Genomic DNA, 113607 nt, shown 5'->3' on the forward strand with positions numbered 1-113607 from the left:
GAAGCGAGCCCTGAGATGAGTCATCCCTGACCCCTTGAGGGTCCTAAAGGGCCGTTGGAGACCACAACGTTGATAGGTGGGGTGTGTAAGCGCGGCGACGTGTTGAGCTAACCCATACTAATTACCCGTGAGGCTTAACCATACAACACCCAAGAAGTGTTCTAAGGCTTGTAACAGATACCAAGCGAACTACTCAAATTCAGTGATAGTGACAAGCCAAGCGCAACATCACTACTCACGTCAGCTTTCTAGATTAAGAATTTGCCTGGCGGCCATAGCGCCGTGGAACCACCTGATCCCATGCCGAACTCAGAAGTGAAACGCGGTAGCGCCGATGGTAGTGTGGCATTCGCCATGCGAGAGTAGGACACTGCCAGGCACCCAATACAAGAAACCCCGCTCATCGAGCGGGGTTTTTTATTGCCTGCAATTCAGCAAATAGCCTGATTGTTGACCTTCCCTATCTCCCTTCCTCTGTTTTTATCCTTACTCGCCGCTGCTTTCTGGTTCCACAAATAGCCTGATGTTCCGCTTGGTACTCTTTCTTCACTGAACCGCTGTAGCTCTGTATGGCGGCTCTGGCGTAGTCATGACCCACGAATCCTATGCTCGCCTGTACGCTAGGATCTCTTGCTTGCGATCTTTCCTGGGCATCTGCGTCCTGTGTTAGCTGAAGTCTTTCTTTTTGAGCCCTCTGCTTGTCCATGATTTTGTTAGTCGCCCACTGACGTTATGCCAGAGAGTGTGTTGGCTGTGCTAACACGCAGGCGCAGTGGTTGCTGCTTTGGGTCCTTGTTTGGGGCAATAAGGAAATGGGAAGGGATGCTCGCAGGAACGCAGAGGTTCGATGTTGATAGGTGATCTTGGGGCAGCTATTTAGCTCGCAGGTGAGAAGATCAAGAAAGGAGTTGAAGAAGACTAATGTGTTGAGATCTATGAGGAGTGGCAAATCGCAGGCAAATAAAAAGCCCACGCAACATGGTTGCATGGGCTCGGTATAAATGGCGGAGGAGGTGCCCGCCGCAATCAAGTCCAATCAACACCACACAAATCCAATACCCCATTTATTATCAGTAAGTTAGAGCCAAGTATTGTCCAATCCATCCCAATCACATATTACTGCTGCGCATGCTTGGTGGCATACTGCGTGGCATATTCAATTCTCAAGGAGGTTCCCTGATGGCAATCCTCACCGATACCAAAGCTCGTAACATCAAGCCTGAAGATAAACCCCTTGCTCACGGTGGCGTTACAGGCTTGACGCTACACCCTTCAACCGCCAAGGGCAGAGGCAAGTGGGTATTCCGCTATGTCAGCCCACTGACAAAGAAACGGCGAAATGCAGGCCTCGGGACTTACCCCGAGATATCCATCGCTGATGCAGCTCGAGACGCACAGGTAATGCGGGAACAGCTGGCGAATAATCTGGATCCGCTAGAGGTCCGACTGCAGGAGCAGAACAAGCCGAAGATCCCGACGTTGGAAGCATCTGCCAGATTGGTCTATGAAAGCTTGCTACCAGGTTGGAAGAACCCCAAACACGGTAAGCAATGGATCACCACATTGGAGCAATATGCCTTTCCTACCATTGGCTCTATCTCCATTGATGCGATAACCCCAGCTAATATCGCTTCAGTTCTGCAACCGATATGGCTGACGATCCCGGAAACAGCAAGCCGTGTTAAGCAGCGCCTACACGCAGTGATGGCTTGGGCATGGGCTCACGGCTATACCTCTGCAAACCCAGTAGATGTGGTGGGTCATTTACTACCGGCACAACCCAGCAAGTCTGTGCGGGTAGAACATCAACCTGCGATGCCTTGGCGTGATATCCCCGCCTTTGTGCAAAAGCACCTTAGAACAGCGCAACAGTACGATGTAACCCGCTCCATGCTGGAGTTCTTGATCCTGACGGCTTGCCGCTCAGGTGAAGTCAGAGCCATGAAGTGGTCAGAAGTAGACTTGGAAGCAAAGATCTGGACCCTACCAGCCGAGCGTATGAAAGCCAAGCAACAACATCGTGTTCCGTTATCTCTGCGTGCCGTCGAGATCCTGAAGGGGTTAAGGGGATTGCATGACGAATTGGTATTCCCTTCTCCCAGAGACCAAGTACCCCTCTCAGACACAGTGCTGACGATGTTTCTGAGAAGGGCCAAAGCGGAGAGCTGTACTCCTGGCCGAATGGCAACAGCACATGGCTTTCGCTCCAGCTTTCGGGACTGGTGCAGCGAGCTGGGCTATGCGCGGGATCTCGCTGAGCGAGCATTAGCCCATACGGTGCAAAACAAGGTAGAGGCTGCGTACCACCGCACAGACTTGCTGGATCAGCGACGCCCGATGATGGATGCTTGGGCTGAGTTTGTGGTTGGCAATTTACCAACTAATAGCCGCTAACAAAACTAAGTTGATTCGAACGATACCAGTCCCCACATAGCCGGCATGACACGAAAAATCATCAGTAACCAGCTATGGAAGTCCTTGCAGCCACTTCTGCCACCTCACCAGCCTTCGCCACGGGGTGGCCGTCCACGCCTCGATGACTATGCCGTTCTCAACGGTATTCTGTTTGTCCTTACTACCGGGATCCCGTGGGAGGATTTACCCCAGTCTTTGGGTTTTGGCAGCGGAATGACGTGCTGGCGTCGCCTACGTGATTGGCAAGCTCAAGGCATCTGGTAGCGACTTCACGTGGCGCTCCTGAGCCAGCTACATCAAGCTGGCCACATCGACTGGAGTAGAACAAGCCTCGATGGCGCGAGCGTAGCCAGCCCCCGGGGGGCCAGGAAACAGGACGTAACCCGACAGACAGAGGCAAGCTGGGCAGTAAACGACACATAGTGGTGGACCGTCAGGGCATACCGCTCGCAGTGCTGGTATCAGGCGCCAATCGCCATGACTCGATAATGTTTGAGCCCTTGTTGGATGCACTTCCGGCGTTAGCAGGTAAGAGAGGGCGACCACGATGTCGACCTGACAAGCTACACGCAGACAAAGGGTATGATTTTCGCCGTTGTCGAGATTATCTGAGGCGACGGGGTATCAAGGTTCGCATTGCCCGGCGAGGCATCGATAGCAATGAGCGATTGGGTTGTCATCGCTGGGTTGTAGAACGCACTCATGGTTGGCTAGCAGGCTTTGGGAAGCTACGAATACGTTTCGAGCGACGGTTGGATATCCATCTCGCCTTGTTGACGCTGGCTTGCGCCGTTATCTGCCTACGCTTTGTTGAACGGTTTTGTTAGCGGCTCTAACTTGCTTCCCTCCAGCCGCCCACTGACAGACTTCTAACTCCCGCAAGCTCAAAGGGACACGAAGTGGCATGGCTGACGCACACACCCGAACGACAGCTTCGAAGACGTGGCTTGATAGCCAACTCAGAAATGGGATCGCGCTGAGCCATTGATGCTCAGTCCGGGGTGTACGCGTGATGAGCGAGAGCAACCCGACATGGCCATTCGGCCCATGCCAAGGGATGGTGATGCCATCACGCAATCCAGCCTCTTGGGCCAGCATCATGACCTCCAATCCAGCAGCATCCTGTTTGTCGCAACACTCGGCAATGAGATTAGCCCACAATATCGGCATGCTCTGCGCCATCCCCTTGCGCACCACGGGGTCCACCGCAAACAACTCCTTCTCGTCATAGGTCTGCACCCACGGGCCAGGACAGCCATTGAAGATGCGCACGTCAGGACGCTGTATCGAGCTCGGTGAAATGAAACCCAATCGAAAATGGTCACACCCCATCTGCTGGCAGAGTGATCGGAGTAAGGTCACAATAGCTTGTTCGTCAGTGGCAGTACTGAACTGGGATATTAGTGTCAGCGCATCAGGGGTATTGGGAAGACATCGCGGGGTTGTGGTCAATAGAATGGCTTAACGACGAAGAAACCTACTTGATATTATTAATGCTTAATCAAGCAACAAGTATCCAATCATGAAATGATAACGCTCACACTGAATGGTTCGTCAAACCTACAAACCTCACCAAAGGTTTGGAACAGGTCGATACGAGTAGGATCAATCGTCGACACTGCTTTTATGTCGGGCGACTAATTGACACCAAGGACGGCAGAGTAGGTCTCGCCACGTGAGGGGGGCGTTGAGGTCCCAGGAACTGGCGAGTTGCTGATAGGGTTGCTGGTGTTCGTCAAGCCAGTAGGGGAAAATCTGCAGCACCCGCAGTAAATACTGCTGCCCACCTTTGCTGGGGACTCGTTGCTCATCGAGCACCACGATCCCGGATAATCCCCGAACCCTGGCAAAGTCTCGTTCTATGGACCAAGACGAAACACCAAATACGTCTGCTGCTTCACGGGCACTGATCGCTCGTTGTTGCTCATGTAGCCAGTGCGCTACTTGTAAGTAACGCGGTAAAGATGGCTTTGGGTTGATAGGCATGTCATTGCTCTGAGTTATGGAGGAGTTTAATTAGCTGCTAATAATGGTGGCCGCCGAATACATTCTAACTCTGGGGTTATTATCAGGATAACCTAAGATAGAGTCGTAATTGTTAGTGTTTTGCAACTGCGGGAAACTGCTAGGCATTACCATCTCAATACAACAGCTTAACGAATACAAACCACGTGACTGAAAACAGTTTTCGTAATGGTCGCGTCGGTATGGAAACCGGAGGGCTGTGATATCGAGACCTTTTTTGCGCGTTGCCGATTAGAGCTCAATCCCGTACTTGCTCTGTACGCGAATGTAGCTATCAAGTCTGGCTGCCTCCCTTAACCATGACCTTCCTTGTAAGTAATTGACGTAGAGAAAGAGGTAGCCACAGCCTCATCTCCCAATGTGAGTTGCAATAAGGCACGAGATCCCAGAGAGACTTTTTGTGAATACTTCAATTAACCTATACGTTCCGCGACCAGCTTGAATATCTTCGATGTTATCGATACAGCCAAGTAGGTTGGTGTCACTTAATGAAACTGAATGGAGGAGGGTTTTATACAACCTGCGTTGATAAAAATAAATAACCATTACTTGGATTTCTTACTCAACTTAGACTGCTCATGACACAAGAATTAGCGGGCACATCAGGGCAAGATGATGTAGGGGTAGACCACAACAATGCACTACAGTATTGTGTGTTATACTATAGTAAAAAAGACACCAGCTTGAAGCCGGTGTCATGAAATAACAAGAACTATACTATCAATACTAGAAATAGATACAAACCAAACAGATAAAAACGTCTATTGATAGGTAGGTATTATCTTAATATTTAAAGTGGTATTGCCCTAATACCCTCCAGTCCTTATTATCTGCTCCATCTGTTGGAAAGTATGCGTTTGGGTTTCCTCTATTTTTCAATTGCATGACATCTGAAGTCCTAGTATAAGTGTTTCTGTACTCATATAGATCGCCCTGATTCCCTGGCTCGCCCCACTTCTTGAGGCTTACATAGTCCCAGTCATTGTTGCTTCGACTGTCTATAGGGTAATAAGCTCCTGGATTGCCTTTCAATTTGAAAACCTCTACAATGTTCTTCCTGTAAGGGTTTTCATAAACATATAAATCTCCTGGTTTACCAGGCGAGCCCCACGATTTTAATTTATAATCATTTCGCTCGGTATGTTTGGGCTGAACTAAGGCATAATTGGAGTGGAATGTCGTCCCCCAGACGTCAAATTGTATTATGTTGACTTTTTTATTTTCCCGATCAAGCCCGCTCCAGACATTTTCGTTAGCAGTTAAATTTTTGATGAAAATATCACGAATGGGTTGCCAAGGCGCAAGTGTGTTAAGTTGAGCTTGAACGCGAACATTTTCTGCATCAGCAGGTAACTTCACCTGCGAGGTAAGGCCGAGAGTTGTTCCTCCCGTTTTTTCATAGTGATATGAAATAGTTCCGTCTGAATTTCTGATTTGATATTCAGCTTTCATCCAAGATGTATATCCACCTTTGTTATGTAACCGAATGTAGGTAGGCTGACTATTTGGGCTTAATCGATTGAATGAAGAGTTGCGTGATTTTTCTTCACTGTTAATATCCATAATGGTTGAGCATGATAGTGTGCTTTCACTGCTAAGTGCTGCCATATCTAGATTGGTGCACTCCATAATTTCAGAGGCAAATAGTGATGAAGGCAATGCGCACAAAAAAAAAGGCACGAATGCAGCTGCTTTGAAGTTGTTAGTCTTACGATTACTCATCTATCTCTCGCGAATTAGTTAACATACATTAGCACAAAAGGAAGCATCTAACGCGTATAAACAATATAGCTGAAGAGGTTAGCCATAAGTTTCATTTTATGAAAAGAGCAGCTTGCATGGGTTAAATGAATAGTTGACTCAGGGAAGGTGCGAACAAGTTCCTGATATGAGATCATGTTTGTCATCTGGAGCCATGGAATAGGGTTCATCATGAGTCATCAGCTCACCTTCGCCGACAGTGAATTCAGCAGTAAGCGCCGTTAGACCCGAAAAGAGATTTTCCTCTCCCTCATGGAGCAGATCCTGCCATGGCAGGATATGACCGCCGTCATCGAACCGTTTTATCACAACGCCGGTAATGGTCGTCGGCCCTATCCGCTGGAAACCATGCTGCGCATTCACTGTATGCAGCACTGGTACAACCTGAGCGATGGCGCGATGGAAGATGCTCTATACGAAATCGCCTCCATGCGTCTATTTGCCCGGTTATCCCTAGATAGCGCCTTGCCGGATCGCACCACCATCATGAATTTTCGCCACCTGCTGGTGCAGCATCAGCTGGCCCGCCAATTGTTCAAGACCATCAATCGCTGGCGGGCCGAAGCCGGCGTCATGATGACCCAAGGCACCTTGGTGGATGCCACCATCATTGAGGCTCCCAGCTCGACCAAGAACAAAGAGCTGCAACGCGATCCGGAGATGCATCAGACCAAGAAAGGCAATCAGTGGCACTTTGGCATGAAAGCCCACATTGGTGTTGATGCCAAGAGTGGGCTGACCCACAGCCTGGTCACCACGGCAGCCAACGAGCATGGCCTCAATCAGTTGGGTAACCTGCTGCACGGTGAGGAGCAATTTGTCTCCGCCGATGCTTGGCTACCAAGGAGCGCCGCTGCGTGAGGAGCTGGCCGAGGTGGATGTGGACTGGCTGATTGCCGAGCGCCCTGGCAAGGTAAAAACCTTGAAGCAGCATCCGCGCAAGAACAAAACGGCCATCAACATCGAATACATGAAAGCTAGCATCAGGGCCAAAGTGGAACATCCGTTTCGCATCATCAAGCGGCAGTTCGGCTACGTGAAAGCCAAATACAAGGGGCTGCTGAAAAACGATAACCAGCTGGCGATGTTATTCACTCTGGCCAACCTGTTTCGGGTGGACCAGATGATACGTCAGTGGGAGAGGTCTCACTAAAAACCGGGAATAACGTCTTAAATGGCGAAGAAATGGTCTAAATAGGCTGGTTCGGGTGTTTCCGGGAGAAAATACCGGTCCAAACACGTGAAAATTTAATCGGTGAGCCAACTTGGGAAGAAATGACCCGCTTGTTCGCACCTTCCTTAAATTTTTTAAAAAGGCCGCAGAATGTCAAGGAGACTGGGGAGTCGATATTATATAGACAGTTCTGCGGCAAAACATAGCTCATTTCATGAGCCTCACTTGTATTGAACCATGCAAAAAAGGGGCATTAAAACGTCACGACGTTCTCCACCACGCAGCCTATTTTTAACTTGGTTCTGCATAGTCCAATACCACTCATCATGAGCTTACGAAGACAGTTATATCCTGAAAGATTATTTGTTTCAATTGCCTCGCAGCAGTCTTTCAGAAAGTGATACGTGTGGTGTTTGTCTACTTTGCATTTTTAGCCGCGTCATCCTGCCGATGACGAGTATTCAAAAATATTATGGTTCACGAAATTACATACATGATAGACGGTATTCATTAAACTTATAAAATGATAAGTTAATAGATAGATATGCTCTCAATGTTTTCTTCAAAGAAAAAGGATATGGAGCAGGGCCTGATTCGGGTGCAGGCGTTATTGTGCAAAATGCGTAGACAGGGAGTGACTTTTTCAGTTCCTAGCGAGCTTTATTTTCACTCCTTTGAGTTGTTGGTTCAAGGAGGGGGATTCTTGTGTTGGAACTTAAACTGAAGGCGTGACTGATTTCGCTAATCGGTGGTGGCGCTCACAGATATGCTCATCCGGCTTTCATTTTCCACTGCAGATATTACTTTGTTTGCCCGACGCTCTTGCGAGCGTCGGGCATTGCAGTTTTCAGCTGTGCCGCTTGCGAATTTAATCCAAAGCACAGTTACGGAGGTCACGGACTTGCCTCTCCGCAGAGCCACTTCTGCAGCGATAGGTCTTTGCAGTCATCGCCCTCGCAGGGCGGCCAACGCAGCGATATAGTCCGGCTCATCAGCCACTTCTGCCACAAGCTCGCTGTACAGAACCTTATTGTCATCATCTAGCACCACGACTGCGCGCGCAGCCAACCCTACAAGAGGACCAGAAGAAATGGCTACGCCGTACTCCTCCATAAAAGCAGCCCCACGAAGAGTGGACAGTGTCACAACACGATCCAGACCTTCTGCGCCACAGAAGCGGGACTGGGCAAATGGCAAATCTGCAGAGATGCAGAGCACAGCAGTGCTCTCCAGGGTGCTGAGTATCTCATTGAACTTGCGGACTGAAGCAGCACAAGTTGGAGTGTCGATACTCGGGAATATGTTCAGAATTTTGCGTTGGCCCGAGAAATTCGCAAGCGTTACATCGGAAAGATCTTCACCCACGAGAGAGAAAGGTTTGGCTTGCTCTCCCGCAGTAGGAAAGCGGCCTGAAATGATAATAGGACAGCCTTGTAGAGTGACAGTGTTGGGCATATCTAGCCTCCTTTGTTAATGAACAATTAATAGTCTATGCATTTTCACCAACATAGAAGTGTCAAGTAGTGAAGCTGGTTGCTCATCTGTACGAGCCTTAGGTGGGTGCGAACAAGCTCCTCACGCGAGACGCTTGGCTTTGTTTGAAGCTCCGCGGGGCTCCGTATGAGTTGCTATATCTGCTTGCGCAATGGAATACTCAGTAAAACCCGCAAAGAGATATTCTTGCGTCCGAATGGACGTTGTGCTCCCATGCATCAAGGATGCAGACGGTCATAGCCCCGTCTATCCCAACTATCCCAAGACTGGAAAGGGTGTTGTTGCCAGGACTTGAACGCGCCCCTTTTCGCATTCGCTGCATGCAACAGCGGTGAAACCTCAGCGACGGCGCCATGGAAGACGCACTCTACAAGATTGTGGTGTGGCGATATCATCTACGCCTGGGCAGGTGGTCGTTGGCATTACCTGGCAGCGGTTCTTGACCTGCACACCCGGCGGGTCGTGGGCTGGGTGATGTCTGATAAGCCTGATGCAGAGATGGCCTATCAGCAGCGGGGTTGCCCATTCGGTGTGCTATTTCACTCTGACAGTAATAATGTCACTGTCAGTTTTCATCACCATGCTTGCTGTTTTGCCTGACTGGTAAGATCACTGATGCAGTGAAGACTCCCCGGTTTCCTGACTCTCACTCTGAACGACCAGAAATGTGTCTTTCCCTGGACCCGTCGGTTACCGGGAAGTATTTCATGCGAGGCATCTCCTCACCGATGCGCGTGACTCAAGAAGGGCCTGACGGCTTGTCTCTTTACTGTCCTGTCCGGGTTATCGTCAGGAGAAATGACGGATAGTTTCCGAAGCAGGAAATGACTTATGGCAAAGACAAAATCCGCTCAATCACCGTCCGTTGTTGGGGGCGTTGATACGCATAAAGATTTACATGTCACGGCTGTAGTTGATCAAAACAACCGCGTTTTGGGGAGTGAGTTCTTCGCGGCAACACGCCAAGGATACCGACAAATGCTGGCCTGGATGGCATCTTTTGGTACGATTGAGCGTATCGGCGTTGAATGTACTGGTTCCTATGGCGCAGGCTTGCTGCGTTACCTCCAGAGTTCAGAGATCGAGGTACTGGAGGTCACCGCACCAGATAAAATGGAACGTCGTAAACGTGGTAAAAGCGATACGATCGATGCCGAAAGTGCTGCCCACGCCGCTTTCTCCCGCATACGCACCGTCACGCCTAAAACACGTAGCGGAATGATTGAAGCGCTTTGCGTCCTGAAAGTCGGCCGTAAAACAGCTGTCGTTGCCCGACGCATTGCACTACAAATGATCCAGATGAATATCGTGTCAGCTCCTGATGAGTTACGTGACCAGATCCGTCACCTCACGAGGATGCATTTGATCCGCACACTGGCCTCGTGGCGACCCGATGTTACCGCCTACCGCAATGTTCAGGATGCCTATCGTATTGCACTGAAATCACTGGCTCGAAGATATCTGGAGTTACATGACGAAATAGCCGATCTGGACGTTATGATAACGTCGATTGTCGATGAGCTGGCGCCAGAGCTTATCAGGCGAAAAGCTGTAGGGTACGAATGTGCTTCTCAACTGCTGATCACTGCTGGTGATAATCCTCAGCGCCTGACCTCTGAGTCTGGCTTCGCGGCTTTATGTGGCGTCAGCCCAGTCCCCGTATCTTCCGGTAAAACAAACCGTCACAGACTGAATCGTGGTGGTGATCGTGCCGCCAATAGTGCTCTGCATATTATCGCTATAGGGCGATTGCGTACCGATACGAAAACACAAGAATATGTGGCCAAACGGGTAGCTGAGGGTCACTCAAAAATGGAAGCGCTACGTTGCTTAAAACGTTATATCTCGCGTGAGGTCTATACGCTCCTACGAAATCAAAACCGGCTGATCAACAGCACTCAAATAACGACTTGACTCTTAGAAGGGCGTCCAGGGCAGCCAATATGGCAGTAGGGTATTTCGGCAACGACTGTGGCGCTATCACATGACCCAGAGCATGAGTCGGCGTGGTAATTGTTGGGATACTCAGTTCATTATGCTCAAGAATGTCAGCCCAATCTGACCCGTGCTGGGATTGGCGAACATAATGCCTTTGCGTTGACCTGTCGATTGTGCGTATTCCTGCGAAGTTGAACAGCCATTCCGGCCAACGTGAACACCCTGATCCTTAACGCGCTCACGTCATCCCGTTTCTAACTCGACTGTTCAGATTGGGTCAACCCACTTCTCCTCTTTCTCATAGATTCTCCCTTCAATGACAGCCGGTGTGCGTTGTGCATCAGCCGGTCCAGGATCGCATCTGCCAGAGTGTTGTCCCCCAAGCTCGCGTACCACTCTTCCGTTGGCAGCTGACTGACCACGACCGTCGAGTATTTTCCATACCGATCATCCATGATTTCCAGTAGTGCGTTGTGCTGCTCGGCATTCACTGCTTCCAGTCCCCAGTCATCCAGGATCAGTAGCTCTATCCTTGCCAGTTGACCCAGCAGTCTGGCGTAACTGCCATCTACCTTGGCTTGGTTCAGTTCAAGCAGCAGACGTGACAGCCGGTAGTAACGAGTGCTATGTCCTTGCTGACAGGCTTGGTAGCCCAGCGCACAAGCCAGGTAGGTTTTTCCACAGCCACAGGGGCCGGTAATGAGCAGGTTCTGGCCCCGGCGCAGCCACTCTCCTTGGGCCAGATTTGCTACCTGTGACCGCTCCAGGTTACGTGCTGACTGGTAGTCCAGCTCCTGCACCGTGGCCTGGAGTTTGAGCCTTGCCTGCTTGACCAGCCGAGCTTGCTTACGCTGCTCCCGGCTCAGTTGTTCGTGTTCGACCAGCAGGCTTAACCGCCCGATGAAGGGCAGCCCTTCGTAAGTACTGGCCTATCCCAGTTGTTGTTGCACGGCATCCGCCATGCTGGTCAGTTTCAGGTTTCTCAGACGGGTCAGGGTTTGTTGGGTCATGGGGCGTATCCTCTTTAGTGAAAGCTCTGGGGGCCACGGATGTTCTCGTGCTCTTGCGGTAACTCTGGGTAGCTCAGCGGGCTTGCGGGCAGTTGGTCGCGGCCACTGGTCAGCACCGACTTGAGCTGCTTGAGTCGCACCAGACCTTCCCGGTTGGCCAACTGGCAGCAGGCCTCGACCCGTGATGGCGGGTACTCCCGGCTCAGACTCAGTAGCCCCAGGCAGAGTCGGTATGCCTGCTCGGCATGGGCTTTCTCTTCCAGCCGTTCGCTAACCCAGCACAAGGTGCCCGGTCCGATGTCAGCAGCCCACTGCTTGAGACGGCCTGGCGTCCAGTGTTGCTGCTTGCTGTGACGTTCCGGCATGTGTTCCGGGAGCGTGCTCATTCCCGGGATGGTTTTACGTGGATGGCTCGCGACCAGCTGTTGCTGGTGATAGACCTGAAGCAAAGTGTCGCCAGCATGGAGCTCCAGTTGCTGGCCCACATACTGATGTGGCACCGAATAGTGGGGCTGCTCATAGCTGACGTGATAGTCGATGTTGAGCTTGACCGTTTTGATGGCGACATAGCGATAGGGATGCACCGGCAGTGGTCCCAGTGCCGGGCGGTCCAACTGCTAAAACGCCTCGCGCCGGTTACCGGGCAGTTGCTTGAACGGGCGCTCGTTGAGTTCGTTCAGCAAGGCCCGGATGCACTGGTTGAGCTCGGCTAGCGAGAAAAAGGTCTGGTGGCGCAGGCGGGCCAGGATCCAACGCTCGACGATCTGCACACCCACTTCCGCCTTGGCTTTGTCCTTGGGCTTGTAGGGACGAGCTGGCATCACCGCCACCTGATAGTGCTCGGCCAACTACTGGTAGCTGGGGTTGAGCTCGGGATCGTATCGGCAAGCCTTGCTGACACCGCTCTTGAGGTTGTCGGGGAGCAGCAGTGCCGGGGTACCGCCGAAAACTCAAAGGCACGGACATGGCTTTGCAGCCAGTCCGGCAGTGACTGTGACCAGATGGCCTCGGCAAAGGTGTAGTTGGACGCACCGAGCACGGCGACAAAGATCTGGGCCAGACGGACCTCCCCCGTAGTCGGCGACACGATGGGCACCGTGGGCCCGCTGTAGTCGATAAAGAGTTTTTCCCCCGCCTTATGGAGCTGGCGCATGGAGCGCTTTTGCAACCGACACCAGGACTTGTAACGGTCGCAGAACTGGGAGTAGCTGTAACAGCTATTGGGATAGCGTTGGGTGTACTCCTCCCAGAGCAGCTGTTTGGAGACCCCCTTGCGCTTGAGCTCCTGATGGAGAGAGGGCCAATCCGGTACAATATGGCGGGCCGAGATGGTGGTATCGGCCTGCGGATAGAACAGGGCAGCCAGTCGGCCATCATCAAGTTCGGTAGGTAAGGGCCAGGTAAGGCCGAGCGCCTGGGCACTTTTGAGGAGTTTCTGGATGGAGCCGAACTTACCTTGGTACAGATACTGATCTGGCGAACAGAGAGGTCAGCTTCCAGCCGCAGCACTTCACGAATATTACGCATTGCAATCCTCTTGGCAGTCATAGGCTCTTCCCAGACAAAAGGGAGAGCGTATCAAAGGTTTTTAAATCAATGCGTTAAGGATGATTCTGGGATGTTGAACACTGTTTCCGGAAAGGAGGTGCAAAGTGTTCAGGTTGAGCCGGAATGAGCGTTCACCTTGAACCAGAATCGGTGTTCATGATCGGCCGGAATATGCAGCCCCCCCCTCATTAACTATTGCTTCAAAATTGATTGGCGATAGTTATTCACTTCGTTTAGGAAAATATGGCAGTGTAAAATACAACGCGATTGTTGGTGAGTTAATTTTCCACGAGGAAGATGAGAATAGAGCGGTGAAGCCAATTAGTGATGGAATCAAGCGACGAGCACATGATGCATGAAGAAAATGGAGTTGTTCAGGATCTCCGAGCCCTCAGTTAGATCCATTCAAGTTGAATCAATTTGGGCAACAACGCCACAACATTTCTCTTGTCATCGCCGATGCGAGATAGCCTCAGAATGGAATATTACGATGTTGTAACTATTCGAAAAGATAGCAAACGTTGTACTATCTGATATCTAAGGTTAGACAGTCTAACCTCCCTCAAAAAACAAAAAAACAAAAAAACAAAAAAACAAAAAAACAAAAAAACAAAAAAACAAAAAATGATATAAGAGTACATTTGGTTTTGGGTACACGAATGGATGTGCCGCCCCCTGTCGACATATAAAATAGAAAACTAATGAAGCTCGTTGCTGCAGGGCCTCCCACGGCATATATTTTCGCTTGGGTTGACATTGAATCAATAGTAGTAAAAAAAAAGAAAGCAGTGATTATCCAGTATCCTATATTAAGAAATAGAATGTTTAGATATGCTGAGTGCTGGTAGCTTTTCATTGATTTTTCATTGGTATTGCGTTACTGGTTTCTTTCAACAGGGATGTAGTGCTCACAAAATATCTGAGGAGATTCATCAAAAATATGAGGGGTGAAATGGAAAAATTCAATATCACGACCTTCTCTACGTTTAAGATTTAATCGTGGTAGTAGATGCATATAAATGTCTTTCGTATGTGCTGCGTAATCACTAAAAAAACCATAGAATGGACAGAGTAGATAATAGCCACCAAATGTGTAGAGGGTCGTATTTATTGGTGTATCAACAGATTGAACCGCGTTAACAGCCTGCCCCGCAATTGCTGATACGGATATCATCCCCGCTCGAGAGCGGGCCTGAAGCATATCATTTCGTTCAACTTCTGAGGCGATTGTTAACGTTGTTGTGTTATCTTGAAACCAAGCCTGTAACCGCCTAAGTTTAACTTGCCCCCTCATTGAATTAGGCCCAAGAAAATAATCTTCATATCGAAACTCAGCCCCAAGTAAAACCCTTTTCTCTAGGGTGATTAAGTCGTGTGCGATATTGCCATTGTAACTAACTTGTGGTAGCTGCAGACTCGGCAAGATATTGACCGGAAGCATTCGAAATGCTCGCGGTGAAAAATGAAGCTTCCTTTTAAAGGCTCGGCAAAAGTTCTGATGATTAGTGAAGTGAAGATAATATGCGATTTCACTGATGCTCAACTCTGTCATCCTTAGCAATACGCATGCTCGATAGAGCCTGCGATTATGGATGTAATCACCGATAGTCATACCATGGGTCTTTTTGAAGTGCAGCTGGATCATTCTTTTGCTATAGCCGAGCTTAAGCGCCAAATCATCGAGGCAAGGCAGCTCGTTAAAATTGGCATCAATCCATTCGAGGATATCTTGGGCATAATCATCAATGGTCAATATGGGAGCCTTTGCCATAACATCCTCGAATGATGTGGTACTTATTGTTGACATGATAGAAGCCTAGGCCAACCGGATAGAGATGGCGTTGCCACTTTTTTGCCATGATCTCGGCTTTGAGTCACTCTTCGGCGTATATCTTCTTGAGGCGGCAGCTTTTTCCTTCAAGCTCTTTTGAGTCGAGTCATGAGAGAGGCATCAATGCAACTAAACTTGGTGGCGCCTCTTGTTGAAGTGGCGCTCGATTTAACCCAATAGATCACGACACGCTTTTCAGCTTAGGGCAGTGATACCAGACTGCGCAGAAATGCCCGAGGTGAACGGTATGCCAAAGTGCTGTCTTGTTTTCAGGGGCCTTCCTTCTCAGAATTATATGTAACTGATAGTACAATATAGCACTTTAGTGCGGGTCACTCTTTATTCCGCTACGGTTAATAGGATTCCTATATACACTCCCCACAATGCCAGCTGATAGAAAAATGTAATAATAAAACAAGTCTATCTATGTAATGTAACATACTTATGGACTACCTACACTACCATTGTCGGGAGATAACGGTAAGGTTTGCTGTAGCCTTTCCCGGTTTGGTCGATGGAGGCACCGTTAGCTTGATGGTGTAGGGCGCCGATACAGAGCCGACAAATTTCTCACTTACGCCCGAGCTACCATCAAGCTTGGATGGGTGATAACCATCACGTATAATCTCATAATATGCTCCCCCATCCCCAAGTTTGCCTTTACGTTCGTCACCCGCTAGCCCATCGGCGAGTGTCAAAAGGCTGGTAATTACCATCCCTTTAGCGCCAATGTCAATATTGAACTTTTTTGTGATAGTTTGGGGTTGTTCTGTGACAACGACAGTGCCAAAGTCAATAAATTCCGGAAGCGATACCGATGTGACAGTCCCCTTTTTGAACAGCTCATAGTAGCCAACCCAGTTGTATGCATTTCCCCGCCCCCCTGGACTGCACCTGCCCCCCCCGCAATAATCGATTTCATCCCAGATAGATCGGGTTACTCTAAATCTGAGTGTTTTTTCGCTCCCCTCGAACTTGTTGATCTCTATCTGAACAGGCTTCACAGTCACAATCCGACCTAGAGCTTGCTTGGCAGGCAGAGTTCGGTTCAGAATCCGTGTGTTTGATGCCAAATCGAGCGAATTATCTATGGTTACCGTATTTAATGTGACACTTGGATAACTTCCTCCGTTTGCCCCATACGTTCCGCCCTCATAAACATGCGTAAATGAAAATTCGCTTTGGGCACCCGTCGTCACTGATATAGGATAAGCGTATTGTTCGTCCGTCACGCTACCGTTTGATTGGTTTAGTATACCTACCTCTTGAGTGAGGTGCTCGCTTCGAATATTAGCGCTAACTGAGGAGTCGAAAACATCCCTCCAGGAGCAACCATCGGGACCGGTAGGAATCCCAGAGCCATCACCAACCCCCCAGTCTGGAGAACCTTTATAGCAATACGCTTCCACCAATACAGGAACTACAGGAACGTCCATTTTAACCTCCACATTTTATAATGAATAAACATATCTAAATGAGATGTGACTTTTATGACCCGAGAACAAGAATAACCCATGGGTTAATGCTCTGAACATTTTTGGTTTGCTAAAGCAATCACTGCCAACCAGTTGCACAGTGACCTTTGGTGCCAGCTGTTCTAACTATTGACCTCGGCAGTTCAACTAACGTCAGGCCCCATAACGAATATTTAACCGGATAGTGGTTGATGTCTCTCCTCGTGCATTATCTGGCATCACCAGCGTGTTGGGGATAAGCGTGCAGGTTCGACTGCTTTCCCCTGCACAAAATGCCTCATTGCTATCGCCATTGAGCGCGATGTTTTTATTGCTTACCTCATCTCTGAGCCAGAACTTGGCCCCCGACCCCGCCATGAGCACGGTGTCCACAGAGCCCACATCCAGGGGCTCAATGGCTTGCGCATAGACAGCTGTATTAGCTGGCGTGGTGCAATTCACCTGAAAGCTAAACGGATTGTAAGCCTGTGCGCCGTTCTTTATCGACCCCAGATAGACCGTCGCCGGAACATCAAGCTCGCAGGATGGAGCTACAAACGTCGCCGTGATGGTTACCGTCGCTTCAGTTGCCGCCTGGGCCAGCGATGCATTGCCAATGAGCAGCATACCCAACCATAAGATAATGTGCTGGATGACTTGCTTAATTGATTTCATAGTTCTGAATGCCTCCCCAGTCGTTAATGGCATCAATGGACATGCCTTTGCTCAACGAGACCTGGCCCAGCGACGCCTCGGAGAAGGGGGCCAGCTGTGCCAATGCAGTCACTTGCTGCTGTGTCAGCTTCACCTCTTTCCCATTTTGCTTCAGCCCGACTACCGCAAAGTAATACGGGGTGGGGTTTTTCAGGACGGCATCGCCATTTTGACTGACAATCTGTACTTTTTTTTCCGCATCCTTGCGGCCATTTTTCAGTGCTTGCGGGCGGTAAATCAGTTTAACCTGAGTATTCATCGCTATTGCCAGCACACTCCCCTCAGCCTGAGTTGGTTTCGGGGGAACCTCTTGTACGTTCAGCCAAAACAGCGATTCCCGGTCTTTGGGAAGGGATTGGTTGACGTTCATCAGGCGAACAACTTGCTTTTGCTTCGGTTTCACCTTGAAAAAGGGCGGTGCCGGGACGATGAAGACCTCATCCTTGCTTTGGGTCGTGTTATCAATCCAGACCTGACCACCATAGGTTTGCTCGGCATTATTGGTCACTTCAAAGGAGAGGTTCTTCTTTCCCTCCTCAAAAATGAAGCGCGTGCCATTCAAAACAAATGCGGCCATGGCGTGATTGCTGATACTCATGACTAATGATGCGACGATTGCGTTCTTCACGATTTTATTCACAGCGAACCTCTTGAACTGAACTTGAATTGGGTTTGAGTGTGGCAGCATTGATACTACAACTTTGCCCATTACTTTGTGTGACGGTTACCTGTTTTGGCTCTGTCTGCAGGTTCATTAGCAACACACCGTTACTTGATATAAATCCAGCGCTCATTCCGGTGTCCGTCTCTGCGTTACCGCCGGTAATGATGTCACCCTTCGCATCACGTACTCGCAAGATGTAGCGCTGCACACTGGCGAAGTTAAACTCGCGATAAATGATGGCCTTCTCCGTCGGCACCACGTTAAACGAACTGTTGAGCAACTCGGCATCATCCGGCACGTTCTCGGTGTTGATATTGATGCTGGCTGGACGATAGCTCGACAGAAATACGGCCGTTTCGCCATCTTCATTCGTTGGCAAAGAGCCATTAAACGTCACGCCAGGCATGTCCTTGATTTTTACAATGGCAATCGTATCCGATGCCTGCTTGGTCAGCAGCAACCCAGTCTCGGCAGTGACAATCGCAGAACCCGACAGACTACCAGACAGCGTGGTTCGGTCCCGGTTTTGGGATACAGCTACGTTCGTTTGCACTGCATCAAACGCATAACTGGCGGATGCACTTGCGCCAGCTGCGCCCTGTGAGTTGGTGTTGGCATTGAGGCTATAGTTCAGACGGTCATTGACCGTTGCAGAAACGCCGCTGTTAAACGTGGTGCCACTGCCGCGGCTGTAACCGACACTGTTGCTGTTGTAATGCCTGAGCCCGCCAATATTGAACGGGATGCTCACCCCCACAGACGCTGAATAGTCATCACGACCGGAAAACGCACCACGCGAGTAGCTGCCGTTCACATAGAGCGAGATGTCATCAAACATCCTCGTACTGGCAGACACGTTTGCACCAATGGCATCCTGGTCCCGGTCCCAATAAGACTGCTGCCAAAAGGCTGAGCTCAGATACACATTGTTATTTAGACGATGAGACAGACGAGCCTCATAACGGTTTTTTTCTGAACCACTGTAATTGCGCTTGCTCGAGTCGAAAGAGGCAAACTCACGATATCCAGAGCTCTGATAGCGGTATGTCAGCAACTGCAGGTCTGTTCGGTTGGTGAAGTTCTTGGCATATTTAAATGCAAAGCTCGCCCCCTCTGCCGTCGTGTTGTCATCGTATTCTGATTTGGCCAGGTTAACGTTTGTTGAGAATGCTCCCCACTGACCAAGAGACTGCGTCACACCAACTCCGCCTGCCTGATATTTCTCGTGCAGAATAGTCGCCATGTTAAGCGTGGTAGTGGGCAGCCCATAGTCAAAACTCCCCAGCAAGAAAGCGCCTTGATTGGATGAGAAGGCATCCTTTAATGCATTGCTGGTACTCTTTTGGCCAATCGCTACGTTGTAGTTGTACTCCCCGGGACGCAGCAAGGAAGGCAAGGTCGCAACAGGATACACGGTGCTCGTTTTCGCCCCACTGTCATCCTCTACCGTCACCAACAGGTCACCGTTACTCACCGGAGAAATATCATTAAGCTGATACGGCCCAGCAGGAACAACCTTGGAATAGATGGTATACCCACCTTGGGAAATCGTGATACGGGATGTCGAGGTTGCAACACCGGTGATAAGGGGAGCATAACCGCTGGAGCTCCATGGCCGCATATTGCTGTTAGAACGCAGCGCAGCACCATAAAAACCGAAATCAGAAAACAATTCAGAACGAGTCTGTGAGCGACCAAGCAGAAGGTCACCGCGCACCTCGCTGATAGCTGTAGACAGCGTCAAATCATTAGTGGTGAAATCACTGCCATATGCGTTTTTAGTAGCATTCATGTTGCTAGACAGCACCCAGCGCCCCAAGTTTAGGCTAGTGCTAGCATTGCCAAAAGCATTGAGTGAATCATCACTGCTTTTGTCAAAGTTACCACTGTATGTCAGTCTGAAGCCATTAATGCCATAATCCCAAAGAGCCGCGTCTGATTTATCCAGCAAATAAGCCTGCGGAATAATAAAGTCCACAGTCTGAGCACCGTAATCAAAATCGATGCGCGTATGCTCATTCTTTTCCAACGAATAGCATTCACGCTCGGCGTTAAATGTATCCGCATAAATTTCCGGCTTGAAAAGAATTCCACCACTCTTTAACCACTCAGGTGACAAGCAGACACTGCCAGATTGCTCGTCTTCTTTACTTATCACCAAGGAGGCCCGAATGTTGGTTTGCCCATTCAGCTGCACATCAACGTAATACTGGCCAGATGGATATTTCACACCCGACTGTAAAATCGCAGGTGTACTGGTTACACCCTGCAGAAAGTCAGTATTTAACTCAGACTCTGCTGCATGCACTTTACTTGCAAAAAAAGGAATCGAAACGGCTAATGCTAATACACTAACAGGGCTTCTCGTGACAACACTCATCCCTCCCTCCAATATGTCTTATGTGGCGCAAGGGCGATAAAAAGTATAAAAATAGCCCGAGCTGGCGCCCGGGCTATTTCCTGCTAATCGCGATTACTTATAAGCAACAACGAATGCGGCAGCAGAAGCGAAGTCGCCCGGGACCTTGCCACCGTTCAGCTCGGCAGTGAACTCAGCACCATTAGCTTTCAGCTCCTCACCAGTCCAATCAGCAGCGTGACTGGTGCTGTTGATGTCAGCTTGGGTGCCAGTGGCGTTTACAGTCTTGATGTTGACCCACGCATCAGTCGCAAGACCAGACTGGTTGGTCAGACCCTGCTCATTGAACATGCCACCCCAGGCGATAGTCGCAACCTGGTCATCAGGCAGGGCTGCACAGTCAGGTTGAGCCGGGTTCAGAACCAGCTTGAAGGTCTTCTGGCCAGCTTTGCCGTCGATACCAGCAGTGCCCAGCTGAACCAGGTTGTTAACAGAACCATCAACTTCTGGCAGGAGATCACAGGTAGTGTCGGTAACCGCACCCAAAAAACGAACCTCACCAGAACCAGCGTGAGCGGTACCAGCCATGCAACCCAGTGCGATCAGAGAGCAAGCAAAAATCTTCTTCATGTTAACCTCATGATTATTTTTTAAAAAAAAGCGTCTTCCCGACGCAAGACACCAACACGGCGCCCTTAACGAGGTTGCTATTCTGCCCTCGGCGTACATGTTAAAAGTGTCACTTTGTGCACACGGGTGTTTGATTTTTACGCTGGGAAAGTTCGAAAATTCCGAAGTGTTTCAGGTGAGAAACATCGAAAGGCTGCTTGGATAGGAAAGGATTGGAAGATAATAATGCGTCAAGTTGGGGCAAGATATCCTTGCTATCATTTGTCAAAAATATCGATACCAGAGCGGGGCTTCGTCGGTGATGAGCAGACCAAGCCCCGCTCGTCACATCAATCGTATGTCACGCTAACCCTTGCAAGGCCAGGTTTGTTTCTAATAGGGGAAAGCGATATTGTTTTGTACTTGGAATGAAGGGAAAGCACCTTTGTCAGTGATGCAAGGCGATAACTTTCCATTTCAATGCCCGTGTATGCATTATTAAGACAGGAAAGAGTTAACGCTTGCGCTGTATTGCTTGTGGTACACATGGGACGAACAACCGAGCCAACAAACAGCAACTGGTTGGCTCCTGTGGTACGACCTTGAGCCTGAACCGCTACGCTGGCACCAGCAAATGATAGATACGCGATAAATGTAATAATGGAACGTCGCCTCATTGCACACCTCCTTGTGGAATGCATTTAGCTCAGTAATCGACCCCGAACGGAACGCCTCTGTGCGTTGCGCGGAGCATACATTGGCGCTTGTCACTGCTGGCGCCAATTACATCAAATGATACGCTGAGTCCCTTATCCTTTAAATACGTGTTTATCTGTTTTATATCTTTTATTTGTGTCCCCTAAATAATCCTTTCGACAGGGAGAACAATTGTCTGGGATGAAAGGGTAATCCCCCCGAAAAAACTGAGGTGCTCATAAGTAGAATGTTCCCGTACTGTGAATGCAGGAGGTTCTACATGAAAACATCACGTATTAGCGATGCACAGATCATCGCCATCCTCAAACAGGCTGAGTCTGGTTCACCCGTCCCTGAGCTCTGTCATGAACATGGCATCAGCTCCGCCACCTTCTACAAATGGCGCTCCAAATTCGGTGGCATGGATGCCTCCCTCATGGCGCGCCTCAAAGAGCTGGAAGAGGAAAATCGTCGCCTTAAGAAGATGTATGCCGAGGAGCGCCTCAAGGCAGAGATCATCTCCGAGGCAATGGCAAAAAAGTGGTAACGCCATCTGCCCGCAGGGCGATGGCGAGCAAGGCAGTGGCTCATTACGCCATTTCTATCCGCCTAGCTTGCCAGGTGTTCAAGGTGAGCGAGGGTTGCTATCGCTATCAGCCCGTGCTGGCCGATGAAAACCAGGAGATTGCCGACTGGCTGCTGCGCCTCACTGCCAACCAGCGCAACTGGGGTTTCGGACTGTGCTTTCTGTACCTGCGTAATGTCAAAGGCTTTGGCTGGAACCACAAGCGGGTCTACCGGATCTATCGGGCGCTAGAGCTCAATCTGCGGATAAAACCCAAGAAGCGGCTAGTGCGCGCTAAGCTGGAGCCGTTGGCTGTCCCTGACCAACCGAATCAATGTTGGTCGATGGACTTTATGCATGACCAGCTCAGCGATGGTCGCTCGGTGCGGTTGTTTAATGTGATCGATGACTTCAACCGTGAAGCACTGTGCATCGAGGTGGATTTTTCCTTGCCTGCCTCGCGAGTCAAACGGGCACTGGAGCAGGTAATCGAGTGACGGGGAAAACCGGCCGCTATCCGTTGTGACAATGGCCCGGAATATATCAGCGAAGCTCTCAAGTGCTGGGCGCAGCAGAAGTGGATTGCACTGAGGTATATCCAGCTAGGTAACCCACAGTAGAATGCCTACATTGAGCGATTTAACCGCACAGTTCGTTACGACTGGCTGGGCCATTACCTGTTTGAGTCACTGAATGAGTTACAGGAATTTGCCACGGACTGGCTGTGGGTTTATAACCATGAGCGGCCAAATATGGCACTGGGAGGCTACACGCCGAAACAGCGTCTGGCACAGGCCGCATGATCTCTACTTTTAAGTGCCCCTAAAAATGGGGGGATTACCAAAGGGGATTGTGTCATTTGTGCACTCTTGAGCAATCGTCAGGCCATACGACAAACGAGCTAAGCCCGAAGCTCACGACCGTGCAGAGCGAAGTCTAAGCATCAATTAGATGCATAAAGGACACAGAGCCATCGCCTCAGCGTCATCTTGTTACTAGTCTATGGGCTTGAGCTTGAGCTGTTTCCTAGACCATCGCCGTTGCTGGTTCGTCGTCCAATTACTGGGTTAGTGGGGTCAAATCCAATTTGTCTATATACCCACTCTCGCAGTTCATCGGATTTGGTTCAGTTATCTGCTCAGGTGCGAGGAGTATGTTCGAGTTGTAACCTTGCAACCAATGTCGAACACCTGGTGAATCGTTTAATCGAGAGTGCGCTCTCCAGGGCGATATCGCACAGTCCCAGACAACGAACATATGCTCATGCAACTGAAGCAGAATCTGCTCATTGACCAGACCTTTATTGCCTGGACTTAATCCATCAATGAAAAGGCGCGAGTTACGTGGCCATCAATGCTCGCGTAGTTAGCCAGCTTTACTATCACGAGTCTTCGAGCAATGCTTGACGTGAGGGCCACCAAAGAGCCTTGATGTCAAGCCACCTAATGTGATCTTGCGCAACTGCGCAAGACGGCCTGGCTTTCGAACGGGCGCTGTACCTCAATGCTGAACTCACACATGACATTGCCCACTTTGGGACCACACTCCATCGTCATCAGAACGAGGAACCGCCGACGCGAATGAAATATTTCATAGACGTATAAATGCTCATTGGAACTCGAAGGTGTGACATTATTTTCCGCTTAGGAAGAACCAAAAGGAGCACACCTTTATTATTACGATAAAAACTTGTTATGTGAGGCCATGGTTTCACTTTACGGTATCAAAGTATCGGCGTGCGAAGAGATCTTGTTTCTCGCGCGTTTTCAGCCACATTTAAAAAGCACATGCTGAAAGACGCCATTCTGGCTGAGCGCGGTAATATTACCGGCTGTACTTAGTTCATGACGACGAGAGCTGTCATTCATTGGATCACGGAGCGTTTAAACAGAAGGGCCATGCCGTGAGGACATGGCCTTGTTTATTTAGATGAGGAAGTCATCCAGCTGACGACCTTGCTCTAGTTGCTCAGCTAGGAACTTGGGTGTACGGCCCTGACCGGTCCAGGTTTTCTCTACGCCATTTTCAACGTAACGGTATTTCGGGGGACGAGGTGCTCGTTTAGCTTTAGCCGCAGTCGCTGCTGCTGGGGCACTGCCTACCAACTCAGTCGGGTCAATGCCAGCTTGAGCCAACATCGCTTGAAACTCGGCGAGCTTTTGCTGGTGCTCAGCTTGGGCTGCTTGTTCTTTCTCCACGACCTCCAAACGTTCCAGATAAATCAGCTCGATTTTCTCGTGGGCTTCTTTGAGCTGATCCAGAGACAACTCGCGCAGTGCTGCTCGCAGACTACGGATGTTCAACAGCACTTTCAGAAATTCACTCATAGATATCCTTTAATTAAATACGCAGGGATTGTTCTATAGCATACTAATGAGCACTGACGTGCTCAAGCGTCTTATCGTATTTGACTGCAACCGAAGTTGCGTTGCCCATCCATAACCTTCGTACTCTGTTTACTCAGGTAAGCCAGACGAAACAGAAAGTCGTGATAGATTTTATCTCGATTAATTGCCGCATTGCGAAATAGTCCATAAGTCCCTTTGGGAGGAAAATGAACCAAGTGAGCATGCTCTGGATACGGTAAGCTTAGTGCACTACACCACGCTTTCTGTATCCTCACCCCCATGTTATCACCATCACTTTCTAAATAGTTACCCAGATAGGCGTAATCGTCTCTGTGGAAGAATAGCATGACGTGGTAATGGTGGTGTGCTGATGAGTCCTTTTCCCTGCACCAGATGTAAGCAGGTAGACGCGGCTCCCCTCGTCGGTTGTTACGTTTATGGTTTGCTTTGATCTGGCTTTTAAGGGATTCCATGAAGCGTGTGATAACCGCTGGGTCAGTGCGCTGCATGAAGATAAGCTGATCCGGATCGTATTCAGTGGTATCCACTGCGAACCTTAAATCGCATCGAATAGCAAAGACTCGAGGAGTCTCTGCTAATAATTGAGCTGTAAACTCTACACTGCGCACCAAATAATCCAGGTTCATTGGCCCATATCCAGATGTGCATTCTTGCAACAGTGCTTCAAATTCCATATTGGTTAATAATATTCTGCCATACATAATGAACACTCCTAAATGCTAAGTGTTTGATAAAATGTTGTGCCTAACACAATAACGTGCATCAGTGTTTTAAATAAAATTCAATCCTCCCCTCTCAAAAGAGAGGGGATATCTAGGCGATGATATAGAACCTGTTATAGGCCGTATTACGAGTACTTCATAGTGGTTATATTAGGTATCTTTTGCATGCTATATTACATATACCGAATTGTTTTGTTGCACAACAAATACTCTAAGGCCTTACAGGCCACGGCATATATTAAAAAAAGGATTAAATTATCTTTAAAAATCACTCTTAAGTTATTAAAAATAAAAATCACCTCCTAATGTAGTGTTTGTCGGTGGAATTAATGACCCCATATGGTAATGCACCAGCGTTGTTCTATTTTGTTTATAAATGCTGACACATCCTCTCATGATTAAATCACTCAATGCAGCATCAAGAGCCTGCTTACTTCTTAATTTATTCGGACAAAACTTACGAATATCATTCTTTTTGAAAATGGCTCCTCCATTTGCCCCCACATTTCTAGCTAACCAAGAACGCAGAATATCTGCATTAGATGGTTCATCACTTTTATCGAGCTTCTTCATTTGTTGAATAAAATGCTCAAAAAACCAATGTGCAATAGTAATCGCAGCATACATTGTCTGATCTGAGATAAACTCGGCGTTAGGTGTGCAAAACCCCTCCAGAACCGCAGCAATCCTGGATACATGCTCCATAAATTTTGAAGCATAGTCGCGGTACTGATTCAATTTCCCTAAAGGACCAATACTGAGCTCAATAGCCACATATTGTTGATTCCACCTGCTAGCGGCTTCTGGCGTCAGCTTTAAGCATTTACGCTCGATCCCACGCTCCCTACGTCTAAATCCTCCCTTCAGAAGACCCTCAACACGTTGATGAAAATGATCTACTGCATCCGGGGCTCGAAACCGCAATTTGTCGAGGTGGAATCGTTGACCTTGAGTAGACTGAGGCTCACAGATCAAACACCGAGCCAAAAAACCGGAAGCACGAGCACGCTCCCCTTGGCGTTCCAGACTGCTGTTAAATAACCCAGGCTGAACCATAAGCATCAAACCCAAACGGTAATCAACTAATTTAGGTCTGGTACTGGCCACCCGTTCGATTGAGATAGAATGTCCACTCCACATTGAGTTAATAGCGGCGTCTCTAAACAGCTCCCCCGACAACAAGCTTCCCGCCTCATCGGAGGCTAGCATTAACGATGGGCTATCCTTGCCTAGAACTTGCTTGATGGCGGCACTGGTTACATCTGATAACACTAACCTCTTTTGAGTTGGGGCAATCGGTTTTTGTTCTTGGCATTGATACCATGCCTCCTCCAACTCTTTAGTTCCTAGCCCTTTCTCCGCGTCTTTAGAAATTGCCTTTCCTAACGCCTTCTCCTTGATCTGCCACAAAGCCAACTCCCTGAGATAGACCTCTTGTGACTTGATAAATTCCAGATCCAGTTCATTCTGAAGTTTATAGATAGCTTTCATTACCAATTGAACCACGGCTGACTTGCGCTCACCTGATTCAGCCAACACGATTAAATACAACGATGCAGCAAATCTCAGGTTTTCCTTGGGTTGCACATCAAATGAGTCTTGACATGCTAATGACATGACTGCTAGAACAGCTGAGACAATAACCCCAATAGGCGCCTGTGTATCGTCATAAATGTGCTGTATTAGCCTTCGCAATAGTTCAGGCAACACTTGTACTGGAAACTCACCCACTTGATTTTGATTGTTCATCATGACGGATCTCAGTTTAGTTTTTCAGGGACTGGATCCAGATATCTACCGATGACTCACGCCATCCAATCGCCGAAGTTCCCACCCTGACTGGCCTCGGGAAACCAGGGTCAAACCTAGGACTTTTTGGGTTTATGCGATCGTAGATCCAAGACCGACTCATCCCCACTCGCAGCTTCATTTCATGCATGCGCAGTATGCGGTCCGGTTTTATCACTGATGTAGTCATAAGCACTCCTCATCTATCGTGGTTACAAAATGTCTGAGCATGGATTGCACTAATCTAGGTGCCGTCGATGTTGCAAAATCGTGATGCATCTTCTGACTTCACTAGAGAGCGAGATTGAGATTACCCTAGTTTTTTGCCAATAATGGGTCACCTATGCCACCTCTTGAATGACCTGTTATTTTAGTTGAGCATGATATAAACTAAGCGATTTTTAATTTATAGGAGCTCGATGGTTTTATGTCCCTAATTAATAAATTACAACAAAATGAAATGAACGATATCGCAAGCTTTATTGCGCAAGAAGCCTATAGGCTAGCTGTTATAAAACAGTATCCCGAAGATGTTTCTCGCATTTATAATTTAAGTAAATCTGTCAGATATGAAATCCTAAAGCTATTTAAAAAGAACACGAACATAGACTATGCTATTGAGAGCATTATTTTATGTGTTGTATGTTACATTGTAACAAAACCACCCTTTGATGAGTTTAAAAATGAAATTAGATACCTCATTAATAGGTGGTGGGGGATTGAATCGGAGGACGACAATGATGACATCATAAATAACGACAAAAACGAGTTACTGGACAATTTAAAGAAAACTGTTATAGAGTTATGTAAGAGTAACCAAAATTTCAAATGCAATATTGCTCACAGATACTCAGTTGCAATGTTTGCAACTGAGTTTGATAGCACATACTTACTAAAATATTATCACGACACGTTGCAATATATTTATAAAAAAGAATACGCCCCCATTAGAAAAAATTGCATGACCACTCGGTTAGTTCGTCGTTATAGACTATTTAACCCCATTGAAGAGCGACCTTTGTACAGCATTGAATGTGCATATCAACAAGTGGAAGTACCAACAAGCGCACTATCAAGAATAGATGGAGATATAATAATTAATGATGACATAGAAAATTTATGTGACAGCTATATGATGCTGCATGAGTATCGCAACCAAGAATATGTTGATATAGCAACTAAACTGACTGTGCAGATTGATATCTCAAACATGCTATCAAATAATGAACTTGATAGAATCATGTCCTATTTACGTTCTGATATTAGCGTGATACAGACAAAGAATATAATTTCTCACATGTGTTTAGCTAAAACTGAAGATGAACTTGTTGAGAAATACAATATCCCAAGATTGCATACGGATGATTATCCAACCGTGAGTTATCTACACAGGGCAGATACACTAAAAAGTATAAATGAAAGTCATGCAAAGAACTATCTATGCGCCCTAATTTTAATAGCTGAGCACTTTGTAAAATATACAAACAAGAATGATAAAGTAAAAATACTTTGGAAGAAAGATGAAAAAAACTCCAATTTAAAAAACAGTATGGATTTATTGGCTGCTGCCTTACGAGATAAGTATGGAGATAAAACATTTAACAGCAACAAAACTGATAGCAATTATACATCTGATTTTGCAGGCTTCAGTGCAGGGATGATTGAAAGAGGTTATAAAGAACTGAATAAACTAATAAAAAAACATTTAGATTTTTTCCAACAAGGAAGAGTTCAATTTGGGAAAAAACTTAACAGCTCACAAAGAGATAAACTGCGTGCTGAGTTGGAAATTAGCTTGGATAAATTACACCCTGACGATAAGGTGAAAGCGAAGGATGAGCTTGAAACTCATTTAAAGAATGGTCGCCAGGCCTCTGTAAAACCCTTGAAGAATGGAAGTTATGTAATCACATGGTGATGCTTTTCCTGCTACTCTTGCTACTAATAGCAAGAGTAGCAGATTGTTTTTTTGTAAAAATCATAATTACCCATTGACAACAACATGCTTCTATTAAACTTGCAGTTATTTAACACCCCAAGTGGTTCTTTCTTGATCTAAGATCAGCACCAATTCTTATCAAACACATTGAAAAAAAATACTGGTATATATCATCTCCATGAACCTCCCAAAAAGATTTCATGGAGATATCATCATGTTAAATATAATGAGCAATACGATGTATATATTGCAAAGACCAGCTAGATATCTTATCGGAGCCAAACCTATAAAAAAATAAGGACCCTTCTGTTAAATAATACGAATCCATATAGCTTATCGTTCTCACTACATCAGGTGTTCATGATTGTCATAATCCATCGCTACCACTGACACAAGATGACACATTACGTCTTTAAACCACTGGTTTGATTCAATAGATCAAGCCCTAGTGACACTCACGAAATCGGCACTCATTTCATCTATTTTCCTCCATTTTCTGGTCATTAAGGTCTCTTCGAGACTTTTGACCATGGGGGTCAGTGTACCTTGCCCTATTGACCGGGAGGAGACCATGGCACTGGTAGGTTACGCACGTGTTAGTACGGGAGGTCAGAGCCTTGAAGTCCAGCTTCGAGCACTGGCTGAATGCAATAAAGTTTTCCAGGAGAAGGTTAGCGGTGCCAGTGATGATAGGCCACAGCTTACTCTCCTCTTGGATTATGTGAAGGAAGGAGACGTGGTGATGGTTACCAAGCTGGATCGTCTGGCTCGTAATACTCGTCACCTATTGGAGATATCAGAATTTCTACAACATAAGCAAGTTGCATTACGGATATTGAATCTGGGGATCGACACCTCAACGCCTACTGGCAAGTTAATGCTAACCATGATCGGTGCTATCGCAACATTCGAACGAGAGTTGATGTTAGAGCGGCAAGCTGAAGGTATTGAGTTAGCCAAGCGACGAGGTGTTTATAAAGGCCGAAAGCCTACCGCAATGGCAAAAGGCAATGAAGTTCTGGCACTGGTCGCCAAAGGATTACCCAGAGCTGAAATTGCCAAACGCACGGGGATCAGTATCTCCAGTGTGCAACGTATTCTCAGATCTCAGAGCAACTGAAAAATAGTGAGGTTTACCGTTTCTGACGATAGCCATACACATCTATTTGATCATAGTTATTCAGTGAGATAAAAAATGAAAAAGCTGACATTCTGCTTACTACTAACTCTTATGTCTGGAAGTCAATCAATACAGGCGGCGGAGCCATTCACAGGCTTTCTGCCTGCACTAGTGCAGGACAAAACAGGAAAGCCATTTTGGTGCAACGCACATTTAAATTTAAACAAAAAATGCATCGCAACTGAAATAAGTAATCTTTCTATGGTCATTGTGCGCAGTCAACCCTTCGGTGACTGTGAAGCTGGTATGTGGGGGTGGATCGCCACAGCAGGCTCCCCACAGAAAATTGCCATAGGCTACACAATTACACCCGATGAAAAATTCAATATTTCACTGAAAGATATGTGTCGACCAGGCACTGTTGTCAAATTTCAACCAAACAAGAAGTATAAAAATGAGGAAGACCTAGTTGGTTTTTACAATGGCAAAGAAATATTCAGATATCTGGGGCGTAAATAACCAGATGCTTTTAAGATATGAGTAAATGCTACGAGGATTTTTATGAAAGACATACATCGGTATTTATTGGCCTCGACTCTGATATTTTCGGCCCTAGCCTGCAATGCGCAAGAGCAACGCTACCTCGCTATCCAGCACACTGACACCGTTTACGCAAACCAAGGCGTCTGTGCATATCACTTCTCTTTAGATAGTGGCGGGGCAGACGAGTTTGGACATTTGTATATCACGCTGCAATTTAATGACAAGAAGGGCAAAGCACTGGCCGAATCAACACTGGAAGTTGAACCCTTCGGCGGGAGCTCCGCGACTCGTTATGGTGGCGGTTTCACGGAAGTTGATTGCGGACAGGTTGAACAAGCCAAGTCCATCGCCATTATTCAGGCGACCGAAGTCTTTGCACATAACCAAGTTACCCGGCTCCCCATCTCCACCTTCACCCCTGAGTTTCATCAACCACTGAAGATCACCGTAGGCGGCAGGTAGTACGCTCAGGAAAAATAAAGCCAAAGGGCGTCACCGTGATGGTGACGCCCTTTTTCATTTCCAACCCTTGATGAGGATCATCACCCCATGTCACGACACTTCATTATCGGCGATCACTTGGTTACACCTCAGCCTGAAGGCCACCATCACGGGATTTTCGTTGGCCATGACCAGGTCATTCACTGTCTACCAACTCCTGCCGGTGATCACTCAGGTCAATTGGTGCAGACCTCCTTGGCTGAATTCAGCCAGCACAACGCTATTGAGGTCAGGCCCCATGTCCAACGCCTGTTCTGTCGAGAGGAGAGCCTGATACGGGCCTACGCACGGCTAAGCGAAGGCGAACAAGGCCAGCCATTTGCCACGAGCGAGCAATTTGTTACCTGGTGCATTGAAGGGGTTCAGCATCCCCCGAAGCTGCTGCAGACCGCGGTAGCAACGGTAGTGGCAGCCGAAGTGGCCCGCCATACGCTGGGCAAGGCGGCCACCAGTGCAACCGCAGGGCTTGCTGCCAGTACTCTGGCCACGACTGCTGGCGGTAGTGGGGCCGCAGCGACGGTAGTGTCGATCACCGGCATTGCTTCAGCCCCGCTGCTAGCTCCTCTTGCAGTAGGCGCGGTTGCTGCCTATGGCGTCAGCAAACTCTGGGATTGGCTCAAAGACTGAATCTATACGAGGAGACATCATGACAATTCCTTTTCACCGGGAGGGCTTTGCCCTGCCCGTGGCCCAAGCGCTGCTCACGTTACTCAGTCAGGAGGTCGCCCATCTCGGCCTCAACCTCGAGCGCCTGACCCAGCTCACCTTCAACTTTCGCAGTCCCACCTATAGCCCCGAGCAAGGAGGGGCTCACCCCGTTGAGATACGCCTGATCCGTGGGCTCGATGGCTGGCTGTTCGATTACGTCACCGACTTCAGCTATCAAGGCGTGGGTCAGGATGCCGAGCTCTGCAAGGAGCTCGATTTCAACTTCCTGGATGACGAACACTATTTGCAAGGATGGGGGCCAATTCAGCGCTCAGAGGCCCATGAGTTATTCACCCTGTGGCAGGCCAACTTTGTTGTCTACTGCCGGATGGCGTACTTCACCGTTGAGGTCAGCGGGGATTGGGAGGTGTGTGATGACTGACAAACTGCTGCTCTCTCACTACTCACGCCAGTGGCTGGGACTGGTTACGGCCAAGGCTAAACTGCAGCCGACTCGCCAGGGTGAGCGCTGGTTGCTGCACCTGACTCCTGGTAGCCCAAACGCTCGCACTGTCACACTGCATCTGCGTTGGTCTGGCGTGCAGTGGCAACTGCTCTCCCTCAACAATGCCGAGGACTGGCGCACCATGAGCCAACCCGTGGATGAAATCTGCGTTGACCCCAAGCATCGGTGTTTCTGGCGCAGCCAAGCAGGACTGGTTTCTCTCAGTGAACAACCCCGTGTGTTGGCAAGTTTCCTGGCTGACCTGCTGCGTACCTTTACTAATCACAGTTATCGTGTGGAGAGTGACCCCTTACCCCTATAGGAGGCTCACGATGCCTAAACAACCGATAGCCGTTGAGCTGGAGGCCATCAATCGAGAGGGCGAGACGCAGGTGGTACGTGACAGTGGCCTGACCGTACAGGGCTATAGCGTTTATCTGCGGGCGGTAGAGGCCAGTGGCCTTGCCCTGGCCACTTGGGTCGCTGACTACGACACCATAGGACCGGCTTACCAACTGGCGGAACGGCTGAGTATTGCGCTAGCCATCCCGCTGAACGTGTAGGGAGCAAGGGTAAATGGCTACAAACCTAGCCGCAGTACTGGGGGTAGGGAAGTTGATAGCTCAATGCTACGCGCTCCATCCGGTCTAAAGGGTTGTTTTACGCCCTCCTGTTCAGAGAGAGCGATTACTCCTCATCGCTCTTGACCATTGACCTTGGCCTGATGACACCATAGGCTTGCGCGGCTCTGGTTCGCCGGGCGTGCCTCACTGTGCTCCCTTATAAGGAAACACCATGAAAAAAATCATCTTTCTCTTAGCCGCCATGTTAATGCTTCCCATGGCGTATGCAGCCCCCCAATTCAAGGAGGGCGTTAACTATGAGACGCTCTCCAAGACAGGTAGCGCTCAGCCGGAAGTGCTGGAGTTTTTCTCCTACTTCTGCCCAAGTTGCGCAAACTTTGAGCCTATCGTCGAAGATTTGAAGAGTTACCTGCCTGAAGGTGTGCCGCTAAAGAAAAACCATGTGGCATTTTTAGGCCGTGACATGGGTCCGCAGATGCAGCGGGCTTATGCGGTTGCAAATCTGCTGAATGTGGAAGACAAATTAACCGCGGCAATCTTTAAAAAGATACAGCAACGACAGTATCCGCAAAGTCGTGCTGACGTGAAGCAGATGTTCGTAGACAGTGGTGTTCCAGCGGACAAGTTTGATGGCGTTGTTGATAGCTTCGCTGCCACCAGTATGGTATCCCTGTTTGACCGCAACACCGAAAACTACAATATTCGTGGAGTTCCAGCCTTTTTGGTGAATGGCAAGTACATGATTAAGCTTGAGTCCATTCGCTCACAGGAGCAATTCAACCAGTTAGTTACATTCCTACTGGCCAAAAAAGACTAACCTTCCGGGGTTGATAAAAGCCCGCTGGCACGCCAACCAGCGGGCTTTTTTATTCACCCCTCAATTAGCCCGATATGTAATGGTCCCCGGCATGCATGAAGCATGTCGGGGTCTTTCTTTTTCAGGAGACCACTATGCGTTACCACAAACTCAAAGCCGGGGAATGCCCCGGCACTTATGTCGTCACTGAACCCGTGACCGAGCAAGACCTGCTGCGTATCGCCAATCAGATTGCCCGCAAGCGCCTGGCCAAAGGTGCCGCCATTACCAGCACCACCGAGGCCGCTGAGCGGCTGCAAACCCTGCTGCAGGACCGGGAACACGAAGTGTTTGGCGCACTGTTCCTTGACTCCCAGCATCGCGTGTTGGCTTTTGAGGAACTGTTTCGCGGCACCTTGGACTGCGCCAGCATCTACCCACGGGAAGTGGTCAAGCGGGCCTTGTTACTCAACTGCGGGGCCATCATCGCAGTGCACAATCACCCCAGCGGTGACCCTGAACCTAGCCAATCAGACCGGGTTTTTACCCAGGCCCTCAAAGAGGCCTTGGCACTGGTTGATATCCGGTTGCTCGACCATCTGGTGGTTGGTGCCGAGGGCATCGTCTCGCTGGCCGAAAGAGGTCTGCTATGACTCTCACACCTGGTAAGTCACACCTCACCGCCCTCGACATCCTCCTCGAGCTGCGCTGCTGGCTTGAAGATAACGTCGAGATGCAGGCCGAGCCCGCTATCGTGGCTCACCTCCCCAACGGTTATCTGCTCACCCAAGCCGACTGCATCGAGGCCATTGACACACTGCTCCACCAGCTACGCCATTAGTCACGCCAAGAAGGAACAAACGCCATGCGATTACCCAATCTTTATTCCCTTGAGGAAACCCTCGAGAAGCTGCGCCATCGTCTGGCTGCCGCCTACAACGAAGATGCGCTGACGTTGCTGGAGAAGGCCGTCACCAAGGCTCGTGATGACCGGAGTTATGCCAAGCAGTTTGAAGAGACCTTGCTGCGGGGCTCTACCGTCGAGATACGCGAATGCCTCAGCTGCTTTGGCGACTACTTCGAGCCCTCCCGCGACGCACCGCCCTATTACCCGCACCACGATGCCGTCAACAGCATTGATTGTGCGCTCTACGTCATCCTGTTCGATACAGCTCTCCCCAGCACACGCCAAGATCACCAATAACGAACCGTCGATCGCCCAATAACATGCATGCCGATCACGTTTCCACCCAATAACCCGGATCATCCGCCCCAACATCATGATCCGGATACTCCGATCCCCCCAACAAGGCCACCCCACTACAGGTGGCCTTTTGCATTTCAAGGAGCTACTCCCATGTCTGCCTTCATGATCGACCGCAAGGACTACCTTGCCTTTGCCGTACAGTTACACCGCTTTTGCAATGCCCCCATGCCACCGCACTACACCCTTGAGTTGCTGCGCTCCCTCTGGTGGAACTCACCAATGGATGTCACCAGTACCTGGACCTGGCGGGTAGACCGGCTGGTACGGTTGATGATGCTCGCCAACCGGCGGGCAGTCTGGCATCGCTATCAGCTGGGGCGTCAGCAAGAGCACAAGGAACCACACCAGCGTGGCTCGACCAAGCGGAGCCCGTTTAAACCTGCCCACCATTACCACCAGGCTCCACTCACCGATAGCGAGCTGGTTGCCCTCTACAAATTCACCTGCTGCGCCCTGTACCAATCGAGTGAATGGAGTGGGAGTCCTGAGCAGGTACCCCGGCTGGTGAAAGTGATACAGCAGTTGCAACAGGCGCTGGCGCAAGACGTGCTGACCCGGCTGTCACTGTGGGAGCAAGCCCCCTGGGGAGAGATGTAATGAACCTTTCCATCACCCTGACGGTGACAAACTCACCGCCGAGCTCAACGGCCCATCTAGCCCAACGTGTCGCCGATGACATGGCACACCTGCATCACCATCTAGGGGATGGGGTCAGCGATGAACTGGGCATCAGCATCAGTTACCTGGTCGAACAGTTTGCGCTGCTGGCAGCGGCTTACCGTTCACCTGCAGAAAGAGAGAAACACCCATGAGCGAATTCAACGATAGCTTCACTCAGGTCGCAGTCGCTCAGGCAATGAGCGCACATAGCGATTTGCATAGGCTCATTGCCTATCAGCTCACCTTCCCGAAGTGGGCACACGACTATGACGAGACCGGCAAGCGCACTGGCCCCGACAAGATCAAGCCCGTGCCAACGATGCACAAGACCTCGCTGTTCGTAAGTCCACTGGACATGGTGGACAACCTGCCCCGCGAGATTAACTTTGCGTGGTGGGAGCGTGAGTGCAACGACCTCGGCTATCCCGTTGGGGAGTGGCGACGCACCATTGTGGGTGCCTACTTCAACCACGGCACCAACGACAACCCAAACTGGAGCAGCCACACATGAGCATCTTCGAGCACATGACATGGGGACTGGGCACCCCGAACCTGCCCAAGCTGGGGGCTCGAGCCATTCTGCAACGTGGTTATGTTGATTTCCTGGGCGACCGTGCCGGTATGTACGGCGAGCCAGACGAGACGTGGAGGGCCGAGTGCGACACGGTACTGCCGCACTTTCTGCGTGAGTTAACCAAGATGGCCAAGGCATACCAGATATGCACCGACATGGACGAGGTGTTTCGCCTTGAACACAAGGGCTGGGTGTGTGAAGCCAGTCCAAGGCGCAGCTACGGCTACCTCTACTTCGACATCTACCACCCCGCTAACTAGCGGGGCGTTTGTTTCAAGGAGAAGTATCATGAACAAGTTCTATCACGTGGGCACACTGGCCCGCCGTGAAGTCACCGCCCTGCTGCACACGCTGACGCACAATGCAGCCGTCAATGCCGAGGGGATCCTCAACTACATGGGCAGCAAGCTGAACCCCTACGACCCGCGCAAAGAGAAGGCCAAGGCACGGCACACATTGCGTCGGGTCAAGAAGGCTCTGAAGGTAGGGCGTATCCCGCTTGAGCTCACCGTGACCGGTTGCCGCATCGACCGTGGCAGCCATCAGGCTGACCGTTACTACTACGACCGCACGCTACTGGCTCAAGGTTGGCAGCAATACGATACCGAGGAAGACGCCTGGTATTTCGGCATCTGGATTCACACAGAGAAGCTGGAGACCTTTACCTACGCCGAGGGGGATACCAGTCATGTGATTGCGCCAAACGTTGAGGCGTTTCGTGCCGAACTGGCGCGGCTTTACCAGTACCACCCGCAGGCCCCGGCGTTTATCAGCATCGACCCAGAGGTGGGCATTGTGACCCACCACTTTGAACGCAAGCCGGAGGTGTGAGATGGCAAAAAACATCACCATCAAGGTGCCCGGCAAACATCCGCAAACTGGCGAGCTCACCACCTTCGAGCTCAAGGGTCAGCGCATGGATATCGACATCGGTGGGCAAGCGGTGCCCTTTCTGATTCACAGGAGGGGCATCGGCACCTCGCTTACCCATATCCCGAGTTGCTACCGGATAGCACTGCTCGGCGGCTGGCTCACCGCTCGTTACGCAATCCCCGAGAATAAGCCCAGCAGAACGGCCTGCGCCCAGATGGCCATAGACCAACTGGTGGCTCAATACGGCTCGCTGCATCTACTGGACCGGCTCAATTGCAAACCGGTTATCAATGAAATGGCTGACTACGATCGTTAACGCCACTGCATCTCGCTCCACCACAGACAACATAAAGGGCCAGCCCTCTCAGGCTGGCCCTTGGCATCACTGGAGTCGCCAAGCATGACCCCTCTTATCACCGGGCTCGAGGTGCATCGCTATGCCCCCGAGCTCAACAAACTGCATCTGCGCAACCAGCAGACGTCACTCGCTCCCGGCATCACCACCATCAAAAATGGCCAAACCCTATCCCAATCGTTACCGTTAGTCACCCGGACTACATTAACCTGACAGGACTCCATTGAGCGTGCTTGGCAAGCTTGGCCGAATATCCGCAATGTCTGACCGATTACCTCCCCATCACAACACATCCGGATTTATCACCTAATGAAAAATATCACTGCGATATCAATTACCAAGAAGACATCGCAGCTCCAAATAGACCTCTAATTATAATCCATATACACACATTAAAATGCCACTGCAATTTTAGAAAAGATACAAACATATAGATGACACTATAACTATCAAGCAGCAAAACGCCACGCTTTAATATTTCCAGAATGCCAATCTTCACAAAATGACACATGTCGCAGCAGGTTCACTGTTATACACACTCAAGTGAAATGTATATAACAAAAGGTAGGTGACGGATGTCTCCATCATTACAAATTGGCGACTACATGGATGAAATTCATGGATGGATTGAAGATAACATAGACACGCAAGCCGGGCTAGACGCACTAAGCGAACGCTTAGGATATAGTAAGCGGTCGATTCAAGTTCAATTTAAAAAAGAATACCACACCACTATTGGGCGCTACATTCAGCTCCGCCGATTACATCGCGCAGCTATCATGTTACGCATGACAACGATGAGTATTATCGACATCTCCAGTGCGCTACATTACTCATCACATAATAATTTTTGCAGAGCATTCAGAAAATGCTTCAAAATAACGCCAACTCAATACAGGAACACACAACTTCATGAGCAACCTACGATTTCTTTTCCTTCGATATTAAATAAGGAAAATATTGAATTTGAAATAAAGAAAATCCCCAAATCCATTTTGTCTGGAGAAGGGCGTGTATATACGGATTGTATTTATAACACCGGTTTGGCAGATGAGAAGTTCCACTGGCTTCAACAATACTTCCGAAATAACACCAACCCCATGACAATTGCATCCAAAGTGATGCCAGATACATTTTCATTTCGCGCTGGGAGGAATGGCAGGGTACAGTATTCTGCCATTATTTATAGCCCCGCAACGACAAAAGTCCTTAACACTCATCACGCAATGGGGGGGCTATATCTTCATTGTTATTTTTATGGAAAACTTGATTCCTATGGGAAATACAATGCGGACATTTATAGAAATTTATTGCCAAGTATTGGCATGGCACAACGTTACTCTCGTAAAATTGAAGTATTTCACCACATAAAAGAAACCCCTCAGGGGCCCCTTATTCGTTGCGAACAATATATACCGATTGCTTAAGTATTTGAACGAGTGACTACAGTGGTCAACCACGTCTGGCTGATTTTCAGCTTCTGCTTGCGGCACACTATGGTTGTGTTGATGCAGCCAGTTGTAGTAATCCGTCCGTTAATAACAGATCCCACTAGAGGCACCTATCCCATGGCAGGAAACACATTGTCCTCAAGCTATCATAGCTTGGATTTTTTAAACTCCAGCATCTCCTTAAACAGACGATGGGCATCATCAGGGGGGATTTGCTCAATCAGTTGATCTGGTGGGCATCGCAGCAGAGGGCTTTTAAGGCGGTTGATGTCTTCATCAGCAAAGGCTGTGCGATTAGCCAGAAAAAGGGCATACATATTTTGGTACACAGTCGCTTTGTTTAGCTTACTTACCTCGGTCGCGGCTCGCCACAAGGTGTTATCGCCGATATCCAGCCAACATTCGCCTTGCTTGTCAAAGACCGTGACAGGGGGCTCTTCACGGGGAAGCTGACAGTGCTGGGGAGGAATAAGGGCATGTAACAACGAACGCCCGGTCGCCCAATAAAGCGTCGCGCCAGCAGCCAATTGCTCACAAGGAACCTGAACATTGAGCATGAATAGGCCTTCCAGCTTGGCGTTCTTGATGGGGATCATCTCTTCACCAACCTGCAACAAGACATCCCCCTGCGTGGTCGGGCTCACTAGGTGCATATACAGCTGGTTGCTTTTCACATCATACCGTTCAAAGCTGAACGTAGAGGTCGCAAAAGCGTGGTTGGCCATAAGGCTGAGGATCAATAGGGGGGCGGTCATTCGGTTCACAGTGTTGGTTGTTCTTTCTGGATGATGAGCCTATAAAGCAGCTATGTTACAGTTACCAGCTTACCCAAAGCTGAACACAACATGTCCAAAACAATACAATCAAGTAGAAGGACAGCCGACATCCAATGGCATACTGACTGGCACACCAAAAATAACAGAAATAAAAAAGCCCAACCGAATCAATCAGTTGGGCTATATAGATGGCGGAGGAGGTGGGATTTGAACCCACGGATGGTCGCCCATCGCCGGTTTTCAAGACCGGTGCATTCAGCCGCTCTGCCACCCCTCCGCAGCAGTGCGGCGAATATTACCATGCTGCTCTGGCTTGTAAATCCCCGTCCGGTTCGATTGCTGGTTAATTGCGCTAAATGACATGAAAAAGTGGCAATCAGAGCGTATCAAGCGCTTTTTTGGCCAGATAACTTGACTTGAAAACAGACTCAACCACTATAGTGGCCTCTATCATATCCTCTGCAAGATAACGTTATGACTATTAAAAATGCCCTGTTTTGCGCGCTGGCTGGCGTGACCCTGCTGGCGACGCCAGTACATGCAAGCGAGCTGACCAAAAGTGATGTCGAGCAAATCGTTCGCGACTATCTAGTCAAGAATCCCGAGATCCTGGTCGAGATGTCCAATGCTCTGCGTGCCAAGCAGGAGAGCCAGCAGGCCGAGAGTGACAAGGCGCTGATCAAGGCTCACTCCAAGCAGCTTTATGCCAATCAGGATCCCGAGATGGGGAATCCGAAGGCATCTCTGACCATTGTGGAGTTTTTCGATTACAACTGTGGTTACTGCAAACGGGCCCATCCGCTGGTCAAGCAGCTGATGTCGGAAGATAAAGACATCCGGTACATCTACAAGCAGTTCCCCATTCTGAGCGAGTCCTCCTACTTCGCAGCCCGTGCTGCGCTGGCGGTCCAGCTGGGTCAGCCTGACAAGTACCAGGCGTTCCACGAGAAGCTCTATACCCATCAGGGCCCGCTCGCTGATGAAGCACAGGTCAAGCAGTTGGCTGTGGCGGCCGGTGTGGACTGGAGCAAGGTGGAGGCCAAGATCAAGGATGGCAGCATTGACCAGAACCTAGGTACCAACCGTGCGCTGGCTGAAGCGCTCGGTATCTCCGGTACCCCGGCCTTCATCATCGGTGATCAGATCCTGCGCGGTGCCCCCCGTGATTTGGCCAGCCTGAAGGGGTTTATCAAGGACGTGCGCGCCGGTAAGAGCATTCAATAAGCGGTTGTCATGGTCGAGGGCCCAGCGCCTCGGTCAGAAATAGAAAGAGGGTCGGTATCACTACCGGCCCTCTTTTTTATTATGTCCTTTGGCACAAGTGGTCGTCGCGAAAGGACCATAACAACGTGCTCAGGACCCGGCCTGTTGGCCTCAGTAACAAGTATTAGCAGAGTCGTTCGGAGTCTATTGATAAATATTTCACCTTGCAGAGGCGTGTCGTGAGCATTGCTTAATTCCGGTCAAGATTTTTTCTGCTGCTTGCCTTAGAATCGCCGCCCGTTGCAGGAGAAACCCCTATGTTAGTTGATATTTTACGGCTGGTTTTTATAGCCGGAGGCCTCGTATTTGTCTTCATGCTGGTGCAAGCCTGCTGGCGGAAGAAGCAGAGTGGATCCTTTGAGGCGACCCCCTTCTGGCCGGTGGCGTTGATCGGTGGGGTTGCCAACTTCCTCGATACCCTGGGGGTGGGCAGCTTTGCGGTAAAGACCGCCTGCTACAAGCAGTTCAAGCTGATCGATGACCGGGTGCTGCCGGGTACCCTCAATGGGCAGTGCGTGCTGCCGACCGTGACTCAGTCGCTGATCTTCGTCGGCGCAGTCGCAGTGGAGCCGCTGACGCTGATCAGCATGATGATGGCCGCCGCAGCGGGCGCTGCCTGGGGCGCTCGTCATGTGGCCTCGTTTGATCGGCAGACCATCCGGCTGGTGATGGCTATCTCCTTACTGGTCGTTGCAGGGCTTATCTTTGCCGGTCTGCTGGGTCTTTTCCCTGTAGGCGGCGATGCGATGGGGCTCAGCGGCTACAAGCTGGCGATCGCCCTGCTTGGCAATTTCATCTTCGGGGTGTTGATGAATGTCGGTATCGGCCTGTTTGCTCCCTGCATGACGCTGGTTTATCTGCTGGGGATGAATCCGCTGGCGGCGTTTCCGATCATGATGGGCTCCACCGCCGTGCTTAGCGTTTTCTCCGCAGGCACCTTTATCCGTAAAGGGGCATTCGATGCCAAGGCGGTGCTGGCGGTAGCCATCTTTGGCCCCATCGGTGTGGTGCTGGCCGCCATGCTGGTCAAATCCATGGATATGGAGATGCTGAAGTGGTTGGTTGCCTTTATCGTCATCTATACCTCCTGGACCATGTACGCTTCCTGGCGGGCGGCGCGTCGCTCCCCTGTGCAACTGGCGGTGGAGAGCGCAGGCTAGCCTGTACCAGTGCCGCTTCGGCCTTGGCCCCCAGAAAAACATAGAGGCCAAGCGCCAGTAGCAAACCCACCGCACACCCCATCACTCCGACCGCTGGCCAGAGCAGCTCGCTCTGGCCGAGCGAGCCTTTGAACAGCAGCAACAGCCCCTCGATGGAGACCGCGATCAGAATGGCGGCGATAAAGCGGGTGATGGTGCGGCGAATGGCGCTGTGGCGGAAGATATCCTTATGCAGCAGTACCTCCTCTTCCAGAATGGTCTTGCCCAGATCGAACACCGCCAGTGCCAGCGTCAGGAAGATGATGGCGCTAAAGGCGCCGAGCTGGTTCTGCTGCTCGCCGCACAATAGCTGGTAAAGCTGCTCCAGCCCGTGCCAGATCAGGGTGGCGACGATCAAAAACAGCGCCATGCTGAGCACCACATAGACCGCCTTGAACCAGGGCATGGCGCGGCGGCGCTCCCTGTCCCCCATCAACCAGCCAATCAGCTGATTCAGACAGACGGTGATCTCCCGTCCTTGCCCCTGCACGATAAGGTGCAACCGGTTATGGGCGGCCGGTGCCGCAGGCTGGATGCACATCGGCCCCTGATAATGGTCAATGCTGACGACAAAGGGATACCCCTTGAGCGAGACAAGGGGGGCGCTGAGCAGCCCCTGCAGTAGCGGGGTCAACTCCTCCTGATACTCCTGATAACGCCGCAGCACATCGATGGGGCTCATCTCTGCCATATGGACCTCGGTGACGTGGGATCTTGTGGTGAATGTGCAAATAGTGGGCCTGCTTTATGACAGGGATGGCGGGGCAAGTTGCACCAGAGGATGACAAATTGGTGAGTGACGAAGAGGGGATGCACCAGAAATGGGCGTATCGAAGAGCTGTGTGGTGATGAAGGCACTGCAATAGAAAAGGGCCCGTGACGGGCCCTTCTGCGACAACCTGCGGCGATTTAGCCAGCCAGCTTGGCGAAGCTGCGCTCAGCGGCAGCCAGGGTATGTTCGATCTCCTTGTCGCCGTGAGCCAGCGACAGGAAGCCCGCCTCGTAGGCGCTCGGCGCCAGATAGACGCCCTCTTCCAGCATCAGATGGTAGAAGCGCTTGAAGCGTTCCATATCGCAGCGAGTGACCTGCTCGTAGCGGGTGATTTCGGGCTCGTCGGTGAAGAAGAAGCCGAACATGCCGCCCACATAGTTGATGGCGAGCGGGATACCGTGTTTGGAGGCGGCCGCTTTCAGCCCTTCTGCAACCCGCGCTGTCTTGGCGCTCAGCTGCTCATAGAGACCCGGCTCCAGCAGCAGATCCAGCATGGTGAGACCGGCCGCCATGGCCACCGGGTTGCCGGAGAGAGTACCCGCTTGATAGACAGGGCCGGTCGGGGCGATGTGCTGCATCACCTTCTTCTTGCCGCCGAAGGCGCCAACAGGCATGCCGGCACCGATGATCTTGCCAAGGGTGGTGAGATCCGGATCGATGTTGTAGTGACCCTGGGCACCACGCAAGGAGACGCGGAAGCCAGTCATCACTTCGTCCAGGATCAGCAGGGCACCGAACTCGTCACAGATGGCGCGCAGCCCTTCCAGGAAGCCGGGGACCGGCGGGATGCAGTTCATGTTGCCTGCGACCGGCTCGACGATGATACAGGCGATCTCGCTGCCGTACTGAGTGAAGGCTTCACGCACCGAATCCAGATCGTTGAAGACGCTGGTCAGGGTGTGCTTGGCGAAATCGGCCGGAACGCCCGGGCTGTTGGGTTGACCCAGGGTCAGGGCGCCGGAACCGGCCTTGACCAGCAGGGAGTCGGCGTGGCCGTGGTAGCAGCCCTCGAATTTGACGATCTTGTCGCGGCCGGTGTAGCCACGGGCCAGACGGATGGCACTCATGGTGGCTTCGGTGCCGGAGTTGACCATCCGCACCTGCTCCATGGAGGGGACAATCTGGCGGACTTTCTCGGCCATCAGCACTTCGATCTCGGTCGGCGCACCGTAGCTCAGCCCCTTCTCAACGGCCTTGATGACGGCGGTTTTGATGGCCGGGTGGTTGTGACCCAGCAGCATGGGGCCCCAGGAGCCGATGTAATCCACGTAGGCCTGACCATCCACATCATAGAGATAGGCGCCATCGGCGTGATCGATGAAGCGGGGCGTGCCGCCGACCCCATTGAAGGCGCGGACCGGTGAGTTGACGCCACCCGGAATGGTCTGGCGGGCCTGTTCAAACAGCTGATCTGATTTTGACATGGATCATCCTTAATGGGATTTTGGTCGTCACACAAGGGATTGCAGCCGATTGAGACTCGGCAGGCCGGAGCATCAGGAGTATGCTTTGCGCTCTCGCCACCCGGACTCTCGGTCTGTTCCCGTGACAAAAATTTAACGGGCCGACTATAGCAGAAAGCCCCAGCCCTGGGCAGCCGAGCAACGCGCCGGGTGATCCTGATCTCAGCTAGCTGACGATATGGTTTTTCCAAGTTGGTGTAACAAGATGGCGCAACAAGCTCTCTCCTCTGAAGCCGATACCTCTTCGCGGGGGCCGCTTTCCCGCATTATCCGGCAAGACAAGATGCCCTTGCTGGTGCTGCTGCTGGCGGCGCTGGTCGGCACCCTGGCCGGACTGGTGTGCGGCCTGTTCGAATCTGGTGTCCACTGGCTGGCAGAACAACGTATCGCCTTGCTGGCAGACCGTCCCTGGTGGCAGCTCGGTCTGCTTGGCTTTGGCTTCAGCGCCTTGCTGGGATTTGTCGGTTACTTCCTCACTCATACCTTTGCCCCGGAAGCGGGTGGTTCCGGCATTCCCGAGATCGAGGGGGCGATGGACGATCTGCGCCCGGTGCGGTGGTGGCGAGTGTTGCCGGTCAAGTTCTTCGGCGGCATCTGTACCCTGAGCTCCGGTATGGTGCTGGGGCGGGAGGGACCTTCGGTACAGATCGGCGGCAACCTCGGCAAGATGGTGGCGGATATCTTCCGACTGCCCAAGGAACATGGCCATGCCCTGTTGGCCGCCGGTGCGGCGGGCGGTCTGGCTGCTGCCTTCAATGCGCCGCTGGCGGGCATCCTGTTCGTGATGGAGGAGATGCGGCCGCAGTTTCGCTACTCCTTTCTGGCCATCAAGGCGGTGGGGATCTCCGCCATCATGGCGACCTTGATGTTGCAGAACATGAAAGGGCAGGGGGCGGTGATCACTCTACCCCACTACGATGCGCCAGCCCTCAAGGCGCTCTGGCTGTTCCTCTTTATGGGGGCCACCTTCGGGGTGCTCGGTTTTGTCTTCAACAAGCTGGTGCTGGCCTGTCAGGATGGCTATCTGGCGCTGCATCAGAACAAGCGCCACCGTTTCGTGGCCATCGGCATGCTGGTCGCCGGAACGTTTGGCGTGCTGTCGCTGTTTGCTCCTTCGGTGACGGGCGGCGGCACAGAGCTTATTCCTCATCTGATGGGGGATGAGTATGCGATGGCGACCCTGTTCCTCATCTTCTCGGTGCGGCTGGTCGCGACCCTCATCTGCTTCTGCTCCGGTGCCCCGGGCGGGGTGTTTGCGCCGACCCTGGCGTTGGGCACCTTGTTTGGCGTGGTGTTTGGCCATCTGTTTCATGCGGCGTTTCCGGAGCTTGGCATCGAGCCCGGCGCCTTTGCCATCGCCGGAATGGGGGCTCTCTTTGCTGCCACCGTGCGCGCCCCCATCACGGGTATCGTGCTGGTCACCGAGATGACCGACAACTATCAGCTGATCCTGCCGATGATGATTACCACAGTCGGGGCGACTCTGGTTGCCCAGTGGCTGGGTGGCCGGCCCATCTATTCCCAGATCCTGGAGCGAACTTTACGGCTCGCCGCGCGTCAAAAGCGGGGTGATGGCAGTGCCACGGCCAGTTAATTTTTCCCTTTATCGCCTTTGGCCCCGGTCAGGGCGGTATAGTGAAGGGAGAGGCGCTGCCGTAAATGGCGTGATAACGGGATGAGGGGCTATGTCCAATCTATTGAAGTTATTGGTCGTGTTAGCCGTTGGCGGGCTCATTGGTTACTTTGTCGGTAACCGTCAGGAGCTGGCCCAGAGCAGTCTGTTGGTGGTACAGCAGGAGACGCTGGATCGTCAGGGCAAGGCTATCGGCCAGCTCAAGACCGAATTGGGGGTGAAAGATACCCAGCTGGCGACCCAGAAAGCGGCCTTCGAGCAGTTGCAGACCACCCTGAAGAGTCAGGAGGCGCAGGTGCAGGAGCTCAAACGCCAGTTGGCCTTTTTCGAGCGGATCATGCGCCCCACCGGCGAACAGGTGGGGGTGGTGATCGACAACCTGACCCTGCAGGAGACCAGCATTCCCGGTCGTTACCACTACCGTCTCGCCCTGACCCAGCCCGCCAAAAAGCGGGAGCTGTTCCGTGGTCAGGTGCAGATCCGGGTCGAGGGGAGTCTGGCTGACAAGCCGAAGACGCTAACCGGCCGCGATCTCGGGATGAAGGTGAGCGAGTGGCGTTATGCCCTGCGTTATTTCCAGCTGCTGGAAGGGAATTGGCAGTTGCCGGAAGGCTTTGTGCCGGATCGGATCCGTGTCACCATCAACAAGGATGGCAGGCAACCGGCGCAAGAGCTGCTGGTTGAGTGGGGCGAGGTGATCAAGCCGCTGGTCGCCGCACCGCCTGCTCCGGTTCCCGCTGCCGGTTAAACGTGGTGAATACTTGAACTGAATGGTCGGGTATTGGATAATTTCGCGGTTTCCATGTTTGTGGATCTAATGGTTGTGAGGTCAGTAATGAGTGCAGTAGCAGAAGCCCCGCTGCCCATCCAGATGACGGATGCGGCGGCCAACAAGGTGAAGAACCTGATCACCGAGGAAGAGAATCCCGAGCTGAAGCTGCGGGTATACATCACGGGTGGGGGCTGCTCCGGTTTCCAGTATGGCTTTACCTTTGATGAGAAGATCAACGACGGAGACACCGTAGTCGAGAAGAATGGCGTCACCATGGTGATCGATCCCATGAGTCTGCAATATCTGGTAGGCGGCAGTGTGGATTACACCGAGGGTCTGGAAGGTTCGCGCTTCACCGTGACCAACCCCAATGCCACCACGACCTGTGGCTGTGGCTCCAGCTTCTCCATCTGATCGGCATTATCGGTCTGATGACACGGCTCTCGGCAACGAGGGCTGTTTTTGTTTGTGGGCTCTGGGATGACGGTAAAACAGCATCCCCCCTGAAACAACAAAGGCGCCTTGGTGGCGCCTTTGTTGTTTCAGGATGGCTTAGCGGGAGCTTGCCGCCGCGACCAGCGGGGTCCGGTTCACTGCCTTGCCCATGTAGGCGAGGGTGATGGTCACAATGATGCAGGTGAAGCTCAGCCACATGTAGGGCAGGTAGTCGAGGGTTGCGACTCCTAAAACCCCTGCCATGAAGATGCCGTTGTCGCTCCAGGGCACCATGCCGCAGGTGAGGGTGCCGCCAAACTCGGCGTTGCGAGAGAGGTTCTTGCGCGCCAGTCCCAGTCGGTCGTAGTTCTTGGCCATGATCTTGGGAGTCAGGATCAGCGACACATACATGGCTGAGCCGAACACGTTGGCCAGAAACGCGGTGCCGATGGTGTGGCTGGTCAGGCTGCCGACGCTATTGATGCGCTTCTCGAAGGCGCTGGCGATCACTTCCAGAATGCCGACCTTCTCCAGCAGGCCGCCAAACCCGAGACCGAAGATGATGACCGCGACCGAGCCCAGCATGGACTCCATGCCGCCGCGACCGAGAATGTTGTCGATAAAATCGATGCCGGAGGTGATGGCAAACGGACTATAAGCTGAGTGCATCGCTTTGACCGGATCCATGCCCTGGAAGGCGATGGCCCAGATCAGGCCCAGCAGGGCGCCGAAGCTGATCACCGGGAAGGCGGGCTTGCGGTTGGCCAGCAGACCCAGCACCAGCACCACGGGGACTATGGCCAGCGGGGTGATGTTGAACTGGTTGTCGAGAGCCTCCATCACCAGATTGACCTGCTCCAGGCTGACATTACCCGAATACTGCATGCCCACCACGGTGAACAGCACGGCGGTGATGACATAGGAGAGCAGGCTGATAGGCAGCATCCCCTTGATATGCTCCACCACGTCGACGTTGGACATGGTCGAAGCCAGCACTACTGAGTCGGAGAGCGGAGAGAGCTTGTCACCAAAATAGACGCCGGAGAGCACGGCACCGGCTACCAGCGGCGCAGGCACGCCGAGGCTGTGGCCGATCCCCATCATGGCGATACCGGCGGTGGCGGCAGAGCCCCAGGAGGTGCCGGTGGCCAGCGAGGTCAGGGAGCAGATGATCAGGGTCGCCAGCAGGAAGATGGACGGGTGAATCACCTTGAGGCCGAAGTAGATGATGCTGGGGACTATGCCACCGGCAATCCAGGTGCCGACCAGAGCACCGACGGAGACCAGGATCAGGATGGCCCCCATTCCCTTGGCAACGCCGTCAACGGCTGCCTGTTCCAGGGATTTGTAATCGTGGCCGAGTTTGATGCCAAGCCCCATGATGACGAACCAGGCGATGAACAACGCCAACTGGATCGGCAGATCGAGCACGCTGGTGAACGAGAATGCCAGGGCCAGGAAAATGGCCAGACAGGCAAACACCTGTGCCATGCCCGGTAGTCGGATGTGGTTTTGTTGGTTTTGCATAGATACTTCCTAAACTCTTGCTCGCCAAGGTCACTCCCTCTCGTCCTGTGGATACATCGATCCCGAGGAGGCAACCCAAAAAGAGGCCGCAATCTACCACAAACCCGGCGGGTTAAAGCCCCATCAAATTGGCAAAAATGCACATTTGATTGAAAAAATCACAAATTAGTTGATCTCATAACCCGTTTTTGAGCGGCCTGTTGACACAAGGGGTCACATACGAATCCCGCTTGTGACGCCACTTGCATCCCCAGCAGATGAAGATGATAATTATTATCAATTGTTGATTGGGGAGAAAACAATGCGCTGGATATTGCGGGGTATGATGTTGCTGGTGGCGGTGGCTGTACTCGCATGGGGTCAGGATAAAGAGTACGGCACCTGGAGTGCCGGTTTTCTGCTGGCTGCCTGGGTGATGCTGGAGCCCGGATTGCGCCCCGCCTTGATCTTGCTGCCAGTGGCCGGGTTGACCGGTATCGTCACCCTGCTCTGGCAGCAGCCCTGGTTATGAGCTTTTGACGGGAGCCTGCTTGATCTTCTGCTGTGCCACCTTGAGCGATTCGACCACCAGTTTCTCCATTTCGGTACGCTTGGCGTCGGTCAGGAAGTAGATCATGTCGACATTGTGGCGAATATAGTGGGCGGGGAGCTGGTTGAGGGTAAGGCAGCAGAGGTCGGCCATCTGATCGCTGTTGAGTTTCTGCTGCAGCCCCTGTTTCTCAATCTCCTTGAGCACCAGATGTTCGTAAAAGTTGTGAATGTCGGTATCCAGTATCATATGCGTTCCTTGGCATGACGATGAGCGGGGAGTCGTCAAAAGCATAGCCATAACAAGGAGTAAAAACAAAAGGCCCATCACTTTCGTGATGGGCCTTGTGCGTAATGAATGGTGCGAAGAGAGGGACTCGAACCCTCACATCCGTGGGACACTAACACCTGAAGCTAGCGCGTCTACCAATTCCGCCACCTTCGCACACTGATTTTCTCCAGCTGGTTTTTAAATGCGGTTGGAGCGCATTGCTCTGTGTTTACATGTCAGAATCATGGTGCGAAGAGAGGGACTCGAACCCTCACACCCGGGGGGCACTAACACCTGAAGCTAGCGCGTCTACCAATTCCGCCACCTTCGCACATTCGGGTTTCCAGTCTGGATTTACATGCTGTCTGGATAAAGCATGGTGCGAAGAGAGGGACTCGAACCCTCACATCCGTGGGACACTAACACCTGAAGCTAGCGCGTCTACCAATTCCGCCACCTTCGCACATTGTGTTACCAGTTTTGATTTACATGCTGTCTGGAGAAGCATGGTGCGAAGAGAGGGACTCGAACCCTCACACCCGGGGGGCACTAACACCTGAAGCTAGCGCGTCTACCAATTCCGCCACCTTCGCACATTCGGGTTTTCTAGTTGGATTTACATGCTGCTGAATCAGCATGGCAGTATTGGTGCGAAGAGAGGGACTCGAACCCTCACATCCGTGGGACACTAACACCTGAAGCTAGCGCGTCTACCAATTCCGCCACCTTCGCATCACTGCGGAGGGGGATTCTATAGAGTTTTGGGGGAGCGTCAACAGCCAAAGGGGACTTTTTTCGCTGTTGACGCTCAAAGTGAAGCCAAGGGTACAAAACTTCAGCAATTAGCTGACGTTTGGCATTCAGTAACGGCCCAATGCGCTCTGATACATCCGTTCATACTGGGTGACCGAGTCAGGCCAGTTGAAACGGGTGCTCATGGCATTGCGCTGCACCTTGGCAAAACGCTCCTTGTCCTGCAGGAAATAGAGCAGGCTGCGGCGCATGGTATCGAGCAGGATGGCGGCAGTCGGATCGTTAAAGCAGAAGCCGGTGGCATGCTCGGGATCGGCATCCCAATCCACCACGGTATCTTTCAGACCACCCACGGCGCGCACTAGTGGCAGGGTGCCATAGGCGAGACTGTACATCTGGTTGAGGCCGCAAGGCTCGAACAGAGAGGGCATCAGGAAGAAGTCGGCACCGGCTTCGACCAGATGAGCCAGCCGATCGTCATAGGTGTTGATGAAGGCGAGCTTGCCCGGATAATCCCGGGCCATGGTTTGCAGTTGCGTGGCGAGCGCAGGATCGCCAGAGCCGACGATCACCACTTGTACCTGATGGTGGAGGAATTTCTCCAGCGCAGGGAGCAGCAGGGGAACGCCCTTCTGCTCGGTCAGGCGGCAAACCATGCCGTAGATGGGCAAGTCCGCCACGGCCAGCCCCGCCTCCTGCTGCAGGCTCTCTTTGCAGATCTGTTTGCCAGCCATGTTGTCGATGCTGTAGGTCGCAGGCAGGAATTCGTCGAACTCAGGATCCCAGTCCTTGTAGTCGCAGCCGTTGAGGATGCCGCAGAGATCTGCCGCCCGCTGCTGGAAGATATGCGCCATGCCGTGGGCGCCGAGGTGAGTCAACAGCTCCTGGGCATAGTTGGGACTGACCGCATTGATCTTGTCGGCGTAGAGCACCCCGCATTTGAGCAGATTGACGTGGCCGTAGTCGTAGTTGATGCGGCGTTCGTAGTCGGCGATCTCGGGCATGGCCCAGAACTGCTCCCGCCCGAATACTCCCTGAAACGCCGCATTGTGAATGCTGATCACGCTGCGAGTCTGCTGGAAGAAGGGGTTGTGGGCGTGACGGGTTTTCAGCAGCAGTGGCAGCAGGCCGGTGTGCCAGTCATTGCAGTGGGCGATATCCGGGGCAAAGCCGAGCTGCTCGCAGGCATGGAGGGCCGCGGCAGAGAAGAAGGCAAAGCGCTCGCCATTATCCGGATAGGCCTGATTGTTCTCGGCGTAGAGCTGGGGACGATCGAAATATTGCGGGCAATCGAGCAGATAGACGCAGACGCCATCCAGCTCCATCTGGTAGATGCGATAACCGATATCCGGCAGCCCGGGGTGGGTTGGCAACCAGCGAGAAGCGACCAGTCTGGCCTCATCCCGTCGCTTTATCGTCTTGTAGAAGGGGAGCATGATCCTGACATCATGCCCCTTCTGGGCCAGGTACATCGGCAGGGCTCTGGCGACATCGGCCAGGCCCCCGGTCTTGACCAGCCCCTCAACCTCCGAGGCAACAAACAGGATTTTCAGTGGGTTAATAGCCAACTCTTGCTCCCTTAGGTACCACCACGATACCGCCTTCGGATACGGTAAATCGCTCTCTATCGTGGTCGAGATTTTCACCGATAACGGTGCCGGGCGCAATTTCAACGTTTTTATCTATGATCGCGCGCCGGATGGAGCACCCCTCACCAATCTTGATATCCCCCAGTAACACCGACTCACTGATGTGGCTGCAGGGGCCAATATTGCAGCGGAAACCGAGGATGGAGCGCTGGATCTGGCTGCCCTGAATGAAGCAACCGGCGGAGATCAGCGAGTTGGCGATCTTCACCTTGCACTCGTCGCTGTCGATGAAGGTGGCCGGTGGCAGCGCCGGATAGTGGGTGTGCAGGGGCCACTTGCGGTTATAGAGGGAGAAGGGGGGATTGTCGGCCACCAGGTCCATGTGCGCTTGCCAATAAGAGTCGAGGGTGCCCACATCCCGCCAGTAGACGTGCGGTTTCTCGCCGGGGATGACGTTGGTGCTGTAGTCGTAGACATAGACGGGGGCACGCGGGTAGAGGCTCGGGATCACATCCTTGCCAAAATCGTGGCTGGAGCTCTCCTCGGCGGCATCCCGCTTCAGTTCGCGGCAGAGAGCATCGGTCTCGAAGATGTAGTTGCCCATGGAGACCAGCGCCTGGGTCGGATCGCCGGGAATGTGCTTGGGCTGCTTCGGCTTTTCCTGAAAGCCGATCATCCGCCCTTCGGTATCCACCTCGATCACCCCGAAGGCACTCGCCTCTTCGATGGGCATGCGAAGTGCCGCGACCGTCATGGCGGCGTTCTTCTGCTTGTGGAAGGTGACCATCTGGCTCACATCCATCTTGTAGATGTGGTCGGAGCCGAAGATGCAGACGTGATCCGGTTCGGCTCGCTCGATAAAACCGAGGTTCTGGTAGATAGCATCGGCGGTGCCGTCATACCAGCGTTTGCCCATCCGCATCTGGGCCGGGATAGGGTCGATAAAGCGGTCGGTGATGCCGACGATATTCCACCCCTTCTTCATGTGCAGGTAGAGGGACTGAGATTTGAATTGGGTCAGTACATAGATGCGCAGAAAGTCGGCGTTGACGAAGTTGTTGAGGACAAAGTCGATCAGCCGGTAGCTGCCACCGAAGGGGACGGAAGGCTTGCTGCGGGTGGTGGTCAGAGGCTGCAGGCGAGTACCTTCGCCACCAGCCAGGATCATGGTCAAAATGCCTGCCATCGTATTTCTCTCCCTGAATTAACAACATGAAAAGGTTTTCAATGTTCGGTATAAAAACACCCCTAAAGGGGTGGTTTTTATCGTGTGCTTAATACCTTATCAGATGCCGGATGGCGCTCTCTAGCTGTTTTATTGTGCTGCTTACACTTATTTACATTTTGCTCAGATAGACCTTGAATTTGGCATCACTGCTGATCACTTCAGTCCGTTTGAAGTGTGTCTCCAGTATAGGCTGGTAGCGCAAGAAGGCGTTGGCAACAATGGTCAGCGAACCATTTGGCAGCAAAAATTCCGGCGCCTTGGCCAGGAACTGCTCGGTTGCCGCATAGAAGGTTTTGAGACCCGCATGGAATGGCGGGTTGGAGACGATGTGCTGGAAACGGGTGGAGAGATCCGAATAGACATCGGAAGCGGTGACTTTGCCCTTCAGACCGTTGATCGCCAGGGTGCGGCGGCTCGATTCGAGCGCCAGCGCGCTGATATCGACCATGTTGACCTGTAGATCCGGATTGCGCTTGGCCAGCACAGACCCAATCACTCCGGCGCCACAACCGAAATCGAGCAGCTCGCCCTTCATCGGAGGCACGGCGGCCAGCAGCATCTGGGTGCCGAGGTCCAGCTCGGCGGCGCTGAAGACGCCGGGCAGTGCAAGCACGGTCAGCTCGGTATCACCCGCCTTGCACTGGTAGCGGCCAAACCAGCTATCCAGATCGAACGGGGCGACCGGTTTGCTCAGCTCACCGTGATAGAGGGAGCAGCGGCGGGCGGAATCGCGCTTGATCGGCTTTTCACCATAGGGGGCCAGCAGCTTGTCGGCGCCATTGATGCCGCCGCGGTTTTCACCGGCGAGGAACAGGTCGGCACCCGCTTCCAGCAAGGGGGTCATCATGGCCAGCAGATATTGTGCCTCGGCCTTGGCCTTGGGCATCAGCAGCAACAGGGCATCGAAGCGGGGGGCGCCACCGAGCTGGTGGTCGAACAGGATAGCCTCGCCGAGGGCGGCCTGCTGGCTGCGGTAGTAGCAGTAATCGGTGGTAAAGACGGTCAGGGTCTGGGCCAGGCTCGCCAGCTGGCGGGGGTAGTCATCCTCCAGTGCGCCGCAGACAAGTAGCCGCTTGCCGACAAAGAGGGCTTGGTTTCGTTCCAGCATCTGGCTGACGGCACTGATTGGGCTGCTCATCGGGTCTCTCCACGCAATTTTGGGCGGCCATTATACATAGCCCCTTTCACCTTGACATTTATGCCGTGTTCCCGAAATATGCCCAGACACCATTTTTTGACCAGAGATGACGAAATGCGGTTCAACGGGTTGAAACGAAAGCACAAAAAAAGCCTGAAATTCGGGCCTGCCGACGTTCGCGCGTAACCTCTCATCCCTGAGAAGCTTCAAACCCCGGTTGCGCACATCGTACCGGGGTTTTTTATTGCCATATGCGCGTCATTTAGGAGAAGGAGATCCCATGTTTCAAGGTTCAATCGTTGCGTTGATCACCCCGTTTCGACAGGGAAAGCTAGATGAAGAGGCGCTGCTGCGTCTGGTGGAGTGGCATATCGAGCAGGGTACTCACGGCATTGTGCCGGTCGGTACCACGGGTGAGAGCCCGACCCTGACCCACGACGAGCACTGCCGGGTGGTGGAGCTGGTGGTCAAACAGGTCGCTGGCCGTATTCCGGTGATTGCCGGAGCGGGCTCCAACAATCCGGTCGAGGCGATCGAATATACCCAGTATGCCGAGCGGGTCGGTGCAGATGCCACCCTGCATGTGGCCGGTTACTACAACCGCCCCAATCAGGAGGGGCTCTACCACCACTTCAAGGCAGTGCACGACGCAACCAGCAAACCCATCATCGTCTACAACATTCCGCCGCGCGCCATCGTTGACGTGCAGCCCGCCACTCTGGCCCGTCTGGCCGAGCTGCCACGGATTGCCGGGGTGAAAGACGCGACTGGCGATCTGGCGCGCCCCTGGATCGAGCGTCAGCTGATCAAAAAGCCCTTTGCCTGGCTCTCCGGTGAGGATGCCACCGCTGTTGCCTACAACATCGGCGGTGGTCAGGGTTGTATCTCGGTGACCGCTAACGTGGCGCCCAAGCTGGTAGCCGAGGTGCAGAACCTCACGCTGGCGGGCAAGTGGCAAGAAGCGCGTAAGCTGCAAGACCGGCTGATTCCGCTCCATCAGGCGATGTTTGCCGAGCCGAGCCCGGCTGGTGCCAAATATGCCGCTTCTCTGCTCGGATTCTGCAGCGAGGAGTGCCGCCTGCCGGTGATGCCGCTGTCGGAAGCGACCCGCGAGCGCATTCGCAGCGCCATGCAGCAGCTCAACCTGCTGTAATGCAAAACGGGTGAGCCAAGGCTCACCCGTTTTGTTTTTGGCTTTTGTTTCTGGCCTTTATTTACGACATCGCCCCACTCAGGCTGCGTGATGCAGCCAGGCGGCGATGGCCAGCTGCAACTCGACATACGCCGGATAGAGGAAGAGATCGGCCAGTTCGGCAGGCCACTCGTTTTGCTCGTCCGATTGGGCTTGCAGATGGGCGTGCAGGCTGGTCAGAGCTGGCAGCCAAGGTGCGGGTTGTGGCAGCGCGGCCGCACTGCGGGCGACCAGATCGATCCCCTGGCACAGGGCTGCGAGTGCCTGCTGTTGAATGCCTTTATCCTGAGGATGCTCCAGCCTGAGCTGCTCGTGATGCTGCCAGTGGCGCAGCCCCTCGCTTACCCCCGTTATGCCATCCATACCTTCATGTTCGACCAGCGCCTGCAGGGCCAGCGGTTTGCCAAGACCAGCCAGTCGATAGCCGCGCTGGGCCTTGGATTGGGCGCCAAGGCGCAGCCCGCCGCTCCTGGCGAGGCGTTGGGCCAGTGCAAACAGCGCCACGGTGGCACCGGATTTGAGCTCCAGTTCCAGCTCGTTGATGGTGGTGCTGCCCTGACTGCCGACTATCTCTCCCTGATCCCAGGCCAGCTCAATCTCGGCCCCCTCGAAGGCGATCAGCCAGTGGCGGCGCAGGAAGTCGGTGCGAAACTGGGCGACCAGCTGCTGCTGAATGTGGTCGCGCTCGGTCAGGGTCGGCCAAATCTCATCGGGAAAGGCCGAGAGGGTCGGCAGATCGCCGCTCACGGGAGCGTTGTACTCGGGTCTGGCATGCAGGCCGCCCACCACCTGGCCACGGCATTTGATGGTCTGCTCGGCGAAGGCATCGCAGCGGCGAATGCGCAGCCCCATGTCCAGACGACGCAGGGCAAGGGTCGGCGTGTCGAAATAGACGTTGCCGAGCTGCTGTTGTGATGATTCTTTAATCTCAAGAGAATTCAGCAGGTTGGATAACTCGGCTTGAATGTCGCGGGCGACAAAAAACTTTATCTCGATCTCAGTTTGCATAGTCATTCCGGGCTGGCAGGCAACTTTGGGGGGCAGGATTCGGGTCGCGGGGATATAATGCCCGCGAGACGACTAGATTAATTCGCGGTTTAATTGAGGGCGCAGTTCGGTTACCATGCGCGCCTCATAAAATCGTATCGAGTGTTTTTTCACCGACACAGGTTTGGCCATGCCAGTAAATACTATTTTGGGGCTTTTTGCCAAGTCCCCCATCAAGCCGCTGCAGAAGCATATCGTCAAGGTTCACCAGTGCTCCCAGCAGTTGGTTCCCTTCTTTGACGCCGTTGCCGAAGACCGTTGGGAAGATGCCGAGAAGATCCGGCAGCAGATCGCCCAACTGGAAAAAGAGGCAGATACCCTCAAGCGTGAAATCCGTCTGAAACTGCCTCGCGGCCTGTTCCTGCCGGTTGCACGTACCGACCTGCTGGAGCTGTTGACCCAGCAAGACAAGATTGCCAACCGTGCCAAGGATATCTCCGGCCGCATGCTTGGCCGTCGCATGGAGTTCCCCGCCGAAATGCGGACGGATTTCATGGCTTACCTCAAACGTTGTATTGATGCGACCGCTCAGGCCGAGAAAGCGATCGGGGAGCTCGACGAGCTGCTCGAGACCGGCTTCAAAGGACGGGAAGTGGAAATGGTTGCCGAGATGATCCACCAGCTGGATCTGATCGAGGACGATACAGACACCATGCAGATCGGACTGCGCCAACAGCTGCAAGCGGTTGAGCACAATTACAATCCGATCGATGTGATGTTCCTTTACAAGATCCTCGAATGGGTAGGTGACCTGGCAGATCAGGCCGAGCGCGTAGGCGCCCGTCTGGAACTGATGCTGGCTCGTTCGTAATCGACTGACTGGGTAAACACTACTAATGGACATTATCGCGAATTACGGCACCACTCTGGTGCTCGTGGCGGCCTTGTTCGGCTTTTTGATGGCTTGGGGCATTGGCGCGAATGACGTAGCCAACGCCATGGGCACATCGGTCGGCACCAAATCCCTGACCATTCGTCAGGCGATCATCATTGCCATGATCTTCGAATTTGCCGGTGCCTATCTGGCCGGTGGCGAAGTGACGGCCACCATCCGTAACGGCATCATCGACAGCAATGCGTTTGTCGACAGCCCGGACCTGCTGGTACTCGGCATGATCGCCTCCCTGCTGGCGGCAGGCGCCTGGTTGATCCTCGCCTCCTACTTCGGCTGGCCCGTCTCCACCACTCACTCAATCATCGGCGCCATCGTCGGTTTCGCTGTGGTGAGCATTGGCCCGGAAGCGGTGCAGTGGAGCAAGTTTGGCGGCATCGTCGGCTCCTGGGTCATCACCCCGGCCATCTCAGGTGTCATCGCCTACTTCATGTTCATCAGCGTGCAGAAGCTTATCTTCAACACTGATGATCCCCTGAACAACGCCAAGCGCTATGTGCCGTTCTACATGTTCCTGACTGCGCTGGTTATCTGTCTGGTGACCATCAAGAAGGGGCTGACCCACGTCGGTCTGCACCTGAGCGATGGCGAGGGCATTCTGCTTTCCATCGCCATCTCCATCGCAGTGGCGTTTGCCGGCTGGATCTACATTCGCGGCCAGAAGTACAACCCGCAGGATGACAGCAAGATGCACTTCGCCAACGTGGAGAAGGTGTTCGGCATCCTGATGGTGATCACTGCCTGTGCCATGGCCTTTGCCCACGGTTCCAACGACGTGGCCAACGCCATTGGCCCGCTCTCTGCGGTGGCCTCTATCGTGGCTTCCGGTGGCGAGATTTCCAGTCAGGCAGCCATTGCCTGGTGGATCCTGCCGCTGGGCGGTATCGGTATCGTGATCGGTCTGGCGACCATGGGCGAGAAGGTGATGGCGACGGTCGGTACCGGCATCACTCACCTGACCCCGAGCCGTGGTTTTGCTGCCCAGCTGGCGACTGCCGCGACCGTAGTGATTGCCTCCGGTACCGGTCTGCCCATCTCCACCACCCAGACCTTGGTCGGTGCTGTGATGGGGGTTGGCCTGGCGCGCGGTATTGCGGCGTTGAATCTGGGTGTTCTGCGCAACATCGTGGTCTCCTGGATCATCACCCTGCCTGCTGGTGCCATTCTGGCTATCGCGATCTTCTACGTGCTGCAGGCCTGCTTCTCCTAATCGAAGCGACATTCAGCAAAAAGCCCGAGTCATCGACTCGGGCTTTTTTTATTGTGCGCGGGAGAGAGGTGCTGCTCCCTTTGCAATCTGCCTAGAGGCTGGCGCAGATCTGCCACAGATCGTACTGGATAGCGGCGGCGGTCACTTCCCGACCCGCCCCCGGCCCCTGGATCACCAGCGGGTTGGTGCGGTAGCTGTCGCTCTCGATGGCGAAGATGTTGTCGCACGGCAAGAGGTTCGCAAACGGGTGGTGGGGCTCCAGCGCCTCCAGTCCGACCCGCGCCTTGCCGTCATGCTCGAAGCGGGCCACGTAGCGCAGCACCTTGCCGAGGCGCTTGGCCCCTTCGAAGGCGGTCTGGATCGGGCCATCCAGCTCTTTCAGTCTGTCCATAAACTGATCGGTGGTCACCTTGCGCAGCGTAACGGGCACCAGATTCTCCAGCTCGATATCGGCGGAGTCGAGCTCGAAGCCCGCCTCCCGCGCCAGAATAAGCAGCTTGCGACGCACATCCTGACCGGAGAGATCTTCGCGGGGATCCGGTTCGGTCAGGCCGTGCTGCCACGCCTCGTCCACCAGCTCGGAGAAGGGGCGGGTGCCGTCATACTGCTGGAACAGCCAGGAGAGGGTGCCGGAGAAGATGCCGGAGACCCCTTGAATGCGGTCGCCGCTCTGGCGCAGCATCTGGATGCTGGACTGGATTGGCAGCCCGGCACCCACGGTGGCGTTGTAGCGCCACTGTACCTGATGGTCGCGGCAGGTCTGCTTGATGCGCTGGTAGAACTCGCTGTCGGCGGCACCGGCAAACTTGTTGGCGGCGATGATGTGAATGCCAAGCTGGGCGAAGTCGGGGTAGTAGCGGCTCACCGTTTCACTGGCAGTCATGTCCAGCGCAATCAGCGCATCGAAGCCGTGCTGCTCCAGCTGGGCCAGCAGTTCGGGCCAGATCAGTGCTTTGGGGGCGAAGTTGTCCTGTACCTTGAGGGGGTTGAGCCCCTCTTCATCGAGCAGGCCCCCTTCCGAGCTGAACACCCCGTAGAGGGTGAGCGCCAGATTGAGCTCATGTTCCAGTCGTGCCTTTTCACGGGCGTAGAGGCTGAGCCAGTGGCCGCCGATATTGCCCTTGCCGAACACCACCAGTCCGACCCGGGTCGGGCGGCTGAACAGGGCGCTGTGCAGGGCGATGAGCAGCGGCTCCAGCACTACCTGACGCAGCACGGCCACCAGACTCAGGCCATCTCGGGCCACCTGTACGAACTCCAGCGGTTGATCTGCCAGCAGCTGATAGAAGCGGTGACACTGCTCCGCGTTGTCTGTGACACCGGCACCGACCAGCGCCACCAGACTGTACCCCTCTTTCTGGATGAGGCCGGTGAAGCTCCCCTGAAGCTGGAAGTCGCGCAGCAGCTCGAAGGCGCCCTGTGCCACCTCGAGGGTGTAGGCGAGGCGCAGGATCCGGCGATCCGGCTGGCGCTGCAGGGTGAGCGGGTTGAGACGGTGACGAGCCAGATGGGCCTCGATGGTGGCCACCGTCTGCTCGTAGTTGGTTTGCGGCAGCACCTTCAGCTCGATGAGGGCGATCTGATCCACCGAGGAGACGATGCGGGCGCCACCGGAGCGGGGGGCGCGGCGCAGGATATGGGTGCAGCCCTCGTCCGGGTTGTAGCTGCAGCGCAAAGTGAGGCGCTGGCGGCTGTCGGCCACCGGTTGCAGGGTGCGCGAGTGCAGCACCGAGGAGCCAAGGCGGGCCAGCTCGTTGGCTTCGGCGAGGCTCAGGCGCTCCAGCAGACGCGCTTCTTTCACCCGGCGCGGGTCGGCGCTATAGACCCCGGCCACATCGCTCCAGATGGTGGTGGATTCGCCGTCCGCCAGCAGCGCCAACAGGCTGGCGCTGTAGTCGGATCCATTGCGACCGAGCAGCAGGGAGCGCCCCTCCATGTCGGCGGCGATAAAGCCGGTTACCACGATGCGACCGGCATGCTCCGCCAGTCGCGCCTTGAGCAGTTCGCTGGAGAGGGCGGTATCCACCTTGACCAGAGCGCCATCCTCGGCGCGCAGGAAGCTGCGGGCATCGAGCCAGATGGCCTTGTCGCCGCGGCTGGTGAGCAGGGCAGCCAGCAGGCGCGCCGACCACACCTCGCCAAAGGCGAGCAGGCCGTTGCGGGCGAAGCGGTCAAACTGCCCCTCAAGCGTCTTGGCGATGAGCTGCATGTCGTCGGCCAGCTGCTTGCTCAGGTCGAGCTGCAGCTCGCCTTCCAGCAGGCCGTCGATCAGCCCCTGTTGATAGGCGTGGAGGGCGGAGATGGCTTCACCAGCTGCTTCATCCCCCGCTTCGGCCAGCTCCACCAGCTGGATCAGCCGGTTGGTGGTCTTGCCGGCGGCAGAGACCACGATCAGTTCATCCCCACCCACCTGTTGTTCAACGATGCTGGCGACCCGGCGATAACAGACCGGATCCGCCAGACTGCTGCCACCGAATTTGTGGACGTGACGTCGCTTCAAGCCTGCTTCTGTTGCCACCGCGATCTCTCCTTGTTGCTGCTGTTCCATTACTTCGCTACCTGTTCTGCCTGCTGCGCCTGTGCAAAAGCCTGTGCCAGATCGGCCACCAGATCTTCACCGTGTTCAATACCGACCGACAGACGCAGCAGCTGGGCGCTTATGCCAGCTGCCTGCTGCGCCGCCGGGGTCATGGCCCTGTGGGTCATGCTGGCCGGATGGGCCACCAGACTCTCCACCCCGCCGAGGGACTCGGCTACCGAGAAGAGGGTGAGGGCCGCAAGGAAGGCGCGAATGCCCGCCTCGCTGCAATCGAGTTCAAAACTTAGCATGGCGCCGAAGCCGGACTGTTGACGGCGCGCAATATCGTGGCCCGGATGGCTCGGCAGGCTGGGGTGATAGATGCGTTTCACCAGCGGCTGCTGTTGCAGGAAGGCGAGGATGCGGTCGGTATTCTCCTGATGGGTGCGCAATCTGGGGGCCAGAGTGCGCAGACCGCGCAGGGTGAGGTAGGAGTCGAACGCCCCGGAGGTGAGCCCCAGACAGTTGGCCCACCACACCAGCGACTCGGCCAGTGCGGCCTCCTTGGCAATCGCCCCCCCCCCCACCACGTCTGAGTGACCGTTGATGTACTTGGTGGTGGAGTGCACCACCACATCGGCACCAAGTGCCAGCGGCTGTTGCAGCAGGGGGGAGAGGAAGGTGTTGTCCACCACTACCTGTGCACCCACCTCATGAGCTGCGCTGGCAATGGCGCTGATATCCACCACCCGCAGCAACGGGTTGGAAGGGGTCTCGACCCATACCAGCGCAGGCTTCTGGGCCAGAGCGGCGGCCAGTGCGGCCTCATCCCCCTGATCGACAAACTGCACCCGGTAGTGGCCCTTGGTCGCCAGATACTCGAACAGGCGCCAGGTACCGCCGTAGCAGTCGTGAGGGGCAATCAGCAGATCCCCAGCCTTGAGCAGGGCGGTGGTGACCAGATGGATAGCACCCATGCCGGTGCCGGTGACCACGGCGCCAGCGCCCCCTTCCAGTGCCGCCAGCGCGTCCGCCAGATTGGTGCGGGTCGGGTTGCCGGAACGGGCATAATCGTATTGACGGGGTTCGCCAAAGTCGGCAAAGGTGTAGTTGCTGGAGAGGTAGATAGGCGGCACCACTGCACCGTGTTGCTGGTCTGTCTCAATCCCGGTGCGAACCGCCAGGGTGGCCTTGTGGGTCATGTTTCTCTCCTTGATCTCTCTGGACGGTGGCCGCTCTTCCTGCCACGCTGCTTTTGCCACACGCAATCGTGCCAATGCTGGCATCATGATGAACCACACTACGCCAGCTTAAAAAAGCCGTCAACACTTCCAGACGTCTAAATGGCTTTGCTGTTGGATTGCCATTAATTTCCTTAAGGGTTAAAATCCGCGCTCACGGCTAAATGAGAACAGGTGAGTCATGGGAACAGAGTGGAACGGCGACTACGTCAGCCCCTACGCGGAACACGGTAAGAAGAGCGAACAGGTCAAGAAGATTACCGTCTCGATCCCGCTCAAGGTGTTGAAAGTGTTGACCGATGAGCGCACCCGCCGTCAGGTGAATAACCTGCGTCATGCGACCAACAGCGAGCTGCTCTGTGAAGCCTTCCTGCACGCTTTCACCGGCCAGCCGCTCCCTTGCGACGAAGATTTGCGCAAGGATCAACCAGACAGCGTCCCTGCCGAAGCGCGTGCCATCATGGAAGCGCTGGGCAAAGAGATCGAAGATTTCGACAAGGAATAACCCCCAATGACGCGGCCCTGGCCGCGTCATTGCTATCTGCCATGTCCCGCTTCAGCCTGCGCCACTATCACCACCACGTCTGCAGCCATAGCCACGACTTTGCCCAGCTGGTGATCCCCCTCGACGGCCCCCTCGAGATCGAGGTGCAGGGCCGGGGGCGCAGACTTGCCCCCGGTTCTGCCTGCATCATCGCTCCCGGCGAGCGGCACGACTACGCCGCCGATCCCGCGCTTTCGTTTCTGGTGCAGGAGAGCGACTGGCTACCCGGGGATCTGGCGGCCTGCCCCTTTATCGAGCTGGATGAGCCCCAGCGCCACTACCTCGCTTTTCTGCACCGCATGGTGGCCGAAGGGCGGCAGGTGGCGGGCATGGCGCAGGTGTGGCTCTCCCTGCTGGCGTAAGGGCAGGGGATGCAGAGAGCAGCCATTCCACGCCTTGCCGCTCGCATCCTCAAGGTGCAGCGCCATATCGATGCCAACCTCGCCGCCCCGCTGACCAATCAGCAACTCGCCACCATCGCCTGCCTTGGCCAGAGCCAGTTCAAGCTCGCCTTTCGCCAGCAGCTGGGGGTAAGCGTCTCCCACTACATTCGCAGTCGACGCATGGCGCTGGCGCGTACCCTGCTTGCCGGTACGCAACTGCCCGTTGGGGAGATTGCCAGCCGCTGCGGTTACCAGAATCAGGGGGCTTTCGGCGAGCGCTTCCTGAGTGAGACCGGGCTCACTCCGTCCCTCTGGCGCCAGCAAAACGGCCGCCTGCCGCAACGAAACGGCTGATCGCCGAAGACGAGATGCTCTCTTTGGGCCATGCTGCGGGTCATGCAAGGTGCACGATAAACAGGAGCAGAAATGGAGACGATTAGCTGGCAGGATTTCGAGGTGGTGGAGCTCCGGGTGGGCACCCTGGTGCGGGTCGAGCCGTTCCCCGAGGCGCGTAAACCGGCCTACAAGGTGTGGGCGGATTTTGGCCCTGAACTGGGGGTTCGCAAGAGCAGTGCCCAGATCACCGCCCTCTACCAGCCAGAGCAGCTGGTGGGCCGCCAGATCATCGCCGTAGTCAACTTCCCGACCAAACAGATTGGCCCGTTTCAGTCGGAGTTTCTGCTGACCGGTTTCTACCGGCCGGATGGCGCCGTGGTGATGGCCATTCCCGAGCGGGCGGTGGAGAACGGCGCCAAGCTGGGCTGAGTTCACGCCCGAACAGAGACAAGAGAGGCGACCCCGGGGTCGCCTCTCTTTTTTGTTTTCTGCTGCGAGTCGTTACTTCAACAGGCTGAAGATCAGCGCCGATACCGCCAGCGACCCGGTCAGCAGGATAAAGCAGTTGGTCCAGCCGTGACGGAAGCGGGCCAGCGCCTCCACCTTGTAGATGGCAATCACCGGCATGATGAACAGGATCATGGCGATAACCGGGCCGGAGAGGGTCTCCATCAGCCCCAGAATGCCCGGGTTGATGACTGCGGCACCCCAGATGGCGAAGAACATCAGGGCGATACCCAGTTTGTCTGCCTTGGCCAACGGCAGGCCGGTAGGCTTGGCGATCAGGCTTTTCAGGCTTTCACGGGCACCGAGGAAGTGGCCGAGGAAGGAGGAGCTGATGGCGATAAAGGCGATGAGCGGCCCCAGAGTCACAATTACCGGGTTGTCAGTGATGTTGGCGAGATAGGAGAGCACAGAGACGTTTTGGGCCTTGGCTTCAGCCAGCTGGGCTGGCGAGAGGCTCAGCACGCAGGAGAAGACGAAGAACAGCACGAAGCCCACCAGCATCACTGTGGTGTTGCGCAGGATCAGGCCGCTCTTGGCTTCCGCCTGCTCGCCATATTCACGGCGCTGCACGTTGGCAAAGCCGGAGATGGCGGCGGCGTGGCTGAAGGCGAACACGGTGACCGGCAGCGCCAGCCAGACGGTGTTGAGGAAGCTGACTCCTTCAAACGCGGTCACTTCCGGCCACTGCCACTGAGGGATCAGGTAGCAGGAGAGGGCCGCCAGAATGGCCGCCAGCGGATAGACCATAAAGGCGAAGGCGCGCAGCATCGCTTTCTCACCCGCCAGCATCACGGCGATCATGGCGAATACCAGCACGCCGGAGAGCATCACCCGATCCGGGGTCGCCATGCCGAGCTGGTTGACCATAAAGCTCTCCACCGTGTTGGTCAGTCCGACCCCGTAGATGAGCAGGATCGGGAAGATGGAGAGGAAGTAGAGCGCCGAGATGAGGCGACCGGCCATCTTGCCGAAGTGCTCCTCCGCCACTTCGGTGAAGTCGGCGTGGGGGCGTGACGAGGAGAGCACGAAGCGCGCCAGCCCGCGGTGGGCGAGGAAGGTCATGGGGCCTGCCAGTACCGCGACGATGACGAGAGGCCAGATGCCGCCCAGACCCAGATTGATGGGCAGGAACAGGATACCGGCGCCAACGGCGGTGCCAAACAGGCTGATAACCCAGTGGGTGTCGTGACGGCGCCAGCGGGTGATGCTGGCTGTGGTGGAGCAGGAACCGGATAGCTCCTTGGTAGCCTCTACAGATAAACTCATTACTAATTCACTTTTTGTCAGTGTTTTAATCTGAGTTAATTGTGGTTTATCGGGATTTAATTCTCAAAAAGCGGGGCTGAAACATATCACTGCCATTGCGGGGTTTAGCCAGCGAGATTGGGAATGGAATCTTGGTCACAGAATGCAACAAAACTGACAATGGTGATTTTTGTGAAATATAAAACCAAATTTTTATCTGCGATCATTTTTTTATTTTGGCTAATAAGGTGTTTTCAGAATTACGTGAAAAATCGCACCATTTCTCGCCGACCAATTGTGATGTTTCACTATCATTTCGCTTCTTTGCCAGCGTATCACGCTGTTCAAGAGCGCCTTGACCAGCGGATCACACCGGCCATCACCCGGGGCAACTTCCCTGAAAAAGCAGGCGGCCATCGGGCCGCCTGCTTGTCTGGTGTGATGACATCGCTATCCGCCTAGTGGGCCAGAATGTTGCCCCAGGCGAGATCCGGATCCCCCATCACGATAAAGTCAGGGTTCTCCAGCGACTCGGTTTCGTTGTAACTGAGTGGCTGCAACGCCAGGCTGAGGATACGGCCACCGGCTGCCTCGACGATGCACTGGGCGGCGGCGGTGTCCCACTCGCCGGTGGGGCCTAGTCGTACGTAGCAATCGGCAGCCCCTTCCGCCACCAGACAGGATTTGAGGGAGCTGGAGCCAAGCGGGATCAGCTCGTAGTTGATGGCCGGGTTGAGGCGGCGGGTGAGGTTCTCCAGCTTCTGGCGGCGGCTGATGGCTACTACCAGCGAGTCGGGCTGGTCATGCTCGTGATGCATAGCGCTGATGGGCAGTACCTCGCCATTCACCTCCTTGAAGGCGCCGTAGCCGCGCACCGCCCAGTAGAGCACGTTGGACTCGGGGGCGTAGATGACCCCGAGCACCGGCACATTGTCCCGCACCAGGGCGATCAGGGTGGCGAAGTCGCCGCTGCCCGCGATAAATTCGCCAGTGCCGTCGAGGGGATCCACCAGCCAGTATTGCCGCCAGTTGGATCGCTGGCTGAAGGGGATGTCGGCCGCCTCTTCGGTCAGCACGGGAACGTGGGGAGTGAGCGCCGAAAGCGCCTGTTTGAGGTAGGCATCGGCAGCAAGATCGGCACTGGTGACCGGAGTGGCATCCTCCTTCAGCTGACGCTCGAACTGACCGCCATGATAGATGTCGTGAAGGATCCTTCCGGCTTCGCGGGCAATCTCCTTGACCCCCGGCACCCAGGCCAACAACTCCTGCATCTCGTTATCCTCTGTCTGTTAACTGCCCGTCTGCGGGCTACTTTGCCTGCTCGGCCAGCCACTTCTGGGCCAAGAGCAGGGCACTGATGCTGCGCGACTCGGTGAAGTCGGGTCGCGCCAGCAATTCGTCGATCCGGTTGAGGGGCCAGGGGATCACCTCCAGCGGTTCGGGCTCGTCGCCGATCCGCTGCTCGGGGAAGAGATCCCGCGCCAGCAAAATATCCATCCGACTGGAGAAGTAACCGGGGGCCAGCGACACCTGTTTGAGCAGGGTCAGGCTGTTGGCGCCAAACCCCGCCTCCTCCATCAGCTCCCGGTTGCCCGCCTCGAAGGCATCTTCGCCCGGGTCGATCAGCCCCTTGGGAAAGCCCAGCTCGTAGGAGTGGGTGCCGGCGGCATATTCGCGCACCAGCAGCAGGGTGTGGGCATCGAACAGCGGCACCACCATGACGGCGCCCCGGTTGCCGCCGCGCATCCGCTCGTAGACCCGCTCTTCGCCATTGGAGAATTTGAGGTGTAGCGATTCCACCTTGAACAGTCGGCTCTCGGCCACGATATCGGCCTTGAGGATCTCCGGCTTGCTCTTGGGGTGATCCAGTTGGTCGGCTGAGATGTGCTCGGGTTTGCTCTTGTGAGGGTCGCTCATCGGACGCTGGCTGCTCGTTAAAAAATCGTGCTTCAAGAGTAAACGACTCTCACACCGAACACCACGGGCCAGGGATGGCAAAGGGGGAGGAAAAATCCGTTATACTGCCGCCCCGTTTTCCGAGATCAGCGATCAAGAGGCCCGATGCCACACTCCTGCTCCACCACCTTGCCCTGGCACCAGATAGATACCGTCTTGCTCGATATGGATGGCACCCTGATCGATCTGCATTTTGACAACCACCTCTGGCAGCAGCTGGTGCCGGAGCGTTACGCCGAGCGGCTCGGTCTGCCGCTGGATGAAGCCAAAGCGCAGATCGACGTCCACTATCACGCCGTCAACGGCACCCTCAACTGGTACTGCGTGGATTACTGGAGCGAGACCCTGGGGCTCGATATTCGTGCCCTCAAGCAGGAGCTGCTGGCGAAGATCCAGTGGCGTCCTCACGCCATCCCCTTTCTGGCCGAGCTGCGCGCCGCGGGCAAGCAGTTGGTGCTCTTTACCAATGCCCACCCTGCCAGCCTGTCGGTGAAGGATGCGCAGTTGGGACTAAGCGATCATCTGGATTTGATGGTGAGTACCCACGAGCTGGGCTGGTCGAAGGAGAGCCAGTACTGCTGGCAGGCGCTGGCACAGCGGCTGGCGTTCGATCCGGCCCGTACCCTGTTTGTGGATGATAGCGAGCGGATCCTGCGGGCTGCCGCCGACTACGGTATCGGCTATCAGCTGGCGATCCAGAATCCGGACAGCTGCAAGCCGGAGCAGAACATCACCGCTTTTCCGGCGATCCGCGATTATGCGGAGTTGCTGCCGCTGGCAATCTGAATTTGCTGAAACGAGAGAGGGCTGCATCATGCAGCCCTCTTTCTTTGATTTGAATTTTGGTTATCTGACGCCTGATGGCGAAAAATCACAGCTCCCGAAACGGGCGCCGTTTCTCTTCCTCGATGACGATCGCCTCCAGATTGGCGATCCGCTCCTGTAGCTCTCTTATGATCATATCCTGCTTGCCGAGGCGATCGGTGATGCGGGCATCCCCCATCTGGTAGCGAGCCCGTTTGCCGAGATATCCGAACAATATGCTGATAAATACGATCAGGACTATGCCTGTCCACATGGTCATGTCACGACTCCTTGTCGTCTATAAACGGCGAAAACGCTGATGGATCCGTTCTGTTTTCTCATAGCCGCCAATTGGCCGCAATGGGCCCCGTTTCGCCTTTGTGATGCAGTTGGCTATTGCTGCCAGAGAGGGCGGCCAAGCCACCACCTTGCTTACCCGGGTGGCTATTGCTGCCAGAGGGGGCGGCTAAGCCAGAGGGCCCACAGGGTGAGGTGCAGCAGCACGATAAACCAGAAGACCAGCCGGTAGCTGCGCTTCTGGGTCTTGTGACGCAACCACTGGCGGGCCACCAGTGCGCCCGGCCAGCCGCCGCACAGCTCCAGCAGATGGAGCCTCGATTCGGGAATGCGCCACTCGCCGCGCACTGCCTGCCGCTTGTCCCAGGCGTAGGCGGCCACCGTGAGCAGGCTCATGGTGAGCAACACGGCCAGCGGCCACCACTGCTGCTCGCCGAGGCCGAGCCAGAGGGCTGCGCCCAGTGGCAGCAGTGCCAGCGCCATCACTGGGCCAGCTCCCAGCAGCGCTCCTCGTCCTGCTTGAGGGTGCGGATCACCCTGGCCGGATTGCCCACCGCCACCGAGTCGGCCGGGATGTCGCGGGTGACCACGGCGCCGGCGCCAATGATGGAGCGCGGCCCTATGGTGACGCCGGGGCAGATGATGGCGCCGCCGCCAATCCAGCAGTCGTCACCGATCCGCACTGGCTTGTTGTAGGCAGTCCAGTTGCGTCGTTCCAGATAGTTCATGGTGTGGGTGGCGGTGTAGATCTGCACGTTGGGGGCCAGCAGCACATGGCTGCCGATGTGCACTTCGCCCACGTCGAGAATGGTGACGTTGAAGTTGAAGAAGGTCTTCTCGCCGATATGGATGTTGCGGCCAAACTCGCAGGTAAATGGCGTGCTGATCCAGCAGGAGTCGGGGCAGTGGCCGAACAGCTCGCGGCAGATCTGCTGGCGCAGAGGGGCATCGCCCGCCGATGAACTGTTGAGTTTGGCCAGCAGCGCCTGACCGCGGATCCGGTCGTTCGCTATCTCCTCGCTCTGGTCATCCAGCGCCCCGCCTGCCAGTACCTTGTCCCAGTCGCTCGCCATTGCTACCTCCTCATGCTGCAAGAGCAGGCAGTATACGTGACTGTCAGGGGCGCCGTCAGTCTGTCACTTGTTGCAGGTGATCCCCGTCAACCTGTGGGCCAGACGAGGGGCAGGATCAGCAGGGCCGAGACGAAGTAGGGGAGCAATACCCGCAGCCCGAGACTGCGCCCGCCGATGCCGAGGGCCAGCAGCCCCTTCACCAGCGAGTTGACCAGACCGGCCAGCAGGATGCCGCGGGCCGCCACCTCCAGCGCCAGCTCCTTGTGGGAAAGCTGGGAGAGCGACAGCGTGATGGCGTCCACATCGGTGATCCCCGACACCAGCGACAGCAGATAGACCCCGGAGTTGCCCACCTTGTCTTGCAGCAGCGTTGCCATAAAGCCGATCAGCGCCAGCAGCAGGCCGAACTTGATGGCGGTGGACAGATCGAGCGGGTTGCTGGTTTCCGGCTGTACCGGGCCGTCAGTTAGCTCCTCGCGCTGGCGCCAGAACCAGAAGGCAAAGCCGTAGACTGTGGTGGCCAGCAGCAACAGGGGGGCGATGAGGCGCATCGCCAGTTCGCTGTGAATCAGCAGTACCAGTACCAGCAGCCGCAGCCACATGGTGGCCCCTGCCAGCAGGATGCCGGTGGCCAGCAGTCGCTCCAGCCCGCCCTGCTCCTTGTTGAGACGGGCGAACTGCAGGGTAAGGGCGGTGGAGGAGGCCAATCCCGCCAGTATGCTGGTGAGCACCAGTCCGGCGCGGGTGCCGAGCAGGCGTACCGCGAAGTGGCCACAAAACGAGATGCCGGCGATCACCACCACCATCAGCCAGATCTTGAAGGGGTTGAAGGCGTCGAGGGGGCCCATCTCCTCGTTGGGCAGCACCGGCAGCAGCACCAGCGAGATAAGCAGAAAGCGCAGGGTAGCGTGGAATTCGGTCTCGCTGAGAAACAGCATCCCCTGCTGGATCTGTCCCTTCAAACCCATCAACAGGGCGGCCAGCACGGCGCAGGCCACCGCCTCGCTCGGGCTCAGCAGTACCGACATCAGCCCCAGCAAATAGGTGAGCAGCATGGCTACCGAGCTGGTGAGACCAAACTCCCCTTGCCAGCGCTGGGCCAGCCAGACCGAGAGGCCGCAACCGATCACCACCGCCAGCAGGCCGAGCAACGGTAGCCAGGGGCCCAGAGTCGGCAGCAGTAAACCGCACACCCCGCCAAGCAGGCCGATAAGGCCGTAGGTACGCATCCCGGCGATGCGCTGGTTATCCCCCAGCTGGCGCACCTGCCAGCCCCGCTCCAGCCCGATGATGAGGCCGATGGCCAGCGAGACCAGGGCACCGTTGACGGGTTCTGCATTGATCCACATAACGACTTCCTTTTCGTCATCTGCCTGCCTTGTTCCCATGATGGCACAGCGCTTGAGGTCACAGAGGGGCGTGGCTCACAGAGTCTGCGTCTGGCTCCTTGTGGCGTGTGGCTGCCTGATATGAGCAAAAGAGATAAGCAAAGAGTTATTTCTTTCTTCTGGGCATAACAACTCCACGGCATGCTGTTCTCAACCCAACAAGATATGGAGAATCACCATGAAACTGCGAATGACCGCCCTGACCCTGCTCTCTCTGCTGGCATTTGGTCAGGCCAATGCCGCCGAGATCCGCCTGCTCAACGTCTCTTACGATCCGACCCGCGAGCTGTTTCAGGAGTACAACGCCGCCTTTGCCAAGGAGTGGAAGGCCAAAACCGGCGACGACGTGGTGGTGAGCCAGTCTCACGGTGGCTCCGGCAAGCAGGCCCGCGCTGTGGTGGATGGACTGGAGGCCGACGTGGTCTCGCTGGCGCTGGCCTACGATGTCAACGCCATCGCCAAGGCGGGGCTGACCGCTGCCGACTGGCAGAGCCGACTCGGCAACAACGCCTCGCCCTATACCTCCACCATTGTCTTCCTGGTGCGCAAGGGCAATCCCAAGCAGATCAAGGATTGGGATGATCTGGTGCGCAAGGATGTCGCCATCGTGACTCCCAATCCCAAGACCTCCGGCGGGGCACGCTGGAACTATCTGGCCGCCTGGGGCTATGCCCTGAAGAAGAGCGGCAGTGAAGAGGGGGCCAAGCAGTTTGTCGGCGATCTCTTCAAGAACGTGAAGGTGCTGGACTCAGGCGCCCGCGGTGCCACCACCAGCTTTACCGAGCGCGGTCTCGGTGACGTGCTGCTGGCGTGGGAGAACGAAGCCCTGCTGGTGCTTGGTCAGGCGGGGGCCAGTGACAAGTTCGAGCTGGTGGTGCCTTCGGTCTCCATTCTGGCGGAGCCGCCGGTCGCGGTGGTGGACAAGGTGGCCAAGAAGCACGGTACCGAAGCGGTGGCCAAGGCCTATCTCGATTATCTCTACTCTGACGAGGGGCAGCATATCGTCGCCAAACATCACTATCGCCCCAGCAACCCGGCGATCCTGAAGGAGACGGCAACCCAGTTCCCGCAGCTTGCCTTCTTTACCGTCAAGGATCTGGAAGGGGATTGGGAGAAAGCCCAGAAGAAACACTTCGCCCAGGGCGGTCTGTTTGACCAGATCTATCAGCAGGGTCGTTGATAGCTTCGTTATCCATCACTGAACTGGCCCCTGTGCCAGCCGATAGGAGCACCAAGATGAACAAGATCCTCCTGGTTCCCGGTCTGCACAACAGTGGGCCGGATCACTGGCAGAGCCGCTGGCACGATCATTTTCCCCAATGGCAGCGGATGACCGGGCTGCCGTGGGACAAGCCGGACCTCAGGGTCTGGAGTGCCAAGCTGGCGAGCAAGTTGAAACGTCGCCGCAGCCGGGTCCATCTGGTGGCCCACTCTTTCGGCGCCCTGACCGCCATCGCGGCGGCCCGCTTGCAGCCGGAGAAGGTGGCCTCGATCTTTCTGGTGGCGCCCGCCGATCCCGCCCGTTTTGGCATTGCGGATGAGGCCTTGGCCGGGCCGCTGCAGGTGTCGGCCCAGCTGGTGGCCAGCCGCAATGATCCCTGGATGAGCTTTGAACGGGCCGAATACTGGAGCCGTCAGTGGCAGGTGCCGCTGTTCGATGCCGGTGAGGCGGGCCATATCAATGCCCAGTCCGGTCATGGGGATTGGCATCAGGGGCTGCATTTGCTGGGGGCACTCTACCGCCGTGGTGAGCTGGTAGTGGCACCGGTCAAGGCCGCATCGCCCCGGCCGGTCGTATTGGGCTTTCGCTAGGTATCTGTGAAGTGGTTGGAGGGTTGTCGGGCGCGCTGTTCGCTGGCTACTCCATGCCCCCGTTCTTTGAATGCTCCGCTCCGTATTGCTCCATTTCTTAGGTCTTTTATTTATATAAAAGACCTTTTTTTATTTGGAGTGCGCCAAGAGCCTTGTGACTCTGCGGTTAGACAAAAAAGTGATTAGCAAAGTCGCAATTGATGTTTGTTGCCGATGAGGGGAGTGCGCAGAATCACCATATCGAAAATTCTTCATAACAGATGGATGTGTTATGCGATTTGGTTCTTATTCTGTCCTGCCCGGTTTTGGTCCCACCTTGGGGTTCAGCCTGTTCTATCTGGGCCTGTTGGTGCTGTTGCCGCTCTCGGCGCTGGTGCTGTTTGCCGCGAACAACCTCACGGCAGCCGAGTTCTGGCAGGTGATAGGTTCACCCCGGGTGCTCGCCTCCTTTCGCCTGAGCTTCGGGGCGGCCTTTGTCGCGGCGCTGCTCAACAGCCTGTTTGGCCTGATCCTGGCCTGGATCCTGGTGCGCTACACCTTCCCCGGCCGTCGACTGGTGGATGCGTTGATCGACCTGCCATTTGCCATGCCGACCGCCGTTTCCGGCATCGCCCTGTGCGCCATTTTCGCCCCCAACGGCTGGATCGGCCAGCTTCTGGCGCCGCTCGGCATCCAGCTCGCCTACAACCCCATCGGCGTCGTTATCGCCCTCACCTTTATCGGGTTGCCTTTTGTGGTGCGCACCCTGCAGCCGGTGCTGCGAGAGGCTGAGAGCGAGCAGGAGGAGGCCGCCGCCAGCCTCGGCGCCGATCGCTGGCAGACCTTTATCCACGTGCTCTGGCCGACCCTGATCCCGGCCCTGCTCACCGGCTTTGCGTTGGCGTTTGCCCGTGCAGTGGGGGAGTACGGCTCCGTCATCTTCATCGCCGGCAACCTGCCGATGGTCTCTGAAATCGCACCGCTGATGATCATGAGCCATCTGGAGGAGTACGACTATGCCGGTGCCTCCGCCATCGCAGTGGTGATGCTGCTGATCTCATTCATTTTGTTACTGCTAATCAACAAGTTGCAGGCCTGGAGCTGGTCTCGCATCGGAGGGAGCCGGATATGAGTTCATCTGCTATCGCCATTGAGGCGGCCTCTGTAGAGGCGACCCCCGCTCGCAAGGCACCGGTCGTGATCCGTGAACCCCAGTGGGTCAAGTGGCTGCTCATCACGGTCGGTTTGGGCTGGTTTGCCGCCCTGCTGCTGCTGCCGTTGGCCACCGTCTTTATTCAGGCGCTGACGCCGGGGCTGGCTTTTTTCTGGCACGCCATCAGCGAGCCGGATGCTCTGAGTGCCCTCGGTCTGACCGCACTGGTGACCCTCTGTGCGGTTCCCCTCAATCTGCTGTTCGGGATCGCGGCGGCCTGGGCCATCGCCCGTTTCCGCTTCCCCGGTCGGCAGCTGCTCATCACCATCATCGATCTGCCCTTCTCGGTGTCGCCGGTGATCGCCGGTCTGATGCTGGTGTTGATGTTCGGCAGCCGCGGCTGGTTCGGTGACTGGCTGAGCGAACATGACATCAAGATCATCTTTGCCACCCCGGGGATCATCCTGGCCACCACCTTCATTACCGTGCCCTTCGTGGTGCGCGAGCTGCTGCCCCAGATGGAGGCGCGCGGCCCGGAAGAGGAAGAGGCGGCCATCATGCTGGGGGCGAGCGGTCTGCAGATGTTCTGGCGTGTCACCCTGCCCGGCATTCGCTGGAGCCTGATGTATGGCCTGCTGCTCTGTACCGCCCGTGCGGTCGGGGAGTTTGGCGCGGTGTCGGTGGTTTCCGGTCATATTCGCGGCCAGACCAATACCCTGCCGCTGCATATCGAGATCCTCTACAACGAGTACCAGACCGGCGCCGCCTTTGCAGTGGCAAGCCTCTTGGCTCTGTTCGGGATCTTCACCCTGCTGGGTGAAACCCTGTTGGCCCGGCTGCGTGCCCAGCCCACCAAATCTCACTGAATCACCGTTATAAAGAGGCAGCCATGAGCATTCAGGTTCAACAACTCAACAAGTATTTCAATCAGTACGCGGCGCTGGCAGACATCAACCTCGACTTTCACGACGGTGAGCTGGTGGCCCTGCTTGGCCCTTCCGGTTGTGGCAAGACCACCTTGCTGCGGATCATCGCCGGGCTGGAGCAGGCCGACAGTGGCAGCGTCATCATCCGTGGTGAGGACGCCTCGGATCTCCATGTGCGCGAGCGCAACGTCGGCTTCGTGTTCCAGCACTACGCCCTGTTTCGCCACATGACGGTGTTCGAAAACGTAGCGTTTGGCCTTAGGGTCAAACCGCGCAGCGAGCGCCCGGCCGAGGCGGCCATTCGCGCCCGGGTCAAGGAGCTGCTGGATCTGGTGCAGCTCAGCCACGTGGCCGAGCGCTATCCGACCCAGCTCTCCGGCGGCCAGCGTCAGCGGGTCGCGCTGGCCCGCGCGCTGGCGGTGCAGCCCAAGGTACTGCTCTTGGACGAGCCCTTCGGCGCCCTCGATGCGCAGGTGCGCAAGGAGCTGCGCCGCTGGTTGCGCGAGCTGCACGACGAGCTGCATGTCACCAGCCTGTTCGTCACCCACGATCAGGAGGAGGCGCTGGAGGTAGCGGATCGGGTGGTGCTGATGAATGCCGGACGGGTCGAGCAGATCGGCACCCCGGCCGAGGTCTACGACCAGCCCGCCAGCTCCTTCGTCCACAGCTTCCTCGGCAGTGTGAATCAGTTCCGCGGTCGGGTGGCGGAGCAGGGATTCGGTGTCGGCGAGCAGCTGCTCGGCGGGCCGTCGGCTTCTCATCTGGCTCACGGCAGTGCCGCCATCGCCTATGTCCGTCCCCATGAGCTGGAGATCTTGCCAGCCGATGCGCCGGGCGGGATCCGTGCCACCATCACCCGTCTGCTGCCCATGGGGCCACGCATTCGGGTGGAGCTGCGTGGCGATGGCGAAACCAAAGGGGCCCACTACGAGGCGGAGCTGAGCAAGGAGGCGGCCAAGCTGTTTGCCCCGGGTCAGGGGGTGAAGCTGGTGGCCAGACAGGCGCAGTTCTATCCCGACTATCAGATTTGATGCTGTGTTGCGGGCGGTGTGGCCGCCCGGTTCAGGCTGTCAGCCGGGCATGATCCGGCCAAATAACAAAAATGAGAGGGGCGAGCAGATTGTGTCGCCCACTCTTCGCAGGAGGCGACAAGGTGAATTTTCAGCAGTTACGCATTATCCGGGAGGCAGCGCGGCGGGATTACAACCTGACCGAGGTGGCCAACGCCCTTTTTACCTCGCAATCCGGGGTGAGTCGCCATATCCGCGAGCTGGAAGAGGAGCTGGGGATCGAGTTGTTCATCCGCTACGGCAAGCGGCTGCTCGGCATGACCGAGCCGGGCAAGGAGTTGCTGGTGATTGCCGAGCGGATTCTCAATGACGCCAACAACATCCGCAAACTGGCCAGCACCTTTGCCAACCGCGACTCGGGCCGCTTGCTGGTGGCGACCACCCATACCCAGGCGCGCTATGCCTTGCCGCGGGTGGTAAAGGCGTTTCGCGAGCAGTTCCCGCTGGTACAGCTGGAGCTGCGTCAGGGCAGCCCGGAGGAGATAGTGCGGCTGGTGCAGACCGGCGAGGTGGATATCGGCATCAGCAGCGAGCAGCTCGACAAGAGCGAAGGGGTGGTGGCATTCCCCTACTACCGCTGGCACCACAATATCGTGGTGCCCGAGCAACATCCGCTGGCAGGCGAGCGGGATCTGACGCTGGCGGCGCTGGCCAACTGGCCCATCGTCACCTATCAAGCCGGGTTGACCGGGCGGGTGCGGGTGGATGAAGCCTTTGCTGCGGCTGGCATTGAACCGCAGATCCTGCTGACGGCGCAGGACTCCGATGTCATCAAGACCTATGTCGAGCTGGAGATGGGGGTCGGCATACTGGCCGACATGGCGTTCGACGCGCAGCGCGATCAGGGGCTGATACAGCTCGACGGCAGCCATCTGTTTGCCCCCCACACCGCCTGGATTGGCCTCAAGCAGGGGCAGTTCCAGCACAACTTTGCCTGGCAGTTTATCCAGCTTTGCAACCCCGAGCTGGCGCTGGCGGATATTCAGGCCCGCGCCATGGGCAGCGAACCCGCCCTCGACTTCCAGATTTGAATCGGAAGAGATGACAGAAGGGGAGCCAATGGCTCCCCTTCCTTATTGCTGGCAGATGAGATTGCCAGCGAAAACAGACGGCTTCATATGAATTTTTTCACTTAGGTTTGCCAGTTAATTTTGTTTGTTATCCGGTACTTGGGTTGCAGGATGGAATAAGTGACTGACCAAAGTCGATCCATTCAGGATAAAGCATGCCGTATAGCTACCTATCACATCTGCGTTGCAGCAAGAGTGGCGAGATCCATGAGGCTGACCAGCCCTGGCAACTGAGCCGGGCAGGTGCGCCACTGCTGGCCAGCTACGATCTCGATGCGCTGAAGCGAGCATGGCACCCGGCGGCATTGCTGGGGCGCCCGGCCAGCCTGTGGCGTTATCACGAGTTGCTGCCGGTACGGGATCCCGCCCACGTTGTGACGCTGGGGGAGGGATTCACCCCACTGCTACGGCTGCCTACGCTGGGCAAGCAGATCGGTATTCCGGATCTCTGGATGAAGGATGAGAGCGTCATCCCCACCGGCTCCTTCAAGGCTCGTGGTGCAGCGGTGGGCATCTCCCGCGCGCGTGAACTCGGCGTCACTCACTTCGCCATGCCGACCAACGGCAACGCAGGCGCTGCATGGGCGCTCTACGGTGCCCGTGCCGGACTGCGCAGCACCATCGTTATGCCGCAGGCAGCCCCCGCCATCACTCGACTGGAGACCTCTCTCGCCGGTTCCCGCCTCTATCTGGTGGATGGCCTGATCAGCGATGCCGGTCGTCAGGTGGCGCAGGCGGTGGCGGAGCAATCCCTGTTTGACGCCTCAACCCTGAAGGAGCCCTACCGGATTGAGGGCAAGAAGACCATGGGGCTGGAGATTGCCGAACAGCTGGGCTGGACCCTGCCGGATGTGATCATCTATCCGACCGGTGGCGGGGTCGGCCTCATCGGTATCTACAAGGCGCTGCGCGAGCTGCAGGAGCTGGGCTGGGTCAAGGGCGCGTTGCCCAGACTGGTCGCGGTACAGGCGAGTGGCTGCGCGCCCATTGTGCAGGCGTGGCAACAGAGAGCCACCGAATCGAGCTTCTGGCCCGACTCCCAAACGCTGGCGTTCGGCATCAATGTACCCAAGGCGTTGGGGGATTTTCTGGTGCTGGACGCCCTCTATCGCACCGAGGGTTGCGCCATCGCGGTGGATGACAAGGCCATCCAGAGCGAGATCCGCCAGCTTGCCTCTCGCGAAGGCAGTTTTGTCTGCCCTGAGGGGGCCGCCGCGTTTGCTGCTGCTCGGCAACTGCGCGAGGCGGGCTGGATCCGTGGGGGAGAGCAGGTCGTGGTGCTCAATACCGGTGCCGGCATCAAGTACCCGGATGCGATCACTGTGCTGCCCCAGCGTCTGCAGCGTGACGGGAGGATCCCGGCATGAATCTGGATCTGCCCTTTATCGTCACAACGCTGCCCGCCTTCGGCAAAGCGGTCTGGGTCACCTTGCAGCTGGGAACCATAGTGATCCTCACTTCGCTGGCGGTCGCCCTGCTCAACGTCGCCCTGTTGAGCCTGCACAAGCGGCCGCTCAGCGCCCTGATCCGCGGATATGTCGAGCTGGCCCGCAACACGCCGCTGCTGATCCAGCTCTTCTTCCTCTATTTCGGGCTGCCGGCGCTCGGCTTGTCGCTCTCCGGGTTTACTACCGCGGTGATTGCCATGACCTTCCTCGGCGGTGGTTATCTGACCGAGGCGCTGCGGGCGGGCATTCAGGCGGTGCCCGCCAGTCAGCTGGAGGCTGGCAGGGCCATCGGGCTTTCTCGCTGGCAACTGCTGCGCCACGTGCAGTTGCCCCAGGCCTGGCTCGCCAGCCTGCCCGCGCTGTTTGCCAACTTCATCTTTCTGCTCAAAGAGACGACCGTGGCTTCGGCGGTGGCGGTGCCAGAGCTGCTCTACACCACCAAGAATTACATCGCCCTCTACTACAAGACCTACGAGATGCTGGCGGTACTGACCTTGATGTGCGTGCTGATCTTTCTGCCGCTCTCCCTCGCTCTGCGCGTCGTTGAAAGGAGGCTGCAACATGGTCAGTTCGGTCACTGAATCGCTAATGCAGGCGAGGCTCCCGATGTGGGCACTTATCTTCCAGCTGCCACCGTCTCTCGCCACCGGGGCGCAGGAAAGGAGGGCTCAATATGGCCAGTTCGATCTCTGAACAGCTGACGCAGGCGCTGCCACTGCTGGCGGTGGGCGCGGGTCAGACCCTCGCCATCTCGCTGCTGGCCATCCTGTTTGCCACCTTCGGCGGTATCGCTTACGGCGTGTTGGCACAACAGGGCGGCCGGTTGGTGCGGGGTCTGCTGCGGCTTTATCTCGAGCTGTTTCGGGTAGTGCCGGTGCTGGTGTGGCTCTATCTCTTTTTCTTCGGGTTGCCCATCTTTTTCGGCCTCGATATTCCGGCCTTCTGGTGCGCCGTGCTGGTACTCGCCCTCTGGGGCGCCAGCGAGGTGGGAGAGGTGGTGCGCGGTGGCCTCAACTCCCTCGCCCGTGGTCAGCAGGAGGCCGGGTTGGCGCTCGGGCTCTCGACCTGGCAGCTCTATCGCCACGTGTTGCTGCCGCAGGCGTTGCAGCGGCTGACGCCGCCGACCATCAACATCTACACCCGCATCATCAAGACCAGTTCGCTGGCGGTGCTGATCGGGGTGGTGGAGGTGATCAAGGTGGGCCAGCAGATCATCGAGCGCACCTATGGTTCCCTGCTTATTTACGGTCTGCTGTTTCTGTTCTTTTTTCTGGTCTGCTATCCGCTCTCGCTCGCCTCGCGCAGGCTGGAGCAACATTGGGGTAATGCGGTATGACACCTCTGCTTGAACTCGGTTCTGTCAGTAAACAGTTCGGCCCGAATCTGGTGCTGGATCGGATCAGCCTCAGCGTGCGCGCCGGGGAGGTGATCGTCATCCTGGGGCCAAGTGGTTGTGGCAAGAGCACCTTGCTGCGCACTCTCAACGGGCTCGAACCCATTCAGGGGGGCGAGATCCGCTTCGATGGTGTGCTGCTGGATGGTGCCACCGACTGGCAACGAGTGCGCCAGCGGATCGGCATGGTGTTCCAGAACTATCACCTCTTCCCCAACCTGACGGTGCTGGAAAACGTGCTGCTCGGCCCCCTGCAGGTGCAAAAGCGGGAGCGGGCAGAGGCGCTGCTGCAAGCCGAGCAGCTTCTGACCCGCATCGGCCTGTGGGAGCGGCGCCATGACTATCCGCGCCAGCTCTCCGGCGGCCAGCAGCAGCGCATCGCCATCGTGCGGGCGCTGTGCATGAACCCGCAGGTGATGCTGTTTGACGAGGTAACCGCCGCCCTCGACCCCGAGATGGTGCAGGAGGTGCTGGAGGTGATCCGCGATCTCGCCGGCAGCGGCATGACCCTGCTTATCGTCACCCACGAGCTGGCTTTCGCCCGGGCGGTGGCGGATCGCATCGTCTTCATGGATGGCGGCCACATTCTGGAGCAGGCCGCCCCCCACCAATTTTTCGACAATCCCAGGAGCCAGCGTGCGCGCCAGTTCCTCGCCAAGTTTTCTTATATAAATGTCATCAAACGAAAGGAGTCAGCATGAAAAAAATCACCTCGGTTCTGCTTAGTGCCTTATTGGGACTGGGTATCGCCAGCGGCGCTGCCCATGCGGCGGACGGTTCTCTCGACAAGATCAAGGCGCGGGACAAGCTCATCGTCGGCGTCTTCACCGACAAGCCGCCGTTTGGCTACGTGGACGAGAAGGGGAACTACGTCGGTTTTGACACCGATCTCGGCCGCCGCTTCGCCAAGGACCTGCTGGGGGACGAGAACAAGATCGAGTTCGTGGCGGTGGAGCCAGCCAGCCGCATCCCCTTCCTGCAGAGCGACAAGGTGGATCTGATCCTCGCCAATATGACGGTGACCCCGGAGCGGCGCGAGGTGGTGGATTTCACCAACCCGAACCTGCGAGTGGCGGTACAGGTGCTGGTGCCGGAAGGGAGCCCGGCCAAGAAACTGGATGATCTGGCCAGCAAGACCCTGATCGTGACCACCGGCACCACGGCCGACATCTGGCTGACCCGCAACCACCCAGAGTGGAAGGTACTCAAGTTCGAGAAGAACACCGAATCTTTGCAGGCGCTGGCGCAGGGCCGTGGTGACGCCTATGCCCAGGACAACCTGGTGCTGTTCAGCTGGGCCAAGGAGAACCCGGGCTATCGGGTACTGCCCGAGAAATTGGGCTCGGAAGATCCCATCGCCCCGGCGGTGAAGAAGGGCAATATCGAGCTGCGTGACTGGGTCAACGACCGTCTCGCCAAGCTGGGTGAGGAGAAGTACCTGCTGAAACTCTATGACCAGTATGTGCGTGACAAGCTGAGCCCTGATACCGATCCGAATGATGTGATCGTCGAAGGAGGAAAATGGCAGGGTTAATGGACAAACCCTGTTTTGAAGAGTGTGTTGAGTGTGTGAAGTAAGTGAAGAGTGAGGTCTTGGTTCCGTTGGTATGCAAACCGCAAGGTTTGATTTTTCCGGGCGTCCCCTGCTAGAGAGGACGCCCTTTTTTATGTGGCCAAGCGTGGGTTAGTGCACTTCATCCCAGGCCATCTGCCAGTGGGAGCCGATGCCCGGCTCGTACTGGGTGGCTGTGGTGGTCCACTGCTGGCAGTAGCCGCTGTAGGGGAAGGGCTTGCACTGATAGACCTTGCCATTTTTCGGCTGCTGCACCTTGGTGCCGGCGGCATAGGATTTGAGCGAGTTCGGGAAGACGAAGTCGTATTCGCCGCTGCTCTGCTCCTTGAACATCAGATCCATGGTCTGCTGGATGGTCTCGCCACCCGCTTTCGGAGTGGCCTTGATCACCAGCTGGTGGTGACCAGCCTTGAGACCTTCCAGCGCCATGGTGAAGGTGTGGCTGCTGTCCTTGATGTCAGCGCTGCTTTCACCCTTGGCAACGCCGCCGTGGTCATAGAGGGTGTAGGTGACGGCCAGATCGCCCTGTACGGTGACGGTGAAATCAAGGGTTGCCTTGCCGTTGTCCAGCACATAGTCGCTGGCCAGACCGCTGACGCTGATGCTGTCCACTACCGGCGGCTGCAGCTGTTGCAGATCAATCTCGACTCGCTCCAGTTTGCTGTTTCGCTTCAGATAGACGGGGTTCATGCCGTAGATCGGATTGAACTGGCCATCGGCTCCTTGCTGACCGGCGCGGATCTGGCTCTGTTCGGCGTTGATCTTGCTGGCGAGGGCATGGGCCCAGCTGTTCTTCTGGCCCTGCTCGGCGGTGGTGATGGTCAGCACGGTCTGCAGATCGGGGCGCTCGCCGTTGGCATCGAATACCCGGGTCATCGCCTTGTCACCCACAGCAAGGTCAATGGAGGGGTAGATGGTGCCTGCCTGGCTCCACTCCAGCGGCGGCTGGCTGCTATCTTTGAACTTGGCATCGATGATGTTGTAGAAACTGTTGCTGGTGTCGCCCACTTCCCACACGCCGAGGATCACCTGATAACCGGTGCGCTCCGGCAGGACACAGTTGTGGGTCACCTGCTTGGGCGGCTGCACCATGTTGCCGTCGATGACGCAGAAGGGGGTCAGGTCGAACGAGGCGCGGGTGAGCGGCTGGTTGGGGTTCCAGTCCTGCTTGGTGAGGTAGTAGCGCCAGTTGCGGGTGACGTGGTTGGCAGTGAAGGTCCAGCTGATGGCGAAGGGGCCAGGCTGTACTTCACGCTTGGTCCAGCGGTCGCTGGTCTGGATGTTCAGTTCGCTCCAGCGCGGGCTGCCCGCCGAGGCGATTTGGCCATCCTGCGGGCCGCTCTGCGGGAAGCCTGATGGGCCCTCCACACTCTGGGGTTCCCACTGCACGCCGCCACACTGGCTGTTGCCACCGGTTTTGCACAGGTAGTTGCGACTCTCTGGCTGGTTGATGTAGCCGTGGGCCAGAACGCTGCCGCTGGCCAGCAGAGCCAGCACCGTTGCGATGTGATTAAGTTGGATTTTTGCTGCCATACATTCCTCTGTTCGATAGATGTGGGCAGTCAAGTTGGCAGGGGATCTCCCCGATACACACGTGCGTGTGGCAACCCCGCTATCCTGGACAAAACGTCTGTAGACCGGAGGCTTTGCGTCCCGACCTTTCGGTCAGTTTGCCAAATGACTAGATGGTTAGTGATGGGCCAAATGTTCGGCCATCAGCATTGTGCACTGCATTGATTAATTATTTGAAGTTAAATGTTTAAATGCGCCATTCAATGGCGCGAAAAACATTCTAACTGGCTGTTTTTAAATTGTTATCTTGTCTGTGAATGGCGCCGAATGCCGTTGAATATGCCAATAAAATGCATGCTTACTGCGTGTTTTGCGGCGTAAAAAAACCTGCCAGCTGAGCTGGCAGGTCGGGTGACAAGGCGACAGGGATTGACGCCATCAATGACGGACGCGCTGCTCGCCTGACGGGGGAGACACGGGAGCCATCATTGGTGCCGCGGCGGACTCTTTGCCCAGTTTGAACACCGCAAGCCGCTCATCCAGGCTGCGGGAGAGACCGGCCAGCAGCTCGCTCTCCTGCGCCAGTTGCGAGGCGGACTGGGACATCTCCAGCGCCGAGTCATTGATGCCGCTGACATTGCGGTTCATATCCTCGGCCACCATGCTCTGCTGCTCGGCGGCGGTGGCGATCTGGGTGGCCATGTCGCTTACATGCTGGATGTGGTTGACGATCAGGGTGAGATCCTGCCCCGCCTGCTGGGACTGGTTGACGCTGCTCTCCGCCAGTTTGCGGCTGGTATCCATGGCGTTGGCGGCGGTGACGGCCCGTTGCTGCAGCTGGGCAATGGTACTCTGGATCTCTTCGGTGGATTGGCGAGTGCGGCTGGCCAGCTGGCGCACCTCGTCGGCTACCACGGCAAAGCCGCGGCCCTGCTCACCGGCACGGGCTGCCTCGATGGCGGCGTTGAGGGCCAGCAGGTTGGTCTGCTCCGAAATGGCGCTGATGACGGCGGTCACTTCGCTGATCTGCATCACCCCCTCCTTGAGCTGGTTGACCTGCTGGGTGGCTTGCTCCACCTCGGTGGCCAGCGCCTTGATACCGTGCACGCTGGCGTGAACGTCGCGGTTGCCGAGCCCGGCTTCTCCAGTCGCTTCCTGGGTATCCCGCGCGGTATTTTCGGCGTGTCCGGCCACATCGGAGATGGTGGCGCTCATCTCGTTCATGGCGGTAGCGAGCTGGGCCAGCTGATCCCGCTGGCTGGTCACCGCCTGATTGGTCTGCTCGGCAGAGGCGGCGATGCGCAGGGCGGCATCCGCCACGTTGCGAGCCCCTTGGCTGGCTTCCAGCAGGGCGTGACGGATGGCATCGAGACTCTGGTTGGTACAGTGGGCGACCACTCCCAGCTCATCCTTGCCCTGTACCGGGATGCTCACCACCAGATCCCCCTTGGCGACCCGTTGCATGGCGTTGTTGATCTGGCTGAGGGGGGAGACGATGGAGCGGGTGATGCGCCAGCCCAGCAGCCCCATCAGCAGGGTCACAATGGCGGTGGCGCTACCCATCTTCATGTACTGGGCCCAGATGGTCTGCTGGATATCCTGCAGCAGCATGCCGGAACCGAGGATCCAGCCCCAGGGCTGATAGCCGGAGACCATGGAGAGCTTGTCGGCGGTTTCGCCCGATGGGCCTGTCCAGACATATTGCAGGGTGCCCTGTTTGCCCCCTTTGGCGATATCCACCATCTGATACCAGAACTGACCAGCGGTGGCGGCCCCCCCTTCACCCATCTTCTGGCCGACCAGTTCGGGGCGAATGGGGTGAACCACCATGGTGCGGTTCTCGTCGATGACGAATAAATAGTTGTTGCCATCAAAGCGGGTGTTGGTCAGCAGTTTACGCGCCTCCTGCTGGGCCTGTTCCATGGGCAGGGTGCTGGCCAGAAACTGGATCTGGCTCATGGCCTGGTCCAGCACGGCATTGAGCCGTGCCTCTCGCTCGCTCATCAGATTTCGCTGGAGCGCATTGGCCGAGATGAGCAGCAGCGAGACAAAACCGACAAACGCCAACGTGAGCAGCAAGATCAATTTGCGGCTCACGGTGATATCACCGAGCTTGAACATGATTAAACCCTCGTTATCCCGTTTTATGGTGGCTCTGTACCGCTGCAGCCAGTTCGTCAAAGTTAACAACTCATTTACTTTCAGCCGTTTGCCGACCGTTTCTGATGAGCGCTTGAACAACAGTATAGCCAGCAGACAGCGCTCCCCATTTTTTGGTAGCGTGTTCATGCGCATCCCTGCGCAATTTTTGCCAAAGAGTGTGAATCATTTGGCATTTCACTAAAAAAAGGAGTGGGCCCCGCTGCGGGTGACCCCATCACAAGAGGGAATTTATGAGTTCCATTGCCAGGAATTACTTCAACCAACTCAACGCCGACTATCTGCAGGTACACAGGTGCAAAGAGGATCTTTTCTGGTCCACTTATATGGGCACCAGCGACGATCAGGCCGGTTTTACCGCGGCCGAGCAAGCCTACAAGGCTTTTTGTGCCAATCCTGCCCGCCTGCCCGCGTTGCGGGAGATGCTGGCGCAGGCCGAAGAGGATGATCTCAAACGCGGCCTGCGGGGCTGGCTCGCCTTCTTCGAGTGCAATGTGATTGAAGATCCCACCGCTGCCGCCCTGATGGATGAGCTGGTGGCCGCCGAAGCTGAGCTGTTTGCCCGCCGCCGCGAGCTGAAACTGACACTGCTGGATGAGCAGGGCCAACGGGTCGCGGGTAGCCTGCCCGCCGCCAGCACCTCCCTTGCAGCCAGCCCGAGCGAGGCTGTGCGCCAAAGCGCACTCGCCATGTTCTACACCCTGGAGCAGTGGGTGGTCAGCAACGGTTTTCTCGAGGTAGTGGCGATCCGTAACCGCTTTGCCCGCGCCATGGGCTATCGCAATTACTTCGACTACAAGGTGCGCAAGAACGAACAGATGAGCCCGGATCAGCTGTTCGTCATCCTCGATGACTTTATTGCTCGCACCGACGCCCGGCTGCAGAAAAGCCTTGCCGAGCTGAAAGCGGCCAAGGGGGAGGCGGCCCTGCTGCCCCATAACCTGCGCTACGCCATCAGTGGTGATGTAACCCGCCAGCTCGATCCTTATGTGCCCTTCTCGCGGGCGCTGAAGGATTGGGTCGAGAGCTTCCGTCGTCTCGGCATCCAGTATCGTGGGGCGACCCTGACGCTGGATTTGTTGACCCGGGAGGGGAAATACGAGAACGGCTTCTGCCACGGCCCGGTGCCGAGCTTCTTCCAGCAGGGGGAGTGGGTGCCGGCGGTGGTCAACTTCACCAGCCTGGCTGATCCGGCGCAGGTGGGCAGCGGCTGGAGCGGCCTCAACACCCTGTTCCACGAGGGGGGCCACGCCGCGCACTTTGCCAATGTCACCGGCAACGCGCCCTGCTTCTCACAGGAGTTTCCGCCCACTTCCATGGCCTATGCCGAGACCCAGTCGATGTTCTGCGACAGCCTGCTGGACGATGCCGACTGGCTCAAACGCTACGCCAGAAATGCGGCAGGAGAGGCGATCCCCGATGCGCTTATCAAGGAGATGATCGCCGCCCGTCAGCCGTTTCGCGCTTTTAACGAACGTCAGATCGCGCTGGTGGCCTACTTCGAGCGGGATCTCTACGCCATGGATGAGGCTGAACGTACTCCCGAGGCTGTGCTGGCGCTGGCCCGCAAGTGGGAGCGCAAGATCCTCGGTGTCGAGAGCCCGCGCCCGCTGCTGGCCATTCCGCACCTCCTTAATCAGGAGTCGGCCTGCGCCTATCACGGCTACCTGCTGGCGCTGATGGCGGTGGAGCAGACCCGCGCTTACTTCCTCAAGCGCGATGGCTACCTCACCGACAACCCGCGCATCGGGCCGGATCTGGCCGCCCACTACTGGGGGCCGGGCAACGGCATGACTCATGATGAGACCCTGCGCAGCCTGACTGGTGAAGGCTTCAGTGCCGTGCCTCTGGCCGAGGCGTGCAACCTGAGCGCCGCTGAGGCGTGGCAACAGGCGCAAGCCTGCATGGCCGCAGCCCAGCAGCGCCCCGCGGCTGGCGAGGGAAGCCCGCTCGATGCCCATATCCGGGTGGTCCACGGCGCCGAGCTTATCGCCGACAACAACGAGTCGGAAACCCGCATGCTGGCCGACTTCGAGGCGTGGATCGTCAACCATTACCAACCGGTTTCAGCCGAATAATCCGCACAGCTCCCGGTGATCAGGCCGGGAGCTGTGCTTTTCATGGTTATTCGTTGTCGTAACCGTGGCAGACGCTGCCATATTATTGGCAGGTGCGCGACATAGTTTGTCGCCTTGCCGATTGGGTCCGCATTTTGCCATCAGATATGTATTCATATGAACATGAATAGGAATTGCAGGCTGCAAGATAGTAGATTCACTGAGTTACGCTCTTTTGTCTTTTCTGTTAATAGTGCTTTTTGTAGTCATCTTTGTGCATAAAGATTGATCCATTCAACTATCTGCTAGTTATTCTCATCTTTCCGGGTTGACTAAATTGTCCACAACTGCAAAATCGCCCACCTTGCCACCCCCGATGTGAGTCGGGCTCGGAAAGCTTCAGATCTCTTCCCCCCGAGATGGCTGAGCCGCACATGAAAATGGCGTCAGCTCTCAACTCTTTCTGCGCGTTCGCCTGCTTCATGCTATCCGTCGATAACGTTGACACTGCTGTTGTGCTGTCCGTGCAGGGCAATGCGCATCTCGCGACATTGCCTGAGTCTGCCGATGCATGACAACAGGCGGGTCCGTTTTATTGGCTTGGTATCTATTTGTCAGTGAATGGAAAGAGGTTATTTCCCCATGATGAGCACGAGTGAACACCCCGGTCAGATTGCGCTGCTGGGAGGCTCGGTGGATCGTGTTGCCTTGCCACTTCTCGATCTGTCCTGCTGGGATCCATTGCAGCAGCCGGTATTACTGCTCAACCTGCCTGCAGATGAGCAGGACAGGGTATTGCAGGCTGTGCGGCGTGACCCGATACGCTATTTGCAGCCGGTATTTTGTGTTGTAAAGAGCCCGCTCTCTCCCATGTTGGCCGACGGTCTCCTGACACAGCTGGATGAACGGGCCTCTGACATGCTTGAACGGTTGGCGTTGTTGACCCCTCGAGAGCATCCGGATGACATGGAAAAGCTGGCTTGGTACAGCTGGCCTCGCTCCCATTTTCGCTTGTTGCCACGTTGGCAGGCTGGTTGCCGTCAGGGGTACAGCTATCCCCTGCTGGATTGCCTGCTGGGCAGCGAAGCAGGGGATGCCCTCCCGCAGCTGGTTGCAGAGCGTTTATTGCAGAGTGAGCAGCTGGTGGACCGGGTACGTCTTTGTCACAGTTGCAACTCGGCACATCTCAATTTTGTCGATGTGTGTCCCGAATGCGCTCATATCGCCATCCAGGCCAAGCCAGCTGTGCACTGCTTCACCTGCGGGCACGTGGATGATCAGGATGCATTCATGCGACAGGGTGTGCTGCGTTGTCCCAAGTGCGTCACGACTCTGCGTCACATCGGTGTTGACTATGACAGGCCCCTTGAGAAATTCCGTTGTTTGTCATGCCATGCCCGTTTTATGGAGGCTGCCGTCCAGGCGCGTTGCCATGAATGTGGCCAGGCGCACAAACCCGATGATCTGGTGGTTGCGCCCATCTATGAATATCGCATCGGCAAGCTGGCCCGCCACATCGCACGGGAAGGAACTCAACAACTGCATCTGCCGTTGACCTGGGGTACCCCTATGGCCATGGAGCACTTCCCCTGGTTGCTGCAATGGAACAACAGCTTGCTGCAACGCCATGGTGGCTGCCATACCTTGCTGGCTATTCGGGTTGAGCATCTGGCTGAGTTGCGGGCCGAGTTGGGCATGCTAAAGACTCAGCAGCGACTGGCCGCTCTGCTCAACCGTTTGCAAGCTCTATTCCGTGATACCGATGTCGTTTGCCAGTATGCCGATGACCGATTGTTATTGCTGTTGCCGCATACGGATGCCGACGACTGGCGCATTCTGCAGGAGCGCATTCAGGCATTGAATCTCATCGAGGGACTGGATGCTCTGACGCTGGCGGTGAAAGTACAACCTTTGCCCGCCCTGTTGGGCGACGATACAGCGGTATGGCTCGGCCAGTGGCTGGATGGAGATAGCCCGGATGCATGAGTGGATGAATACGGTGCACTACATCCTGATAGAGATACTGGGTAGCCTCCAGTTTTCTCCCCGGATGATTCTGTTGCTGTTGCCCATGTTGCTGTTGATGGAGGTGCCACTGATGGCGCTGACGTTGACCGGGATCCTGAAATGGTATGCGCGCCAGGTTCCCAGGGCATCTGAACTGCCGCGCGCTCGGCGCTGTCCCAAAGTGTCTTGCATCATCACCTGTTATGGGGAAGGTGAGGCGATCCGCTCCACCATATTGACGCTCAAGGAACAGCTTTATCGCGGTCAAATGGAAATCATTGCTGTGATTGATGGCGCCAAGGCCAACGCGCATACCTATCAGGCTGCGCTCAATTGTGTTCGTGAATTCGAGGGGTGCGAGAACAGAAGTTTGGTCCTGCTACCGAAATGGCAGAGGGGAGGCCGGGTCTCCACTCTCAATGCCGGTCTCTCCGCTGCGACTGGCGAGATAGTGATGAACGCGGACGGAGATACCTCCTTTGACAACAACATGATCGATGAGATCGTGGCTTGTTTCGATGATCCTGATGTGCCTGCTGTGGGAGGGGCATTAAGGGTGCGAAATCTGAACGATGGCGTACTGACCCGGATGCAGAGCATTGAGTACATGATCTCCATGCAGGGGGGCAAGACGGGACTGAGCGAGTGGAACCTCATCAACAATATCTCGGGAGCCTTCGGTGCGTTTCGTCGTGATTTTTTGCGCCAGATTGGTGGGTGGGATACCCATACCGCAGAAGATCTGGATCTGACAGTCCGTATTAAGCATTACCTCAAACGCCATCCGGCTTTAAAGATAGGGTTCGCCCCTCGTGCCATCGGTCACACCGATGCGCCCGCAGACGTGATCACGCTTGCCAAGCAGCGTTTACGCTGGGATGGAGATCTGCTGTTTCTCTATCTGCGCAAGCACAAGCTCTCCCTGACGCCGCGTATTCTGGGCTGGAAGACCTTTTTGTTTACCTTGATCTACGGGGTGGCGCAAAACGTGGTGCTGCCCCTGCTGGTCATGGGTTATAGCTGGTGGTTGGTGCTTAGCTATCCGGGGCAGTTTGTCGCTGCGTTGATGATCTGTCTCTATCTGGTTTACCTGTTTCTTACCCTGGTTAATTTCGCCGTGTTTTTGCTGGCTATATCTGAACGCCCGAAGGCAGATCTACGTCTGCTGCCATGGTTGTGTCTTTACCCGGTGTACACCTTGCTGATGCGCTTGTGGTGCGCCATCGCACTGTTGAATGAGATGTTCCGGCGCGGTCATGAAGAGAGCAGCATGGCCCCCTGGTGGGTATTAAAACGAGGAAATAAATTCTGATGAAAGTCACATTCAATCCCCCCAAGAAGCAGGATGCCACGTCGGATGAAGGGATCCGGGTATTGTATGCCCCCGCCAAGCGTGTCGCCTTCAAGGCTCGCTGGTATCTCATCCTGTTACTGGCATTCAGTCCCGTTATTATTCTGCTGTGGTATCTGGGGCGCGAGTGGTGGCTGACCCAGGCGCCAGCCATCATTACCACCGAGCCGCAACTGGTTGTTGCCAATGGGGATGGCTTTATTCGACACATCTACACGGCTCCCGGCCAGGGGGTGTCACAAGGCGATGCCCTGATGCAGTTCGAATCTCCAACCCTCAAGGCCAACATGGCGGAACGAAAAGCGCGCAGAGCGGCCATCGAATTGAGCAAGGCTGAGGCTGAACAGGCTATCTTGCGCAATCTGGACGAACAGATTGGTATTGCCGAACGGGGGAGCCGGGAGCAGGAGGTCATCTATCAGGAGTATGCCGGTTATAAAAAAGAGAAGCTGGTATCCAGTGCAGAGTACGCAACGGCCCTGCTGAATTGGACTCAGTCACGCATAGCTCTGCAGAAGGCAAGGGCAGAGAAGATAGCGCAGGAACTGCAAATCAGTGAGGACCAACTGACCGGACCGCTAGCCAGTGCTCGTCACTTGCTCGATCAGGAGCTGACCGAGATGGAAGCGATGGCGTACCATCAACAGCCAAGAGCTCCGGCGACTGGCAAGGTTTCAGATGTGCTGGTACAGGAGGGGGACTGGGTATTCTCGGGGGCTCCTCTGGCACTTATCTCGAAGCGAGAAGACCCGCTGGTGATAGCCTATGTGCAGCCCAAATATCTCTCTTCAATGGCTCCTGGACACAAGGCTGTCGTCAAGCTGCCCAGCGGGGAGCGTCTGGCTGCCAGGGTCGCCAGACAGGTCGAGCTGGCGGACAAGTTGCCGGCTCAGTTAGCCGCTCCGTTTGAAGGGGAGAAAGCAACCCTCAAGGTCGCACTCTCGCTGGATGAAAAATTACCCCCGAACCTGCAAGTGGAAGGGTTGCCGGTGACCGTGTTGTTTGATTGACGTCTATGGCGTTGTGATCCTGAATCGCAACGCCTTCTTTTGGGTTTCGGCCATAAAAGGTGGCTGGTGTATGGAAGCCCGCGATTGCCTCTCCCTTTTTCATTCATCAATGACTTTATTTCCGCAATGCTCGCAGATGGCATGTCGTTCAAAGCGATCCATGTTGGCCAGAAAGGGGCCGGCGGCCCAGCCGGTAATGAAGTCCTTGATAAAGGCTTTGCGCTTTTGCGCCGGTGTCAGCTGCTGGCCAAAGGATTTGTCGACCAGTACCACGACATGGTTGGTTTCGCGCTGACAACTCGGGCAGACGCGTTGTTCGGTGGATGAAAGCAAGGGGGACTCCTTGTCCGGAAGAGTGGGCAGCAGGTTTTCCGCCGCAGATATGTGTCGTCCCCATTTGATTCCTTTTGCAGGCGGGTCGTCAATCACGGCAGAGGTGGATTTTGCGCTATTCCCCATGAAGAGAGGGCCAGTCAGCAAGGGTGACCAGAGGGGCCAGCGGGCCCCTCTGCTGTTGCCGTTTGTCACACATTGCCACACAAGCTTCCCCCTCTGGCAAAGTCTTGTGACCGGACGGGTGTGTAATGGTGCCATCAGCAGGGAGATGAGGCCCTGCCGCGATGGAACCAGGGAGCATGTTATGACGAACAAATGGATGTGGTGGCTGTTGCCACTGCTGGCGGTCGGGGTCTGGTGGCTCGGTTATGCGGGGGATGCCAACGGGGTGTGGCCCTGGCGCCATGAGATGTTGCTGCTGACGGGTCTGCTGGGGATGACCTATATGGCCATTTCGCTGTTGCTGGCGTTGCGTCTGCCGCAGTTGGAAGTATGGTGTGGCGGTCTGGACCGGATGTTGCGATTGCACCGCCAGACGGCCATCGGCGGCGCATTGGCACTGACCGTTCACTGGCTGCTGGTGGAGGCGCCGAAGTGGGCGGTCTCGGCGGGTTGGCTGAGTCGTCCCGCGCGGCGTGGGGCCAGCGGTGCTGGGGCTGATGCAGGCAATGGCATCTCGCTCCATGCCCTTGGCAATAACTTGGGGGAGTGGAGTTTCTATCTGCTGATCGCGCTGGTGGTGGTGAGCTTGCTGGCGCTGGTGAGTTATGGCCGCTTTCGGCTGATCCACCGGCTGGCGCCGCTCATCTATCTGGCGGGTTGGGGGCACGGGCTCTGCCTGCTGCCTCAGGTGGGAGCCATGACGCCTGTTGGGGTATCGATCTGGTTGATCGGCGGGATCGGTGCTATCGGGGCCCTCTACTCCCTGTTGGGACAAGTGGGGGCGCGGGATCGCCATCCAGGCCGGGTCGTTGCGGTGCGCACGCTGGCGGATCACACCTGCGAGCTGACCATGCAGCTGGAGCGGCCGCTCGCCCATTACCGCCCGGGCCAGTTTGCCTTCTTCGAGTTTGACGCCAAGGAGGGGCCGCACCCCTTTACCCTGGTGCGGGTGTCAGCGGATCGGCGCCAGCTGGTGATCGCGGTGCGGGCGCTCGGGGATCATACCCGTCAGCTGGTGGCAGAGGCGCGCGCCGGGGATGGGGTGGTGGTGACCGGGCCCTATGGCGCCTTTGTCGCCCCGCAAGGGGGAGGTAGAGCCCTCTGGCTGGGGGCCGGGATCGGTATCACACCGTTCGTCGCCTGGCTGGAGGGGTTGGCTGCCCGTGGGGAGCGCAGCGAGGGGATCACCCTGATCCAGTGTGCGCCGGATCTGGCAGGCGCCGTCTACCACCGGCGGTTGGCCGAGCTCTGTCATCGCACCGGCGTGCGCTATCAGCTGCATCTGGACAAGGCGGCCGGGCGGCTGGATCTTACCCGCATCGCGCAGGATGCGCCCGAGCAGGTGTGGTTTTGCGGGCCGGAGGGGATGGCAGATGCCCTGACCCGGCTGTTGCCGGACGGGCATCTGCATCGCGAGCTGTTTCGCTTTCGTTGAGCTCGATGGGCGCCGTTATTTGGCGCTGGCTGGCAACTGCTTGAGGGCGGCTTGTACTGCCGCCTCCAGTTGCGGGTCGCGCCCGGCCACCATGTCGGCGGGAGTGAGGGGCACCTGCAGATCCGGGATCAGCTCCTGATTCTCGTAGAAGGAGCCGTCCGGTTTGCGCAGCCCCAGGGTCGGAATGCCGTAGGAGAGGCCCGGGATCAGCCGGGAGTCGTGACTGTAGACCATGGTGCCGGTGCCGGGCACCGGATCGCCGACGATGGGGCCGACCTTGAGGGTGCGGTAGTACTCGGGGAAGGCGGAGCCTTCCGAGTAGCTGCCAGCGTTCACCAGCACCACCGAAGGCTTGGTCCACTGGCGAGTGGCGGCGTCGGTTTCACCCTTGCCCTGACGGGGCCAACTGCTGGCCATCCCCTTGGCGCTGCCGCTGCCGGTCAGAAACTCCACCAGGGTATTGGCGAGATAGCCACCGCTGTTGAAGCGGACATCGACGATCAGCGCCTCGCGATTGCGCTGTCTGCCGAGGGCATCCGCCACCACTGCATCGTAGACCTCGCTATTCATTGCTGGCAGATAGACATAGCCGACCCGTCCTCCGCTCAGCCTGGCCACCAGCTCCCGCCGTTTATCAATCCAGCGATCCTGTTGCAGCTGGTACTCCTGCTGCTTGTCGATGGCGGTGAGCACCACCTCGTCAGTTTGCTTGTTGCCCTCCTGCTGGAAGGTGAGGGCAAGCCGGGCGCCAGCCTGATGGTTGAGGGCCCGATCCTGCTCGGCCAGATTGGCAATCGGGATGCCATTGATGGCGAGCAGGCGGGCGCCCGAGGAGATATCGCTCTCCTGATCCAGCGGGCCGCCAGAGAGCAGGGCGGTGAGCATCACCCCTTGCTCGCCATCCTGCCAGTAGGCGCCCAGGCTGGCGGTCTCGTCCGCCATGCGCGGGAAGGGGGCGGGGCCGCTGCCCCAGGTGTGGGAGACATTGAGCTCGCCAGCCAGCTCCGCCAGCAGGTTGCCAAAGTCCCGCGGGTTGCCGATGCCCGGCAGCAGGCGGCGGTAAGCGGCGACATAGCTCTCCCAATCTACCCCGTTCATATCGTCCAGATAGAACTCGTCCCGGGTGAGCCGGGCGATCTGATCGAAGGCGGCGGTCATGCGTTCCTGCCAGCGGCTGGTGGGCTGCAAGGCGAAGGGGGCGCTGTGGATCTCGCCTGAGTTGAGGTCGATGCGGGTGATCTCCCCCTCCCGAACCAGGGTGGCGAGGGTGGCTTGCCGGTTGAGGCTGGCCAGTACCGGGCCTGGCTGTTCGGCAAACAGCACCCGGGTATCACCTTTGCGCAGATCCCGGGCATAACCTTTGATCTCGCTCTGATCACCGTCGCCAGCCTCTTCGACCAGATAGATCAGCTGGTCGCCGATGATGCGGCTGGCGAGCAGGGTGCCGGTGGGTTGCAGCAGCAGTGCTTCGCGATGGTTGAGACGATCGCTCTCAAAGCCGTATCCCCCTTTCGGCGGCTCCAGTTCGGCAATGGCATCGGCTCTGGCGGCGCGGCTGCTGTAAATGCCGAGCAGGTTGGTGACGAGGGGTTCGCTATCGGGCCCCAGTGCGCCAAACCGGGTCGATTGCCAGTAGAGAATGGCGCCATCCTGACTCCAGCCCGGTTGTCCATCCTGATAGCCGTTGAGGCTGACATTGACCGGTTTGGCCTTGGGATTGGCCGTATCGATCACCGCGATCTCCTGCTCTGCCGCATCGGGGCGGAAAGTGAGCGCCAGATGGCGTGAGTCGGGGGCAAAGGCGAGATGTACCTCGTGGCGCGATGGGTTGAAGCTGGCAGGCACCAGCTCCCGCTGCTTGTTGTTCGCCAGATCGAGCTGGTGGATGGCCTGGCCATCCACCACGAAGGCGAGCTGCTTGCCGTCGGGGGAGAGCACCGGACGGCTGATCCCCTTGTCGGGAATGGCCAGCAGCAGACTCTCGGTCAGAGTGCCGGGATCGCTGAACAGCAGCTCCGGATCACCCTTGCGCAGGCGATAGAGGGCGGCGTGCCCCTGCTGCTCCGACAGATAGATGAGGGCGCGGCCCTGCTCGGCGAAGAGGGGGTTGGACTGCTCGCTCGGATCGCGGGTCAGCTGGCGCACCCGCTCCCGCTCGGGGTCGACGGCAAACAGGTTGCCCTCGCTCACCAGGATCAGCTCATCCGCCTCTTCGCTGACCAGCGCTTCGTCTGCCAGGGTCAGGGCCTCGCTCGCCTCATCCGGCGCGCTCGCCACTTGCGGGGTGAGGGTCAGCTTGCGTGGCTCGCTGCTACCGGCGTCGAGGCGATAGAGTTCACCCAGCCATGACCAGACCAGATCGCCATTGCGAGAGGCGCTGAGCCCCCGCACCGGATGGCCCTGATAGTGGGTCAGCTGTTGCTCCTTGCCGTTGGCGAGATCCCGGCGCCAGACGTTGAAATCGCCGCTGCGCTCGCTCAGGTAAAAGAGGGTATCTCCCTTGTCGCTCCAGACCGGATCGGTGGCCGCAATCCGATCTTCGGTCAGTTGCTTATGCTGCTTGCCATCAAACAGCCAGAGGCGGGAGACGGCAAATGAACGCTGGTGTTTGCGAAACGGTTGATCCATGGCTGGCATCTGATAGGCCAATCTGGCACCGTGCGGACGCGCCAGAGTGGCAGGTAGCGGCAAGTCCGCTTGCAGCATTCCGCCACTAACCGGCGTCCAGTAGAGCGCGCCCCACTGAACCCCTTCCGCGATGAAGTGATCGGCTGTAGCCGAGCCCGGGCGCTGGCTGCTCAGCAGCAGCCGTTTGCCATCGGCGCTGAAGGCTTGCGGCAGATCGGTGCGCGAATCGCGGGTGAGGCGCACCATCTCGCCGCCGTTGGCGGGTACCACGAACACATCTTCGTTGCCGTAGAGATTGGCGGCTAAGGCGAGCTGTTTGCCATCCGGTGACCAGATTGGCCGCTGGCTCAGGTAGTCGCTGCCGGTGAGCGCCGTGGCGGGGCCACCCTCGGCACTGGCGACAAAAATGCGCCCCTGCCAGGTGAAGGCAAGCTGCTTGCCATCGGGGGAGAGGGCGGGCTCGCGCAGCCAGAGCGCATCGGCGGCGACACTGGCGGGTAGCCAGAGCAGTGCGCTGACCAGCAGCAGGCGGGTCAGCGAAGAGTTCGGCAAGAAGTGCAGAGGCATGATGTCATCCTGAATCAGGTTCAATTGTTACATATTTACCGATCTGCGGCATCATGGCTAGCCAGAAAGTGTAAGCTATGTTTTTGTTTTTATTGTCAATTAGTCATGTTTGCGCAGGTCGTTCATGGACCATTCACCGTTCGCAGCCAAGATATGTTTTATTGGGTCTATTGAGTATTGATGGCGATCCAATATCATGGCGCTCGCTCGCCAACGGGCGAGCCTATTCAGATGATGTGACAACCATAAAAAGCCCTGCCAGAGGCTTGTCGAGGGATGGAATGAGAGCCGTATTGTTGTGTGTGCTGGGGCTGTGGCCCGCGCTGAGTTTTGCCTTTACCGAAAAAGCCGATTTGGTGGTGGTCAAGAAGTCTACCTACAGCCTCACCCTGATGAAGGATGGCAAGGAACTGAAGCGCTACTGGGTTGCACTGGGCCCGGCTCCCAAGGGGCACAAGCAGCGGGAAGGGGATCAACGTACCCCGGAGGGGCGCTACACCCTGGATTACAAGAAGAGCAACTCCGGCTTTTATAAAGCGATACATATCAACTACCCGAATCTGGACGATATCAAGCGCGCCAATGAGTTGGGGGTGAACCCGGGTGGCATGATCATGATCCATGGTCAGCTTAACCGGATGGGTAACCGTCGGGTACAGCCCTCCAACTGGACCAACGGTTGTATTGCGGTACTTAACCACGAGATGGATGAGCTCTGGAATGCCATTGACCCGGGTACGCCCATCATCATCGAGCCCTGATCCGCACAACGGGGGCCTTGTCGGCAGACAAGGCCCCCGTTCTGTTCTGGTTGTGATCCCCTTTAACGGATGTCTTTTTGAGACATTCGCATTGTTGTGAATGTCACTTCAAAAAAAGCCTGTAAATGGTAAGGATATGGGTTCTATCCGTGAAGGAGTGTCCCATGTCTTTGATCGAAACCTGTCAGCGCATCGTGCGCGATCCCCATCTCTCCGCTGCCCAGAAGAGCCACGCACTGGCGCTGGCCGCCGAGAATGCGTTGCCCTACCCCGACCTGCCTGCCGCAGTCGCCGAGGCGATGGAGCAGGGATTTATCTGCGACATGTTCGAAGGGCATGCCCCCTACAAGCCGCGTTATGTGCTGCCGGACTATGAAAAATTCCTGACTCAGGGCTCTGCCTGGCTGGAGCTGACGGCGCCGCAGGATTTCGACGAGGCGCTCAACGCCCTGCGCATCCTCTATCACCATGTCCCCTCCGTCACCGGCATGCCGGTCTGGCTGGGACGGCTCGACCATCTGCTGTTGCCGTTTGTCGGCGAACTGGATGACGAGAGCCTCTATCGCAAGCTGAAGGGGTTCTGGGTCTATCTGGATCGGGTGCTGCCGGACGCCTTCATGCACGTCAACATCGGGCCTGATGACAACCGCATCTGCCGCCTGATCCTGCGCATCGACAACGAGCTCAAGCAGGTGGCGCCGAACCTCACCTTCTTCCACGATCCGGAGCAGACCCCGGACAGCCTGCTGCTGCAGGCGGTGAAGAACATCGCCGAGTGCAGCAAGCCGCACATCGCCAACTACCCGATCCATCGCGATACCTTTGACCAGCGTGGTTTTGGCATCGTCAGCTGTTACAACGCCTTGCCGCAGGCCGGTGGCGCCAATACCCTGGTGCGCATCTCCCTCAAGCGGGTCGCCGAGCAGTGCCAGGGGATCGATGACTTCCTCGGCTGCCTGCTGCCCCACTACTGCCGTCTGGCCTCCCAGTTGATCGAAGCGCGGGCCGCTTTCTTGCATCAGGAGTCCGGCTTCTTCAACAGCTTCCTGGTGAAAGAGGGGCTGCTGGATGAGGATCGCTTCGTCCCCATGTTCGGCATCTACGGCATGGCGGAAGCGGTCAATATCCTGATGGATAAAGAGAATCTGCCGGATCGCTATGGTCACGGCGAGGAGGCGAACCAGCTTGGCTATCGCATCTCGGCCCAGCTCTCGGAATATGTCACTGCGACGCCGCAAACCCATGCCTGGGGTGGTCGCGCCCTGCTGCACTCGCAAGGTGGCCTCAGCATCGATGTGGCAGTCACCCCCGGGGTGCGCATCCCCTACGGGCAGGAGCCGGATCCGGCCAGCCATGTGCTGGCGCTGGCGCCGCACCACACTTATTACCATTCGGGGATCAGCGAGATCCTCACGCTGGATCCCACCATCCGCCAGAACCCGCAGGCACTGCTGCAGCTCTGCAAGGGAGCGCTTGCCATCGGCATGCGCGAGTTCACCGCCAACGTGGCCGACAGCGATCTGGTGCGGGTGACCGGCTACATGATCCGCAAGAGCGACGTGGCTCGCTTCGCAGAGGAGGGATCGCGCTTGCAGACCACCTGTCTCGGTGCCGAGGCGAGTGAAGTGACCGCCATTCGTCAGCGGGCTCCGCGGGTAGTCGCCCACGAATCGACCATCGGCGAGTATTGAGTTCGCACCGATGGCTGATGTCTTGCCAACACGCAGCGCTCTGGTGAGCAGGGTGCTGTCGTTCTCCTGTGTCGACGGGCCGGGCAACCGGCTGGTGTTGTTTCTGCAGGGGTGCAACTTTCGCTGCCCCGGCTGCCATAACCCGCACACCATAGGGCTGTGCGACGATTGCGGCGACTGCCTTGCGGTCTGCCCGAGCGGTGCCCTCTCTCTGGATGAGGGTCACTCTGGCGAGCACAGAGTGCGCTGGCAGGCGGCGCTCTGTACCGACTGCGACGCCTGTCTGGATGTCTGCCCGCGCAGTGCCAATCCCAAGACCGCCAGCATGACGGTGGCCGAGGTGCTGGCCCTGCTGCGCCGCTACGGCCCATTGCTGAGCGGGATTACCGTCTCAGGCGGTGAGGCGACTACTCAGCTCCCCTTCGTGGTTGCGCTCTTTACCGCCATCAAGGCCGCGCCGGATCTGGCCCATCTCACTTGCCTGCTAGACAGCAACGGCTCGCTGGCCGAGAGCGGTTGGCTGCGGCTATTGCCGGTGCTCGATGGTGCCATGCTCGATCTCAAGGGGTGGCGTGACTCGGTACACCTCTCGCTGACCGGTTACAGCCGCGAACGGGTGCTGGCATCGCTGCAACTGCTGGCAAGTCACAGCAAGCTGACCGAACTGCGGCTGCTCCACGTGCCGGGCAAGAGCGATTTTCTGGATGCGAATGGTGAGCTGGACGCGGATCTCGCCGCCTTCTTGCAGCAGCTGGGGCCTGTGCCCATTCGCCTCAATGGCTTTCGCCACCACGGGGTACGGGGGGAGGCGAGGTTTTGGCCAGAGGCGACCCGCAGCGAGCTGGAGTGGCTGGCGAGTCGGTTGCGTGCTGCGGGAGTGGGGGCGGTGACCTTGCCACCGCTGATCTAAAGAGGTCTGATCGATTCCCTTGCTGTGTAGTAAAAGCACACAACTGTGACTTCTGTCTATTGGAGGGGGCCTTGGGGCTCGTTATGATATTGCCCATCCGTCCCTCCTCCATCACAGATAAATCATGAGTGAAAGCAATGCGTTATATCGGGTTCAGTTTATTTGCCACAACGAGCGCTATGAGGTTTATGTGCGCGAGGTGAATCAGGGCCAACTGTTTGGATTTATCGAGATCGCCGATTTTGTCTGGGACAACCACACGGCGCTTATCGTCGATCCCAGCCATGAAAAGCTCAAGAGCGAATTTGCCGATGTGCGTCACACCCTTATCCCCATGCATCAGGTGTTGCGCATCGATCAGGTGAAAAAGCAGGGGGCTGCCCGCATCACGGATCTGGGTAGCAATGTCGCCTCTTTCCCCAGTCCCATTTATACCAAACGTCCCTGATCCCTCATTGCCATGGATGTTTCGCCGTGGCGAAACATCCATCTCTTCTCGCTGTCACCTGGCTCAGGGCTCGACCAGCTCGCGACCCAGTTGCAGGATCCGCTGGCGGAACCAGTGGCGGGCCGAGCCATCACCGGCCGGGCCATACCAGACCAGACTGTGACTCACTTTGCCGTAATCGAACGGTGCCGGACGTAGCTCCAGATCCGGCTGGCTGGCGATGCATGCCGCCCAGCCACCGATGGCGGTGAGGATCAGATCGGTCTGGGGCAGCAGGGCAGCTGCGCTGGCAAAATCGGGCAGGGTGGCGCCAATCTGGCGACGCACCTGTTGCTGGGCAAGGCTCTGCTCGAAGAAGGGGTTGGCCAGCTCCTGATCCCGGATGGCGATATGGCGCCAGCTCAGGTAGGCATCGAGATCCCAGGGCTTGGCCAGCGCCGGGTGGTCTTTGCGCAGCAGACAGACCAGTTTCTCTTCCCGCAGGGTCTCCCACACCAGCCCAGGCTGGCGCGGTAACGGCTGGCTCTGGTCATGGGGCAGGATCACGAAGTCGAGTTTGCCCGCTGCCAGCGCCTCCAGCCCCTGCTCATCCTTGTTCCAGATCTCCGGCACCATGCCCGGGACTTCTTTCATCAGCTGACCCAGAATGGGGCCCACCGGCCAGGTCATCACGCTCTCGCGCAATCCCAGCCGCAAGCAGCCCTGCCACTGCTGGGGGTTGAAGGCATTCTGGCGAGTGAGGCCGTTCAGCTCCCCCAACAACCGGTGCAGGGTGGGAGCCAGTCGCTCGGCCATGGGGGTGAGCAGCAGCTGGTTGCCCTGGCGGTAGAGCAGTTGATCCCCCAGCAGACCCCGCAGCTGGTTGAGGGTCTTGCTAACGGTGGAAGGCGTGGTGCATAGCCGCTCGGCGGTGCGGGTGACGCTCTGGTTGTCGAGCAGCAGATGCAGGGTGACCAGATGGCGACCTCCCAGCCGAGAGAGTGCGATCAGATCCATAAGTACTCCACAAGCGAAGGGAAGAGACAAGACAAAAAAGCCCCGCCAAAGCGGGGCTGGTGCGGATTAGCCCTTGAGCACCGCGGCCATGGCGTCGGCTACGTAGTCGACGTTGCGACTGTTGAGGCCCGCCACGCACATGCGACCGGATCGCACCAGATAGACGGCGAACTCCTCGCGCAGCCTGTCCACCTGCTCCGGGGTGAAGCCGGTGTAGCTGAACATGCCGCGCTGGTTGATGAAGTAGCTGAAGTCGCGGCCCGGCACCTTGGCGCTCAGCACCTCGAACAGCTTCTGGCGCATGGCCTTGATGCGGGTGCGCATCTCGGTCACTTCGTCGACCCACATGGCGTGCAGCTCGGGCTGGCTCATCACAGCCGCGGTGATCTGGCCACCGTGGGTGGGCGGGCTGGAGTAGTTGCGACGCACGGTGGCCTTCATCTGACCCAGTACGCGGCTGGCTTCTTCGGCATCCTTGCAGATGACCGACAGGCCGCCGCACCGCTCGCCGTAGAAGGAGAGGTTCTTGGAAAACGAGTTGCTGACGAAGAAGCTGACCCCTGCGGCCACCATGGCGCGAATGGCGTAGGCATCCTCTTCCAGTCCGTCACCGAAACCCTGATAGGCGATATCCATAAAGGGGATCAGGTTCTTCTCGACCACCAGCGCGATCACCCGATCCCACTGGGCGCGGGAGAGATCCACCCCGGTCGGGTTGTGGCAGCAGGGGTGCAGCAGCACGATGCTCTTGGCCGGCAGAGTGCTCAGGCAGTCGACCATCGCATCGAACTGCACGCCGCCGGTGGCCGCATCGTAGTAGGGGTAGTCGTGCACCTTGATGCCAGCTCCCTCGAACATCGCCTTGTGGTTGTCCCAAGTGGGATTGCTGACCCACACCTCGGAGGTCGGGAAGTAGCGCTTGAGCAGATCGGCGCCGATCTTCAGCGCGCCGGAGCCGCCGATGGTCTGGATGGTGGCGATACGTCCCGCCTTGACCGCTTCATGGTCGGCACCAAACAGCAGGTGTTGCACTGCGGTGCGGTAGTTGGCGGCGCCTTCCATCGGCTGGTAGGGGCGCGGGGCAGGGGCGGCGGCGCGCTGGGCTTCGGCCTGCTGTACCGAGGCCAGCAGCGGAATGCGGCCCTGCTCGTCGTAATAGAGGCCGATCCCCAGGTTCACCTTCTGCTCGCGGGTGTCTTTGTGGAAGGTCTCGACCAGGGTCAGGATAGGGTCGCCAGCATAGGCATCGACGTGTTCAAACATGGGGGATCCTTGAAATTGACTGTCCAGTAAAACCGGCGGTCAGCCGGGCTGGACATCATGGCGCAAAGCTGGCGGTGGCTCAAGCCCGAAAGGGACGGGGGCTGGCGGGCAGACGCCACACAGCCGTAAACGGAATGATGCGGGGTCGCCCGCAGCCTCATTCACCGGTCCTACTTCAGATAGGATCGCAATACCCGCACTACTTGATCCAGATCTTCCAGCCGCTCGGCCGGGGTCGCCTCTTCGGCACCCAGATGCTCACGCATGTGCCCTTCCAGCACCTCCAGCATCAGGCCGTTGACGGCACCGCGAATGGCCGCGATCTGCTGCAAAATGGCGGCGCAGTCGCTCTCCTGCTCCAGCGCGTGCTCCAGCGCACCGGCCTGTCCCTTGATGCGACGTACCCGTGCCAGCAGCTTCTTTTTACCGTGAATGGTGTGTGACATGCAGGATCCTCTCGATCAATAAAAATATACTGGGGTATAGTATATTGCATTGTCGTCCTCAGGAGAAATCCATGTCATCCCTTGCCTCATCCCACTGCCACCAACCCGTCGTCCACGAAGGGAATCCGCTGGCCGAACAGAAGACTCGCTGGGCCGTGCTGCTGACCGTCATCATGATGGTGGCGGAGATCGGCGGCGGCTGGTTCTACAACTCCATGGCGCTGCTGGCCGATGGCTGGCACATGAGTTCCCACGCGCTGGCGCTCGGCCTCTCGGTGCTGGCCTACCGCGCCGCCCGCCACTTTGCCCGCGACCACAGATTCAGCTTCGGCACCTGGAAGATCGAGGTGCTGGGTGGCTTCACCAGCGCTCTCCTGCTGGTGGGGGTGGCCGGGCTGATGCTGTTCGAGTCGGTGTTCAGGCTGCTCGATCCCAGCCCGATCCACTATCAACAGGCGATCGCCATCGCGCTGGTGGGGCTGCTGGTGAATCTGGCCTGTGCCTGGCTGCTCAAGGATGATCACGGCCATCATCACCACGGCCATGGGCATGACCACCATCATGGGCATGACCACCATCATGGGCATCACGACCACGATCATCATGACCATGACGATCACCACGGCCATCAGGATCTCAACCTGCGTGCCGCCTATATCCACGTGCTGGCGGATGCGGCCACTTCCGTGCTGGCGATCCTGGCACTGGTGGGGGGCATGCTGTGGGGGGCCGACTGGCTGGATCCCCTGATGGGCATAGTGGGGGCCGTACTGGTGGCGGTGTGGGCCTGGGGTCTGCTGCGCGACTCCGGTCGGGTGCTGCTGGATGCCGAGATGGATACCCCGTTGGTGGGTGAGATCCGTGAGGTGATTGCCGACCTGCCGGATGCCGAGATCCGCGATCTGCACGTCTGGCGGGTGGGCCAGCAGCAGTATGCCTGCGTGCTCTCCCTGCTGATGACTGCGCCTGTCTCCGCCAGCGAGATCCGCGCGCGGTTGGCGATACATGAAGAGCTGGTCCATGTGACCATAGAGATAGCCACTCCATAGCCAGATTTATGGCTGTCTATGCCAGATAGCGTGCAACTTGTACTCTGCAACACGAGTAAATCGAAGCAGTTTTTTCTGGGGAGGCCTGTGGCAGGCACGTGCTGACTATGTGCCTGGTACAAGCCTCACCGGGGCTAGGGGTGAGATGTGACGGTTTGAGTTAACGTTCGAAGAAGCGATAGAGGTGTTCTACCTGCATCGGGCAGTCAGCTACCAGATGCACATGATCGCGGGCCTGTTCGACCGTATCGAAACTGACCGGGCAGCCGAGGGTATCGGTCAGCTCGTAGAGAGCGCCATCATTGCCTCTGAATTCGATGATCCAGCCGGGGATGGCCACGTCGTGGAGTATTTCGGCCTCTTGCAGGATCTGTTGTTGATAGAGCTTGCGAAGTTCACTGACTGTCATGATGCTCTCCTGTGAAGGGGGATTCAGCTCCAGTCTATGCCTCTCTTTGTGCGGACGGCAACCGGATCATCCCCGCAGGACCTCCCAGGCCCAGCGGATGCGGATAAAGGTCTCGGCATTGCCACCCCGATCTGGATGGTGCTGCAATGCCAGCTCCCGCCAGCGGCGGCGGATCGCCTCCTGACTCGCCCCCTCATTCAACCCGAACAGGGCCAGCGCCTCGGCTTTGTGCCCCTCACCGTCATAAGCGCGCCAGAAGCGGTTGAGCAGGGCTTCAACTTCGGCACGGTCGGTCTGCCAGAACACCTGCCAGTCGAGATAGTAGCTACGCAGATTTTCGCCAAGGGCAAAGCCGTGGTTGGCCTCCTGATTCCCGGCCAGCGGTTCGAGCCGGATATCCAGGGTGCTGATTACCAGCCACCATCCCTCTTGCCAGAGCTCGGCCTGCAACTGGTAGAGGGCGTTCATGATCAGGAAGTTGACCCGAAACAGCTGTAGTTGCTCATCGTCAGCCAGTACCGGAATTGCCCCCTGCTGGCGCAGGGAGGCCATTAGCTCGTGCACCTTGTAGCTGCCCGCCGCCTGTTGCAATAGCACCAGCAGAGGGGCGATCAGCGGATTGTGGTTGGCTTCGCTCATGCGGCACCCTGCTCTCTGGGTGGCTGCAGGGCGATCAGCAGCTCACCCGCCTGCGGGGTGACAGGGCCGGTAACGATCTGGGGCTTGCCCTTGCCATCCATGATGAACAGCGGGATGGCGCCGGGATTGGCGGTCTGATACTGGGCCCAGTCGAACGTCTCGCTCAGGCGGGTCGCCTTGATCTGGCCGCCCCGGCTCAGCAGGCTGCTCAGCTTGGCATAGTTGATGTCGGGGCCGAACAGGTTCTGGCGAGCGCGAAAGGTGGCGCTCTCCCGGTTGGCCTTGCCGTGCTGCTCGCTGGATCGCAGGGAGTAGACCTGCTCCTCGCCGTAGAGGTGGGCAAAGTGCAGCACCCCGAGGGCGTTGTTGTGGCGGTTGGGGGAGAGTGCCAGCACGGTACTGATGCTGGTAAGCGGCAGGTGCAGCTCGGCATGTTCCGACTGGGGGTTGCCGAAGTAGCAGGGGAGGTTGCTCATCCGCGCCTGTTTGCAGAACTCCCAGGCGGGATCGCAGAGCTGTACCGGCACCCCCTGATCCGCCAGCGCCTTGCCAATGGCCCGCGCCACCGAGTTGGCCCCTATGATGAGCCAGGTGTTGGGGGCGCTCTGGCGCATCTTGAGCAGGCTGGCCAGCGGTGCCGAGGTGAGGCTCTGCAACACCACGGTGGAGATGATCACCGCAAATACCAGCGGTACCAGCTTGTCGGCATCGGGGATCTCGGCCTGATGCAGGCTGATGGCAAACGAGGCACTGACTGCCGCCGCGACTATGCCACGCGGGGCGATCCAGCTCAGCAGGGCGCGAGCTCGCCAGGAGAGATCCGAGCCCCAGGTCGAGACCAGAATACAGAGCGGACGCGCCACGAATTGCACCACGCAGAGCAGCGCCAGCACCATGGGGCCGAGTTGCCAGAGCTGGGCCAGATCGAGGCGCGCTGCCAGCAGGATAAACAGGCTGGAGATAAGGATGACCGCGAGATCCTCCTTGAACGCCAGCACCTCCTCCAGATCCAGCCCCTCCTGATTGGCGAGCCAGATGCCGAACACGGTCACCGCCAGCAGACCGGACTCGTGGCTCAGCCAGTTGGAGAGGCTGAAGGTGAGCAGCACCAGCGCCAGCACGCCGAACTTGTGCAGGCTGACCGGTAGCCAGTCCTTGCGAATGAGCAGGGTGGTGAGCCAGCCTGCTGCCACCCCGATCAGGGAACCGACCAGCACTGTCTTGCCCAGCGCCAGCAGGGTATGGCTGATGAGATCTCCCTGACTGCCGAGGCGGACCGCCTCGAACACCAGCACCGCAAACAGGGCGCCGATAGGGTCGATGACGATCCCCTCCCAGCGCAGGATGCGGTCCACCTCCCGGGTGGGGCGGATCACGTTGAGCATGGGGGCGATCACCGTCGGGCCCGTTACCACCAGTACCGCGCCGAGCATGGTGGCGACCCGCCAGTCCAGCCCCAGCAGGAAGTAACCGGCGCTGCCGATGACGGCGAAGCTGACCAGCATGCCGGTGGAGCAGAGATTGCGCACCACCTTGCCGATCCCCTTGAGCTCGGCCAGATGGAGGGTCAGCGCCCCCTCGAACAGGATGATGGCCACCGACAGGGAGACCAGCGGAAACAGCAGATCCCCGAGCAGGGCATCGGGGTCGAGCAGTCCGCTGACCGGGCCCAGAGTCAGGCCGGTGAGCAGCAGAAACAAGATGGCGGGCACCCGCAGCGACCAGGCGAGCCATTGGGCCAGTACGGAGACCAGGGCGATCCCGGCCAGAGAGAGGGCAATCATGCAGACCTCGATTCAGGCAGTGAGTATGGAGCTAGTGTAGTGGCTAAGTTGGTCAGATTGACACCCGAAGGAGCGAGCATCATGGCCGGGATGGGGAGATGTGCGACAGTCGGCGTCATGGTGGCTGGCGGTGGTGTGCAGGGCGCCAGCCAGACGCCAACCGTGGTGATGGGGTGGCCTTGGGGCCGGATTAGATGGGGCTCTCCTTGTGGAGCTCGCCGACACAATCGGCCAGCGCCAGTACCAGTGCGGAGCGCACCATCTGATCGAGCCGGTTGAGCTGCATCTGGTAGAAGGCCCAATCCTCTTCGCTGGCGGGGGGCTCCAGCTTCATCATGCCGCCCTGATTGACCCCGTGCAGGCGGTCGAGCAGATCGCGGATCGGCTTGTCGCTGAAGCGGTAATCCTTGGGGTCGCGCACCAGAAAGTCGCGGATCTTGATATAGGCTTCGATATCCTGATAGCGCTCAAGGGAGATGAGGCCGAGGGCGAAGATGAGCTTGAGGCGCACCTCCAGCTGGCCGAGGGGGCCGCTCTGGTTGAGCAGGGGTTCGATGGCGTATTTGACGGCATACTCCTCCTGACGGAACGCGCGTCGCATCAGGGAGTCGACCGCCTCTTCCAGGATGGTCACGGCTTCGAGAAAGAAGCCGCGGGGGCCATCCTGCTCGTTCAGTCGTTCCAGTACTTCATCTTCCTGGTGTGTGGTCATAGGTGCATTGGGTCCAGCTGACAGGGAGAGAGTCAGCCTCTCTCCCGGTTTTTATCATATGGGGCACATTCCCTTGCCATTCAAGCGCTTGGCGCGCTATCAGTGGTGGCTGAATGCGCCGCAAGCAGGGTCATTACAGGGTTTCGTAACGGGCGACGATGGCGCGAACCACCTCGCTCTCTTCATCCAGTCCGGTAACGCGGGCCAGCGCTTTGGCCGGGCCAAGCTCCGCCAGCAGGGCTTGCAACTCCACTGCCTGCGGGTCATCGGCATTGCGATAGTGGAGCGCCGCGGCGATCCCTTCCTGCAACTGATCGCTCGGCAGGCCGTACTCCAGGGTGCCCAGCAGCGGCTTCACCAGTCGATCCCCCGCCGCCAGCTTGCGCAGTGGCTGACGACCGACCCGGTCAATCTCGTCCACCAGATAGGGGTTGGCGAAGCGGGCCAGGATCTTCTCGATGTAGGCGGCGTGCAGACGCGGGTCGAAGCCGTAGCGTTTCACCAGCACGGCACCGCTCTCCTCCATGGCGCGGCGCACCTTGCTGCGGATCACCGGATCTTCGATCGCCTCGCGCACTGTGCGATAGCCCCGCAGCTTGCCGAGATAGGCGGTGACGATGTGGCCGGTGTTGAGGGTGAACAGCTTGCGCTCGACGAAGGCCATCAGGTTGTCGGTGGGCTCCATGCCCGCCACCTGTGGCAGTTCCCCCTTGAACTGGGTCTGGTCGACGATCCACTCGCTGAAGCTCTCTACCGTCACTTCCAGCGGGTCATCGTTGGCAGCCGCGGCGGGCGGCACGATGCGATCCACCGCCGAGTCGACGAAGCCGATGCAGGATTCGAGCGTGGCATGATACGCGACCGGCAGGTACTTGAGTACCTCCCGCTTGAGGTGGCTGGTGCCGCGCACCATGTTTTCGCAGGCGATGACGTTGAGTGGTGTCAGGTTGCCGGCATCGAAGCGAGCTTGCAGCCCCTTGGCCAGGGTGCTGGCAATCTTGTCCAGAATGTTGGGGCCTACTGCCGTGGTGACCAGATCGGCAGTGATGATACGGGCGATCACCTCGTGACCGGCGGAACTGACCGCCGCCACGTTGCGCACCACGTCCAGCTTCTGATCCGCCCCTACTACATGGACCTTGTACTCCTGACGGTGGTTGAGCTGGTCGATCAGGGTGTCGTTGACGTCGGCGAAGGTGACCTGATGGCTGGCATCCGCCAGCACTTTGCCGATAAAGCCGCGACCGATGTTACCAGCACCAAAATGCAATGTTTTCATGATATTAACCTCTTGAACCAAAGACGATGAAAGATGATTACGCAGCCTGTTCGGCACCCAGCAGATCCAGGAAGGCCTGGGGATCCGTGGTGCTGGCCAGCCGGTCGATGAGACCGGGTTCATCCAGTGCATTGGTCAGGCGGGTTATCACCTGCATGTGTTCGTCGTTGCGGGCGGCGATGCCGATCACCAGCCGTGCTACCTCATCGGCAGCCTCGCCAAAGGCGACCCCGGCCGGGTACTGGCAGATGACGATGCCGGTACGTTTCACAAACTCCTTGGCGGCGATGGTGCCATGGGGCACGGCGATGGACTCGCCGAGGTAGGTGGAGACCAGTTGTTCGCGCTCCAGCATGGCGTTGACGTAGTCGGGGGCCACGTAGCCGCGCTCGGCCAGCAGTCGGCCAGCGGTCAGGATGGCGGCCTCCTTGTTGTCCGCTTTCAGTCCCAGATGCACGTCATGACGGCTCAGGGTAAAGACTTCGGCTGCCTGCGGCTCGTAGCTGTCGTCGTTGGCGGCCACCAGCAGTTGCGGGTTGGCGACGTCATCGTTGGCGGCGCGGCTCAGGCTCTGTACCAGCTCCTGATAGAGGCCGTTGTCAAGGAAGTTGGTGAGCGAGATATGGTGAGCGTTCGGCGCATGGCGACGGGCCCGCTCGGTCAAATCCTTGTGGGTGATGACCCAGTCCACCTGATCGTCGAGCTGATCGATGGCGCGGTTGGTGACGCTGATATCGAGGCCAGCGGCCTGTACCCGCTTGCGCAGCATGCCGGCTCCCATCGCGCTGGAACCCATGCCCGCATCGCAGGCGACCACGATATTGCGCACCGCCATCAGTTCGCCGCCCGGCTTCTTGGCCGCTGCGGTTTCGGACTTGCCGCCCTTCATGGCTTTCATCTTGCGAGTGGCTTCACCGAGGGCATCGGCCTCGTCAGCTTCCGGCTGCTGGGCGCGAACGAACACGGCGGCGACCAGGAAGGAGACCAGAGTGGCGCTGATGATGGAGAGCGCGACCCCGATCAGGGAGGCTTTCGGCGTCATCAACAGCACAGCGAAGATGGAGCCCGGCGATGCGGGGGAGACCAGACCGGCGTTGAACAGGGTCAGGGTAAAGACCCCGGTCATGCCGCCGGCGATCACAGCCAGAATGAGGCGCGGGTTCATCAGCACATACGGGAAGTAGATCTCGTGGATGCCGCCGAAGAAGTGAATGATGGAGGCCCCGGCAGCTGACTGCTTGGCGGCGCCGCGACCGAACACCATGTAGGCCAGCAGCACGCCCATGCCCGGGCCCGGGTTCGCTTCAATCAGGAAGAAGATGGAGCTGCCGTGCTCGGTCGCCTGCTGGATCCCCAGTGGTGAGAAGATACCGTGGTTGATGGCGTTGTTGAGGAACAGGATCTTGGCCGGTTCGACGAAGATGGAGGTGAGCGGCAGCATGTGGTTTTCCACCAGGAAGCCGACGCCACCGGCCAGCACGCCGGAGAGCACCTTGACGAAGGGGCCGATCACGAAGAAGGCGAGGATCGCCAGCAGCATGCCGATGAGGCCAGCGGAGAAGTTGTTGACCAGCATCTCGAAGCCGCTCTTGACGCGCCCTTCCATCACTTTGTCGAAGCGCTTGATGGCCCAGCCACCGAGCGGGCCGACCATCATGGCGCCCATGAACATGGGGATGTCTGTCCCCACGATGACGCCCATGGTGGTGATGGCACCGACCACGCCGCCGCGCTCACCGCCCATCAGTTTGCCGCCGGTGTAGCCAATCAGCAGCGGCAGCAGGTAGGTGATCATGGGGCCGACCAGCTTGGCCAAGGTTTCATTGGGCAGCCAGCCGGTGGGGATGAAGAGGGCGGTGATAAAGCCCCAGGCGATAAAGGCGCCTATGTTGGGCATGACCATATTGGACAGGAAGCGTCCAAAATTCTGTATCTTGACTTTGGTATCCGGTGATAACATGTCGGGACCCCGTTTTAAGCCTGTTTGATTAAAAGTGGTAGTCGGGATGGCCGGTTTTGCCGAACCTCCATCCCGGTCGTCTAAGCAACTTCAATCTACCAGCTTGATATCAAATTAGGCTGAAAACGGGGTGTCTTGTGATCCAGCTCTCAGATACCCAGCCATACCCCCTCCATAACCAGTGATCAGCATCACATACCCATGCTGTAATTCGGCTACATTTCGATCTTTTCTGTTTTGAATGACCATTTTTTGTGATTAAGATCACCAATTCAGCTTTGCCGTTCATTCGTGCAAATGTGATTTGTATCACAAATTCAATTTTTGTATTCGAATGGGACAAATCACTCAGTCACTCATCAGCGGGTAGTGACGATGGATCTATCGAAACACTCCATTGCTTACCAATGAATCAATAAATTTGTAACCCGCTTTCAGTTTTTACGGTCGGCGATGAGGTCTCTTTTGCTGCTGGCTGGTGGGAATGGGCGCCAACATGCAGGATGTTATCGAGCGGCAGATGTTCGGGGCGCTTGCTTGCCGCGCAGGCCAGACAGCAGATAAAAACAAACCGCCAGCAGGCGGTTTGTCGGTTTTTACGAGCTATCCCCTGTCGGGGCTGCGGTTTAGTAGAAACCGGCATCCTCGGGGGAGGGGCGGGTCTTGAAGCGGCGATGGAGCCACATGTACTGCTCCGGCGCCTTGCGCACGGCGGCTTCAATCTCGCGGTTGGCGCGGGCGGCATCAACCATGTCATCCCCGCTGGGGTAGTCGGCGAGCGGCGCCCCGATATGCAGGGTGTAACCCTCGCTGGTGCGGATGTTGTAGCAGGGCAGGGTGACGGTGTTCTTCACCCGCGCCAAGGTGGCGGTGCCGGTGATGGTGGCGGCCTGCTCTACCGCGAAGTAGGGCACGAACACGCTGGCGTGGCTGCCGTAGTCGTGATCCGGCGCGTACCAGAGGGCGTCGCCGTTGCGCAGCGCCTTGATCATCCCCTTCACGTCCATACGGTCCACCAGATATTTGTTGGAGGCGCAGCGACCGTGGTACTGGGCATACTCCAGCACCGGGTTGGTGTTGGGGCGATAGACCCCGACCCCTGGGCGCACCAGCCCGAAACAGCGGGCGTTGAGTTCCAGCGTCAGGAAGTGGCAGGAGAGCAGCAGCATGCCCTGACCTTTTTCCATGGCGGCGATGACGTGCTCTTCCCCTTCCACTTTCATCAGGTTGCGCATCCGCCAGTCTGGCCAGAACCAGGCGATCCCCACCTCGAACACGGCACAGCCCACGCTCTCGAAGTTTGCCTTGAGCAGTTTCTCCCGCTCATCCCGGGTCAGCTCGGGCATCGCCAGCTCCAGATTGCGACGGGCAATCTTCACCCGGGACTTCAATATCCTGGCGGCGAGGCGACCGAGCTGACGGCCCAGCCACATCTGGCTGCGCCACGGCAGCAGGGTCAGCAGCCAGAGCAGGCCGAGGCCGAACCAGCTGGCCCAGTAACGGGGATGAAACAGGCGGGGCTCGAGGCGGGGAGCGTTGTCGTGGGCCATGGCTAATCTCTTATTCGCAAACACAATCGGGGGATTCTAGCCGAAAAGGGGGGGCGGGGGCGAATGGCTATGTGCTGGTCAGAGGGGCTGATTGTGGTTCACTGGTGTTACGGGAATCCTAACTATCGGTTTCCTTTAAATGGAAACCGCAGGTTTGCTTTTTCTCCCTCAAATAAAAGAGTGTGATAAAATCGGCGACTGATTTTTCAGGTTTTGAGAGTCGATACAGATGAAGATCACCCTGCCCGAGTTTGAAAAAGCCCGCGTTCTGGTCGTTGGCGATGTCATGTTGGACCGTTACTGGCATGGCCCCACCGGCCGGATCTCCCCCGAGGCGCCGGTGCCCGTGGTCAAGGTTGAACACATTGAGGAGCGCCCGGGTGGCGCGGCCAACGTGGCCCTCAACTCCGCCGCACTTGGCGCTCACGCTGTGCTGCTTGGCCTGACCGGTCAGGACGAGGCAGCCGATGCCTTGGCTGGCCAGATGGCTGGCGTCAAGGTGGCCTGTGATTTCGTTCGTCTGGCCGACTTCCCGACTATCACCAAGCTGCGGGTGCTGTCCCGCAACCAGCAGCTGCTGCGTCTGGACTTTGAAGAGCCCTTCCACTCCGTCGATGCCACCCTGCTGATGAGCAAGGTCGAGCAGGCGCTGCCGAATAGCGACGTGATGATCCTCTCCGACTACGGCAAGGGTGCTCTCAACGACGTGCCCGGCATGATCCAGCGCGCCCGAGCCGCCGGTATTCCGGTGCTGGTCGACCCCAAGGGTACCGACTTCGAGAAGTACCGCGGCGCCACCCTGCTGACCCCCAACATGTCCGAATTCGAAGCCGTGGTGGGCAAGGTGAAGAGCGAAGAGGAGCTGGTCGCCAAGGGGCTGGATCTGGTCAAACGCTTCGAGCTGGATGCTCTGCTGGTCACCCGTTCCGAGAACGGCATGACCCTGATCCGCGAAGGTCAGCCGGAGCTGCATCTGCCGGCTCAGGCTCACGAGGTTTATGATGTGACCGGTGCCGGTGATACCGTCATCTCCACTCTGGCTACCTCGCTGGCGGCAGGCAAGAGCCTGGACGAAGCCTGTGCGCTGGCCAATACCGCAGCCGGTATCGTGGTCGGCAAGCTGGGTACC

The 113607-nt window shown here is 56.5% G+C and carries 104 protein-coding genes, 6 tRNA genes, 2 rRNA genes, 6 pseudogenes and 1 riboswitch (1 of these 119 only partly in view); of the genes and pseudogenes, 64 read left to right on the top strand and 54 right to left on the bottom strand.

All coding sequences use genetic code 11. From position 1 onward, the window contains the following. The 4 genes and pseudogenes from G5287_RS04335 to G5287_RS04350 form a co-directional block, all read left to right on the top strand. Positions 1–142: ribosomal RNA gene (locus G5287_RS04335) — 23S ribosomal RNA — on the top strand; the annotation flags it as partial. A gap of 122 nt (positions 143–264) precedes the next feature. Then, positions 265–379: ribosomal RNA gene (rrf, locus tag G5287_RS04340) — 5S ribosomal RNA — on the top strand. Positions 380–1179: 800 nt separating this feature from the next. Continuing rightward, entirely contained in the window at positions 1180–2394 is a 1215-nt protein-coding gene (locus G5287_RS04345) for a tyrosine-type recombinase/integrase (protein ID WP_421230910.1), read from the top strand. A gap of 45 nt (positions 2395–2439) precedes the next feature. Further along, positions 2440–3242 (top strand): annotated as a pseudogene (locus tag G5287_RS04350) (IS5 family transposase). On the opposite strand, the gene G5287_RS04355 reads toward G5287_RS04350, so the two are convergent. Both G5287_RS04355 and G5287_RS04360 read right to left on the bottom strand, forming a co-directional pair. Next, a complete protein-coding gene (locus G5287_RS04355; protein ID WP_421230911.1) occupies positions 3208–3777 on the bottom strand; it encodes an autoinducer binding domain-containing protein in 570 nt (189 codons plus the stop codon). The pseudogene G5287_RS04350 and the gene G5287_RS04355 sit on opposite strands and share 35 nt — an antisense overlap. 1446 nt (positions 3778–5223) lie before the next feature. Next, entirely contained in the window at positions 5224–6162 is a 939-nt protein-coding gene (locus G5287_RS04360) for a hypothetical protein (RefSeq protein WP_421230912.1), read from the bottom strand. A gap of 291 nt (positions 6163–6453) precedes the next feature. Here G5287_RS04360 and G5287_RS04365 point away from each other — a divergent pair. Beyond that, a protein-coding gene (locus G5287_RS04365; RefSeq protein WP_421230913.1) for an IS5 family transposase occupies positions 6454–7354 on the top strand; the annotation gives its coding sequence in 2 pieces (ribosomal slippage) (positions 6454–7035 and positions 7037–7354; 900 coding nt in all). Between the two features lie 966 nt (positions 7355–8320). Here the strand turns inward: G5287_RS04365 and tpx are convergent. Next, positions 8321–8830: a thiol peroxidase gene (tpx, locus tag G5287_RS04370; RefSeq protein ID WP_421230914.1), complete on the bottom strand. Its 510-nt coding sequence runs from the start codon at positions 8828–8830 to the stop codon at positions 8321–8323. A 411-nt stretch (positions 8831–9241) separates the two neighbouring features. Here tpx and G5287_RS04375 point away from each other — a divergent pair. Both G5287_RS04375 and G5287_RS04380 read left to right on the top strand, forming a co-directional pair. Next, a pseudogene (locus G5287_RS04375) lies at positions 9242–9427 on the top strand (DDE-type integrase/transposase/recombinase); the annotation flags it as partial. A 273-nt stretch (positions 9428–9700) separates the two neighbouring features. After that, positions 9701–10783 (top strand): IS110 family transposase, encoded by a 1083-nt coding sequence (locus tag G5287_RS04380; RefSeq protein WP_421230915.1) that lies wholly within the window; start codon positions 9701–9703, stop codon positions 10781–10783. A gap of 278 nt (positions 10784–11061) precedes the next feature. Here G5287_RS04380 and istB read toward each other — a convergent pair. The 9 genes and pseudogenes from istB to G5287_RS04425 form a co-directional block, all read right to left on the bottom strand. Further along, positions 11062–11817: pseudogene (gene istB, locus G5287_RS04385) on the bottom strand (IS21-like element ISAs29 family helper ATPase IstB). Between the two features lie 14 nt (positions 11818–11831). Beyond that, positions 11832–13365: pseudogene (gene istA, locus G5287_RS04390) on the bottom strand (IS21 family transposase). 877 nt (positions 13366–14242) lie between these two features. Next, complete coding sequence (locus G5287_RS04395) at positions 14243–15136, bottom strand: helix-turn-helix domain-containing protein (RefSeq protein WP_421230916.1); 894 nt, start codon at positions 15134–15136, stop codon at positions 14243–14245. 518 nt (positions 15137–15654) lie between these two features. After that, positions 15655–16632, bottom strand: coding sequence for a hypothetical protein (locus G5287_RS04400; RefSeq protein WP_421230917.1), 978 nt, complete (start codon positions 16630–16632; stop codon positions 15655–15657). Positions 16633–16824: 192 nt separating this feature from the next. Then, positions 16825–17325: a hypothetical protein gene (locus G5287_RS04405; protein ID WP_421230918.1), complete on the bottom strand. Its 501-nt coding sequence runs from the start codon at positions 17323–17325 to the stop codon at positions 16825–16827. Continuing rightward, complete coding sequence (locus tag G5287_RS04410; protein ID WP_421230919.1) at positions 17312–18004, bottom strand: fimbrial chaperone; 693 nt, start codon at positions 18002–18004, stop codon at positions 17312–17314. Before G5287_RS04410 ends, G5287_RS04405 begins: the two co-directional genes overlap by 14 nt. After that, complete coding sequence (gene pefC, locus G5287_RS04415) at positions 17997–20408, bottom strand: PefC/AfrB family outer membrane usher protein (protein WP_421230920.1); 2412 nt, start codon at positions 20406–20408, stop codon at positions 17997–17999. Before pefC ends, G5287_RS04410 begins: the two co-directional genes overlap by 8 nt. 93 nt (positions 20409–20501) lie before the next feature. Beyond that, entirely contained in the window at positions 20502–21017 is a 516-nt protein-coding gene (locus G5287_RS04420) for a fimbrial protein (RefSeq protein ID WP_421230921.1), read from the bottom strand. Between the two features lie 329 nt (positions 21018–21346). After that, entirely contained in the window at positions 21347–21673 is a 327-nt protein-coding gene (locus G5287_RS04425) for a hypothetical protein (RefSeq protein WP_421230922.1), read from the bottom strand. A gap of 299 nt (positions 21674–21972) precedes the next feature. Here G5287_RS04425 and G5287_RS04430 point away from each other — a divergent pair. Then, a pseudogene (locus G5287_RS04430) lies at positions 21973–23060 on the top strand (IS3 family transposase). A gap of 1122 nt (positions 23061–24182) precedes the next feature. On the opposite strand, the gene G5287_RS04435 reads toward G5287_RS04430, so the two are convergent. The 4 genes from G5287_RS04435 to G5287_RS04450 form a co-directional block, all read right to left on the bottom strand. Continuing rightward, a complete protein-coding gene (locus tag G5287_RS04435; protein WP_421230923.1) occupies positions 24183–24584 on the bottom strand; it encodes an H-NS family nucleoid-associated regulatory protein in 402 nt (133 codons plus the stop codon). A gap of 71 nt (positions 24585–24655) precedes the next feature. Next, complete coding sequence (locus tag G5287_RS04440) at positions 24656–25327, bottom strand: inovirus Gp2 family protein (protein WP_421230924.1); 672 nt, start codon at positions 25325–25327, stop codon at positions 24656–24658. Between the two features lie 303 nt (positions 25328–25630). After that, positions 25631–27100, bottom strand: a complete 1470-nt coding sequence (locus tag G5287_RS04445) for a YfjI family protein (protein WP_421230925.1) — start codon at positions 27098–27100, stop codon at positions 25631–25633. Between the two features lie 13 nt (positions 27101–27113). Beyond that, a complete protein-coding gene (locus tag G5287_RS04450) occupies positions 27114–27326 on the bottom strand; it encodes a helix-turn-helix transcriptional regulator (RefSeq protein WP_021140808.1) in 213 nt (70 codons plus the stop codon). Between the two features lie 237 nt (positions 27327–27563). Here G5287_RS04450 and G5287_RS04455 point away from each other — a divergent pair, with 237 nt between their 5' ends. The 20 genes from G5287_RS04455 to G5287_RS04550 all read left to right on the top strand — a co-directional run bounded on the left by G5287_RS04455 (position 27564) and on the right by G5287_RS04550 (position 38928). Then, the gene (locus G5287_RS04455; protein WP_421230926.1) at positions 27564–29054 is read left to right on the top strand and encodes a hypothetical protein; all 1491 of its coding nucleotides are present in this window, start codon (positions 27564–27566) and stop codon (positions 29052–29054) included. A 592-nt stretch (positions 29055–29646) separates the two neighbouring features. Further along, positions 29647–30195 carry a recombinase family protein gene (locus G5287_RS04460; RefSeq protein ID WP_231721767.1) on the top strand — a complete coding sequence of 183 codons (549 nt, stop codon included), beginning with the start codon at positions 29647–29649 and terminating at the stop codon, positions 30193–30195. 75 nt (positions 30196–30270) lie between these two features. After that, positions 30271–30714, top strand: coding sequence for a hypothetical protein (locus G5287_RS04465; protein ID WP_080722201.1), 444 nt, complete (start codon positions 30271–30273; stop codon positions 30712–30714). A 42-nt stretch (positions 30715–30756) separates the two neighbouring features. Beyond that, a complete protein-coding gene (locus G5287_RS04470; RefSeq protein WP_371143559.1) occupies positions 30757–31200 on the top strand; it encodes an IrmA family protein in 444 nt (147 codons plus the stop codon). A gap of 87 nt (positions 31201–31287) precedes the next feature. Then, complete coding sequence (locus tag G5287_RS04475; protein ID WP_421230927.1) at positions 31288–31866, top strand: hypothetical protein; 579 nt, start codon at positions 31288–31290, stop codon at positions 31864–31866. Positions 31867–31885: 19 nt separating this feature from the next. Continuing rightward, the gene (locus G5287_RS04480) at positions 31886–32329 is read left to right on the top strand and encodes a DUF2787 domain-containing protein (protein WP_421230928.1); all 444 of its coding nucleotides are present in this window, start codon (positions 31886–31888) and stop codon (positions 32327–32329) included. After that, positions 32322–32714: a hypothetical protein gene (locus G5287_RS04485; protein WP_421230929.1), complete on the top strand. Its 393-nt coding sequence runs from the start codon at positions 32322–32324 to the stop codon at positions 32712–32714. The genes G5287_RS04480 and G5287_RS04485 overlap by 8 nt, the downstream gene beginning before the upstream one ends. A gap of 10 nt (positions 32715–32724) precedes the next feature. After that, the gene (locus G5287_RS04490) at positions 32725–32955 is read left to right on the top strand and encodes a hypothetical protein (RefSeq protein WP_421230930.1); all 231 of its coding nucleotides are present in this window, start codon (positions 32725–32727) and stop codon (positions 32953–32955) included. A 232-nt stretch (positions 32956–33187) separates the two neighbouring features. Then, positions 33188–33793 carry a DsbA family protein gene (locus G5287_RS04495; RefSeq protein ID WP_421230931.1) on the top strand — a complete coding sequence of 202 codons (606 nt, stop codon included), beginning with the start codon at positions 33188–33190 and terminating at the stop codon, positions 33791–33793. Between the two features lie 134 nt (positions 33794–33927). Continuing rightward, on the top strand, positions 33928–34425 hold the full coding sequence (radC, locus tag G5287_RS04500; RefSeq protein ID WP_421230932.1) for a RadC family protein: 498 nt from the start codon (positions 33928–33930) through the stop codon (positions 34423–34425). Further along, complete coding sequence (locus tag G5287_RS04505) at positions 34422–34613, top strand: hypothetical protein (protein ID WP_421230933.1); 192 nt, start codon at positions 34422–34424, stop codon at positions 34611–34613. Before radC ends, G5287_RS04505 begins: the two co-directional genes overlap by 4 nt. 24 nt (positions 34614–34637) lie before the next feature. Further along, the gene (locus G5287_RS04510; protein ID WP_421230934.1) at positions 34638–34976 is read left to right on the top strand and encodes a hypothetical protein; all 339 of its coding nucleotides are present in this window, start codon (positions 34638–34640) and stop codon (positions 34974–34976) included. Positions 34977–35129: 153 nt separating this feature from the next. Continuing rightward, on the top strand, positions 35130–35636 hold the full coding sequence (locus G5287_RS04515; protein WP_421230935.1) for a hypothetical protein: 507 nt from the start codon (positions 35130–35132) through the stop codon (positions 35634–35636). Further along, positions 35636–35851, top strand: coding sequence for a hypothetical protein (locus tag G5287_RS04520; protein WP_421230936.1), 216 nt, complete (start codon positions 35636–35638; stop codon positions 35849–35851). The genes G5287_RS04515 and G5287_RS04520 overlap by 1 nt, the downstream gene beginning before the upstream one ends. After that, complete coding sequence (locus G5287_RS04525; protein WP_421230937.1) at positions 35848–36210, top strand: hypothetical protein; 363 nt, start codon at positions 35848–35850, stop codon at positions 36208–36210. The genes G5287_RS04520 and G5287_RS04525 overlap by 4 nt, the downstream gene beginning before the upstream one ends. Next, complete coding sequence (locus tag G5287_RS04530) at positions 36207–36533, top strand: type IV toxin-antitoxin system YeeU family antitoxin (protein ID WP_421230938.1); 327 nt, start codon at positions 36207–36209, stop codon at positions 36531–36533. The genes G5287_RS04525 and G5287_RS04530 overlap by 4 nt, the downstream gene beginning before the upstream one ends. A 28-nt stretch (positions 36534–36561) precedes the next feature. Further along, positions 36562–37104: a hypothetical protein gene (locus tag G5287_RS04535; RefSeq protein ID WP_421230939.1), complete on the top strand. Its 543-nt coding sequence runs from the start codon at positions 36562–36564 to the stop codon at positions 37102–37104. A 1-nt stretch (position 37105) separates the two neighbouring features. Beyond that, entirely contained in the window at positions 37106–37462 is a 357-nt protein-coding gene (locus tag G5287_RS04540) for a hypothetical protein (protein ID WP_421230940.1), read from the top strand. Between the two features lie 84 nt (positions 37463–37546). Beyond that, entirely contained in the window at positions 37547–37714 is a 168-nt protein-coding gene (locus G5287_RS04545) for a hypothetical protein (RefSeq protein ID WP_421230941.1), read from the top strand. A gap of 362 nt (positions 37715–38076) precedes the next feature. After that, positions 38077–38928, top strand: a complete 852-nt coding sequence (locus tag G5287_RS04550) for a helix-turn-helix transcriptional regulator (protein ID WP_421230942.1) — start codon at positions 38077–38079, stop codon at positions 38926–38928. Between the two features lie 170 nt (positions 38929–39098). Here the strand turns inward: G5287_RS04550 and G5287_RS04555 are convergent, their stop codons facing one another. Both G5287_RS04555 and G5287_RS04560 read right to left on the bottom strand, forming a co-directional pair. Beyond that, complete coding sequence (locus tag G5287_RS04555) at positions 39099–39707, bottom strand: FimV/HubP family polar landmark protein (RefSeq protein WP_421230943.1); 609 nt, start codon at positions 39705–39707, stop codon at positions 39099–39101. 210 nt (positions 39708–39917) lie between these two features. Beyond that, positions 39918–40005 (bottom strand) — tRNA-Ser (locus G5287_RS04560). Positions 40006–40202: 197 nt separating this feature from the next. On the opposite strand from G5287_RS04560, the gene G5287_RS04565 reads away from it, so the two are divergent. Beyond that, positions 40203–40952, top strand: coding sequence for a DsbA family protein (locus G5287_RS04565; RefSeq protein ID WP_064337414.1), 750 nt, complete (start codon positions 40203–40205; stop codon positions 40950–40952). Positions 40953–41248: 296 nt separating this feature from the next. Continuing rightward, positions 41249–42151 (top strand): sulfite exporter TauE/SafE family protein, encoded by a 903-nt coding sequence (locus G5287_RS04570; RefSeq protein ID WP_227341477.1) that lies wholly within the window; start codon positions 41249–41251, stop codon positions 42149–42151. On the opposite strand, the gene G5287_RS04575 is transcribed toward G5287_RS04570, so the two are convergent. Together G5287_RS04575 and hemL are read right to left on the bottom strand one after the other, a co-directional pair. Continuing rightward, complete coding sequence (locus tag G5287_RS04575; protein ID WP_227341476.1) at positions 42066–42881, bottom strand: hypothetical protein; 816 nt, start codon at positions 42879–42881, stop codon at positions 42066–42068. The genes G5287_RS04570 and G5287_RS04575 overlap by 86 nt on opposite strands. A 218-nt stretch (positions 42882–43099) precedes the next feature. Then, positions 43100–44386: a glutamate-1-semialdehyde 2,1-aminomutase gene (gene hemL / locus G5287_RS04580; protein WP_227341475.1), complete on the bottom strand. Its 1287-nt coding sequence runs from the start codon at positions 44384–44386 to the stop codon at positions 43100–43102. A gap of 244 nt (positions 44387–44630) precedes the next feature. Between hemL and clcA the strand changes: the two genes are divergently transcribed. From clcA to erpA, 3 genes are all read left to right on the top strand, one after another. Beyond that, positions 44631–46019, top strand: coding sequence for a H(+)/Cl(-) exchange transporter ClcA (gene clcA / locus G5287_RS04585; protein WP_040067313.1), 1389 nt, complete (start codon positions 44631–44633; stop codon positions 46017–46019). Between the two features lie 91 nt (positions 46020–46110). Beyond that, positions 46111–46806, top strand: coding sequence for a DUF6776 family protein (locus G5287_RS04590; protein ID WP_005343032.1), 696 nt, complete (start codon positions 46111–46113; stop codon positions 46804–46806). An 87-nt stretch (positions 46807–46893) separates the two neighbouring features. Further along, positions 46894–47244, top strand: a complete 351-nt coding sequence (erpA, locus tag G5287_RS04595; RefSeq protein WP_005340225.1) for an iron-sulfur cluster insertion protein ErpA — start codon at positions 46894–46896, stop codon at positions 47242–47244. Between the two features lie 138 nt (positions 47245–47382). Here the strand turns inward: erpA and nhaC are convergent, their stop codons facing one another. Continuing rightward, complete coding sequence (gene nhaC / locus G5287_RS04600; protein WP_227341474.1) at positions 47383–48792, bottom strand: Na+/H+ antiporter NhaC; 1410 nt, start codon at positions 48790–48792, stop codon at positions 47383–47385. Between the two features lie 301 nt (positions 48793–49093). Between nhaC and G5287_RS04605 the strand changes: the two genes are divergently transcribed. Continuing rightward, positions 49094–49303: a hypothetical protein gene (locus G5287_RS04605; protein ID WP_005357820.1), complete on the top strand. Its 210-nt coding sequence runs from the start codon at positions 49094–49096 to the stop codon at positions 49301–49303. Here the strand turns inward: G5287_RS04605 and G5287_RS04610 are convergent. The 9 genes from G5287_RS04610 to rsmC all read right to left on the bottom strand — a co-directional run bounded on the left by G5287_RS04610 (position 49298) and on the right by rsmC (position 54299). Next, entirely contained in the window at positions 49298–49570 is a 273-nt protein-coding gene (locus tag G5287_RS04610; RefSeq protein ID WP_005343036.1) for a late competence development ComFB family protein, read from the bottom strand. The two genes, G5287_RS04605 and G5287_RS04610, sit on opposite strands and share 6 nt — an antisense overlap. A 109-nt stretch (positions 49571–49679) precedes the next feature. Next, positions 49680–49765 (bottom strand) — tRNA-Leu (locus G5287_RS04615). Between the two features lie 71 nt (positions 49766–49836). Further along, positions 49837–49922, bottom strand: a tRNA-Leu gene (locus tag G5287_RS04620). Positions 49923–49968: 46 nt separating this feature from the next. Continuing rightward, a tRNA-Leu gene (locus tag G5287_RS04625) sits at positions 49969–50054 on the bottom strand. A gap of 44 nt (positions 50055–50098) precedes the next feature. After that, a tRNA-Leu gene (locus tag G5287_RS04630) sits at positions 50099–50184 on the bottom strand. Positions 50185–50237: 53 nt separating this feature from the next. Next, positions 50238–50323: transfer RNA gene (locus G5287_RS04635), tRNA-Leu, on the bottom strand. Between the two features lie 128 nt (positions 50324–50451). Continuing rightward, entirely contained in the window at positions 50452–51912 is a 1461-nt protein-coding gene (glgA, locus tag G5287_RS04640; protein WP_005343039.1) for a glycogen synthase GlgA, read from the bottom strand. Then, positions 51902–53119, bottom strand: coding sequence for a glucose-1-phosphate adenylyltransferase (gene glgC, locus G5287_RS04645; RefSeq protein ID WP_421230944.1), 1218 nt, complete (start codon positions 53117–53119; stop codon positions 51902–51904). Before glgC ends, glgA begins: the two co-directional genes overlap by 11 nt. 151 nt (positions 53120–53270) lie before the next feature. Further along, positions 53271–54299 (bottom strand): 16S rRNA (guanine(1207)-N(2))-methyltransferase RsmC, encoded by a 1029-nt coding sequence (gene rsmC, locus G5287_RS04650; protein WP_421230945.1) that lies wholly within the window; start codon positions 54297–54299, stop codon positions 53271–53273. A gap of 280 nt (positions 54300–54579) precedes the next feature. Between rsmC and dapA the strand changes: the two genes are divergently transcribed. Beyond that, a complete protein-coding gene (dapA, locus tag G5287_RS04655) occupies positions 54580–55452 on the top strand; it encodes a 4-hydroxy-tetrahydrodipicolinate synthase (RefSeq protein WP_421230946.1) in 873 nt (290 codons plus the stop codon). A 78-nt stretch (positions 55453–55530) separates the two neighbouring features. Here the strand turns inward: dapA and G5287_RS04660 are convergent, their stop codons facing one another. Beyond that, positions 55531–56499 (bottom strand): inorganic triphosphatase, encoded by a 969-nt coding sequence (locus G5287_RS04660; protein ID WP_421230947.1) that lies wholly within the window; start codon positions 56497–56499, stop codon positions 55531–55533. Between the two features lie 169 nt (positions 56500–56668). On the opposite strand from G5287_RS04660, the gene G5287_RS04665 reads away from it, so the two are divergent. Both G5287_RS04665 and G5287_RS04670 read left to right on the top strand, forming a co-directional pair. Further along, entirely contained in the window at positions 56669–57349 is a 681-nt protein-coding gene (locus G5287_RS04665; RefSeq protein ID WP_005340244.1) for a TIGR00153 family protein, read from the top strand. A 25-nt stretch (positions 57350–57374) separates the two neighbouring features. Next, on the top strand, positions 57375–58640 hold the full coding sequence (locus tag G5287_RS04670; protein ID WP_005343043.1) for an inorganic phosphate transporter: 1266 nt from the start codon (positions 57375–57377) through the stop codon (positions 58638–58640). Positions 58641–58731: 91 nt separating this feature from the next. Here the strand turns inward: G5287_RS04670 and G5287_RS04675 are convergent, their stop codons facing one another. Next, positions 58732–61188, bottom strand: a complete 2457-nt coding sequence (locus tag G5287_RS04675) for a bifunctional aspartate kinase/homoserine dehydrogenase II (RefSeq protein ID WP_421230948.1) — start codon at positions 61186–61188, stop codon at positions 58732–58734. After that, positions 61188–62360: a cystathionine gamma-synthase gene (metB, locus tag G5287_RS04680; RefSeq protein WP_219295514.1), complete on the bottom strand. Its 1173-nt coding sequence runs from the start codon at positions 62358–62360 to the stop codon at positions 61188–61190. The genes G5287_RS04675 and metB overlap by 1 nt, the downstream gene beginning before the upstream one ends. 220 nt (positions 62361–62580) lie before the next feature. On the opposite strand from metB, the gene metJ reads away from it, so the two are divergent. From metJ to G5287_RS04695, 3 genes and pseudogenes are all read left to right on the top strand, one after another. Further along, positions 62581–62904: a met regulon transcriptional regulator MetJ gene (gene metJ / locus G5287_RS04685; protein WP_005340251.1), complete on the top strand. Its 324-nt coding sequence runs from the start codon at positions 62581–62583 to the stop codon at positions 62902–62904. Positions 62905–62910: 6 nt separating this feature from the next. Continuing rightward, positions 62911–63680, top strand: a pseudogene (locus G5287_RS04690) (helix-turn-helix domain-containing protein). Positions 63681–63752: 72 nt separating this feature from the next. Further along, a complete protein-coding gene (locus tag G5287_RS04695; RefSeq protein ID WP_227341471.1) occupies positions 63753–64091 on the top strand; it encodes a tRNA-binding protein in 339 nt (112 codons plus the stop codon). A gap of 72 nt (positions 64092–64163) precedes the next feature. Here the strand turns inward: G5287_RS04695 and G5287_RS04700 are convergent, their stop codons facing one another. Further along, complete coding sequence (locus G5287_RS04700; protein WP_421206145.1) at positions 64164–65435, bottom strand: aromatic amino acid transport family protein; 1272 nt, start codon at positions 65433–65435, stop codon at positions 64164–64166. Positions 65436–65558: 123 nt separating this feature from the next. On the opposite strand from G5287_RS04700, the gene G5287_RS04705 reads away from it, so the two are divergent. Beyond that, a complete protein-coding gene (locus G5287_RS04705; RefSeq protein ID WP_227341469.1) occupies positions 65559–65876 on the top strand; it encodes a hypothetical protein in 318 nt (105 codons plus the stop codon). Here G5287_RS04705 and cysQ read toward each other — a convergent pair. Both cysQ and nudE read right to left on the bottom strand, forming a co-directional pair. Continuing rightward, entirely contained in the window at positions 65873–66685 is an 813-nt protein-coding gene (gene cysQ / locus G5287_RS04710) for a 3'(2'),5'-bisphosphate nucleotidase CysQ (protein ID WP_005357849.1), read from the bottom strand. The genes G5287_RS04705 and cysQ overlap by 4 nt on opposite strands. 37 nt (positions 66686–66722) lie before the next feature. Continuing rightward, positions 66723–67331: an ADP compounds hydrolase NudE gene (nudE, locus tag G5287_RS04715; RefSeq protein WP_064338850.1), complete on the bottom strand. Its 609-nt coding sequence runs from the start codon at positions 67329–67331 to the stop codon at positions 66723–66725. A 144-nt stretch (positions 67332–67475) separates the two neighbouring features. On the opposite strand from nudE, the gene yrfG reads away from it, so the two are divergent. After that, positions 67476–68156, top strand: coding sequence for a GMP/IMP nucleotidase (gene yrfG / locus G5287_RS04720; RefSeq protein WP_219264772.1), 681 nt, complete (start codon positions 67476–67478; stop codon positions 68154–68156). Positions 68157–68241: 85 nt separating this feature from the next. On the opposite strand, the gene G5287_RS04725 is transcribed toward yrfG, so the two are convergent. From G5287_RS04725 to G5287_RS04740, 4 genes are all read right to left on the bottom strand, one after another. Beyond that, on the bottom strand, positions 68242–68454 hold the full coding sequence (locus tag G5287_RS04725) for a hypothetical protein (RefSeq protein WP_245148109.1): 213 nt from the start codon (positions 68452–68454) through the stop codon (positions 68242–68244). A 164-nt stretch (positions 68455–68618) separates the two neighbouring features. After that, positions 68619–68957 (bottom strand): DUF1294 domain-containing protein, encoded by a 339-nt coding sequence (locus G5287_RS04730; protein WP_421230949.1) that lies wholly within the window; start codon positions 68955–68957, stop codon positions 68619–68621. Beyond that, the gene (locus tag G5287_RS04735; RefSeq protein WP_245148108.1) at positions 68954–69544 is read right to left on the bottom strand and encodes a sugar O-acetyltransferase; all 591 of its coding nucleotides are present in this window, start codon (positions 69542–69544) and stop codon (positions 68954–68956) included. The genes G5287_RS04730 and G5287_RS04735 overlap by 4 nt, the downstream gene beginning before the upstream one ends. Before the next feature lie 86 nt (positions 69545–69630). Continuing rightward, entirely contained in the window at positions 69631–70893 is a 1263-nt protein-coding gene (locus G5287_RS04740; RefSeq protein WP_245148107.1) for an MgtC/SapB family protein, read from the bottom strand. 217 nt (positions 70894–71110) lie between these two features. Here G5287_RS04740 and G5287_RS04745 point away from each other — a divergent pair, with 217 nt between their 5' ends. From G5287_RS04745 to G5287_RS04795, 11 genes are all read left to right on the top strand, one after another. Then, a complete protein-coding gene (locus G5287_RS04745; protein WP_421230950.1) occupies positions 71111–72112 on the top strand; it encodes a sulfate ABC transporter substrate-binding protein in 1002 nt (333 codons plus the stop codon). Positions 72113–72168: 56 nt separating this feature from the next. Further along, the gene (locus G5287_RS04750; RefSeq protein WP_040067346.1) at positions 72169–72744 is read left to right on the top strand and encodes an RBBP9/YdeN family alpha/beta hydrolase; all 576 of its coding nucleotides are present in this window, start codon (positions 72169–72171) and stop codon (positions 72742–72744) included. A gap of 271 nt (positions 72745–73015) precedes the next feature. After that, a complete protein-coding gene (gene cysT / locus G5287_RS04755; protein ID WP_421230951.1) occupies positions 73016–73855 on the top strand; it encodes a sulfate ABC transporter permease subunit CysT in 840 nt (279 codons plus the stop codon). Beyond that, positions 73852–74742, top strand: a complete 891-nt coding sequence (cysW, locus tag G5287_RS04760) for a sulfate ABC transporter permease subunit CysW (RefSeq protein WP_005343065.1) — start codon at positions 73852–73854, stop codon at positions 74740–74742. Before cysT ends, cysW begins: the two co-directional genes overlap by 4 nt. A 23-nt stretch (positions 74743–74765) precedes the next feature. Next, the gene (locus G5287_RS04765) at positions 74766–75833 is read left to right on the top strand and encodes a sulfate/molybdate ABC transporter ATP-binding protein (protein WP_421230952.1); all 1068 of its coding nucleotides are present in this window, start codon (positions 74766–74768) and stop codon (positions 75831–75833) included. Between the two features lie 122 nt (positions 75834–75955). Continuing rightward, positions 75956–76903, top strand: a complete 948-nt coding sequence (gene cbl / locus G5287_RS04770) for an HTH-type transcriptional regulator Cbl (protein ID WP_279461077.1) — start codon at positions 75956–75958, stop codon at positions 76901–76903. Between the two features lie 194 nt (positions 76904–77097). Beyond that, positions 77098–78309: a threonine synthase gene (locus tag G5287_RS04775; RefSeq protein WP_216952130.1), complete on the top strand. Its 1212-nt coding sequence runs from the start codon at positions 77098–77100 to the stop codon at positions 78307–78309. After that, the gene (locus tag G5287_RS04780) at positions 78306–78971 is read left to right on the top strand and encodes an amino acid ABC transporter permease (RefSeq protein ID WP_043850026.1); all 666 of its coding nucleotides are present in this window, start codon (positions 78306–78308) and stop codon (positions 78969–78971) included. The genes G5287_RS04775 and G5287_RS04780 overlap by 4 nt, the downstream gene beginning before the upstream one ends. 92 nt (positions 78972–79063) lie before the next feature. After that, a complete protein-coding gene (locus G5287_RS04785) occupies positions 79064–79726 on the top strand; it encodes an amino acid ABC transporter permease (protein WP_421230953.1) in 663 nt (220 codons plus the stop codon). Continuing rightward, entirely contained in the window at positions 79723–80484 is a 762-nt protein-coding gene (locus G5287_RS04790; protein WP_421172413.1) for an amino acid ABC transporter ATP-binding protein, read from the top strand. Before G5287_RS04785 ends, G5287_RS04790 begins: the two co-directional genes overlap by 4 nt. Next, positions 80481–81317: a transporter substrate-binding domain-containing protein gene (locus G5287_RS04795; protein WP_040067363.1), complete on the top strand. Its 837-nt coding sequence runs from the start codon at positions 80481–80483 to the stop codon at positions 81315–81317. The genes G5287_RS04790 and G5287_RS04795 overlap by 4 nt, the downstream gene beginning before the upstream one ends. A 150-nt stretch (positions 81318–81467) precedes the next feature. Here the strand turns inward: G5287_RS04795 and gbpA are convergent, their stop codons facing one another. Both gbpA and G5287_RS04805 read right to left on the bottom strand, forming a co-directional pair. Next, positions 81468–82889 carry an N-acetylglucosamine-binding protein GbpA gene (gbpA, locus tag G5287_RS04800; protein WP_421230954.1) on the bottom strand — a complete coding sequence of 474 codons (1422 nt, stop codon included), beginning with the start codon at positions 82887–82889 and terminating at the stop codon, positions 81468–81470. A 66-nt stretch (positions 82890–82955) separates the two neighbouring features. After that, a riboswitch (cyclic di-GMP riboswitch) is annotated at positions 82956–83041 on the bottom strand. 265 nt (positions 83042–83306) lie between these two features. Further along, positions 83307–84989: a methyl-accepting chemotaxis protein gene (locus G5287_RS04805; RefSeq protein WP_421230955.1), complete on the bottom strand. Its 1683-nt coding sequence runs from the start codon at positions 84987–84989 to the stop codon at positions 83307–83309. A 272-nt stretch (positions 84990–85261) separates the two neighbouring features. Here G5287_RS04805 and G5287_RS04810 point away from each other — a divergent pair, with 272 nt between their 5' ends. The 4 genes from G5287_RS04810 (at position 85262) to G5287_RS04825 (ending at position 91453) form a co-directional block, all read left to right on the top strand. Then, positions 85262–87106: a M3 family metallopeptidase gene (locus G5287_RS04810; RefSeq protein WP_421230956.1), complete on the top strand. Its 1845-nt coding sequence runs from the start codon at positions 85262–85264 to the stop codon at positions 87104–87106. A 621-nt stretch (positions 87107–87727) separates the two neighbouring features. Further along, positions 87728–89071, top strand: a complete 1344-nt coding sequence (locus G5287_RS04815; RefSeq protein ID WP_216952124.1) for a diguanylate cyclase domain-containing protein — start codon at positions 87728–87730, stop codon at positions 89069–89071. After that, a complete protein-coding gene (locus tag G5287_RS04820) occupies positions 89064–90404 on the top strand; it encodes a glycosyltransferase family 2 protein (RefSeq protein WP_216952123.1) in 1341 nt (446 codons plus the stop codon). Before G5287_RS04815 ends, G5287_RS04820 begins: the two co-directional genes overlap by 8 nt. Then, complete coding sequence (locus G5287_RS04825) at positions 90404–91453, top strand: HlyD family secretion protein (protein ID WP_216952122.1); 1050 nt, start codon at positions 90404–90406, stop codon at positions 91451–91453. Before G5287_RS04820 ends, G5287_RS04825 begins: the two co-directional genes overlap by 1 nt. A 99-nt stretch (positions 91454–91552) precedes the next feature. Here the strand turns inward: G5287_RS04825 and G5287_RS04830 are convergent, their stop codons facing one another. After that, positions 91553–91912 carry a hypothetical protein gene (locus G5287_RS04830; protein ID WP_421230957.1) on the bottom strand — a complete coding sequence of 120 codons (360 nt, stop codon included), beginning with the start codon at positions 91910–91912 and terminating at the stop codon, positions 91553–91555. A gap of 181 nt (positions 91913–92093) precedes the next feature. Here G5287_RS04830 and G5287_RS04835 point away from each other — a divergent pair, with 181 nt between their 5' ends. Continuing rightward, positions 92094–93386, top strand: a complete 1293-nt coding sequence (locus G5287_RS04835; RefSeq protein ID WP_421230958.1) for a ferric reductase-like transmembrane domain-containing protein — start codon at positions 92094–92096, stop codon at positions 93384–93386. Positions 93387–93401: 15 nt separating this feature from the next. Here the strand turns inward: G5287_RS04835 and G5287_RS04840 are convergent, their stop codons facing one another. Further along, positions 93402–96581, bottom strand: a complete 3180-nt coding sequence (locus G5287_RS04840; protein ID WP_421230959.1) for a S41 family peptidase — start codon at positions 96579–96581, stop codon at positions 93402–93404. A 281-nt stretch (positions 96582–96862) separates the two neighbouring features. Between G5287_RS04840 and G5287_RS04845 the strand changes: the two genes are divergently transcribed. The 4 genes from G5287_RS04845 (at position 96863) to G5287_RS04860 (ending at position 100391) form a co-directional block, all read left to right on the top strand. Further along, the gene (locus G5287_RS04845; RefSeq protein WP_227341454.1) at positions 96863–97342 is read left to right on the top strand and encodes a L,D-transpeptidase family protein; all 480 of its coding nucleotides are present in this window, start codon (positions 96863–96865) and stop codon (positions 97340–97342) included. Between the two features lie 164 nt (positions 97343–97506). Then, positions 97507–99033, top strand: a complete 1527-nt coding sequence (locus G5287_RS04850) for a YjjI family glycine radical enzyme (protein ID WP_257725040.1) — start codon at positions 97507–97509, stop codon at positions 99031–99033. Positions 99034–99043: 10 nt separating this feature from the next. Continuing rightward, positions 99044–99943, top strand: a complete 900-nt coding sequence (locus G5287_RS04855) for a YjjW family glycine radical enzyme activase (protein ID WP_376889284.1) — start codon at positions 99044–99046, stop codon at positions 99941–99943. Positions 99944–100067: 124 nt separating this feature from the next. Continuing rightward, positions 100068–100391: a DUF1820 family protein gene (locus tag G5287_RS04860; protein ID WP_376889282.1), complete on the top strand. Its 324-nt coding sequence runs from the start codon at positions 100068–100070 to the stop codon at positions 100389–100391. Between the two features lie 63 nt (positions 100392–100454). On the opposite strand, the gene G5287_RS04865 is transcribed toward G5287_RS04860, so the two are convergent. The 3 genes from G5287_RS04865 to G5287_RS04875 form a co-directional block, all read right to left on the bottom strand. Continuing rightward, positions 100455–101387, bottom strand: a complete 933-nt coding sequence (locus G5287_RS04865; protein WP_216952117.1) for a LysR family transcriptional regulator — start codon at positions 101385–101387, stop codon at positions 100455–100457. A gap of 66 nt (positions 101388–101453) precedes the next feature. Continuing rightward, on the bottom strand, positions 101454–102650 hold the full coding sequence (locus G5287_RS04870) for an aromatic amino acid transaminase (protein ID WP_304520275.1): 1197 nt from the start codon (positions 102648–102650) through the stop codon (positions 101454–101456). A 170-nt stretch (positions 102651–102820) separates the two neighbouring features. Continuing rightward, positions 102821–103096, bottom strand: a complete 276-nt coding sequence (locus G5287_RS04875; protein WP_005343089.1) for a metal/formaldehyde-sensitive transcriptional repressor — start codon at positions 103094–103096, stop codon at positions 102821–102823. A 71-nt stretch (positions 103097–103167) separates the two neighbouring features. Here G5287_RS04875 and dmeF point away from each other — a divergent pair, with 71 nt between their 5' ends. Continuing rightward, positions 103168–104145: a CDF family Co(II)/Ni(II) efflux transporter DmeF gene (dmeF, locus tag G5287_RS04880; protein ID WP_216979543.1), complete on the top strand. Its 978-nt coding sequence runs from the start codon at positions 103168–103170 to the stop codon at positions 104143–104145. Positions 104146–104305: 160 nt separating this feature from the next. Here dmeF and G5287_RS04885 read toward each other — a convergent pair whose 3' ends face one another. The 7 genes from G5287_RS04885 to lpxL form a co-directional block, all read right to left on the bottom strand. Next, positions 104306–104554, bottom strand: coding sequence for a hypothetical protein (locus G5287_RS04885; protein ID WP_005343091.1), 249 nt, complete (start codon positions 104552–104554; stop codon positions 104306–104308). 66 nt (positions 104555–104620) lie between these two features. After that, positions 104621–105193 (bottom strand): DNA-J related domain-containing protein, encoded by a 573-nt coding sequence (locus tag G5287_RS04890; RefSeq protein WP_421230960.1) that lies wholly within the window; start codon positions 105191–105193, stop codon positions 104621–104623. Beyond that, positions 105190–106977 (bottom strand): cation:proton antiporter, encoded by a 1788-nt coding sequence (locus tag G5287_RS04895; RefSeq protein WP_421230961.1) that lies wholly within the window; start codon positions 106975–106977, stop codon positions 105190–105192. The genes G5287_RS04890 and G5287_RS04895 overlap by 4 nt, the downstream gene beginning before the upstream one ends. A 190-nt stretch (positions 106978–107167) precedes the next feature. Next, entirely contained in the window at positions 107168–107689 is a 522-nt protein-coding gene (locus G5287_RS04900; RefSeq protein ID WP_005335907.1) for an MltR family transcriptional regulator, read from the bottom strand. A gap of 133 nt (positions 107690–107822) precedes the next feature. Continuing rightward, the gene (locus tag G5287_RS04905) at positions 107823–108968 is read right to left on the bottom strand and encodes a mannitol-1-phosphate 5-dehydrogenase (RefSeq protein ID WP_047436917.1); all 1146 of its coding nucleotides are present in this window, start codon (positions 108966–108968) and stop codon (positions 107823–107825) included. A gap of 37 nt (positions 108969–109005) precedes the next feature. Then, entirely contained in the window at positions 109006–110928 is a 1923-nt protein-coding gene (locus tag G5287_RS04910) for a PTS mannitol transporter subunit IICBA (protein WP_421230962.1), read from the bottom strand. Positions 110929–111554: 626 nt separating this feature from the next. Next, positions 111555–112478, bottom strand: a complete 924-nt coding sequence (gene lpxL, locus G5287_RS04915) for an LpxL/LpxP family Kdo(2)-lipid IV(A) lauroyl/palmitoleoyl acyltransferase (protein WP_021231687.1) — start codon at positions 112476–112478, stop codon at positions 111555–111557. Positions 112479–112707: 229 nt separating this feature from the next. Between lpxL and hldE the strand changes: the two genes are divergently transcribed. Then, positions 112708–113607 carry the 5' portion of a bifunctional D-glycero-beta-D-manno-heptose-7-phosphate kinase/D-glycero-beta-D-manno-heptose 1-phosphate adenylyltransferase HldE gene (gene hldE / locus G5287_RS04920; RefSeq protein ID WP_043849643.1) on the top strand. It continues 528 nt past the right edge of the window, so 900 of the gene's 1428 nt are visible here — the first part of the coding sequence; its start codon is at positions 112708–112710; its stop codon lies beyond the right edge, outside the window.

Origin of the sequence: Aeromonas sp. 603079 (assembly GCF_049172135.1) — a bacterium.
Classification (GTDB): domain Bacteria; phylum Pseudomonadota; class Gammaproteobacteria; order Enterobacterales; family Aeromonadaceae; genus Aeromonas; species Aeromonas veronii.

Excerpts from the sequence above, each read along its gene's own strand:
- G5287_RS04345 (WP_421230910.1), top strand. The coding sequence starts at position 1,180 with ATGGCAATCCTCACCGATACCAAAGCTCGTAACATCAAGCCTGAAGAT.
- G5287_RS04360 (WP_421230912.1), bottom strand. The coding sequence starts at position 6,162 with ATGAGTAATCGTAAGACTAACAACTTCAAAGCAGCTGCATTCGTGCCT.
- tpx (WP_421230914.1), bottom strand. The coding sequence starts at position 8,830 with ATGCCCAACACTGTCACTCTACAAGGCTGTCCTATTATCATTTCAGGC.
- G5287_RS04380 (WP_421230915.1), top strand. The coding sequence starts at position 9,701 with ATGGCAAAGACAAAATCCGCTCAATCACCGTCCGTTGTTGGGGGCGTT.
- G5287_RS04395 (WP_421230916.1), bottom strand. The coding sequence starts at position 15,136 with ATGGCAAAGGCTCCCATATTGACCATTGATGATTATGCCCAAGATATC.
- G5287_RS04400 (WP_421230917.1), bottom strand. The coding sequence starts at position 16,632 with ATGGACGTTCCTGTAGTTCCTGTATTGGTGGAAGCGTATTGCTATAAA.
- G5287_RS04405 (WP_421230918.1), bottom strand. The coding sequence starts at position 17,325 with ATGAAATCAATTAAGCAAGTCATCCAGCACATTATCTTATGGTTGGGT.
- pefC (WP_421230920.1), bottom strand. The coding sequence starts at position 20,408 with ATGAGTGTTGTCACGAGAAGCCCTGTTAGTGTATTAGCATTAGCCGTT.
- G5287_RS04420 (WP_421230921.1), bottom strand. The coding sequence starts at position 21,017 with ATGAAGAAGATTTTTGCTTGCTCTCTGATCGCACTGGGTTGCATGGCT.
- G5287_RS04425 (WP_421230922.1), bottom strand. The coding sequence starts at position 21,673 with ATGAGGCGACGTTCCATTATTACATTTATCGCGTATCTATCATTTGCT.
- G5287_RS04435 (WP_421230923.1), bottom strand. The coding sequence starts at position 24,584 with ATGAGTGAATTTCTGAAAGTGCTGTTGAACATCCGTAGTCTGCGAGCA.
- G5287_RS04440 (WP_421230924.1), bottom strand. The coding sequence starts at position 25,327 with ATGTATGGCAGAATATTATTAACCAATATGGAATTTGAAGCACTGTTG.
- G5287_RS04445 (WP_421230925.1), bottom strand. The coding sequence starts at position 27,100 with ATGATGAACAATCAAAATCAAGTGGGTGAGTTTCCAGTACAAGTGTTG.
- G5287_RS04450 (WP_021140808.1), bottom strand. The coding sequence starts at position 27,326 with ATGACTACATCAGTGATAAAACCGGACCGCATACTGCGCATGCATGAA.
- G5287_RS04455 (WP_421230926.1), top strand. The coding sequence starts at position 27,564 with ATGTCCCTAATTAATAAATTACAACAAAATGAAATGAACGATATCGCA.
- G5287_RS04460 (WP_231721767.1), top strand. The coding sequence starts at position 29,647 with ATGGCACTGGTAGGTTACGCACGTGTTAGTACGGGAGGTCAGAGCCTT.
- G5287_RS04465 (WP_080722201.1), top strand. The coding sequence starts at position 30,271 with ATGAAAAAGCTGACATTCTGCTTACTACTAACTCTTATGTCTGGAAGT.
- G5287_RS04470 (WP_371143559.1), top strand. The coding sequence starts at position 30,757 with ATGAAAGACATACATCGGTATTTATTGGCCTCGACTCTGATATTTTCG.
- G5287_RS04475 (WP_421230927.1), top strand. The coding sequence starts at position 31,288 with ATGTCACGACACTTCATTATCGGCGATCACTTGGTTACACCTCAGCCT.
- G5287_RS04480 (WP_421230928.1), top strand. The coding sequence starts at position 31,886 with ATGACAATTCCTTTTCACCGGGAGGGCTTTGCCCTGCCCGTGGCCCAA.
- G5287_RS04485 (WP_421230929.1), top strand. The coding sequence starts at position 32,322 with ATGACTGACAAACTGCTGCTCTCTCACTACTCACGCCAGTGGCTGGGA.
- G5287_RS04490 (WP_421230930.1), top strand. The coding sequence starts at position 32,725 with ATGCCTAAACAACCGATAGCCGTTGAGCTGGAGGCCATCAATCGAGAG.
- G5287_RS04495 (WP_421230931.1), top strand. The coding sequence starts at position 33,188 with ATGAAAAAAATCATCTTTCTCTTAGCCGCCATGTTAATGCTTCCCATG.
- radC (WP_421230932.1), top strand. The coding sequence starts at position 33,928 with ATGCGTTACCACAAACTCAAAGCCGGGGAATGCCCCGGCACTTATGTC.
- G5287_RS04505 (WP_421230933.1), top strand. The coding sequence starts at position 34,422 with ATGACTCTCACACCTGGTAAGTCACACCTCACCGCCCTCGACATCCTC.
- G5287_RS04510 (WP_421230934.1), top strand. The coding sequence starts at position 34,638 with ATGCGATTACCCAATCTTTATTCCCTTGAGGAAACCCTCGAGAAGCTG.
- G5287_RS04515 (WP_421230935.1), top strand. The coding sequence starts at position 35,130 with ATGTCTGCCTTCATGATCGACCGCAAGGACTACCTTGCCTTTGCCGTA.
- G5287_RS04520 (WP_421230936.1), top strand. The coding sequence starts at position 35,636 with ATGAACCTTTCCATCACCCTGACGGTGACAAACTCACCGCCGAGCTCA.
- G5287_RS04525 (WP_421230937.1), top strand. The coding sequence starts at position 35,848 with ATGAGCGAATTCAACGATAGCTTCACTCAGGTCGCAGTCGCTCAGGCA.
- G5287_RS04530 (WP_421230938.1), top strand. The coding sequence starts at position 36,207 with ATGAGCATCTTCGAGCACATGACATGGGGACTGGGCACCCCGAACCTG.
- G5287_RS04535 (WP_421230939.1), top strand. The coding sequence starts at position 36,562 with ATGAACAAGTTCTATCACGTGGGCACACTGGCCCGCCGTGAAGTCACC.
- G5287_RS04540 (WP_421230940.1), top strand. The coding sequence starts at position 37,106 with ATGGCAAAAAACATCACCATCAAGGTGCCCGGCAAACATCCGCAAACT.
- G5287_RS04545 (WP_421230941.1), top strand. The coding sequence starts at position 37,547 with ATGACCCCTCTTATCACCGGGCTCGAGGTGCATCGCTATGCCCCCGAG.
- G5287_RS04550 (WP_421230942.1), top strand. The coding sequence starts at position 38,077 with ATGTCTCCATCATTACAAATTGGCGACTACATGGATGAAATTCATGGA.
- G5287_RS04555 (WP_421230943.1), bottom strand. The coding sequence starts at position 39,707 with ATGACCGCCCCCCTATTGATCCTCAGCCTTATGGCCAACCACGCTTTT.
- G5287_RS04565 (WP_064337414.1), top strand. The coding sequence starts at position 40,203 with ATGACTATTAAAAATGCCCTGTTTTGCGCGCTGGCTGGCGTGACCCTG.
- G5287_RS04570 (WP_227341477.1), top strand. The coding sequence starts at position 41,249 with ATGTTAGTTGATATTTTACGGCTGGTTTTTATAGCCGGAGGCCTCGTA.
- G5287_RS04575 (WP_227341476.1), bottom strand. The coding sequence starts at position 42,881 with ATGGCAGAGATGAGCCCCATCGATGTGCTGCGGCGTTATCAGGAGTAT.
- hemL (WP_227341475.1), bottom strand. The coding sequence starts at position 44,386 with ATGTCAAAATCAGATCAGCTGTTTGAACAGGCCCGCCAGACCATTCCG.
- clcA (WP_040067313.1), top strand. The coding sequence starts at position 44,631 with ATGGCGCAACAAGCTCTCTCCTCTGAAGCCGATACCTCTTCGCGGGGG.
- G5287_RS04590 (WP_005343032.1), top strand. The coding sequence starts at position 46,111 with ATGTCCAATCTATTGAAGTTATTGGTCGTGTTAGCCGTTGGCGGGCTC.
- erpA (WP_005340225.1), top strand. The coding sequence starts at position 46,894 with ATGAGTGCAGTAGCAGAAGCCCCGCTGCCCATCCAGATGACGGATGCG.
- nhaC (WP_227341474.1), bottom strand. The coding sequence starts at position 48,792 with ATGCAAAACCAACAAAACCACATCCGACTACCGGGCATGGCACAGGTG.
- G5287_RS04605 (WP_005357820.1), top strand. The coding sequence starts at position 49,094 with ATGCGCTGGATATTGCGGGGTATGATGTTGCTGGTGGCGGTGGCTGTA.
- G5287_RS04610 (WP_005343036.1), bottom strand. The coding sequence starts at position 49,570 with ATGATACTGGATACCGACATTCACAACTTTTACGAACATCTGGTGCTC.
- glgC (WP_421230944.1), bottom strand. The coding sequence starts at position 53,119 with ATGGCAGGCATTTTGACCATGATCCTGGCTGGTGGCGAAGGTACTCGC.
- rsmC (WP_421230945.1), bottom strand. The coding sequence starts at position 54,299 with ATGAGCAGCCCAATCAGTGCCGTCAGCCAGATGCTGGAACGAAACCAA.
- dapA (WP_421230946.1), top strand. The coding sequence starts at position 54,580 with ATGTTTCAAGGTTCAATCGTTGCGTTGATCACCCCGTTTCGACAGGGA.
- G5287_RS04660 (WP_421230947.1), bottom strand. The coding sequence starts at position 56,499 with ATGCAAACTGAGATCGAGATAAAGTTTTTTGTCGCCCGCGACATTCAA.
- G5287_RS04665 (WP_005340244.1), top strand. The coding sequence starts at position 56,669 with ATGCCAGTAAATACTATTTTGGGGCTTTTTGCCAAGTCCCCCATCAAG.
- G5287_RS04670 (WP_005343043.1), top strand. The coding sequence starts at position 57,375 with ATGGACATTATCGCGAATTACGGCACCACTCTGGTGCTCGTGGCGGCC.
- G5287_RS04675 (WP_421230948.1), bottom strand. The coding sequence starts at position 61,188 with ATGGAACAGCAGCAACAAGGAGAGATCGCGGTGGCAACAGAAGCAGGC.
- metB (WP_219295514.1), bottom strand. The coding sequence starts at position 62,360 with ATGACCCACAAGGCCACCCTGGCGGTTCGCACCGGGATTGAGACAGAC.
- metJ (WP_005340251.1), top strand. The coding sequence starts at position 62,581 with ATGGGAACAGAGTGGAACGGCGACTACGTCAGCCCCTACGCGGAACAC.
- G5287_RS04695 (WP_227341471.1), top strand. The coding sequence starts at position 63,753 with ATGGAGACGATTAGCTGGCAGGATTTCGAGGTGGTGGAGCTCCGGGTG.
- G5287_RS04700 (WP_421206145.1), bottom strand. The coding sequence starts at position 65,435 with ATGAGTTTATCTGTAGAGGCTACCAAGGAGCTATCCGGTTCCTGCTCC.
- G5287_RS04705 (WP_227341469.1), top strand. The coding sequence starts at position 65,559 with ATGGAATCTTGGTCACAGAATGCAACAAAACTGACAATGGTGATTTTT.
- cysQ (WP_005357849.1), bottom strand. The coding sequence starts at position 66,685 with ATGCAGGAGTTGTTGGCCTGGGTGCCGGGGGTCAAGGAGATTGCCCGC.
- nudE (WP_064338850.1), bottom strand. The coding sequence starts at position 67,331 with ATGAGCGACCCTCACAAGAGCAAACCCGAGCACATCTCAGCCGACCAA.
- yrfG (WP_219264772.1), top strand. The coding sequence starts at position 67,476 with ATGCCACACTCCTGCTCCACCACCTTGCCCTGGCACCAGATAGATACC.
- G5287_RS04725 (WP_245148109.1), bottom strand. The coding sequence starts at position 68,454 with ATGACCATGTGGACAGGCATAGTCCTGATCGTATTTATCAGCATATTG.
- G5287_RS04735 (WP_245148108.1), bottom strand. The coding sequence starts at position 69,544 with ATGGCGAGCGACTGGGACAAGGTACTGGCAGGCGGGGCGCTGGATGAC.
- G5287_RS04740 (WP_245148107.1), bottom strand. The coding sequence starts at position 70,893 with ATGTGGATCAATGCAGAACCCGTCAACGGTGCCCTGGTCTCGCTGGCC.
- G5287_RS04745 (WP_421230950.1), top strand. The coding sequence starts at position 71,111 with ATGAAACTGCGAATGACCGCCCTGACCCTGCTCTCTCTGCTGGCATTT.
- G5287_RS04750 (WP_040067346.1), top strand. The coding sequence starts at position 72,169 with ATGAACAAGATCCTCCTGGTTCCCGGTCTGCACAACAGTGGGCCGGAT.
- cysT (WP_421230951.1), top strand. The coding sequence starts at position 73,016 with ATGCGATTTGGTTCTTATTCTGTCCTGCCCGGTTTTGGTCCCACCTTG.
- cysW (WP_005343065.1), top strand. The coding sequence starts at position 73,852 with ATGAGTTCATCTGCTATCGCCATTGAGGCGGCCTCTGTAGAGGCGACC.
- G5287_RS04765 (WP_421230952.1), top strand. The coding sequence starts at position 74,766 with ATGAGCATTCAGGTTCAACAACTCAACAAGTATTTCAATCAGTACGCG.
- G5287_RS04775 (WP_216952130.1), top strand. The coding sequence starts at position 77,098 with ATGCCGTATAGCTACCTATCACATCTGCGTTGCAGCAAGAGTGGCGAG.
- G5287_RS04780 (WP_043850026.1), top strand. The coding sequence starts at position 78,306 with ATGAATCTGGATCTGCCCTTTATCGTCACAACGCTGCCCGCCTTCGGC.
- G5287_RS04785 (WP_421230953.1), top strand. The coding sequence starts at position 79,064 with ATGGCCAGTTCGATCTCTGAACAGCTGACGCAGGCGCTGCCACTGCTG.
- G5287_RS04790 (WP_421172413.1), top strand. The coding sequence starts at position 79,723 with ATGACACCTCTGCTTGAACTCGGTTCTGTCAGTAAACAGTTCGGCCCG.
- G5287_RS04795 (WP_040067363.1), top strand. The coding sequence starts at position 80,481 with ATGAAAAAAATCACCTCGGTTCTGCTTAGTGCCTTATTGGGACTGGGT.
- gbpA (WP_421230954.1), bottom strand. The coding sequence starts at position 82,889 with ATGGCAGCAAAAATCCAACTTAATCACATCGCAACGGTGCTGGCTCTG.
- G5287_RS04805 (WP_421230955.1), bottom strand. The coding sequence starts at position 84,989 with ATGTTCAAGCTCGGTGATATCACCGTGAGCCGCAAATTGATCTTGCTG.
- G5287_RS04810 (WP_421230956.1), top strand. The coding sequence starts at position 85,262 with ATGAGTTCCATTGCCAGGAATTACTTCAACCAACTCAACGCCGACTAT.
- G5287_RS04815 (WP_216952124.1), top strand. The coding sequence starts at position 87,728 with ATGATGAGCACGAGTGAACACCCCGGTCAGATTGCGCTGCTGGGAGGC.
- G5287_RS04820 (WP_216952123.1), top strand. The coding sequence starts at position 89,064 with ATGCATGAGTGGATGAATACGGTGCACTACATCCTGATAGAGATACTG.
- G5287_RS04825 (WP_216952122.1), top strand. The coding sequence starts at position 90,404 with ATGAAAGTCACATTCAATCCCCCCAAGAAGCAGGATGCCACGTCGGAT.
- G5287_RS04830 (WP_421230957.1), bottom strand. The coding sequence starts at position 91,912 with ATGGGGAATAGCGCAAAATCCACCTCTGCCGTGATTGACGACCCGCCT.
- G5287_RS04835 (WP_421230958.1), top strand. The coding sequence starts at position 92,094 with ATGACGAACAAATGGATGTGGTGGCTGTTGCCACTGCTGGCGGTCGGG.
- G5287_RS04840 (WP_421230959.1), bottom strand. The coding sequence starts at position 96,581 with ATGCCTCTGCACTTCTTGCCGAACTCTTCGCTGACCCGCCTGCTGCTG.
- G5287_RS04845 (WP_227341454.1), top strand. The coding sequence starts at position 96,863 with ATGAGAGCCGTATTGTTGTGTGTGCTGGGGCTGTGGCCCGCGCTGAGT.
- G5287_RS04850 (WP_257725040.1), top strand. The coding sequence starts at position 97,507 with ATGTCTTTGATCGAAACCTGTCAGCGCATCGTGCGCGATCCCCATCTC.
- G5287_RS04855 (WP_376889284.1), top strand. The coding sequence starts at position 99,044 with ATGGCTGATGTCTTGCCAACACGCAGCGCTCTGGTGAGCAGGGTGCTG.
- G5287_RS04860 (WP_376889282.1), top strand. The coding sequence starts at position 100,068 with ATGAGTGAAAGCAATGCGTTATATCGGGTTCAGTTTATTTGCCACAAC.
- G5287_RS04865 (WP_216952117.1), bottom strand. The coding sequence starts at position 101,387 with ATGGATCTGATCGCACTCTCTCGGCTGGGAGGTCGCCATCTGGTCACC.
- G5287_RS04870 (WP_304520275.1), bottom strand. The coding sequence starts at position 102,650 with ATGTTTGAACACGTCGATGCCTATGCTGGCGACCCTATCCTGACCCTG.
- G5287_RS04875 (WP_005343089.1), bottom strand. The coding sequence starts at position 103,096 with ATGTCACACACCATTCACGGTAAAAAGAAGCTGCTGGCACGGGTACGT.
- dmeF (WP_216979543.1), top strand. The coding sequence starts at position 103,168 with ATGTCATCCCTTGCCTCATCCCACTGCCACCAACCCGTCGTCCACGAA.
- G5287_RS04885 (WP_005343091.1), bottom strand. The coding sequence starts at position 104,554 with ATGACAGTCAGTGAACTTCGCAAGCTCTATCAACAACAGATCCTGCAA.
- G5287_RS04890 (WP_421230960.1), bottom strand. The coding sequence starts at position 105,193 with ATGAGCGAAGCCAACCACAATCCGCTGATCGCCCCTCTGCTGGTGCTA.
- G5287_RS04895 (WP_421230961.1), bottom strand. The coding sequence starts at position 106,977 with ATGATTGCCCTCTCTCTGGCCGGGATCGCCCTGGTCTCCGTACTGGCC.
- G5287_RS04900 (WP_005335907.1), bottom strand. The coding sequence starts at position 107,689 with ATGACCACACACCAGGAAGATGAAGTACTGGAACGACTGAACGAGCAG.
- G5287_RS04905 (WP_047436917.1), bottom strand. The coding sequence starts at position 108,968 with ATGAAAACATTGCATTTTGGTGCTGGTAACATCGGTCGCGGCTTTATC.
- G5287_RS04910 (WP_421230962.1), bottom strand. The coding sequence starts at position 110,928 with ATGTTATCACCGGATACCAAAGTCAAGATACAGAATTTTGGACGCTTC.
- lpxL (WP_021231687.1), bottom strand. The coding sequence starts at position 112,478 with ATGGCCCACGACAACGCTCCCCGCCTCGAGCCCCGCCTGTTTCATCCC.